The sequence below is a fragment of the Agrobacterium tumefaciens genome, from assembly GCA_025560025.1.
Classification (GTDB): Bacteria; Pseudomonadota; Alphaproteobacteria; order Rhizobiales; family Rhizobiaceae; genus Agrobacterium.
Window position 1 is genome coordinate 1,430,001 of the sequence record CP048486.1, and the last position, 115,343, is coordinate 1,545,343.

General features: G+C 57.4%; 94 protein-coding genes, 1 tRNA gene, 2 rRNA genes, 4 pseudogenes and 1 riboswitch (2 of these 102 cut by a window edge). Of the genes and pseudogenes, 48 read left to right on the top strand and 53 right to left on the bottom strand.

Translation table 11 applies throughout. The features are described 5' to 3' along the window. The 4 genes and pseudogenes from FY152_20520 to FY152_20535 all read left to right on the top strand — a co-directional run. Positions 1 to 2,732 (top strand): 23S ribosomal RNA (locus FY152_20520) (it extends 71 nt beyond the left edge of the window). 247 nt (positions 2,733 to 2,979) lie between these two features. After that, positions 2,980 to 3,094 (top strand): 5S ribosomal RNA (gene rrf / locus FY152_20525). Positions 3,095 to 3,319: 225 nt separating this feature from the next. Further along, positions 3,320 to 3,396 (top strand) — tRNA-Met (locus FY152_20530). Between the two features lie 417 nt (positions 3,397 to 3,813). After that, positions 3,814 to 4,408 (top strand): annotated as a pseudogene (locus FY152_20535) (2,4-dihydroxyhept-2-ene-1,7-dioic acid aldolase). On the opposite strand, the gene FY152_20540 reads toward FY152_20535, so the two are convergent. The 4 genes from FY152_20540 to FY152_20555 form a co-directional block, all read right to left on the bottom strand. Continuing rightward, the gene (locus FY152_20540) at positions 4,402 to 5,040 is read right to left on the bottom strand and encodes a trimeric intracellular cation channel family protein (GenBank protein UXS35127.1); all 639 of its coding nucleotides are present in this window, start codon (positions 5,038 to 5,040) and stop codon (positions 4,402 to 4,404) included. The pseudogene FY152_20535 and the gene FY152_20540 sit on opposite strands and share 7 nt — an antisense overlap. A 51-nt stretch (positions 5,041 to 5,091) precedes the next feature. Further along, complete coding sequence (locus FY152_20545) at positions 5,092 to 6,729, bottom strand: penicillin-binding protein 2 (protein ID UXS35128.1); 1,638 nt, start codon at positions 6,727 to 6,729, stop codon at positions 5,092 to 5,094. A gap of 256 nt (positions 6,730 to 6,985) precedes the next feature. After that, positions 6,986 to 7,837 carry a LysR family transcriptional regulator gene (locus FY152_20550; GenBank protein ID UXS34511.1) on the bottom strand — a complete coding sequence of 284 codons (852 nt, stop codon included), beginning with the start codon at positions 7,835 to 7,837 and terminating at the stop codon, positions 6,986 to 6,988. A 440-nt stretch (positions 7,838 to 8,277) separates the two neighbouring features. Then, a riboswitch (glycine riboswitch) is annotated at positions 8,278 to 8,371 on the bottom strand. Between the two features lie 171 nt (positions 8,372 to 8,542). Further along, positions 8,543 to 9,280 carry a L,D-transpeptidase gene (locus FY152_20555; GenBank protein ID UXS35129.1) on the bottom strand — a complete coding sequence of 246 codons (738 nt, stop codon included), beginning with the start codon at positions 9,278 to 9,280 and terminating at the stop codon, positions 8,543 to 8,545. A gap of 714 nt (positions 9,281 to 9,994) precedes the next feature. On the opposite strand from FY152_20555, the gene FY152_20560 reads away from it, so the two are divergent. Continuing rightward, positions 9,995 to 10,918, top strand: coding sequence for an EAL domain-containing protein (locus FY152_20560; protein UXS34512.1), 924 nt, complete (start codon positions 9,995 to 9,997; stop codon positions 10,916 to 10,918). A 687-nt stretch (positions 10,919 to 11,605) separates the two neighbouring features. Then, complete coding sequence (locus FY152_20565; GenBank protein ID UXS34513.1) at positions 11,606 to 12,094, top strand: EAL domain-containing protein; 489 nt, start codon at positions 11,606 to 11,608, stop codon at positions 12,092 to 12,094. Between the two features lie 654 nt (positions 12,095 to 12,748). On the opposite strand, the gene FY152_20570 is transcribed toward FY152_20565, so the two are convergent. Both FY152_20570 and FY152_20575 read right to left on the bottom strand, forming a co-directional pair. Continuing rightward, on the bottom strand, positions 12,749 to 14,047 hold the full coding sequence (locus FY152_20570; GenBank protein UXS34514.1) for an MFS transporter: 1,299 nt from the start codon (positions 14,045 to 14,047) through the stop codon (positions 12,749 to 12,751). An 895-nt stretch (positions 14,048 to 14,942) separates the two neighbouring features. Further along, the gene (locus tag FY152_20575; GenBank protein ID UXS34515.1) at positions 14,943 to 15,905 is read right to left on the bottom strand and encodes a helix-turn-helix domain-containing protein; all 963 of its coding nucleotides are present in this window, start codon (positions 15,903 to 15,905) and stop codon (positions 14,943 to 14,945) included. 332 nt (positions 15,906 to 16,237) lie between these two features. On the opposite strand from FY152_20575, the gene FY152_20580 reads away from it, so the two are divergent. Beyond that, on the top strand, positions 16,238 to 16,468 hold the full coding sequence (locus FY152_20580; GenBank protein UXS34516.1) for an N-acetylmuramoyl-L-alanine amidase: 231 nt from the start codon (positions 16,238 to 16,240) through the stop codon (positions 16,466 to 16,468). An 8-nt stretch (positions 16,469 to 16,476) separates the two neighbouring features. Then, positions 16,477 to 16,668: a hypothetical protein gene (locus FY152_20585; GenBank protein ID UXS34517.1), complete on the top strand. Its 192-nt coding sequence runs from the start codon at positions 16,477 to 16,479 to the stop codon at positions 16,666 to 16,668. Positions 16,669 to 16,889: 221 nt separating this feature from the next. Here FY152_20585 and FY152_20590 read toward each other — a convergent pair whose 3' ends face one another. From FY152_20590 to FY152_20600, 3 genes are all read right to left on the bottom strand, one after another. After that, entirely contained in the window at positions 16,890 to 19,562 is a 2,673-nt protein-coding gene (locus FY152_20590) for an autotransporter domain-containing protein (protein UXS35130.1), read from the bottom strand. Positions 19,563 to 20,714: 1,152 nt separating this feature from the next. Beyond that, on the bottom strand, positions 20,715 to 21,824 hold the full coding sequence (locus tag FY152_20595; GenBank protein ID UXS35131.1) for an alpha/beta hydrolase: 1,110 nt from the start codon (positions 21,822 to 21,824) through the stop codon (positions 20,715 to 20,717). A gap of 195 nt (positions 21,825 to 22,019) precedes the next feature. After that, positions 22,020 to 22,343 carry a hypothetical protein gene (locus FY152_20600; protein ID UXS34518.1) on the bottom strand — a complete coding sequence of 108 codons (324 nt, stop codon included), beginning with the start codon at positions 22,341 to 22,343 and terminating at the stop codon, positions 22,020 to 22,022. A gap of 1,719 nt (positions 22,344 to 24,062) precedes the next feature. Here FY152_20600 and FY152_20605 point away from each other — a divergent pair. Beyond that, the gene (locus FY152_20605) at positions 24,063 to 25,442 is read left to right on the top strand and encodes a hypothetical protein (GenBank protein UXS34519.1); all 1,380 of its coding nucleotides are present in this window, start codon (positions 24,063 to 24,065) and stop codon (positions 25,440 to 25,442) included. Positions 25,443 to 25,851: 409 nt separating this feature from the next. Continuing rightward, positions 25,852 to 26,021, top strand: a pseudogene (locus FY152_20610) (MATE family efflux transporter). Positions 26,022 to 26,104: 83 nt separating this feature from the next. Here the strand turns inward: FY152_20610 and FY152_20615 are convergent. The 4 genes from FY152_20615 to FY152_20630 form a co-directional block, all read right to left on the bottom strand. Next, a complete protein-coding gene (locus tag FY152_20615; GenBank protein ID UXS34520.1) occupies positions 26,105 to 26,914 on the bottom strand; it encodes a transglutaminase family protein in 810 nt (269 codons plus the stop codon). Positions 26,915 to 27,046: 132 nt separating this feature from the next. After that, positions 27,047 to 27,271, bottom strand: a complete 225-nt coding sequence (locus FY152_20620) for a hypothetical protein (GenBank protein UXS34521.1) — start codon at positions 27,269 to 27,271, stop codon at positions 27,047 to 27,049. A 129-nt stretch (positions 27,272 to 27,400) separates the two neighbouring features. After that, positions 27,401 to 27,610: a cold-shock protein gene (locus FY152_20625; GenBank protein UXS34522.1), complete on the bottom strand. Its 210-nt coding sequence runs from the start codon at positions 27,608 to 27,610 to the stop codon at positions 27,401 to 27,403. A 191-nt stretch (positions 27,611 to 27,801) separates the two neighbouring features. Further along, on the bottom strand, positions 27,802 to 28,047 hold the full coding sequence (locus FY152_20630) for a hypothetical protein (protein ID UXS34523.1): 246 nt from the start codon (positions 28,045 to 28,047) through the stop codon (positions 27,802 to 27,804). Positions 28,048 to 28,161: 114 nt separating this feature from the next. Here FY152_20630 and FY152_20635 point away from each other — a divergent pair, with 114 nt between their 5' ends. Both FY152_20635 and FY152_20640 read left to right on the top strand, forming a co-directional pair. Further along, positions 28,162 to 28,455, top strand: coding sequence for a hypothetical protein (locus FY152_20635; protein ID UXS34524.1), 294 nt, complete (start codon positions 28,162 to 28,164; stop codon positions 28,453 to 28,455). After that, positions 28,452 to 28,721: a DUF1488 domain-containing protein gene (locus FY152_20640; GenBank protein UXS34525.1), complete on the top strand. Its 270-nt coding sequence runs from the start codon at positions 28,452 to 28,454 to the stop codon at positions 28,719 to 28,721. The genes FY152_20635 and FY152_20640 overlap by 4 nt, the downstream gene beginning before the upstream one ends. A gap of 50 nt (positions 28,722 to 28,771) precedes the next feature. On the opposite strand, the pseudogene FY152_20645 reads toward FY152_20640, so the two are convergent. Next, a pseudogene (locus FY152_20645) lies at positions 28,772 to 29,107 on the bottom strand (catalase). A 501-nt stretch (positions 29,108 to 29,608) separates the two neighbouring features. Between FY152_20645 and FY152_20650 the strand changes: the two are divergent. The 6 genes from FY152_20650 to FY152_20675 all read left to right on the top strand — a co-directional run bounded on the left by FY152_20650 (position 29,609) and on the right by FY152_20675 (position 34,992). Next, on the top strand, positions 29,609 to 29,926 hold the full coding sequence (locus FY152_20650) for a PepSY domain-containing protein (GenBank protein ID UXS34526.1): 318 nt from the start codon (positions 29,609 to 29,611) through the stop codon (positions 29,924 to 29,926). A gap of 21 nt (positions 29,927 to 29,947) precedes the next feature. After that, positions 29,948 to 30,541, top strand: a complete 594-nt coding sequence (locus tag FY152_20655; protein ID UXS34527.1) for a hypothetical protein — start codon at positions 29,948 to 29,950, stop codon at positions 30,539 to 30,541. A 490-nt stretch (positions 30,542 to 31,031) separates the two neighbouring features. After that, entirely contained in the window at positions 31,032 to 31,487 is a 456-nt protein-coding gene (locus tag FY152_20660; protein UXS35132.1) for a pyridoxamine 5'-phosphate oxidase family protein, read from the top strand. A gap of 114 nt (positions 31,488 to 31,601) precedes the next feature. Then, a complete protein-coding gene (locus FY152_20665; protein UXS35133.1) occupies positions 31,602 to 32,225 on the top strand; it encodes a hypothetical protein in 624 nt (207 codons plus the stop codon). Positions 32,226 to 32,482: 257 nt separating this feature from the next. Beyond that, positions 32,483 to 32,899 carry an MgtC/SapB family protein gene (locus FY152_20670; protein UXS34528.1) on the top strand — a complete coding sequence of 139 codons (417 nt, stop codon included), beginning with the start codon at positions 32,483 to 32,485 and terminating at the stop codon, positions 32,897 to 32,899. A gap of 788 nt (positions 32,900 to 33,687) precedes the next feature. Continuing rightward, entirely contained in the window at positions 33,688 to 34,992 is a 1,305-nt protein-coding gene (locus FY152_20675) for a lipoprotein-releasing ABC transporter permease subunit (GenBank protein ID UXS34529.1), read from the top strand. A gap of 567 nt (positions 34,993 to 35,559) precedes the next feature. Here FY152_20675 and FY152_20680 read toward each other — a convergent pair. Genes FY152_20680 through FY152_20690 form a run of 3 tightly spaced genes read right to left on the bottom strand, consistent with a single transcriptional unit; the run spans position 35,560 to position 38,671 of the window. Further along, complete coding sequence (locus FY152_20680; protein UXS34530.1) at positions 35,560 to 36,438, bottom strand: HlyD family secretion protein; 879 nt, start codon at positions 36,436 to 36,438, stop codon at positions 35,560 to 35,562. Further along, entirely contained in the window at positions 36,435 to 36,644 is a 210-nt protein-coding gene (locus tag FY152_20685; protein UXS34531.1) for a DUF1656 domain-containing protein, read from the bottom strand. The genes FY152_20680 and FY152_20685 overlap by 4 nt, the downstream gene beginning before the upstream one ends. Next, a complete protein-coding gene (locus tag FY152_20690; protein UXS34532.1) occupies positions 36,641 to 38,671 on the bottom strand; it encodes an FUSC family protein in 2,031 nt (676 codons plus the stop codon). Before FY152_20690 ends, FY152_20685 begins: the two co-directional genes overlap by 4 nt. A gap of 432 nt (positions 38,672 to 39,103) precedes the next feature. On the opposite strand from FY152_20690, the gene FY152_20695 reads away from it, so the two are divergent. From FY152_20695 to FY152_20705, 3 genes and pseudogenes are all read left to right on the top strand, one after another. Continuing rightward, the gene (locus FY152_20695) at positions 39,104 to 39,910 is read left to right on the top strand and encodes a helix-turn-helix transcriptional regulator (protein UXS34533.1); all 807 of its coding nucleotides are present in this window, start codon (positions 39,104 to 39,106) and stop codon (positions 39,908 to 39,910) included. Positions 39,911 to 39,949: 39 nt separating this feature from the next. Beyond that, positions 39,950 to 40,324, top strand: a complete 375-nt coding sequence (locus FY152_20700; protein UXS34534.1) for a VOC family protein — start codon at positions 39,950 to 39,952, stop codon at positions 40,322 to 40,324. 36 nt (positions 40,325 to 40,360) lie between these two features. Further along, positions 40,361 to 40,468: pseudogene (locus tag FY152_20705) on the top strand (type II toxin-antitoxin system VapC family toxin). A 47-nt stretch (positions 40,469 to 40,515) separates the two neighbouring features. On the opposite strand, the gene FY152_20710 reads toward FY152_20705, so the two are convergent. Both FY152_20710 and FY152_20715 read right to left on the bottom strand, forming a co-directional pair. Then, positions 40,516 to 40,749, bottom strand: coding sequence for a BrnA antitoxin family protein (locus tag FY152_20710; GenBank protein UXS35134.1), 234 nt, complete (start codon positions 40,747 to 40,749; stop codon positions 40,516 to 40,518). A gap of 377 nt (positions 40,750 to 41,126) precedes the next feature. Beyond that, positions 41,127 to 41,936 carry a cyclase family protein gene (locus FY152_20715; protein ID UXS34535.1) on the bottom strand — a complete coding sequence of 270 codons (810 nt, stop codon included), beginning with the start codon at positions 41,934 to 41,936 and terminating at the stop codon, positions 41,127 to 41,129. A 357-nt stretch (positions 41,937 to 42,293) separates the two neighbouring features. On the opposite strand from FY152_20715, the gene FY152_20720 reads away from it, so the two are divergent. After that, positions 42,294 to 43,472, top strand: coding sequence for a hypothetical protein (locus tag FY152_20720; GenBank protein ID UXS34536.1), 1,179 nt, complete (start codon positions 42,294 to 42,296; stop codon positions 43,470 to 43,472). Between the two features lie 793 nt (positions 43,473 to 44,265). On the opposite strand, the gene FY152_20725 is transcribed toward FY152_20720, so the two are convergent. Beyond that, the gene (locus FY152_20725) at positions 44,266 to 45,171 is read right to left on the bottom strand and encodes a LysR family transcriptional regulator (protein ID UXS34537.1); all 906 of its coding nucleotides are present in this window, start codon (positions 45,169 to 45,171) and stop codon (positions 44,266 to 44,268) included. A 108-nt stretch (positions 45,172 to 45,279) separates the two neighbouring features. On the opposite strand from FY152_20725, the gene FY152_20730 reads away from it, so the two are divergent. Next, positions 45,280 to 45,891 carry a pyridoxamine 5-phosphate oxidase gene (locus FY152_20730; GenBank protein UXS34538.1) on the top strand — a complete coding sequence of 204 codons (612 nt, stop codon included), beginning with the start codon at positions 45,280 to 45,282 and terminating at the stop codon, positions 45,889 to 45,891. A 188-nt stretch (positions 45,892 to 46,079) separates the two neighbouring features. Here the strand turns inward: FY152_20730 and FY152_20735 are convergent, their stop codons facing one another. Next, positions 46,080 to 46,463: a helix-turn-helix transcriptional regulator gene (locus FY152_20735; GenBank protein UXS34539.1), complete on the bottom strand. Its 384-nt coding sequence runs from the start codon at positions 46,461 to 46,463 to the stop codon at positions 46,080 to 46,082. Positions 46,464 to 46,588: 125 nt separating this feature from the next. Here FY152_20735 and FY152_20740 point away from each other — a divergent pair, with 125 nt between their 5' ends. From FY152_20740 to macB, 6 genes are all read left to right on the top strand, one after another. Next, positions 46,589 to 47,422 (top strand): enoyl-CoA hydratase/isomerase family protein, encoded by an 834-nt coding sequence (locus tag FY152_20740; protein ID UXS34540.1) that lies wholly within the window; start codon positions 46,589 to 46,591, stop codon positions 47,420 to 47,422. Positions 47,423 to 47,843: 421 nt separating this feature from the next. Next, a complete protein-coding gene (locus FY152_20745) occupies positions 47,844 to 48,128 on the top strand; it encodes a hypothetical protein (GenBank protein UXS34541.1) in 285 nt (94 codons plus the stop codon). A 198-nt stretch (positions 48,129 to 48,326) separates the two neighbouring features. Continuing rightward, on the top strand, positions 48,327 to 49,001 hold the full coding sequence (locus FY152_20750; GenBank protein ID UXS34542.1) for a response regulator transcription factor: 675 nt from the start codon (positions 48,327 to 48,329) through the stop codon (positions 48,999 to 49,001). Position 49,002: 1 nt separating this feature from the next. Beyond that, on the top strand, positions 49,003 to 50,352 hold the full coding sequence (locus tag FY152_20755; protein ID UXS34543.1) for a HAMP domain-containing histidine kinase: 1,350 nt from the start codon (positions 49,003 to 49,005) through the stop codon (positions 50,350 to 50,352). A 246-nt stretch (positions 50,353 to 50,598) separates the two neighbouring features. Continuing rightward, positions 50,599 to 51,792 (top strand): efflux RND transporter periplasmic adaptor subunit, encoded by a 1,194-nt coding sequence (locus FY152_20760; protein UXS34544.1) that lies wholly within the window; start codon positions 50,599 to 50,601, stop codon positions 51,790 to 51,792. Between the two features lie 8 nt (positions 51,793 to 51,800). After that, positions 51,801 to 53,750: a MacB family efflux pump subunit gene (gene macB / locus FY152_20765; GenBank protein ID UXS34545.1), complete on the top strand. Its 1,950-nt coding sequence runs from the start codon at positions 51,801 to 51,803 to the stop codon at positions 53,748 to 53,750. 44 nt (positions 53,751 to 53,794) lie between these two features. Here macB and FY152_20770 read toward each other — a convergent pair whose 3' ends face one another. Continuing rightward, the gene (locus FY152_20770) at positions 53,795 to 54,700 is read right to left on the bottom strand and encodes an NmrA/HSCARG family protein (protein UXS34546.1); all 906 of its coding nucleotides are present in this window, start codon (positions 54,698 to 54,700) and stop codon (positions 53,795 to 53,797) included. 89 nt (positions 54,701 to 54,789) lie between these two features. Between FY152_20770 and FY152_20775 the strand changes: the two genes are divergently transcribed. After that, positions 54,790 to 55,203 (top strand): helix-turn-helix transcriptional regulator, encoded by a 414-nt coding sequence (locus tag FY152_20775; GenBank protein UXS34547.1) that lies wholly within the window; start codon positions 54,790 to 54,792, stop codon positions 55,201 to 55,203. 379 nt (positions 55,204 to 55,582) lie between these two features. Next, positions 55,583 to 57,040, top strand: a complete 1,458-nt coding sequence (locus FY152_20780; GenBank protein UXS34548.1) for a hypothetical protein — start codon at positions 55,583 to 55,585, stop codon at positions 57,038 to 57,040. A gap of 465 nt (positions 57,041 to 57,505) precedes the next feature. Here the strand turns inward: FY152_20780 and FY152_20785 are convergent, their stop codons facing one another. The 5 genes from FY152_20785 to FY152_20805 form a co-directional block, all read right to left on the bottom strand. Next, the gene (locus FY152_20785) at positions 57,506 to 57,853 is read right to left on the bottom strand and encodes an isochorismate lyase (GenBank protein UXS35135.1); all 348 of its coding nucleotides are present in this window, start codon (positions 57,851 to 57,853) and stop codon (positions 57,506 to 57,508) included. A 745-nt stretch (positions 57,854 to 58,598) separates the two neighbouring features. After that, on the bottom strand, positions 58,599 to 60,356 hold the full coding sequence (gene ggt / locus FY152_20790; protein ID UXS34549.1) for a gamma-glutamyltransferase: 1,758 nt from the start codon (positions 60,354 to 60,356) through the stop codon (positions 58,599 to 58,601). 627 nt (positions 60,357 to 60,983) lie between these two features. Next, positions 60,984 to 61,604 carry a GNAT family N-acetyltransferase gene (locus FY152_20795; protein UXS34550.1) on the bottom strand — a complete coding sequence of 207 codons (621 nt, stop codon included), beginning with the start codon at positions 61,602 to 61,604 and terminating at the stop codon, positions 60,984 to 60,986. 11 nt (positions 61,605 to 61,615) lie between these two features. Further along, positions 61,616 to 62,776 carry a Gfo/Idh/MocA family oxidoreductase gene (locus FY152_20800; GenBank protein ID UXS34551.1) on the bottom strand — a complete coding sequence of 387 codons (1,161 nt, stop codon included), beginning with the start codon at positions 62,774 to 62,776 and terminating at the stop codon, positions 61,616 to 61,618. 31 nt (positions 62,777 to 62,807) lie between these two features. Continuing rightward, positions 62,808 to 64,058: an ROK family transcriptional regulator gene (locus FY152_20805; protein ID UXS34552.1), complete on the bottom strand. Its 1,251-nt coding sequence runs from the start codon at positions 64,056 to 64,058 to the stop codon at positions 62,808 to 62,810. A 213-nt stretch (positions 64,059 to 64,271) separates the two neighbouring features. On the opposite strand from FY152_20805, the gene FY152_20810 reads away from it, so the two are divergent. From FY152_20810 to FY152_20825, 4 genes are read left to right on the top strand one after another with little or no spacing between them, the layout of a single operon-like run. After that, positions 64,272 to 65,231, top strand: coding sequence for an extracellular solute-binding protein (locus tag FY152_20810; GenBank protein ID UXS34553.1), 960 nt, complete (start codon positions 64,272 to 64,274; stop codon positions 65,229 to 65,231). Then, positions 65,228 to 67,234, top strand: a complete 2,007-nt coding sequence (locus tag FY152_20815; GenBank protein ID UXS34554.1) for an iron ABC transporter permease — start codon at positions 65,228 to 65,230, stop codon at positions 67,232 to 67,234. Before FY152_20810 ends, FY152_20815 begins: the two co-directional genes overlap by 4 nt. Further along, on the top strand, positions 67,227 to 68,288 hold the full coding sequence (locus tag FY152_20820; GenBank protein ID UXS34555.1) for an ABC transporter ATP-binding protein: 1,062 nt from the start codon (positions 67,227 to 67,229) through the stop codon (positions 68,286 to 68,288). The genes FY152_20815 and FY152_20820 overlap by 8 nt, the downstream gene beginning before the upstream one ends. A 3-nt stretch (positions 68,289 to 68,291) precedes the next feature. Beyond that, positions 68,292 to 69,092 carry an inositol monophosphatase gene (locus FY152_20825; GenBank protein ID UXS34556.1) on the top strand — a complete coding sequence of 267 codons (801 nt, stop codon included), beginning with the start codon at positions 68,292 to 68,294 and terminating at the stop codon, positions 69,090 to 69,092. Positions 69,093 to 69,147: 55 nt separating this feature from the next. On the opposite strand, the gene FY152_20830 is transcribed toward FY152_20825, so the two are convergent. The 8 genes from FY152_20830 to FY152_20865 form a co-directional block, all read right to left on the bottom strand. Beyond that, the gene (locus FY152_20830) at positions 69,148 to 69,774 is read right to left on the bottom strand and encodes an SGNH/GDSL hydrolase family protein (GenBank protein UXS34557.1); all 627 of its coding nucleotides are present in this window, start codon (positions 69,772 to 69,774) and stop codon (positions 69,148 to 69,150) included. Beyond that, on the bottom strand, positions 69,771 to 71,210 hold the full coding sequence (locus FY152_20835; GenBank protein ID UXS34558.1) for an amidohydrolase: 1,440 nt from the start codon (positions 71,208 to 71,210) through the stop codon (positions 69,771 to 69,773). The genes FY152_20830 and FY152_20835 overlap by 4 nt, the downstream gene beginning before the upstream one ends. A 106-nt stretch (positions 71,211 to 71,316) precedes the next feature. Further along, positions 71,317 to 73,968, bottom strand: a complete 2,652-nt coding sequence (gene acnA, locus FY152_20840) for an aconitate hydratase AcnA (GenBank protein ID UXS34559.1) — start codon at positions 73,966 to 73,968, stop codon at positions 71,317 to 71,319. Next, a complete protein-coding gene (locus tag FY152_20845; GenBank protein UXS34560.1) occupies positions 73,965 to 75,572 on the bottom strand; it encodes an ABC transporter ATP-binding protein in 1,608 nt (535 codons plus the stop codon). The genes acnA and FY152_20845 overlap by 4 nt, the downstream gene beginning before the upstream one ends. Further along, a complete protein-coding gene (locus FY152_20850) occupies positions 75,572 to 76,384 on the bottom strand; it encodes an ABC transporter permease (protein UXS35136.1) in 813 nt (270 codons plus the stop codon). Before FY152_20850 ends, FY152_20845 begins: the two co-directional genes overlap by 1 nt. Then, positions 76,384 to 77,337: an ABC transporter permease gene (locus FY152_20855; GenBank protein ID UXS34561.1), complete on the bottom strand. Its 954-nt coding sequence runs from the start codon at positions 77,335 to 77,337 to the stop codon at positions 76,384 to 76,386. The genes FY152_20850 and FY152_20855 overlap by 1 nt, the downstream gene beginning before the upstream one ends. A gap of 3 nt (positions 77,338 to 77,340) precedes the next feature. Beyond that, on the bottom strand, positions 77,341 to 78,870 hold the full coding sequence (locus tag FY152_20860) for an ABC transporter substrate-binding protein (protein UXS35137.1): 1,530 nt from the start codon (positions 78,868 to 78,870) through the stop codon (positions 77,341 to 77,343). An 82-nt stretch (positions 78,871 to 78,952) separates the two neighbouring features. Next, entirely contained in the window at positions 78,953 to 80,110 is a 1,158-nt protein-coding gene (locus FY152_20865) for an acyl-CoA--6-aminopenicillanic acid acyltransferase (protein UXS34562.1), read from the bottom strand. A 112-nt stretch (positions 80,111 to 80,222) separates the two neighbouring features. Here FY152_20865 and FY152_20870 point away from each other — a divergent pair, with 112 nt between their 5' ends. After that, positions 80,223 to 81,095, top strand: a complete 873-nt coding sequence (locus FY152_20870; GenBank protein ID UXS34563.1) for a GntR family transcriptional regulator — start codon at positions 80,223 to 80,225, stop codon at positions 81,093 to 81,095. 141 nt (positions 81,096 to 81,236) lie between these two features. Here the strand turns inward: FY152_20870 and FY152_20875 are convergent, their stop codons facing one another. Further along, entirely contained in the window at positions 81,237 to 81,641 is a 405-nt protein-coding gene (locus tag FY152_20875; GenBank protein UXS34564.1) for a helix-turn-helix transcriptional regulator, read from the bottom strand. Positions 81,642 to 81,721: 80 nt separating this feature from the next. Here FY152_20875 and FY152_20880 point away from each other — a divergent pair, with 80 nt between their 5' ends. Both FY152_20880 and FY152_20885 read left to right on the top strand, forming a co-directional pair. Next, positions 81,722 to 82,045 (top strand): nuclear transport factor 2 family protein, encoded by a 324-nt coding sequence (locus tag FY152_20880; GenBank protein UXS34565.1) that lies wholly within the window; start codon positions 81,722 to 81,724, stop codon positions 82,043 to 82,045. After that, a complete protein-coding gene (locus tag FY152_20885) occupies positions 82,042 to 82,824 on the top strand; it encodes an SDR family oxidoreductase (GenBank protein UXS34566.1) in 783 nt (260 codons plus the stop codon). Before FY152_20880 ends, FY152_20885 begins: the two co-directional genes overlap by 4 nt. 220 nt (positions 82,825 to 83,044) lie before the next feature. Here the strand turns inward: FY152_20885 and FY152_20890 are convergent, their stop codons facing one another. Then, the gene (locus FY152_20890) at positions 83,045 to 84,265 is read right to left on the bottom strand and encodes a LysR family transcriptional regulator (GenBank protein ID UXS34567.1); all 1,221 of its coding nucleotides are present in this window, start codon (positions 84,263 to 84,265) and stop codon (positions 83,045 to 83,047) included. Positions 84,266 to 84,337: 72 nt separating this feature from the next. Between FY152_20890 and FY152_20895 the strand changes: the two genes are divergently transcribed. The 6 genes from FY152_20895 (at position 84,338) to FY152_20920 (ending at position 92,931) form a co-directional block, all read left to right on the top strand. Then, positions 84,338 to 85,720, top strand: a complete 1,383-nt coding sequence (locus FY152_20895; GenBank protein ID UXS34568.1) for an amidohydrolase family protein — start codon at positions 84,338 to 84,340, stop codon at positions 85,718 to 85,720. Next, entirely contained in the window at positions 85,720 to 86,958 is a 1,239-nt protein-coding gene (locus FY152_20900) for a Zn-dependent hydrolase (GenBank protein UXS34569.1), read from the top strand. Before FY152_20895 ends, FY152_20900 begins: the two co-directional genes overlap by 1 nt. A gap of 2 nt (positions 86,959 to 86,960) precedes the next feature. Further along, complete coding sequence (locus FY152_20905) at positions 86,961 to 88,052, top strand: DUF917 family protein (protein UXS34570.1); 1,092 nt, start codon at positions 86,961 to 86,963, stop codon at positions 88,050 to 88,052. A gap of 2 nt (positions 88,053 to 88,054) precedes the next feature. Next, positions 88,055 to 89,713 carry a urocanate hydratase gene (locus FY152_20910; protein ID UXS34571.1) on the top strand — a complete coding sequence of 553 codons (1,659 nt, stop codon included), beginning with the start codon at positions 88,055 to 88,057 and terminating at the stop codon, positions 89,711 to 89,713. 103 nt (positions 89,714 to 89,816) lie between these two features. Then, complete coding sequence (locus FY152_20915; GenBank protein UXS34572.1) at positions 89,817 to 91,124, top strand: MFS transporter; 1,308 nt, start codon at positions 89,817 to 89,819, stop codon at positions 91,122 to 91,124. Positions 91,125 to 91,266: 142 nt separating this feature from the next. Further along, on the top strand, positions 91,267 to 92,931 hold the full coding sequence (locus tag FY152_20920; GenBank protein ID UXS34573.1) for an aromatic amino acid lyase: 1,665 nt from the start codon (positions 91,267 to 91,269) through the stop codon (positions 92,929 to 92,931). A 170-nt stretch (positions 92,932 to 93,101) separates the two neighbouring features. Here the strand turns inward: FY152_20920 and FY152_20925 are convergent, their stop codons facing one another. From FY152_20925 to FY152_20995, 15 genes are all read right to left on the bottom strand, one after another. After that, positions 93,102 to 94,712: an ABC transporter ATP-binding protein gene (locus FY152_20925; GenBank protein UXS34574.1), complete on the bottom strand. Its 1,611-nt coding sequence runs from the start codon at positions 94,710 to 94,712 to the stop codon at positions 93,102 to 93,104. A 1-nt stretch (position 94,713) separates the two neighbouring features. Next, entirely contained in the window at positions 94,714 to 95,844 is a 1,131-nt protein-coding gene (locus tag FY152_20930) for an ABC transporter permease subunit (protein UXS34575.1), read from the bottom strand. Beyond that, a complete protein-coding gene (oppB, locus tag FY152_20935) occupies positions 95,837 to 96,760 on the bottom strand; it encodes an oligopeptide ABC transporter permease OppB (GenBank protein UXS34576.1) in 924 nt (307 codons plus the stop codon). The genes FY152_20930 and oppB overlap by 8 nt, the downstream gene beginning before the upstream one ends. Positions 96,761 to 96,815: 55 nt before the next feature. After that, complete coding sequence (locus tag FY152_20940) at positions 96,816 to 98,411, bottom strand: peptide ABC transporter substrate-binding protein (GenBank protein ID UXS34577.1); 1,596 nt, start codon at positions 98,409 to 98,411, stop codon at positions 96,816 to 96,818. A gap of 318 nt (positions 98,412 to 98,729) precedes the next feature. After that, a complete protein-coding gene (locus FY152_20945) occupies positions 98,730 to 99,704 on the bottom strand; it encodes a DUF4432 family protein (protein ID UXS34578.1) in 975 nt (324 codons plus the stop codon). A gap of 15 nt (positions 99,705 to 99,719) precedes the next feature. After that, positions 99,720 to 100,232: an NUDIX hydrolase gene (locus tag FY152_20950; GenBank protein ID UXS35138.1), complete on the bottom strand. Its 513-nt coding sequence runs from the start codon at positions 100,230 to 100,232 to the stop codon at positions 99,720 to 99,722. Positions 100,233 to 100,402: 170 nt separating this feature from the next. Then, positions 100,403 to 101,251 (bottom strand): inositol monophosphatase, encoded by an 849-nt coding sequence (locus FY152_20955; GenBank protein ID UXS35139.1) that lies wholly within the window; start codon positions 101,249 to 101,251, stop codon positions 100,403 to 100,405. Beyond that, positions 101,208 to 102,008: a phosphodiesterase gene (locus FY152_20960; protein ID UXS34579.1), complete on the bottom strand. Its 801-nt coding sequence runs from the start codon at positions 102,006 to 102,008 to the stop codon at positions 101,208 to 101,210. Before FY152_20960 ends, FY152_20955 begins: the two co-directional genes overlap by 44 nt. 17 nt (positions 102,009 to 102,025) lie before the next feature. Further along, positions 102,026 to 102,892, bottom strand: coding sequence for an ABC transporter permease (locus FY152_20965; GenBank protein ID UXS34580.1), 867 nt, complete (start codon positions 102,890 to 102,892; stop codon positions 102,026 to 102,028). A gap of 1 nt (position 102,893) precedes the next feature. Further along, the gene (locus tag FY152_20970) at positions 102,894 to 103,811 is read right to left on the bottom strand and encodes an ABC transporter permease (protein UXS34581.1); all 918 of its coding nucleotides are present in this window, start codon (positions 103,809 to 103,811) and stop codon (positions 102,894 to 102,896) included. Further along, positions 103,808 to 104,827 (bottom strand): ATP-binding cassette domain-containing protein, encoded by a 1,020-nt coding sequence (locus FY152_20975; GenBank protein ID UXS34582.1) that lies wholly within the window; start codon positions 104,825 to 104,827, stop codon positions 103,808 to 103,810. The genes FY152_20970 and FY152_20975 overlap by 4 nt, the downstream gene beginning before the upstream one ends. Further along, positions 104,824 to 105,771, bottom strand: coding sequence for an ABC transporter ATP-binding protein (locus tag FY152_20980; protein UXS34583.1), 948 nt, complete (start codon positions 105,769 to 105,771; stop codon positions 104,824 to 104,826). The genes FY152_20975 and FY152_20980 overlap by 4 nt, the downstream gene beginning before the upstream one ends. A 59-nt stretch (positions 105,772 to 105,830) precedes the next feature. Continuing rightward, a complete protein-coding gene (locus tag FY152_20985; GenBank protein UXS34584.1) occupies positions 105,831 to 107,396 on the bottom strand; it encodes an ABC transporter substrate-binding protein in 1,566 nt (521 codons plus the stop codon). A 43-nt stretch (positions 107,397 to 107,439) separates the two neighbouring features. Then, a complete protein-coding gene (locus tag FY152_20990) occupies positions 107,440 to 108,231 on the bottom strand; it encodes a DeoR/GlpR transcriptional regulator (protein UXS34585.1) in 792 nt (263 codons plus the stop codon). 460 nt (positions 108,232 to 108,691) lie between these two features. Next, entirely contained in the window at positions 108,692 to 109,930 is a 1,239-nt protein-coding gene (locus FY152_20995; protein UXS34586.1) for an ROK family transcriptional regulator, read from the bottom strand. A 261-nt stretch (positions 109,931 to 110,191) separates the two neighbouring features. Between FY152_20995 and FY152_21000 the strand changes: the two genes are divergently transcribed. The 4 genes from FY152_21000 (at position 110,192) to FY152_21015 (ending at position 115,129) form a co-directional block, all read left to right on the top strand. After that, positions 110,192 to 111,259: a sugar ABC transporter substrate-binding protein gene (locus tag FY152_21000; GenBank protein UXS34587.1), complete on the top strand. Its 1,068-nt coding sequence runs from the start codon at positions 110,192 to 110,194 to the stop codon at positions 111,257 to 111,259. Between the two features lie 269 nt (positions 111,260 to 111,528). Continuing rightward, complete coding sequence (locus FY152_21005) at positions 111,529 to 112,614, top strand: ABC transporter permease (GenBank protein ID UXS34588.1); 1,086 nt, start codon at positions 111,529 to 111,531, stop codon at positions 112,612 to 112,614. Further along, positions 112,611 to 113,426 carry a sugar ABC transporter ATP-binding protein gene (locus tag FY152_21010; GenBank protein UXS34589.1) on the top strand — a complete coding sequence of 272 codons (816 nt, stop codon included), beginning with the start codon at positions 112,611 to 112,613 and terminating at the stop codon, positions 113,424 to 113,426. Before FY152_21005 ends, FY152_21010 begins: the two co-directional genes overlap by 4 nt. Before the next feature lie 98 nt (positions 113,427 to 113,524). Next, the gene (locus FY152_21015; GenBank protein ID UXS34590.1) at positions 113,525 to 115,129 is read left to right on the top strand and encodes a carbohydrate kinase; all 1,605 of its coding nucleotides are present in this window, start codon (positions 113,525 to 113,527) and stop codon (positions 115,127 to 115,129) included. A gap of 25 nt (positions 115,130 to 115,154) precedes the next feature. On the opposite strand, the gene FY152_21020 is transcribed toward FY152_21015, so the two are convergent. Continuing rightward, on the bottom strand, positions 115,155 to 115,343 hold the 3' portion of the coding sequence (locus FY152_21020; GenBank protein ID UXS34591.1) for a DeoR/GlpR transcriptional regulator. It continues 633 nt past the right edge of the window; the window shows 189 of its 822 coding nt (coding positions 634-822); its start codon lies off the right edge, out of view; the stop codon is at positions 115,155 to 115,157.

Genomic DNA, 115,343 nt, shown 5'->3' on the forward strand with positions numbered 1-115,343 from the left:
AAAAGCCGTGGGGAGCTGCGAATAAGCTTTGATCCATGGATCTCCGAATGGGGCAACCCACCTTAAATGCTTGGAAAATCCAAACCGTCTTCGACGGCTTGGGTTTCCAAGCATTGTGATAAGGTATCTTACTTTCGAATACATAGGGGTAAGAAGCGAACGCAGGGAACTGAAACATCTAAGTACCTGCAGGAAAGGACATCAACCGAGACTCCGCAAGTAGTGGCGAGCGAACGCGGACCAGGCCAGTGGCAATGATGAATAAAGCGGAACGATTTGGAAAAGTCGGCCATAGAGGGTGATAGCCCCTTACGCGTAGAACAGTCATTGTCCTTGAGTAGGGCGGGACACGTGAAATCCTGTCTGAACATGGGGAGACCACTCTCCAAGCCTAAGTACTCGTGCATGACCGATAGCGAACAAGTACCGTGAGGGAAAGGTGAAAAGCACCCCGACGAGGGGAGTGAAATAGAACCTGAAACCGGATGCCTACAAACAGTCGGAGCCCGCAAGGGTGACGGCGTACCTTTTGTATAATGGGTCAACGACTTAGTGTAACTAGCAAGCTTAAGCCGGTAGGTGTAGGCGCAGCGAAAGCGAGTCTGAATAGGGCGATTGAGTTAGTTGCATTAGACCCGAAACCGAGTGATCTAGCCATGAGCAGGCTGAAGGTTGGGTAACACCAACTGGAGGGCCGAACCCGTATCTGTTGCAATAGATTGGGATGACTTGTGGCTAGGGGTGAAAGGCCAATCAAACTCGGAAATAGCTGGTTCTCCGCGAAATCTATTTAGGTAGAGCGTCGACCGAATACCCTCGGGGGTAGAGCACTGGATGGGCTATGGGGACTCACCGTCTTACTGATCCTAACCAAACTCCGAATACCGAGGAGTACTAGTCGGCAGACACACGGCGGGTGCTAACGTCCGTCGTGAAAAGGGCAACAACCCTGACCTCCAGCTAAGGTCCCCAAGTCATGGCTAAGTGGGAAAGGATGTGAGGATCCCAAAACAACCAGGATGTTGGCTTAGAAGCAGCCATCATTTAAAGAAAGCGTAACAGCTCACTGGTCTAAATAAGGGTCTTTGCGCCGAAAATGTAACGGGGCTAAAGCCATGCACCGAAGCTGAGGATATGCCGTAAGGCATGTGGTAGCGGAGCGTTCCGTAAGTCTGTGAAGGCGGACCCGTGAGGGCTGCTGGAGATATCGGAAGTGCGAATGTTGACATGAGTAACGATAAAGGGAGTGAGAGACTCCCTCGCCGAAAGACCAAGGGTTCCTGCTTAAAGTTAATCTGAGCAGGGTTAGCCGGCCCCTAAGACGAGGCGGACACGCGTAGTCGATGGGAACCACGTTAATATTCGTGGGCCTGGTGGTAGTGACGGATCTCGTGTGTTGTACATTCTTATTGGATTGAATGTGCGGCGAAGAGGTTCCAGGAAATAGCTCCACCGTATAGACCGTACCCGAAACCGACACAGGTGGTCAGGTAGAGTATACCAAGGCGCTTGAGAGAACTATGTTGAAGGAACTCGGCAAATTGCACGCGTAACTTCGGAAGAAGCGTGACCCCATTTTAGGCAACTATGATGGGGTGGCACAGACCAGGGGGTAGCGACTGTTTATCAAAAACACAGGGCTCTGCGAAGTAGCAATACGACGTATAGGGTCTGACGCCTGCCCGGTGCTGGAAGGTTAAAGGGAGGGGTGCAAGCTCTGAACTGAAGCCCCAGTAAACGGCGGCCGTAACTATAACGGTCCTAAGGTAGCGAAATTCCTTGTCGGGTAAGTTCCGACCTGCACGAATGGCGTAACGACTTCCCCGCTGTCTCCAACATAGACTCAGTGAAATTGAATTCCCCGTGAAGATGCGGGGTTCCTGCGGTCAGACGGAAAGACCCCGTGCACCTTTACTATAGCTTTACACTGGCATTCGCCAAGGCATGTGTAGGATAGGTGGTAGGCTTTGAAGCAGGGACGCCAGTCTTTGTGGAGCCATCCTTGAAATACCACCCTTATCTTCGTGGATGTCTAACCGCGGTCCGTTATCCGGATCCGGGACAGTGTATGGTGGGTAGTTTGACTGGGGCGGTCGCCTCCGAAAGAGTAACGGAGGCGCGCGATGGTGGGCTCAGACCGGTCGGAAATCGGTCGTCGAGTGCAATGGCATAAGCCCGCCTGACTGCGAGACTGACAAGTCGAGCAGAGACGAAAGTCGGTCATAGTGATCCGGTGGTCCCGTGTGGAAGGGCCATCGCTCAACGGATAAAAGGTACGCCGGGGATAACAGGCTGATGACCCCCAAGAGTCCATATCGACGGGGTTGTTTGGCACCTCGATGTCGACTCATCGCATCCTGGGGCTGGAGCAGGTCCCAAGGGTATGGCTGTTCGCCATTTAAAGCGGTACGTGAGTTGGGTTCAGAACGTCGTGAGACAGTTCGGTCCCTATCTGCCGTGGGTGTAGGAATATTGACAGGATCTGTCCCTAGTACGAGAGGACCGGGATGGACGTATCTCTGGTGGATCTGTTGTCCTGCCAAGGGCATAGCAGAGTAGCTATATACGGAATGGATAACCGCTGAAGGCATCTAAGCGGGAAACCAACCTGAAAACGAGTGTTCCCTATCAGAGCCGTGGAAGACGACCACGTTGATAGGACGGGTGTGGAAGCATGGCAACATGTGAAGCTTACCGTTACTAATAGCTCGATCGACTTCTTCGTTCCCATTGAATATGTTCATCAAGCAAAGCTTGATGACATCATCTTCTGTCCTCACGGGCCACAAGGCCCTGCGGACGGCGCGCCAAACGATTGGCGACGGACTAGCGTCCTGTATGGCTGCCAAACTCAACATCGAGCAAGGCAGGCAAGCGGACCAGTCACAGAAAGACGTGTAAATTAAAACGAAGCGCAAGCTTCCCAGCTTCTCGAAACAACACGCATGTGAAAACATGTTCAATGTTGCGTTTTGCCGACCTGGTGGTTATCGCGGGGCGGCTGCACCCGTTCCCTTTCCGAACACGGCCGTGAAACGCCCCAGCGCCAATGGTACTTCGTCTCAAGACGCGGGAGAGTAGGTCGCTGCCAGGTCTGCAAAACGCAACATTCTATCTTCTCTAAACAAACTTCGGCCCAGCCGATACATAGGGCCGCTTACGCGGCCTTTTTGCATTCCGGGACTTAAAACCATAAGGCAAACGCCTCGTGCGTCCCTAACAGGAGACAAATCGCCTTCCGCAATTTGCTCCGGCACTAGCCATCACAGCTTCCCTGTGATGCAGTCGCGATAAATCCAATAGGGATTTACGCTGGTAACGCGGGGTGGAGCAGCCCGGTAGCTCGTCAGGCTCATAACCTGAAGGCCGCAGGTTCAAATCCTGCCCCCGCAACCAATTTCTACGCTACACTATCCCACAACAGCCTAAAACTACGATCCACTGCGCCAGAGTACTGCGATCGTCGCGCTAAATCCCCGACGCATAATACAAATTCCAAAATCACCAGGTGCAAAGCGGGATGCGAAAAGCTTACCCTGTATGGTCAGTTGCTTCTGAGACTTTAAACTCCATACCGTTTATCCCCAAACATGCCTGGCTGCCACGCTCACGACGGCAGGCCGTTCGCCCGCTTTTACTGGATGTTACAACTTTTCGGAGAGCATCGAGGGCAAGGGATGAAGATGAACCTTCGCCACTGTCGTGACGGTAAGTGGCGCGGACGAAGAGCCGGGAGTTCCGGCTCCGCGCGCTGGGTAGGGTGGCCGGACGACACGCCACATATGCCGAAAAAGAAGTAAGGGGGAGACTTCCATGAATGGAGCAAGGTTGCGCGCCCGTCTTGCGGCGGGTGAGGCTATCAGCATGTTCACGCCCCACCATACACATTCAGGTCTTTCCGCCCGGCTGGTGGAATTTAGCGCGGATGCAGTCTTCGTCGATTGCGAGCATGGCACATGGAGCTTCGAGGATGTGCGGGCAACCGGGCAGGTGGTACGCTCTCGGTGGGCGGTGCTGCCATCGTACGCCCGCATTCGCACGAACGGCCGATCATCATCCGTTACCTGAACGCCGGTGCCGACGGGATCATGTGCCCATGGTCAGCAATGCCGACGATGCTGACAGTCGAGGGGATAGGCGTGTTTTTCATCGGCCCCGGCGATCTCTCGCATGATGTGGGGTATCCGCCCGCGCCGCCATTTGGCGAACCGCGCCCGGATGTGGTGATCGACAAGGTCGCCATCGCCGTTAAAAAAATTTGCGCAGCGGGAAGATCGCCGGCACACTTGCAACGCTGGAGGAAATCCCGCGCTGGCGGGCCCGTGGAGTGCAGTTCTTTTACGTTCACTCCGATCCGTTTTTACGCCGCGGCCTTGCGGCGGTGAAAAATGCGCTCGCTCCTCAATGAGGGTCTTTCGTGTAAACGAATGTCGGTACACACCAGTTAAAGCGTATTGCAAGGAGCCGGAGCATCAACCCGAGGGCCATTGCGACGAGCGAGGATATCGCGTGGGAAACCCCCAGGAGGGGCACGATCAAGTAGATCAGGCTCGTAAAGACCGAGACGGTTGCGTAGAGTTCCGAACGAAACAAGAGCGGTACCTCGTTGCACAGGATATCCCGAAGTACGCCGCCCAGACATCCAGTCAGCACGCCTGCCGCCACCACGACAACCAGCGGCAGGTTGAGGTTTGACGCAATCTGGCAGCCGATGACGGTGAAGACGACCAGTCCTATCGCGTCAAGAAAAAGGAACATCTTGCGCAGGTGATACATATATCGGGCGATCGGGATCGTCGCCAGCGCAGATAATCCCGTCACGAGGAGATAGCTGGGATTTTCGACCCACGATAGCGGATAGTGGTTCAGAAAAACATCGCGCACGGTTCCACCGCCGAGGGCGGTAATGCATCCAAGCAGAAATACGCCGATCCAATCCATTTCGCGACGGCCGGCGGCGAGTGCGGCTGTCATGGCCTCTGCGACAATCGCAACGAAATAGAGAATATGGATAATGTTGCCCGTCGGGGAAAAGATCATCAAATAATCTGAAAATTCAGTATCTGCGAATGACATGGGTTCATCGCCTATTCAGTAGTTCATCAAAGGATATGCTTGCGGGTTCCCGAATGACGGTCGAACCCCGAGGAGTGGTGCGGCGCGCTCGATGATGTCGCGCACCATCGGCGCGGCATTGAAGGCCGCCAGGCGCCCGCCACGCTCACCGGAAAGCGGGGCGTCAATGATCGACAGCACCAAATAACGAGGGCGGTGCATGGGGAATGCCGCGAGGAATGTATTGAAGTTCAGGTTCTTCGCGTATTTGCCATCGATAACCTTTTCCGCTGTCCCGGTTTTCCCACCTACATCAAAACCGGCCACCTGGGCGTTTCGGCCCGAACCTTGGGTGCCGTTGTACCAGAACAGCTCGCGGACCTTTGCGCTGGTCGAGGCCTGCAGGACACGCCTGCCGGTGATTTGGTGACGCCTCCCACTGTCGGCGATGAAGGTCGGGTGCCGAAATATGCCACCGTTTACGAGGGCCGCCGCAGCCGCAGCCGTCTGTAACGGTGTCGTGGCCAGACCGTGACCGAAGGAAATCGTTGCGGAATTGATCTTTTTCCAGTTCCTTGGCGCTGCGGGCGAGGCAATTTCCGGTAACTCCGTCTGCATCTTTGACAACAAGCCCAGTCTGAAGAGAAATTGCTGGTGGCTTTCCAGGCCAACGAGATCAGCGACCTTTGCCGTGCCGATGTTTGATGAGTAGCGAAAGACTTCCCGGATTGTCAGCGGCCGTCCTCGTCCGTGAAAATCCCTGATGATGAAACCACCCATCTTCAGCGGGTGGGAGGCATCAACGACCGAGTTCAGATTGACGACGCCTGCATCAATCCCCATGGCAAGGGTGAACGCCTTGAAGGTCGAGCCCATTTCAACCGCTGAATTGCTCATGCGGTTGAACCATCCCTTTTCGTAGTCCCTGTCGATCGTGCCATCGGCAAGGCGCCGCGAAGGCTCATTCGGGTCATAGTCGGGGACGGACGCCATCGCGAGAACCTCGCCTGTGTCGACATCGATTACGACGGCACCTGCCGCTTCCGCCCGATAGTTCCTCAAGGCATCGCTAACGACGGTATGCACGATGCTCTGAACGCGCAAATCGATGGACAGCCGGACCGGTTCAAGCTGGGTGGGATCGGTAAGGCCAATTCCACGCAGGTCTGTCAGGCCTTGCCTGTCGAGATAGCGCTCAATGCCCGCCAGCCCCTGATTATCGATGTTGACATGCCCGACAATGTGAGATGCCACTGGCCCACCAGGATAAAACCGCCGCTTTTCGGGTCTGAATCCAATGCCCGGAATGCCAAGGCGCATGATCTCAGCTTCCTGGCGGGGCGTAAGCTGTCTCCTGATCCACTGAAAACCGGAGTCAGACGTTAGTTTTCTGTGCAGATCAGCCCAATCCAGGTCGGGAACAACAGAGGCGAGCTTTTCGATGGCCTCATTTGCATCAACAACGCGGCGAGGCTCTGCATAAAGCGAGATGAGATTGATATCCGTTGCGATAAGCTGGCCGTTGCGGTCCAGAATGTCGGGGCGGGAGGCGATTATATTGGGAGATCGTGGAATACTCGCCGTCGCGTCACTCTCGGAAAAATAGCCATATTGTAGAAGGCGGACTGCGATCGCGGCATAACCGATCGCAAATGCCACGATTAGCAGGCCCACCCGCTGACGATTTCGAGCGGATGTTTTTGCGCTGCGTTTTTTGGCAGGGAGAACAAGGTATCCGACGGCACCTCTCCTGTAACGAGCAATCAAAGACATGAAAATACTCCACGCTCAGGTATCGGGAATAGGGTGGGAATGCGGGCAGGTACAACCGGTCACGGCACGCGCGCAGGACAGACCCTGTCACGCGGCATTTTACACCGCGCCAAATCCCGGAAAATTCGGCAATGGCGCAGGCTTGATCTGCGCATAATCAGGAACACCACAAGGGCTTGAGGCTTTCACTGATGAAGTCCATGGCAACACGTATGCGTGGCGTGTCGCGCACGTCTTCGTGGATCACCAGCCAAACGTCGATCCTGACGCCGGGATCGAGTGGATCGAACCTCACAAGACCGTGTTCCGCGGCGAGGTAGGCGGGCAGCAGTGCCACCCCACAGCCGCCGGCGGCCGCGGCCGCCTGTATGCGCAGGTCGTTGCTGCACATGAACACCTCGTCGGCGGAAAGCCTCTCATCAAGCCAGCGATAGTGATCCGACTCCCGCATGGTATCATCGTAACTGATATAGAGAGGAGGGCCGTTTCTCGTCGGGTAGGCAGGGTCGGCATAGAGGAAATAGGGCAATTGTCCGAGGCGACGCGCAACCAGTGTGGCTTCGCTCGGCCGCTTCAGGCTGATGGCAATATCCGCCTCTCCCTTGGAGAGGGACATCGCTTCCATGGTACCGACAAGACGGAGCCTTACGTCAGGATGCTGAGATTGCAGCGCGGAGATTTGCGGTGCAATGAAGCTGTAGAGCAGCGATGGCGGCGCGGATACCACGACATCGCCTTCTATACCGTTCTGGCCGGACCCGGCGCAACGGCTCAGAGCAAATGCAGATCTGCTCATTTCCTCGGCGAAGTTCGCGACGTCGCGTCCCATAGCGGTCAGTACATATGATCTTGGCCTGCGATCAACGAGCTTCACGGAAAGCGAGGTTTCCAGCGATGTGATGCGCCGACTTACAGTCGTATGATCGACGCGTAGCGCCTTGGCGGTTGCCGTGATCGACCCGTGGTGAGCGAAGGCGGAGAAAAATCGCAAATCTTCCCAATCGACCATTTTAAATTTCCTGAATTAGGTAGTGTTCGTACAAGAACCGCGTAGCGGTATCATCGCGAGAAGGCGGGTCGTGAGGTGCTTGCGCCCCACCCGTCGAGCGCGTTGCCCGGTGAAACCGCGTGGAGTTGTTCAATTTTCCGGGGTGAAATGCCGCCGCTGAAGCTGGCTGACACGAACGCCGACGCACCGGAATGCGTCACGCCTGCCAGGGTCGTGTGCGGCAAATGCAATTGCCGCCACCGTCAATGAAAATGGTCTTGAAACTGCGTCAACGCAATCGACTGTCGATAGGGAAGGGTGACTTCCAGCCATAGGTGCTCCTTGCCCCGTTTTTGGGCTTTTGGCACCCCCTCTGTCATTGGCCTGAGAGATTCGCTCACCTTGTTTCGGCGAACTTACACCATCGGCGCGAGCATCAGCTCGCTTTTCAGAGTTTGTATGATCTTGCAGCGGTCCTTTTGCCTGAGAGTTTCCGGGGTGGTTGCTCCGTCGGCGCCGATGTCGGGAGATATCGGTCTCTCCCGCTGCTCGATATGTGTTGTTCCATGCCTCTGTCACGAGGTTTGGAGCGCTGTGATCTGGCGTTTCCAAGACCGAAAGGCCCCAGATCCGCTAAACCGAACGACGCGAGATATGGTGCCGTTTATGGCTTAAATTTGACCCGCAGCGGTTATTCTTAGTCATTGTGCGCTCAGATTGACGCTATCAGATGACCAAAAGCGGCGTCTTTCCCTTCACTCGGTCATAAAGATCGATCGCATCCTGCATCAGCATCCTGACGCAACCCGAGGAAGAATTCTTACCTATGGTTCTCCAGCTCGGTGATCCATGAATACGATAGAGCGTATCCTTGCCGTTCTGGAAAATGTACATGGCGCGCGCACCGAGAGGATTCCGGGGGCCGGGGGCCATTCCGCCTGCTTCAACACCGTAGGGCTTGAGTTCAGGATTACGGGCGATCATATCGTCCGGCGCCTTCCACCTTGGCCATTTCTGCTTCCATTGAACGACGGCGCGCCCTTTCCATGATCGGCCCTGAGTTCCAAGCCCGACGCCGTAACGTATGGCTCGGCCGCGGGGAAGAACCCAGTAAAGGAACCTTTCATTTGTATCTACGACAATTGAATAGGCAGGCTCTGCGGTGATGTATTCGACCTCCTGTCGGAGGTATTGTGGGTCAATGGCGCGGTAATTGACTGCTGGAACGTCAAAGCCGCCATCCGCCAGCGCAGCATAAATTTCGTCGTAAGCGAAACCGGTACCCGCAGGCTTTGGCCTGTTGTCCTTCGCCGGTTTTGGAGCTGTCGTCGTTTCATTTTTGTTTTCGGGCAGGGTAGCCGCGGCAACTTCGAGTTTCGTCTTGGGAACCTGCTCGCAACCTGTGGCCAGAAATGAGCTGATTGCCAAGGTGAGCAGCGATCTGCGAGACAAGTGAGAATTGATTTTCTGTTCCAAGGCTGTTCTGCTGTCGAATTCTAGGGGCTATGCCGGGATCGGGGCGGACAACCGGCAAAGCGCCACGGCCCGGATGTCTGCTGCGCGACAGAAACCATGAAATCTGCCCATTCGATACTGCGCAAATGCGCAGATTGGCCCTGCGCCATTCCCGGTAAGAACGGCTTTGGTGTGTACTCGGGTCTATCTTGCAAACACGACTTTTTGCCCTCTTCCGATAACTTCCGGGTCGGTCATAAAATCCGTCCGGTAACCGGGGTTGCGTCCCACTTCTGACGCAAATTGATCAAACCTGCCGCGCTTTATACCAGCGTGTCATAGCGCAACGTCGCGGCCTTCATGACGTACTCTAGTCTAAAAACACGCGAGTTATCGCTCCATTTTCGAGCGAAATCGTTCTCGCCCGCCCGGAAAAACCAAGAACCGGCCAATACCTCCGTTGGAGCCCTTGATGCTCCAATAAGCTGTTTAGCCAAGCTGCCAAGCGCAGTAGCTTTGAGCACAAGCGGGTGCTTTGAGTACAGGACAGAAGTCCTCAATGGCGAAGTTAGCATTATCTTTGGCCAAATGTGTCGGTGACTCCGCGTTGGTCTTAACGCGATGCCCCCTTAAACTCCAAAGCTCGAGAAGACGAACCTCCTGGCCATGGAGATCCGCAACTTAATGAGCGCAGACTTTTCTTACGGACAGTGGGAGTCAAAGATGCATAGACACTCGGATATCTCGAATATAGGGGTCGTTGAGATTGTTAAGTCAGCGATCGCTGATGGAAGGGCAAGTTTCAACGTTCAATCAGTTCATTCGGTCGAACCATTTGATGCTGTGTTCTATCGCGAATGCTTAGCAACGTTGCAGGGAACAGACGGCTGCCATTATGGCGCGGGTATATTTATTCCGACGCTTGAGGAGTTGGGATACTGCTCGTTGATTGACGAGAACGTGGTCCGCCTCGCCCTTGACGAGCTGGAAATCGATCCCTGTGCGGTCCTCGGCTGCAATATATCGGCCGATAATTTGCGCAATCGCGAAACGTGGGACCTGATTGCCGGCCAGGTCCGGTCTCGTCCAACACTAGCGTCTCGATTAGTTCTCGAATTGACGGAGACGCGGCCACTACTCGATGTGACACGATCGGTAAACATGCTGAACGAGATGCGGGAGTTGGGATGCCGGATTGCGCTGGATGACTTTGGCGCAGGCTACGCATCTCCGCAACTACTCCGCTTGGTTGATTTTGATATCGTCAAAATCGATCGGTCGTTCTTGCAGCCCACAAGACGGTCTTGCTTGGACCTTGATGCTCTGGCGCATCTTATCAGCTTCGCGTCTTGCTACTCTCCTGTAGTTGTTATGGAAGGCGTCGAGACGATCGAAGACGCGCAATCAGCCGCATTGTGTGGTGCGACACACCTTCAAGGTTACGGAATCTCACTGCCGGTGCCAGTTAGCGCGAACAAAACTGGATTTAGGGGTAGTTACGTTACGCAAGCTGCAGATATCACGTGCCCAAATGTCGCCCCGGGCTCCGCCTCGAATGTTTACCGCGCACACCATGATGGCCATCTTAAATCGTGGCCCCCAAGAGAGAGCCGCCAAGCTCCCCTTCCTGTCACTGACTTTCCTTAAACTCAAGTTGAACTAGCTAACAAGAAAATCGCAGGTAACATTAATGATTCATGCCAGGAACATGAATACCGTACATGAGTCAATTCGTTCAACTGCGGCGGGCGCTGTGGTCTCCCCGGTCGGAAGTGTTGAACCAGAGACGCTCGGGGACCTTTCCGCATTCCGAGTGCGTCCAACATTTCGAGGTCCGACCGCCGACGCGGCAGGATTTTTGATTCAATATGCAGCTGCGTTTGTTTATCTTTTGGTAAGGAGCCCTACCGGCTGGTATCTGGCGGGCGCAATCGCATGAAACTAAGTGTTGATCAGGCTCACAGTAGCACGCGGTCGAATCGGAATAGCCTTGTAATAACAGTCGAAAATCTGCGTCAGATTGCGTTGTGCTATGGCGATGGGATTGCTGCTCGAGTGCTCTACACTGCATGCCGCAGAATAGAATCCATTTTGCCAGACTCATTCGGTGCCCTAACGATCGAGCCGTCAGGATTGCGTGTCCAGGGATGGGGCTGGGACGGTGAGGTTGAACAGACAAGAGTGCTTCCGGCTCTGTTGCTTCTTTGCGAGTCGCCCATTGATATTGGACAAACGAGAATCAGCGTGGCCGTTAGCGTAAACAAAACTCAATGTTTTCCCGCCCTCGACCACAAATATGGGGTTCCTGCTTGTTTCGAACAGTATAGATCAGACATGGAGATTGCTGTGGTGCTCTACGATGCTTTGAGCAGTAGCCGCGTCGACTTGATGGAGTACCCGTTGAATGCGGTAGAGAGTAACGCCCGATGCCCGTACCACAGGATCCAGTTAAAGAACATCCGATGTGGTACAAGGGTGATAGCAACAGAGAATATTCCGAGTGTCTTGGAGCGATTGCGCCTAACGCGTGCCTACGACCGATACTTGGTCCATGCGACAATAGATCGTCTGAAAACTCGTCCAGATACGAAGCTCGGTTGTGAAGTGTCAGCCTTGTCTGCTGTTGATGATATCTGGTGGACTTCGGTTCGGGACGAGCTGATCCGAAGTCCATCTATTGCAGGACGCTTGGTCATCGAGATCAGGGAAGCGAGCGATCCGGAAAGCCGGCTACAGAGGACTGGCTTCATCCTTGCTATGCAAAAACTCGGCTGCGGCGTGAGTTTCTCGGGCTACGGTAGTGGAACGGCGCGCCAAAGATGACAATGGCCTTTGCGGTTATCTAAACTATCGACCGGTTGTCTCTTCTCTTTTGATCCTCGGCCTCGTATCTTCCTGCGCCCGCAGACCGGGCGCAGATTTCTCGCCGCCCGTGACTACGACTGCGAGTGGTGCGGTCACCGTGACCGCTTTTGTGGCAAGCACGGCCGTGCGGCTCTTCCGAATTCCTTGCGCTCGCAATGATAAGTAAGTGCTTCAAAAAGCTTTGCGCGGTCGGATTAAATGCGCGTGCGTTTTGCGTGGAATGAAGTGCCTGATCCGCTGCCTTCGGCGACCACATTCTCTATCATTCCTCGGGCTGCTCACATCACGACCGAATAGGAAGGTGTCGATCCAACGAGAATCTGGGCTCGGCTGACGCGCGGCTTGCGGTCTGCCCCTGGCAAATAGAAGGGGGAGTGCCTGTGAAAGACTTTTCTGCATTCAAGACAATCTCCCCCATGGTCGGCAAGACACCTCTACTACCGCTCCGTAGGAGACTGGCGGCTGTTGGCCAAAGCGTCAGTCGCCTTATAGGCCGATATCCAGTCGATCCCGGGGCGAGCAATCAACTTGTCACCCTCCCCGGGAACACATCCCTTTATCTACTGCGCATCTTTTCGATATGAGCCAATCGTTGGGAAAAAAGCAGAAACGTCATCGCGTCACCATTGGCCCCTCAACACTTTTCATGTCGGTCTTTACAAGCAGGAAATATGCTAGTGCAGCAAGGATGGAGATTACTGCAGCGGCAACCAACGCGTTGACGTAAGAATCGGCATGTTCGACCATGAAGCCTGTAACGATTGGCGCAAACGATCCTGCGAAATAACCTCCGAAGTTCATGATGCTTCCGAGAGAGCCAACCTGGCGCTTCGAAACGGCAATAGTGATCATCATCCACGAAGCAGCACTGGCCAAATTTATGAAGAACATTGCGAGGCAGATATAGGCGACAGCCATTGTCGCGTTCGGCGTAAATGCGGCCGGTAGCGTGAAAAATGCACCTCCGAGCAGGCCTACGCAGACCGGCCACTTTCGGCTCGAAATGGCAGACATCCCGCGTCGCATCAACATGTCAACGACCTGCCCTGAAACGAGCATTCCGGCGGTTCCAAAGAGATAAGGTATAGCAACGACCCATCCAGTATTCTCGACCGTAAAGCCACGAGAATGTTCAATATAACTGGGGAGCCAGGTCAAATAGAGCCAGACCATGTAGACGACGCCCATGAAGCCTAGAATAATTCCCCACGCGGTACGGTGAGCGAATAGCGATTTCCACTCTTTAACTGTCAGTGGTTGATCGGTCTGCTTGTCCGATCCCTCGTCAATGAAGGCTGCTTCGGCTGGCGTAAGTGCCACTTCATTGCGATTCCGATACATTAAATACCATCCGGCCGCGACGATAATTCCAAGAGCCCCAGTAATGATGAACATCCAGCGCCAACCAAATGCGACCATCATCGCCGTTAGCAAAGGGGGTGCAATGCAGGGTCCAATGCAGGACGAGGCAACAATCATACCTGTTGGCTTTCCTCGCTCACCAATATTGAACCATTCACTGACCACCTTAGCGCCAGCTGGAAATTGTGGAGCTTCACCGACACCGAGTACTGCTCGTGCGACAATCAATTGCGTGGCGTTGTTGACCAACCCACAGAGGATTTGCGCCACCGACCAGAACAACATTCCAGCGCCCAGCATGATGCGGGACCCTAACTTATCCAGAAGTGCACCTGTCGGAAGCTGCGCGAATGCGTATGCGAGTGAAAAGGCAGACAGCACCATACCCATCTCACTTGGAGAGAGTGCCATTTCGTTTCTAATAGCGGTGTTGGCAATCGAAAGCGCACTCCGATCGACATAATTGATGATGCCGGCCGTCATCAAAAAGCCAACAGCGATCCATTGTACACGGCGTAACCGCGCACTTTTTGGTTTTTCAATTGTCATTGATCCTCCCGAACTCCTCACTCATGATTGCGTTACGTATCGATCAGGGGGCGATCGCGGCTTTGCCATTCATCTCAGCGTCACAGACCAATGCCTTGCGTATATGCCAGTCCGTTGGATAAGCGATTTAGTCGCTAAGGATCGCTGACTTTCGCCCCGCGACGGTGTCGATGTTTGTTGAACAACGCAACCTGCTCCGATCATCTGCAGATTTACACTCCCGTTAACTCGTCTTGCGAGGCTGTTGCTCAGTCCGATTTGGCCAAAAACACGTCTTTAATTGCCTCGCGCAAACAATGCACCGCTGCCCGACAAGCTTCCTATGCTTCTTCATCTGCGCGTTCGATTTCTCAGGTCGCAAAAGAAGGAGCCGCCATTGTAAAGGGAGCCATCTCGGTGGGACGAGGCTTCTCGTGCCGTTGTAAGGAGACCCAGTTCTAGGATTACTAGCTCATGCAAAGGGGCGCGGCAGTTTGGTAATTTGCAAATGACCGAAGAATCGGTGCACCGAGCTCAAAGGCGCCGGTGGATTACGTTCCCCAATAGATTACTTGCCGCTCGCACGTCCAACTCGCGGCTTGGTGTCCGAGGAAGAGGCTAATTTCATCCCAGTCGATTAAAATGCAGCCTGAGAACAATCTTTCGTATAAGCCGAATATCGTTCGTGCTCGCCACTTTGGCGGCACCGTTGGCGCACCCAGCTTGGTAATTTTTCCTACGCGATAGTCGCCGAAGATATCTGGGTGGCATTTGCCACGAGCATCATGCGTGGGTGTAAGGACCAAGTGCACGTTCACATCCGAACATTACGTACCGGTGTAATGAGATCCTTTGAGATCGCACCTTCTAGACAATGTAAGAATGTGCCGCCGGTTAATACGAATGCTTGAGACCCCTAGCTTTTACGATTGAACCGTTCCCGGTAGTCTGCCGGTGAGACCCGAAGTCGCCGTTGGAATACCCGACGCATATTGTCCGCACTTCCAAAACCAGAATTGTAAGCAATTGCCTTCAAAGGCTGACAGGTTCCTTCCAGCAGATGCCTAGCGGTGTCTAGCCGGGCCTGCTCGACGAATACGCGGGGGGTCACACCTGTCACGCGTGTGAAGTGACGCGAGAAGCTTCGCGAACTCATTCCGGCGATGGCCGCGAGTTTGCTCAGGTTGTAGTCGTCGCCCGCATTCTCCAACACATGTGCTTTCACGCGAAAAATGGACATATCGCCATCGGGTGGTGCACTCAGTTGGGGCAGATACTGCGTATGTTCCGCTCGGCGTTTGGCCACCACTACCAGTTGCTGCGCGATCCGTAGCGATAGTTCGGCGCCGTGATGGTCAGCTACAAGCGTCAATGCGAGGTTGATTGCCGCGGTTACTCCAGCCGACGTAATGAGAGTGCCGCTTCGCATAACGATGCGGTCAGCTTCAACTCGGCTGGAAGGAAAGCGCGCGCCAAGTTCCTGGGCCGATTCCCAGTGCGTTGTCACGGTGTGGCCGTCTAACAAACCAGCATCACCCAGTGCGAAAGCACCAGTGCAGATGGAGCCATAAATATTCGCTCGCCCGCAAACCTCCCGCAACCAAGCGCAAAGCGTAGGATCGTAAGTGTACGTAGGTGAGCTTGCAACAAGAACGACGTCATAGTTACCAATGGCCTCTTCACAGCAGAGATCGGGAAGGACGTGCGACCCGTTACACAGTCGAACGGGCCCGGGCTGGGCCGACACGAGCAAAAACCGATATCCGTCTTGCACCTCAAGCAACGCGTTGGCTGCTGCAAACACATCCATCGGTCCAGCCAAGTCTAATGCAGTGGCATCTGGACTAAAGGCCATAATAACGGTCCGTTGAGCGCACATCAGAATTCACCTTCACCGGCGAAGCCGATTCGACCGCGCTCACGGCCAAAAGCGTCGGGAAAAGTATGAAAAGCTGCACAGACGGCGTCCCGGCAAATGGGTACGTTCAGGTCATTCGGTGCTAGCTTTAGGTTTACTTGTACAAAGTAAGCTCGCACCGAAGCGTGGAGTTGGCCGACGTTATTAAATAACATAACATGAGAGGCCAAATTTTGAGACTTGGAGTGAGGCATTGAAATCATCTTCTTGCGCAAAGTTATCCGGGCCTTTCCGATCAAGTGTCCATGAGCGCAAATTTCCCTCACCACCTTAAGGCTGGCTTAAGGCTACCATTGAACCACAATCTTCGCCGCCACCAACGCGTGAAGCTGGCGCAAACGATGCGAGCGCATCTGCTCGTCTCGCTGCATGCTGATGCCTTAAATAACCGATCGGTCAGGGGTGCGAGCGTCTATAGGCTATCTCCCAAATCTTCGGGCGCGCAGGCGGAGGAACTCGCTACTAATAATAATCTGGTCGTTTTGGCGGGCTCCAGTGATACCCACGAACTTCCCTTGGCGTGAGCGCGATCATGGAAGATCTGATTTTCCGGGAGAAACAGGTTTTCTCTTTCGAAATTCAGCGCTCGATGGTCACAGCGCTTGGGCGCCGCGTGCCGCTCCTGAAGAACCCGGAGCGCCACGGGAATTTTCTATTACTGCGCACAGGAAGTATTCCAAGCATACTTTTGGAAATGGGTTTTCTTTTCAAACCTATAGGATGAGGCTCTGCTTAATGACAATGACTATCAGCACAAAATCGTACTTGGATCAGTGGAGGCTATAATCGTCTGTGTGCATCGATTCGCTGCCGTTGGATCCACCCAGTAAGTACTTTGGGCGACCGGGCGGGGCCTCCAGCGAGGATAAATCTCATGCTCCTCGCCGCTGACCTTTTTCCGCCCCGTCATGGTCGCAGTCCCACCTCCGACTGTTCAATATCGGCTTAGAATTTCACACTAAACTTCGCATTGACGCCGTTGTTGATTGTACCCGATCCGAACTGTCCGTTGTAGGAGACGCCCAGTTTTGCGGATTTGGTAAAGTGAATATCGAAGCCTGCCTCGATCAGAGCGACGTCCCTGGCAATCGGCGCCCCTGAAACAGTGAACGTCTCGGATCCGACAAAGCTTGCTGTCGACGTGGGGGTGACGTCGCCATAGCTATGCCGCCAGCCGATATCGCCGCGCGCCGTTACTAACGTCTCACCGATGTCGAGTTCGGTCGCGGCACGTAAACCAATAGTGGTGAACCAGGTGTTCAACGTTGCTGAGGTTACCGACAACGATGCCGCGGTACGACCGGCTTCACCAAACTCGTCGCTGTTGAAATGCACAAAACCGGCATTAGCATAGGGTTCGAAAATGGTGCGATCCATGTTCAACTCATACCCCACCTCTCCGAAGAGCTGCAGTGTAGAGGCGTCATACTCACTGGAAAGGCTATCGGAGAAGCCAGGAAAAGCGACGTTACGGTTCATCGAAAGATCGTGCCATGTGTGTGCCAATCCGGACCGGAAATTGAGCGCGGAACCTTCAGACAGCGTCCACTGCGACGCCGCGTAAGTTCCAAGCGTGTAGTTCTTGCTGTCTCCCGACGACGAGCGTTCGTTCACATCAAAGTTCGAGTGGCCGTATCCCGCCATGATACCCACACGCCATGTATCGAAGAGGTCTACATCAATCCCGCTAGCGAAACCGCCGATCGAAGAACTTACGTCTCCGAATAGACTGTTGCCATCGTAGCTTCCCCAGGAACCATATGAGGTGGTCCATGCAAAATAGGGATGGGATTCCTGAGCTGGAGCGGTTGCACTTTGACCAAACGCCTGCTGCATGCGACCGTTCATCGTGCCCCGGACGAAATGGGACTGATCCACCAGAACACCGGCGGCTGTGGCATAGGCCTCACCGGAAAGGCGATCGAAACTTGCCCGCGCTTCGTCCGCATTCAACATCAGGAGATCATTATAGAGTGCAAGGGAAGAACCGGACTGCGCCAATCCATCCAGAGCAGTCGCTGTGGCAAGCTGGTTCGATGTCTCCGCGACGGTTGGGAAGAGGCGATGGGGAACGCCGACATCGGGACCAACTGCGGGCTTTTTGAGCGACACCGTAAGATTAACGCTTTTAGGGTTGTAAGCCACGCCGAGGTCCAAAAATGCCGAACTCGACAGGGTGTCGGAAAACACGCCATTGACACCGCCTTCTGCGTTTAGAATACGATAGCTCCTCTCGGTCTGGTAACTGGTATTGGCATCGACAGAAACAATGCGGATATTGCTGCCGGCGAGATCGGCTTTACCTGTCACGTTGACCAGATCGGAGCGACCGTCGCTTGCAATTTCCGTTTCGAAGTTGGAACCGGGAGCCATCTTCAGATCACCGTCGATGGTCAGTGTTCCGATTGAGTTGCCTGCGGCAAGCGTGCCCCCAGACAAAATACTGGTCAGCGACCCGGTACCCGAACCAACAATCCCCGAACCACCCAGTCTTGCCCCTTCCAGCACGCTCAGGTTACCGCCGAGCGCTCCGCCTGAGCCCGGCTTTCCGACGAGCAGAGCTCCATTCCTGACGGTCGTTTGGCCCGCAAAGTCAGAACTGTCACCGGTCAGAAGAATTGATCCAGAACCGGCCTGAATAATCTCCCCGGTCCCGCTAATGGAATTTGCCGATGTCACATCGTCGGATCGATCGAAAACCAGTATCGCCTCGTTATTTATATCTCCCAGAGTACTGCCGGAGGTGCCGCCATCGCCGAGCTTAAGCGTACCAGCCTCAACCGTCGTACCGCCAGAAAACGTGTTCGTGCCCGTCAATGTAAGCGTGCCGGCGCCAACCTTGCGAAGGCCGTGCAGAGCCTTGGACGACGCTTTCGCCTCCTGAACATTTGGCGGGAGAAGCTTGTCAACGTAATTTTGTGAAAACCCGTCCTGGATTACTCCAGAAATAACGTCACTTTTTGCAGCATTGCCGACGATCAAGCCTGAAGTGCCGAGGAAAACATAACCTGCTCCCGAAACAGAGCCAATCTCTATGGGGGTTGCCCTGCCTACACCGGCCTGAAGTATCCCGCCACTTTTGTTGGTGATGCTCGCAGATCTACCCTGGGCCTCTTGGTCGAACACGACAAGTCCTTGATCCCCGTTGGTAAGCGTCGCGCTGCGCAGTTCGGCTCTCCCGTTCAAACCGACCATTCCGCTGTTGTCTAGCTTTGCAGCTCCCGCATTGGCATTCTCTGTGAGAACAATCACACTGTCTTTGCCGACTGTGAGAGACGCAGTTCCAAGCGTCGCGTCGTCTTCAACAGCTAAAAGACCACCACTAACATCGATTATCGCGGCACCTGCAGAAGCTCTTTGGGTGAAGTCGATATAGCCTTTGTTTGACACCGTGATCGTTGAATGAGCGGCCGTTGCATCCTCCGCGAACTGAGCAATGAGCCGGTTTACGGCAATTTCACTATTAGCGGCTGAGGCATGGTGGCGAAACAGGATCTGACGCTTTATCTCGGTTGAGGTACCAGACGTTACTCTTTGAAAGTAATCAAAATAGGTCGGAGCCTCCTGTTCCGTTGGTAGGGTTCGAATCCGAAGATTAGTTGCGGCTGAATCATTCATAAAGGCGACAAGGCCCCCCGTTGTCACGGTGATTTGCTCTTCCAGTTTTAGCGAAGACGACTTGCCAGCGAAGGCAAATTGTCCGCCATCCTGGACAGTAATATTTTTGGCAGTAAGTGCTGGGTCGGATGTGCCGGCGAAAACAAAAACGGCCCCTTTTCCAATAGTGATCGATTTTGCTGCTGCGCCTGAATACTCCGATCCCACCGTATGACCTTCTATCAAGGCATCCGTCCCCGAATCCGGCACCTTGCGGGTGCTCCAATTCGCGGGGTCACTCCACCAAGAACTGGGGCCTACGTATTTCGCCTCCTGTGGATATGCGGGCACGCTGATCGCAATGAGCGTAGTTGTGCTAAGCAAGAGCGTATACATCGACTTACAAGCTGACATTCTCTTCACTGGCGGTTTCCCTTTCATCACAGGACAGATATTTGATCCGATGCGTCCTGCGTCCCGATCCTCGTAAGGTCGAGATTCTCTAGGTTGACAGAAATCTTGATAATCGCTGTGGTGCTCGTAGAGCGCGCGGTTACGACCCGCAATTCGCTCGATACTGCGCTTCTCGCCAAACATACGTGCTTATGAGCCAGCAATATCTTTCAGGAGATTCTGAAGAGAAATATCTCAAATAGCCCTGTTCCATGCCTCACGCGCTGAGTGGAGTGCGTCGGCTTTAGCGAGTGTGACCGATCGATCGACGATGCCGGTTCCTAGCGGCCACACTTCTTTGGGAACGGACGGAAGGGGATCCAAAAGTGAGTTTTTTAAATTTGGATCTGTTCGCCTACCCTCTTTCACGATCAAACCTTGTTGGTGAAAGAGATAGCCAGGGTTGCACGAGTCCCACGGCAGCTTGACAACAGACTGGGACGGCGAGTGCGAGAGTTCTTATGAGGGAGAGCAGAGAAATCTGCCGGAGGTCCTCGTAATAAAGAGATCACGCGTTTGCTCTTGGCAGCACCGTCTAGCGGAGACAAAACGCCGAGCCGTTGCACTCCAAAAACTCGCCTGCGAAAAAAGAAAGCGTGCCGCTTACGGATCGGTACATCCAGGCATAAGGCAGCGATTGATGGAGAGATCACGGGTCATAAAAGATGATTGACCGCGTCCGCTAACGTCTTCCCGAGCGAAAACGCCAAAAAACTGAAATCAATGCTCAGGATTAACAATTTTGCTCGCGAGATGAAATGGGCTAGAAAGGGTCGCTCCAATTGTATCAAATACGAATGCTCCCGCTCGCCCAAACCCCGACCCTTGCCCACCGGTACTTTCTTCCAACTGCGGCAGCAGGGCGGCTAGTGCCGTGTAGCGGTCATGGTTGAGCAGGCCCGACGCTTTCACGTCAGAAATATCAATGAATTGTACGCCGTAGCGCAAGGCAACTAGCTGGACGGAAGGGTTCTCGACATCCAGTGCCCCAATCCGTTTAACATCAGCGCCCAGTATGGATGAAACCTTGAGAGCACGGTCATCTTTTGAAACCATGACCGTTAGGGGTGGCTCAAGCCGCCCAACGACCTCGACCTGTTTACGAAACACGTCGGCGTCGATATCTGGAGCCGCCAGAACGACCTGAAGTTTGGCAATGACGTCGTTTCGTCCCTGGAACCGCAATTGGCGCAAGGCTTCCATGATAAGCCATCCCCCCATGCTGTGACCAAACACAATGATCTTTCGCTTCGGGGATTGTAGGGCGAGGTTGGCCATGACTTTCGCGAGTGCATCGCGTGAATAAGTCGCGGACTGCTTGTCTGCAATGTATCCCGTGACTTTTGCCTGCGAGGGCCACGAAAACACCACCGGTATGCCATCGATATCCGCATCGGCGGCCATTTGTGCTCCCCGGAATAAGGCTTCCTGGTAGCTGTGATTGTAGCCGTGCACGAAAAGGCCTATCTGCCTGCCTGACTTGGCGATCCGGCCAAGATCGGTATTGAATGTTTCCTCGCTGAGCATGTTGGCGCCTGTCACGACAAAGTCTGTCTTGGGATTTGGCTTGCCGCTCGCCCACTCGATTTTCCCCTTTTGGTGCGTAGGTGGAATGGAAATATCGAATTGGGCATAGTTAGCTCTCGCTGCGCGATCCGTTCCGAAGCCTTTACCCCGATCGCTTTCTTGGCGTGTACTTGCCACATAGGCGGTTACCGTTTTCGCACCATATGCTTTTGTATCCATCGGTTGCAAAACGTCTGAGCCCGGTCTGCGTGCGCACGAGGACAGTGTGATGAGAGCTAGAACGAGTGAAGCTAACACGCGCATGAAGGTTATATACGCCAAGAAAACAGTGTCCTAATTTGGTTGCACTTGGTGCCGTCCATCGACCAATACGTTTTAAAACTGCGCAATCTTGCGCGCTTGCTCCTATCGCGCTGCAGTATTGCAATTGTCCGCGAGACAAAGGGAGCCGCTTCACGTTGCGGAATTCCAACACCAAAAATCGATTCCGACCGATTTCTATTGTACTGCAAGAACCAAGATCGCTCCGAGGAGAGTACCGATTAATGCGGCGACAACCTTCAGCAATAAAACCGTTACAGTTGCCCGCCGAGGTGCAATAAACAATTTGATCAACTCCAGTATTACTGCGCCAAGCACCATAAACATCGCTACAACGCGTCGATTATTTGGGTATGCTAAAATAAACAGCGTAGAAGCCACGGCGAGGAGAACAGCGCTAAATGCTATCTGGTTATTGCAGTGTCGGCGCTCGCGGCCCGGCAACCAGAGTGCGGTGATGATAGCAACAACTAGTGACGTCCACGCCAAAACATCGATCAATTCGCCTCCAGAGATTCCTGAACATACCAAGCCACTTATTCTATCGATAAACCACTCCGTCGCCGGACAGTATGGCCAACGCACTCACGGCACAAAGATGCGAGGCAGTCATTTTTTGCCAAATGGACGGCCAATTCAGCCATGGATTGCTCGGTGACTTCTCCGTGATTTGCCTCTTTATGTGGGTAGGGTTCATTCTGGCCGGGTGACGCAAGTTTCATTTGGTAGGTGCGCCTCAAGGTTTTGTCGACGCCTACTCCGAGATCAGAAATCTCTTCGTCCCAACCCTGTGAAGAACACAGCCATCCACTTCGACCTGTAATTCCTCAGGCCACTCGCGCTTCAAAAGGGACCTGGCCGGAGTAGCCTTACCATAACTCAGACCATGTCGTATTTCCTACCAGCCCGATTAGCGTTACATCGCCAATTGAACGAAGCGGAAGTCGTCTCTTGGCTGACACTATGTAGAAGTGGGCGTTGCCGTCTGTCGGAAGTTCTGAATCACCCCTTCTAGAGGTTTACGAGCGCGACATTTCCGTCACGTTTCACACCGTCGTGGAATGGGCAGTGGAATTCGGTCTGAGGGCCGCTCATCAACTCCAACAGTCACCGTTATCATAGCAGGCCTCGCGAATGCCAGCCAATCAGGATGCCCAAGAAAAGGCCGACAAACGCCGCGGCCGAAATCGTGACATATCCCGCAAAAAGAAAACCCACCAGCAACCCAGAGATCGAGAATATTAACCCGAGGTAAAACACCGGCGTTGTCTGGACAGAACGTTCGTCATCTCTAGTTGACATTTTAGCATCCTCTAATGTCGAGAAAAGTCAGCGAGATAAAGAAAATTTGCTAGATCCATGTGCGCCACCTGTTTGAACTTTGATAGCCACTTGACCACTGTCAGGACACGCGTCGATCCGGAAACCAATCTAGGCCTACGAAAGTCCAGATTTATCAGTCCGGTCAACTAAGACGCGAGGCATTCTGGCCAAAACCAGACCGCTTGCTACTCGTGAATATAGACCCACGCCGGTGTCGTAAGGCGTATACTGGCACCCGCGGCAGTCACGGCGGCTAAGCAATTCCCGTCAACAAAACTTGACCGTACAAAACCCAGCCGCCAATAATTATATTCTAGACGGGTATAGCGGTCCAATAATAGGCAATACAGCCGACATATTCGGCCAATCGTCAGGCGATTACTGCCACGCGTTTCAGATATATTTTCGGGTGATCTCAGGTTAACTTGTGTTGAAAGCCTCGCGGCTATTTCGTCCTCATGAGCAAGAGCCCAACGTCGTCGTTTTTTTCGCCTGCGGATATCGCTCGCGCGGTTCGACTGTATTTTCGATTTACGTTGAGCCCGCGATTGGCCCACGAAAAGCTTTTAGAACAATTGATCGTGGTTTCCTGCGATCCAATGCTGGGCAAAGAACTCCGGCATGGACTATGCAGCTCAGTTGTGTTGGAAGCTGCCAAATCAGAATGATCTCTGGCATCTGGACGAGGTAGTCGTAATCATCGTTTTGGTATCGGTGCGCCTGTCTCCAACGGCTTTGGCATTTCGCTGCAGTGTAAGAACAACAGGGGATTGATTTCACGTTTTGAAATGAACGGTCACCGAAAATGAGTTCCCATCCGGCGACTATGCGGTCATGTCTTTATCACAGGTCGTGTGAGCCATTGCTCTACGATACGCGAGGCAAAGAGTTGACAGTATGGAAAATCCGATTGCACTGAATAGTCTTTCCGAAAACACGGTCTTCCGTAAGGGCGATGTTTTCGTACTGTTCGGCGAACTATTCGGCCGCGGATACGCCACCGGCTTACTTGACGAAGCCAGACGGGCTGGAATGGAGATTGTGGGGATCACCGTCGGGCGGCGCGACGAGAACAACGCGCTCCGGCCGCTTGACGCCGAGGAACTGTCTTCGGCGGAGGCCCAACTGGGCGGCAGGATTATCAACATACCTCTTATGGCGGGTTTCGATCTCGATGCGCCCGCAGACGGTCCAACTCCCACCGATCTCCTGGCAAAGATGACGCTGGAGAGCTGGGAACACGATAAGCTCGACTGGGACTATGTCGGGCAATGCCGCGACATCGCTACTGTGCGTTTTACGGAGTCGCTTTCAAGGGTCATGACCGTTCTAGACGGAATGATTAGCGCTGGCCGCAATGTTTTCTTCGCCCACACAATGGCTGGGGGCATTCCGAAGGCGAAGGTATTCCTGGTCGTCGCCAATCGAATCTACAAGGGAACTGGCGCCCGCCACATGTCATCGCAGACCCTGCTCGACAGTGACATGGGAAAGCTCATTCTGCAGAATTTTGACGATGTCTCCGCAAACACCTTTCGCCATCTCATTGATTTCAGCACGGCGATCCGCGAGCGCGTCGAAGCTTCGGGCGGACAAGTGCGATATACGGCCTATGGTTATCATGGATCGGCGGTCCTGATCGATGGGAGCTATCGTTGGCAGACCTATACCAACTACACCCAGGGATATGCGAAGATGCGGCTCGAAGGCATTGCAGAGGAAGCCTGGGCGACCGGGATCAAGGCAACTGTCTATAACTGTCCCGAAATTCGGACCAACTCGTCCGATGTGTTCACGGGTATCGAACTGCCCCTCATACCGCTGCTGCTTGCGTTGAAGAAAGAAAACGGTGGCCAATGGGCAGACGAACAGTGGCAGGCCTGCCAGCAGCTTCTGGCCGATGGCTTAACCATGAAGGATGTTTTCCGGAAGATCGCCGCCATGCAGGCCAGCGAGGTCATGCGCCCGTTCTATGTCTTTTCGGCTTGGCCCATGGCGAACAGTCAGGCACAGGCCGATCTGACCATTGGCACGTCAAACGAGATTACCCAGATGCATCGGGATGGCAAGGTGATGATCAGCGACCTCCTGAGCGGTCTCGTTGTGAAAGCAACCGGGCAGCTAATTTTTGGCGAATCTTCCGAACCCTCCGGTCCCGTCCTGTGGCTCAACCACGATATCGTGGCTCGGCGACTTAACACTTCCCACCCGCATTCGGAGTCTTCTGCGCCGCTTATCGCGCAGGGAATGGAATCCTCACACCTTGAGGTGGCGTGACGGCTTCCCAACTTAGCTTGGAAGCTGGGTGCTTTGGCCATGGAGCGACAAATTTTGTGACAAGAACGCTCCTTCTTCCCAGCCGTCTGACGGACACCGAGATGCCCCCGAAGCTGCCGTTGGACCTATGCTACCTGCTGCTCAGCTCGAAGTGGAACCTGAACTGACGGTTCTGGGTAAATGTCCCCCTCAGCCAACAGGATGAGGGCGATTGGGTTTTGCTTCACCGCGTAGCGATGCAGTCATATAAATCTCCCCGGCTTCAGGAGGCCGGCCGCTTGCATGACGCCCTGTCATTGGTGAACCTGCTCGTTTAAGCTGATCGCAATATCCCCTTTTGGGTAGTTGGTGCGGTGGCAATGCAAGCGCCCACTCAGAAAATCCGACTTGCCCATTTTGGAATGTTGAGATGAGTGAACAAAACCGTTTGGCCTCCGTGCCGACCAATTCGTTCCTGCGTGGATCGATTTCTTCCGTTTTTATTCGAACCAGCCTGCCGATCATCCTTGTGACCATGGTCAATGGGATGCTGCTATGCTACTGGGTGCCTTTGTCGGGCCCGAAGCGCTTGGTGCGGTCTAGGCGACAGGATGTTTCGTTTATCGCCCGCAGCGGTGCCATGGCAAAAAAGGCAGGCGCGAACCTTCACGCTTTACCGGTCGTTATCCAGCCAATTCTTCTGTAACCACCTCGAACCGCTTCAAGACGGCCGGCCCGAAAGCGGTGGACAGGGCGACGTCTGTGGCATCACGTCCTGTCGCCATCAATATGCGTCCGATGCGGGGCGTGTTGTGACGGGCGTCGACCGTATACCAGCGGCCGCTGAGATAGACCTCAAGCCAGGCGCTGAAATCCATCGGGTTGGGGTCTGTCGGCACGCCGATATCACCGAGATAACCGGTGCAATAGCGGGCGGGGATATTCATGCAGCGGCAGAGGGTGATCGCAAGATGCGCGAAATCGCGGCAAACGCCGGTCCTGTCGGTGAACCCGCCGTAAGCTGTCCTCAGCGGATCGGCTTTCTCGTAGTTGAAGACAATATGGGAATGGACGAAGTCGACGACCGCCTGAACACGGGGCCAGCCGAGTGGTGTAGCCGAGAAGTTTTTCCAGGCAAAGTCCGCCAGCCGGTCGGTGTCGCAGTAACGGCTGCCCAGCAGGAACACCAGAACATCGTCTGGTAAATCCTTGATATCGTGCTGGAAAGCGTTTTCGGGAACGGGATCCGGCAGACCGCTGTCATATATGTCGAAGCGCGTGGAGATCGTCGTCAGTCCGGGCGGTGCAGATATGCGGCTGCAGGCATTGCCGAAGATGTCCAGATAACCCCAGGCCTCGACCGGCCGGTCGAAGGTCAGGACCTGTTCGGTGAGCAGATCCGCGCGCCGGCCGGGATGGATGTTGAGAACCAGCAGCATCGCCGTCTCATTCTCGCACTCATAAGCAATATCGAACCCGGCGCGTATCTTCATGCAGCACTATCCCTGAATGAGCCATCGTGATGTCGTTCAGGATGCAACGCTTTCATGCTCGCGACGTTCCGGCCGGTGGTCAGGTTTTCCAGGCAGGTCTTGTGCGGACGGCGATAACGGCGCGGATATCGATCAACGTGCGCGGGCGCGTTTGGCGAGCAGAGCGGATGTTGCCGCGGTACGATCAGACAATTCCTTCGCAAGACGGGCTTCCCGAAGGCGCATGGTCTTTGCATCGCGGGATTGCGCAATGGAATCGAGCTCCTCAAGCGCTTTTTCCTTTGCGAAGAACGGTGTCTGAATATGGCTGAAGGCGAGCTCCGCCTTCTGGCGGGAAATACTGTATTTTTCTGTCAAGGGTGTTCCGATGATGATGCCCGGAGAGCGAGCGAAAAACAAAAGGCCAGGCAATTTGCCTGGCCTTGATTGGGTTGGCGTGCTTCCGGCAGTGCCAGTACATCCGTGGTCAAAGGGAAGCACAGACCCTTAGGCAGCCTGCAGATTGCAGGCCGACATTTTGCCCGACTTGTTGTCGCGCTCGAGCTCGAAGCCGATCTTCTGACCTTCGACGAGTTCGCGCATGCCGGCGCGCTCAACAGCGGAGATGTGGACGAACGCATCGGCGTCGCCATTGTCAGGCTGAATGAAGCCGAAGCCCTTGGTGGAATTGAACCATTTAACTGTGCCAGTGGTCATGATGAACCCTTTCATAGCAATAGAGAAACCACAGCACTCATGCGCTGCGGATGATGATAGCGATTTTGAAAGGAAAGGTTCGTTCAGAACGCGGTGCCAGACGCGTGACAAGCAAAGCTAAGCAAGCAAATTCGATTGCCCCTTATATCCTGCCTCTGCCGGGATTTCAACTACTGGTTTTTGAGGATATTTCATCTCGTCACAAAGTTGTGTTCGCCTTGGATGGCGTGTGGCCGTCCATCGCCTTGTTTTCCGCGCAATCCGGGCGCATGGTCAGGCTTCGTCATGCTGGCCGCATGGCGCTGCGGTGTCAGAGAGGCGCCGTCTTCTTTTCTTCGTCCGATTGCAAATGTTTGCGCAAGCGCTGCGGTGTCATTTTTGACGATGCCGCGAAGTTTTACCCATTGCGAGAGGCGCGTGCCGGTAGCGGCGATCATACACCATCAGCCATTTCTTTATGCCTCCGCGTAACGTTCGTCCGGCGGAACATGGCAACAGCGGCGTAGAATGAAACGGGCTCCACGCGGACGAAATCCGCGTACGAGTTCCATATGAAAGGCAACACCATGGAAACGTGTAACGAACACCGGCGCCAGGCGCTGAGGATAGAGACCTGGGAGAACGAAGGCGGCGCTCCCGTCTCCGATACGCTCGAGACCCAATATGGAAGACGGATCGAGAGGGATAAGAGCTGGACGATATACCATGTCTTCACCGGCGTGCCGGTGCGCATCGGCGTCCGCAGGCTGACCCGTCTCAGCATAGCGGAAGCGACCGACGGCATGCTGTCCCTCAACCGGCGTAACGCCCTGCGCAGGAAAGAACGCAAGGGGAGCAAGTCATGACGCTCGCTTTCCCCAACGCGGCCCGCAGTTTTGACGAGGGGCGTAAAGCGGTTCGCTTTTTCGGCCATGACGGCATGTTCGAGATCCGGTTTCTTGTCGAGGCCGAAGCGCTCGCCAGGGGCCGGGGACACGCCATGAGCATGTCGGAAGCCCAGTGCCTTTCCTCTTTCGACGCGATGCGCACGGCCATCTATGCCGCGGCACAGAAGGTCTACGCCAAATCGCGTCGCAATATGAATATCCTGACAGCCTCCGACCTCGGCTAACCTGTCGGATATTCCTTTCCCGAAGGTGCCTGCGCCACCAGGCGCGGCATCGAGAAGCGGACGAAGGCCGGGGCCTTTTCGCCCGCACGCTGCAGGAGATCCGCCCCGGTATAGGCGGAAAAGGATTGGTAGGTCTCGAAGAAGCCGTGCGCGCCGTAACCGCGTGCATGCACCACGCGCTCGGGAATACGCTTGTGGTCGAAGTGGAAGATTTTCTCACGGAAATGGAAATCATCCACGACAAGCGGCCCGCGCGCGCCGATCCGCAGAGAATTCTGGTCGTCGGCAACCGGTCCTCCCTGGGCGGTTGTCAGCACAGGCGCGTCTGTTTCGGCCGGCTGGTGCAGCTCGCCGCCGGCGCCGCGCTCCAGCTTCTGGTCGTGAATAGTGACGGTCTGCGTCTTGTCTTGCGGTGATTTGCTGTTGGTGGTCTTGGTGCTGTTGGTGGTCCTGGCCATGGTGTGGCTCCTGAACTGGAATGGGCCTATCGCGGCCCGGAAATGAAAAAGCCGCCCTGAAAGGCGGCCCGAACAGAGTGGGCGGCTCACGCCATTTTCGGCTGGGCCTTCAGTGTCTGGTTTGAGGAAAAGCCGATGTCCTCGAGCCTGTCAGGCAAAACGTCATGCAACGCCTTTTCCGCAGGCATCCGGGAAACCGATCAAATTTTGAGTGCTGGACTTGGAGAACCCTCGAACCGTGGCGACGTTCCTGCGGCGGCAAAATAATTTTCATCCCGCCGCAATGCCTGCCCGCGCACCACGTCGGCAAGCCATTCACCGTCACGGAAACGCAAACGCCATCCAATTCTTGCAGAGCGGCGGAACCTTGCGGCGAGCATAGTGTTTGCTGTGGGAGCCTGCTCGAAAGGCTACAACGAGGAAAAAATCATGAAAAAACTTCTCTTAGCCGCAGCGCTTGTCGGCGCGTCGACGCTTGCCGCCTTCGCACAGACCACCCCCGCCCCGGCAACCGATGGGAAAATGCCCGCCGTGGCCACGCCCGAGACCAAGAATCCCACAGCGCCTGTCGAAGGCGCAAACAGTTTTACCGAGGAACAGGCGAAAACACGCCTCACTGAGGCCGGATATACCGATGTCACCGGCCTTGTGAAGGATGACAGGGGTGTCTGGCAGGCCAAGGCCTCGAAAGATGGCAAGCCGGTAAGCCTGGCGCTCGACTATCAGGGCAACATTGTCGCTAACTAATTCAATCTTCAGGAGAATCCTATGAAGACCGTTACAGGACTTTTCGACGACTACTCGGATGCCAGCGCGGCCGTCAGCGCGCTCGAAGAACGCGGTGTGCCATCCTCGGATATCAGCATCGTGTCCAACAATGCAGATGAACGCCACGGCAAGTCTACAAACGCCGCTGAAGGCGCCGGCACGGGTGCCGGCATCGGCGCCGCCGTCGGTGGCGTGGGCGGTCTGCTCACCGGCCTTGGCATCATGGCAATTCCCGGCGTCGGGCCGGTGGTTGCCGCAGGCTGGCTTGCCGCAACAGCGGCGGGGGCAGTAGCCGGTGCCGTGGCAGGCGGTGCCGCCGGCGGGCTTATCGGCGCGCTGACGGAGTCCGGCGTGCCGGAAGACCATGCCCATGTCTATGCGGAAGGCGTGCGCCGCGGCGGCACGCTGGTAACCGCGAAAGTGGAAGACAGCCTTTATGCGGACGCGCAGGACATCCTGCGCCAGTCCAACTGGGTCGATCCCGATCAGCGCCGTGAGGCCTATGCCAAAGAGGGCTGGTCACGTTTTGACGACACGCTGGATCCTTATGAACCAGCTGAAATCGAACAGGAGCGTCTGCGCTACAGACGCTAGACCTCGCAACGAAGATAGGCCGGCATCTGCCGGCCTATCTTTTTAAATCCAAGGGGCAGACGAGAGTGCCGGTCATCGCAACAGCGCTCTCCACAGACAGCAGGCGAGGGCGGTCGTAAAACACGGCTCAAAAGCCTTCTGAAACGTATCATAAACTTGGCGAGCAGTTCAGAGGAAGGCCGGCACGCCACGATCTCTTTGGGCAAGCCGCCTGGAGCCAAGCTTTGTTCCCGTGGCGAATGTTTGTCGGCGTCAACGAGAGTAACGAGAACGCAAATCGAGGGCGCTCAACCGGCTATGGGAGCGCCATCATCAAACACAACAGACAACGCACAAGAGCGATGGCTGACAGGCAGCCGGCAATGTGCGTGGTCGACATATGCTGGAGATCCCGGTGGCCGGTTTTGAAAGGTCCGGAAGACGCGGAACCAATGCGGTTCAGGCCGGTTCTATTCACCTGCAATCGGAGGAGGTTTCGATGACGAGCACGATGAGTATGGAAGACCTGTCGAAGAAGCTGGGCAACATCGATTTCTGCATGTTCAACACCCATGCTCCGGACAGGATTGCCAGCCGGCCAATGAGCAACAATGGTGATGTGGAATATGATGGCGACTCCTGGTTCTTCTCATACGACAATACAAAGAAGGTCAGCGATATCATTGGTGAAGCCGGGGTTACGCTGACATTTACCGCGCCCCCCAGCATTCTTGGCAAGCCTGGGATTTTCATCGCCGTCCATGGTGAAGCGAGCTTGATCCGAGACAAGGTGCAATTTGAGCAGCACTGGGTCAAGGATCTCGAGCGCTGGTTTCCCGAAGGAATCGGTACCGCCGGCCTCATCCTGATCAGGGTTGCGGCCCGAACGATCGAGTATTGGGACGGTGAGGACAATGGGCGGATAGAAATGACCACAGTCGATGCAGTCGAAGGACGTAAAGTGTGAGCGGCTGCGGCGTGAGCATCAGCGAGAAGAAGACACCGGAAAACGCTCATGCAATCGGCGCGGAGGCAATCGTATATGGTTGCGATCTGCTCCGGCTATATCCATCTATCGACCATGAAAAAGAAACCTGAAGACAATGGGCCTGAACTCATCAAGACGTGGTCACTTCCCACATCTATAACGCTCGGATCGGCGGTCCGTGCCAAAGGAATCCTCCAGGAAATCCGAGCCCGGCTTCCTACGACAGTTCGCAAGGCGCTTGATCTCGATGCCGCCACCCTGACGCTGGCGATGCCCGAGACTTCGAGAGCGATGTTCCGCGCGACATCAGCATCGATTTCAGAAATTCTCGTAAGCATCGAAACTCTCCTGGTGATCCCGCGGGAGATCGAGGACATCCTGACGATCTCCACCTCAGAACGACGCCGCTGGTTGGAGGATGGTCGCCTTCCCTCAGCAGGCACGCGTACCGTGAAGCTGCGCGGACGTGCCCGTCAGATCACGTTCCATGTGTTCGATCCTGCCGTGGTCGTGGACATACTCGACCGCGGTGCCGTCGATGAATGGCGCCAGGACGATATCGCAATGACGGCAGAGAAACGTCGACAATCAGCTATGAAGGCGAAGCTAACCAAAACGCTTCATATTGGCACGAAGAAGCCGACTCGGAAAGATGGATCGAACCCGTCCCCGTTGCGCGGATGGGACGAGTTCGATGCAGATGGCTTTCTGAGGTAGGTGGAGGCTCATGTTCCGCTATGGCCCCTTTGCGCAGATATGGGTGAAAGAGGGGCAGAAATTGGCGCTGCACGTTGCACGAATTAACTCTCGCGCGTCGGTCTAAGGATCGTAGCTTGGACCGACGTGGCGACGACGAAAACAATCATCCTTACGGGAAGGAACGGTTGCCTGACGGTTCAGGTAGCATCAGTCGAAAGAGGAGCGGACAAATTGCATAAGCTCTTAGGACTTCATTAGCCCCCGCAAAGCTCGTTATGGGCAAAGGGAGGAAGCACGTGATCGACTGGTTATTGTCCCACGGGGCTGAGGCCGATATCGTCGCGAACCTCCTGCCACTCCTGATCGCCTATCTCCTGGCGCTGCCGATCGGCTGGGACAGAGAACAGCATGAACGCAGCACGGGCCTGCGGACATTTCCTTTGGTTGCGATGGCTTCCTGCGGCTTCATCGAGGCGACCGAAACCGTTACAACTGGCAATCCGGAAGCAACTGCTCGGAACCGCTTGATAAGACGGAATGCCGTTGCTCGACTGACTTCGAGTTCGGCAGCAAGCAGCGCTATATCCCCGGAAGTTACATCGCCAGATCGACACTTCAGAAATCCTCGGATGGCCTCCGCGCGTCGACACGCCTCATCCCAAAGCGTTTTGCCAATCTCGTCAGGAAATTGATCATTCATACTGAAACACCGTCGATTTCGTCGACGATTGAATCTCACATTAAGTGTTAAGTCTCAAATTAAGTGCAAGGCTATCTTGTTGAAACTGTTGGGGCGGAATCTCACGATTGAATGCAAAAGGGCAACCGCTCGCGACACATATGATGGCGATCCGTTTGTCGATGGTCAATGGCTGGCGATCTACCTCTATCATCGGTTCTACCGGCTGCCAGCCGGCCGATTTCTATGCTGAAATTGTCAAAGCGATATGGTTTTCCAGATCATTTGATAAGAACAATAGCATTTGATCACAGGAATTTACGTGGTGGTACATTGGACTTGGAATGGCTCCACCCAACACAAAATTTAAAGCTGGGCCAATTTTTCGCAAGCGGAAAAGTTGCTGACCAAAGACGCTTGCAATGTTGCTGCAATCATTCCATTCGAACCTTGTTCCAGTAACCTCTATAAGGCCCTGTAACGCAATGTACGGATGGGTTGTGGGTTGGGCGGAGAAATGTGGGCACAAGCTTGTCTTGGCGCAGCTGATTGAGGAGAAGATGTCAGGTTCTGCTGTCAAGCGCGTTTTGGAGAGCGCCACCGCCAGCTTGTTCAAAGAACCAAGAGTGTTCTCAATGACCTGGAATTTACCTACTTTCCAGCTGGATTTCAGGAAAAGCGGCCAGTGCCCCAAGCGTAAAGTAATAGCATAATGACGGCGACATCCACCGCAAGTAACAAATGCAGCAGTCGCGCCGTCAAGCTGACCATCGAACTTCTGGCGTCTTTGGACAAAGCTTAATGACGCATTTCATTTCCACTGCTCGCAGAGATGTGGGGCGCGCTAAAGTTCTAAAGGGTGCCGGGCCATTTTCGACTTTCGAATGTATGGTGGCGTGGCGCTATCTTTGGACCAAACGCAAGCAAGCCAGCGCCTCAGTCATCGCTATCATTTCGTTTATTGGGATCATGCTGGGGGTTGCCACGCTGATCACTGTGATGGCGGTCATGAACGGCTTCCGTACGGAACTTCTAACGCGTATTCTCGGCATCAACGGGCACTTGCTAGTCGAACCGTTTGATGCTCCGCTGGTAGATTATGAATCCATCGCTAAGGGTATCAGTAGCATCGCCGGCATAAAATATGCGATCCCGCTAGTGGAAGGGCAAGTGCTGGCATCCCACTCGGGAGTCAGCACCGGGGCGATAGTGCGCGGTATTCGGGGTTTTGATCTTGGTAGGATCACGCTAGTCGCCAAGAACATCCGCGACGGCAATATTGCCGGTTTCGAGGCGAGTGAGGGTGTAATCATCGGCACACGTATGGCGCAGAACCTCAAGCTCCAGCTTGGCGATATGCTGACTATGGTTTTCCCTAGCAGTAATTTGGTGCAGTCGCAGAGCACGCTCTTGAAAGTTTATCCGGTGAGCGCGATTTTCGAAGTCGGGATGTCGCAATATGATGCATCGGTCATCTACATGCCAATCTTGGAAGCGCAGCAATCCTTCAAGGTAGAGCGCCAGGCGCAAATGATCGAAGTTTTCGTCGATAATCCGGACGCAGTGAATTCGCTATCCAAATCTATTGAGGCGGTTGTGCCACTGCGGATCAGGCTGACAGATTGGCGGCAACGCAATCAAACCTTTTTTGCCGCTCTTCAGGTTCAACGGAATGCGATGCTCATAATCCTGACACTGATTGTGGTCGTTGCCGCTCTCAACATCATATCTGGTCTCATCATGCTGGTTAGGGACAAGCGTCGGGAAATTGCTGTCTTACGTACCATTGGTGCCTCCCGTGGTTCGGTTATGCGCATCTTCATGATGACTGGCGCAATCCTCGGTGCGACCGGCACAATGGCCGGCGTAGCGTTGGGAATAGCCATCTGCCTACACATCGAGCGCCTCCGGCAATTCCTCTCTTGGGTAACGGGCACTGCGTTGTTCAATCCAGAACTCTATTTTCTTAGTGAGTTGCCCGCGCGTTTGGAATTGAGTGAAACCCTTTCGGTAGCGATGATGGCCCTTATTCTGTCCTTTCTAGCCACGCTTTACCCAGCCTGGCGCGCTGCAAGCCTTGATCCTATCGACGCGCTGAAGTCCTAGTATTACGGGGCAAACGACGATTCTTTGAAGATCGGACCGAAATAAAAGACGGGTTGAACGCAATGTCATGCTGAACGGCATTGATCGTTAGCCGCATTTTCACAGCGATGCGCTTCTTTGGTCGTCCGGAGAAATCACATAGAATGCGGCATGTCGGCGATCAACGACGACAAAAGCTCATCCGCGCACGGAGCTAGCTTTACCGTGCAGTCGCCGTTCGCATAAGTTCGCGCTGACGAAGCTGTATTTTGCATAATGCCGTTACCGCCCCTGGCGATCACGCCACCGCCCCGCCTCGGCCGCCACCGTGTCGGACAACTGTTGGGCGGAGGCGATTGCGGTGGAAAGCATTATGGCGAGAACTGCCTCGCAGAGAAATCTCATTTTCATTAGCGTTGGAAACGGAGCCTCCGTTAAAAGCAGTGTCGCCGGTTCGATTTGCATCAAGAGCGACCGGGTTGGTAGTCGCGTGCTGTGCGGGTTAACGTGGTCCCAGACACCATGCTTTCGGAATGCCGCTCGTGCACCTCGATCTACTCATTCCGACGCACGGGACGGGTTTACACCTCAGTTGCCCCTCGGTTCAACAGAGACTGTTGCGGTCCTCCCCGCAATAAGGTTGACCGACTTCGGACCGTCGTCGATCTTAATCCGCACTGGAATCCTCTGGGCCAGACGGACCCATGAAAATGTTGGAGCAACGCTAGCTAGCGAGCCTGCAGTATCGCTTCGCTCGCGATCCTCAATCCCGGCGGCAACACCTGCGACATGGCCGATAATCGGTTGCTGTTCTCCCATGATCTCGATCTTCACGCGATCTCCGACGTGAATCCGCGGGAGTTTTGTTTCTTCAAAGTACCCCGCAACGTAGATGGCGTCACTTTCTATTAGCACCCCGACCGCATTTCCCGCGGAGACATAGGTGCCCCGACGTAAAGGGAAGTTCGTGATTTTGCCTGAGACTGGCGCTTTCACGGTTGTCCGGTCAAGGTTCAGCTTCGCCAGATCAAGGGCGACGAGTGCCGATTGGTAAGCAGCGTCTGCCTGGTACCGCAGGCTTTCTGCGTGCTGCCACTCCTTGAGGCTGGCGGCTTCTTTAGAGGCGAGCAGTTGATATCGTTCGAAGTCGATCTTCGCCAGATCCGCTGCGGCCTTACTGCTGCGCACTTGGGCCTCTGCCTGGCGCAGCGAGAGTTCGAAACGGTCTTTTTCGATCCGAAACAGGGGCATCCCTTTCTCGACTTGCACGTTGTCGGATACCAAAACCTCCGTGACGGGTCCCGACACATCTGGTGCCAGACGAACGATATCTGCCCGGATGTGAGCGTCGCGCGTCCACGGTGCCTCCATGTAGAAAGACCACAGGTGCCAGCTTAGAACCGCTGCGCAACATACCATGGATAAGGTCAACAGGGCTCTGCCCAAGGTGATGGTAAAATTTTTCATGTTTGCAACCAGTTGAGAACAGCGGAAAGCACGCCAAGGAGGGTGATATAAAGCGCGAGGTTGAACAGCGAGCGATGCCACACCGCTGAATAAAGCCCCATCCTGCCGAACACCGGTATGAGTACCCGGAGCAGACCGTATGCACACACCGCGAGCGCGGATAACCAAGGCAGGAAGACACCATAGAGATCGAATTGTCCGGTCACCTGGCGCTCCTATTCGATGGAGACGTTGTCGAAACCGGAGGATCCGTCTCCGGTGCAAGGCACAGACGAAGAGCGGCCGCGTGCACCATGAGTTCCGTGTCGGCGTCCGTTAAGGAAAGGTCCGCGGTTGAAAGCATAAAGGCATCCAGCATACCAAGTGCACGCTCCATGGCCTCGCCACGCCTGGCGGGTGTAATCCGATACAAGAGCTCCAGCGCCGAGAAGATGACTTCGGCCCGGACACAAACAGGTATCGAGGCTTCATCCGAGCGTACCTGCATTGCCGTTATGTGCAGCCCCGCGCGCAGGTCCCTCATCAGGTCGGCATCGGAGGTGCCGGAGGTGGCGGGTAGTTTCGCCGCCCTGACTGCAAACATGCCTGCCACGTCGATGACGTGATGGCGCGTGACATGCGCGTCGGCATGTTGGCCCGCCGCGATCCCGGCGACATGCGCCTGTGTCACTGAGAAAAGCCTCCTGGCATTCGTCTCTGCTCTCACAGATCGAAAGATGCCGCACACCACGATCGCCCAGACCATCCCAAGAACAGTCGCGGTACCCGAGTTTACAAACATTATGAAGTCGCTGCTCTGCTGTGCCTGAAGAGTAAGAAGAAGTGGAAAGTTTATACAAAGGCCCATGCCGACGATCGCAAGCGAAGGCACGGCAAGGCAAATCCCTGCAGGTATCAGGAAGAGGCCTAGTGCAGCGACAAGCGGCACAAAACCATCGATCAGCGGAAGGATCGCGAAGGCATAGACGGACGCAGCGATGACCGACCCGATGGTGACGTACACGAATTTGCGCATGGCTGGCACCGGATCGTCCATCGTCGCCAGAAGGCAGCAAAGTACGCCTGAAATCTGGGCAAATGCCATGCCGTCGGTCCACGTGCTGGCGATCCAGAAGGTGATTGATGTGGTGAGGCAGATCGCAACCGTCAGTGCCGAAAGCAACGCCATGGCGATGTCAGCGTGCTGGGCTGGGATGTTTTCCCGAGACGCGAAGCGGCCAACTGCCTTCGCTGCATTCTCTTCATTCAAAGCGTCTCGAAGCGACTGATACTCATGAGAAACTTGAGCAATATTCCGCAAGTTCCGCGAAAAATTGGCAAGAAGAAGCTCTTCCCATGACCGAGGCGCTTCGAAAGAGGCTGGCGCATCGGTTTTGATCCCGAATAGTTCCGGGGAGCTTAACGATGTCGATCCGATCGCCGCAATCATCGACATGGCCTGCTCCGTGCCCGGAGTGCGGAGTCTGGCCAATGCCCTTCGCTGATCCTCGAGTTCGCTCAATAACGGAAGAATGGCGACCATGCGGTGCTGCAGTGACCTCACAAGTGAAACGGCAGATCGATATCTTGATCCGTCATATCGAAGGTGGACTGTGAACGACCGCAGGTCCGCCGCTTCTGCGGCCAAGGCGTATCGTTCCGCTCTGTTTCGGGCTTGATCCGCCTTGGCGGTTGCAGTTGCCGCAAGGAGCACCTGCGCCCTTGCCATCCAAGCATCGATCCGCTCGAGCAGTGCTGTGCCGACATGGACTGGAAAAACAACGTGGCTGACGATCGAGGCGCACAGGATTGCAAGTCCGATCTCCTCGACCCGCGCAACGACAGTGTCAAACGTGCTTGCGGGCGCCGTGACAAGTGGCAATCCTGCTAGAAGCACGGTGTATCCGGCCAGCAGGGAAACATAGCTGCGGGGTGTGCGATCAAGAAGGCTGATTAACGTGCATCCCGACGCCCACAAGATAATCGCTGCGGAAAGCAGTGGGGGTGAGTTCACGAGATTTGGGACCATGATGATGGTCGCGCCGCCCCCGATCAGTGTTCCTAGCAATCGATAGAACGATTTTGATGAGATGGCGCCCGAAAGGGGATGAGCAACGATGTAGACGGTTGAAACGGCCCAAAACGGTCGCGGCAGATCGAACCTTATTGCGAGGTAATAAGCAAGCATTGCCGCAAGGAATGTCTTCAATGAAAAGATCACGTTCCCGGGGGTGACAAAGGTTCGAACGCTCATACATCATCCACCGCGTGAGCGTCGACCTGCGTCGCGCCTCTGTCACCCATGGAGGTGGTCAGTCCGTAGAGTTCAGGCGAGACGTAGCAAAAAAACGGTGTCGCTAAGCATGCATGCATATAAGCATCAGACAGATCAGCGCTTGAAACGACCGACGGTGTCCGTGATCGGGGGGCAAACCAAACGCCAACTCTCTCAAGGAAGGCTTTCACGGCCATTTGCGCGATAGCTATGCGGCTGGCCCTGCGCCCCTCGCTGTCTGGAGGCATGATGTAATGCTTGGAATCGCAGGTATGAGGCAATCGAATTTCTGTCTGAAAGATATCAGACCAGTATCCAGGCTCATGATGTTGCACTGACATCGTCATTCTCCGAATTATCTGGGATGACTCTATCGACAAAGCCTGTTGATGAATTTAGATATCCTCTCAAATGATGACTAAATTCCACCATCCGCCCTTGTCTCTTTCTGCAGCCCTGGGCGACCACGACCTAGAAAAGTCCGCGGCGCGAGTGCACGCTGTGAGGATCGATGTATCCCAGAACGAACGGGAGGCACCTGAACACCGCCACCAAAAAGGGCAGCTTGTCATGGCCTCACGGGGCGGCGTGACATGTCGCGTTCCAAGCGGGATGTGGATGGTGCCGCCCCATTGCGGCGTCTGGGTTCCGGGTGGCATGCCGCATAGCAACGTGGCAACCGCCAACGCGCGTTTGTTTTTTCTGTTCATCGAGCCGGGCGCTGCCGATCTGCCGGACCGGTGCTGCACACTGTCTCTATCCCCGCTCATCCGGGAGCTTATCATTGAGATGGCTAATCAGCCCGCAGCAGTGACCGCAGATTCAGAACTCATGGCAACACTCCTTTTGTCGGCATTATCGCGGATGCCGATAGAGCATCTTCATCTCCCGCTTACAGATGAGCCCCGGCTTATGCGGATTGCATCGGAGCTTGCTGACCATCCTGCCGATCGCAGTACGATGGCGCTATGGGCAAGGCGGGTCGGGATGAGTGAGAATTCGCTCGCACGTCTCGTCCAGCACCAGACCGGTCTCACATTCGGTCGTTGGCGACAGCAGCTGCAATTGATCGTCGCAATCCGCAGCCTCGCGGCCGGGTCGACAGTTCAGCAGGTTTCGGGCGACCTTGGATATGAATCCGTGTCTGCGTTTATCACGATGTTCAAGAAAGCGCTTGGTACATCGCCAGCCAGATATTTAGGTAACTTTGACCGGTAGCATCATGAAATTCAGTTATCACCTGAGAGGAGATAAAGCATGTTCACCCACGTCATGATCGGCAGTAACGACCTGGAACGATCTAGAAAATTCTACGACGCAACCTTTGTTGCCCTAGGGGGGAAGCCCGGCGAGATGGATGCGAGAGGTCGACTGATCTACGCGCATGAAGGAGGGCGGCTGATGATAACGAAACCGATCGACGGCAAGCCGGCAACCGCCGCTAATGGTGGAACGATCGGTATTGCGGCGACGACCCCCGACCATGTCGTGGCATGGCATGCCGCTGGTGTCGCACATGGCGGCAGGTCAATCGAGAACCCGCCTACGGAACGACTGAACGGCGCGTTCGTCGCCTATCTTCGCGACCCCGACGGAAACAAACTTTCCGCGCGGACGCATCAGCTGAAATGAGGTCGGTGTGCGTCGTCCCCTAATGATCAAGGATGGGAGGGTTACATTGCCACAGCGGCAGCAAACGCCCTAGTGATCGCAACTCGCGACACAAGCCCTTTCGAAACTGCAGGGCTGAAGGTGATCAATCCCTGGTCCAGATAACCACAGTGTTCATCTGAATGTGGTAGTTTCGATCCCTTCAAGAGCTGTTAATTGGACGCATTCATTGCTGCTCGCAAGGTATCGTTTATGCGCTCTTGCCAGCCGGGTCCGTCCGCCTGAAAATGCGCGAGGACGTCGCTGTCGATCTTCAATGATACAAGCTCCCTGGTGTTGGGGATTGCAGGCCGTTCAACGACCGGCGCTGCGACCTTTTTTGCCGTTTTGAACAACGCCTCTGCCGCGTCTTTCGGATTGGACGGTCGCCGCGGTGTCGTAGCCATGATCATATCCTTTTTTGTCGTGCGCTTGAACAGCGCCACCGTTCAGACTTTGTTTCCGGGATGTAGATCCAACATAGCGGCTGTCGCAGGCCGCGTGTAGTCGGCACCCGAAAGAACGTAATTGCCGCTGATAAACCGGTCAGTCGTCCAGCAATCCGGAAGAGATCGCACATCGTAATATATAATCGCGGCTTTGAGCGCTTGTTCGATTTTCAGTGAATCGATGGACCGGTATGGTCGGTGGCAAAGAGAGTCCGCGACTGCGCAGTGGCGCCAGGCACACTCCTCTTTATCTGTAGTTCAGCCAGGTATCGGCAAGCTTTTCACGCGCCGGATTTTCCGGAGGTCGTCGTTCATCGCCAGGAGACCAGTTGCGATTAGACAAGCGCCAGAATACGAGCCGGTCCGCCTGTCCCGCTTCGGTGGGTTGGCGCGCCAACGACGATTGTCGCTCCCTTGATCGGCAACGCTTCAAGGTTGTTCAGACCTTCGATACCGTAGCGGCCGGCCGGAAGCCAAGAATTATGCACGGCGAAATCGGCAGAGTTGCCTGGATCCAGCGACAGCGTGTCGACGCCGATTGCAACGGTGTCGCGCTCGAGCAGTAAATCGGTCGCCGACTTGCTGAAGCCGGGAAAGGCGAATTTTCCAGCGTCGTCATTACGGAAGGCGGGGCTTTTAACCTTTGTTGCCCAGCCAGAACGCAAAGCCACGACGGCACCTGCGGGAATCTCGCCATTTGCGCTGATCCAGCGTTCTATATCCGCCGCCTCAATGGTCGAATTGGCATCTTCCCTGGCGCGATCCGTGATGTCGATGATGACCAGAGGCGCGACCAGCTTTTGTGGTTCCAACTGATCAACGCTGGCGCCATCGGCGCTGAAGTGGAAAGGCGCATCAATATGGGTTCCAGTGTGCTCGAAAACCGTCAATTTATGGAGTTGGTATCCGTCCTTGGCGATATCTGCTGCCCATTCGAATTCTATTCCGGGCTTACCATCAAATGTTGGAAAGGTTGAATCGTACACATGAGTGAGATCGACGACTTTGTGAGCCGTCTGAGCAAGGACCGGTGTCGCCAGATTTCCCGCGCCCATCGCCACACCCGCCAAGGCCGCACCTTTAAACAGCATACGACGCGACAGCATGTTCTTCTTCACGTCTTCTATCACGCAGTGATTGCACATCCCATCTTCCCTCCGTTAGGAAACCTCTGTTCATGACGGTATCGGAAAACCCTGGTGAAGCAAGATTGGTCGTTCTCAAGGTCTCAGCTTTGGTAGAAAGACATGTTAAATCCACATCGGCGTCGCGGAGCCAGTTTTTGAATGTTGGCTTCCGTTCCCGGCGAAGAATTCCTGCGCATTTGGAAATAGTAACCGAGTCGGATAAGGCTTGGCACGGATCTGCTCCCAACTGTCGCGGATCTTTTGAGGTTGGAAGTGACAGACGAATTACCCGGTCAACTTGATAGCCTGCATCGCGCTACCTTTGACTATTTCTGGTCCGGAAGCCATCCTGAGAGCGGGCTGCCCAGGGATCGGATGCGATCCGATGGTTCGCCGATCCATGAGATCACCTCAATCTCGGGTGTCGGGTTTGGTTTCCTCTCGCTCATCGTTGGCGTTCATCGTACGTGGATAAGCAAGCGTAACGCCATTGCGCGCGTGTGCCGTATGCTGGAATCTCTGGCTGGAGTGAAGCGTTTTCACGGCGCCTTTCCTCACTTCGTCGATACATCGAGCGGAAAAACAATACCCTTTGCGAAATACGATGACGGCGGTGATCTTGTCGAAACCGCGCTTCTCGTTCAGGCGCTTATCTGCGTTCGGGAGTTCTTCTGCGGAGAGACATCCGAAGAGACTGGTTTGCGCCAGTCTATCACTGAAATAGTCGAGGCTGTCGAATGGAACTGGTTTACCAGGGGAGAAACAGGGCCGCTTTTCTGGCACTGGAGCCCTCGGTATGCCTGGGCGAAAAATCTGCCTATTGTGGGCTGGAACGAGGCTCTGGTCTGTTATGTGCTGGCGGCAGGTTCGGTTGCGCATCCGATAAGCCCGGAGTGTTATCATTTCGGGTGGGCGCGCCGTGGCGCAATCCGGAATGGATCGAAGTATCTCGGTGTGCGGCTGCCGCTTGGCGAGCCATATGGAGGGCCGCTCTTTCTGTCGCATTACTCGTTTTGTACACTCAATCCGCAAGGCTTGGGCGATGCTTACTGCGGCGATTATCTGGCGCAGGCTCACGCCCATTGCCAGATCAATTACCGCTACTGCCGAACGCGCTACGCAATCGAAGACGGATGGGGTCTGTCCGCCTGTGATGGGCCAAAGGGTTACGTCGTCAACTCTCCGACCAATGATCACGGTATCGTCGCAACGACGGCGGCGCTCTCCAGCATGCCTTTTATGCCGTTGCGGTCTCAACAGGCGGCGCTGCGCTTCCTGCAATGGCGTGATGGCGCGCTCATCGGCCGCTTCGGCCTGATGGATGCCTTTCAGCCTTCAACGGGCTGGGTCTCCCGAACGCATCTTGCGATCAATCAGGGCCCGGTGGTCGCAATGATGGAAAACCATCGCACCGGTCTCATCTGGGATTTGTTCATGAATGCGCCGGAAGTGAAAAACGGCCTGGCGCGTTTGGGCTTTTATCAGGACAGCTCTGAAAGGGCGAAGGCGCATGAGGCTGGCAGATCAACACTTCGCGGCAGTGCATTGTCGTGACGGGTGCCGAAAGGGTGACGTCGCCTTCAAGGATCGGAGCCGCGGCAAGACACGCATCCCAAATTTCAGAGCACGGTCGACAATGCAATTTCACGACAGGGGGTGACGGCGCTGGCGCGGAGTTCGCGGTGGTTTATGACAGTGAAATGTTTCCGATCGAGATGAAAAAGGTTGGCAACCTGGCCATGAACCGAGACGGAACGTTGGCATTGCCGAGCCGATTTGAAGCGCATCATCCGCCACTGATCTGACGGAACCTATATATTTGGGGTGAGTTACCTTTGATGAAAAATAAGTGGTTTTGGGTGTGGCTCTCGATACTTGTAATACCCGTCTTCTCGCTGATTGTAGTTCAGATCGATACGAGCTCTGGAGCCTCGATCGGCGGTGGCGGTTACGACCTCGGTCCGTTTCTATATTCTTGGCTGTTGATCATCGTCACAGGCGTCTGGTCCCTTTGCACTTTTGTAACTGCGCTAATTCATCGTGATCGGGCGGCAAAGATACGAGCCTTGGGCTTGACCGCGATGGGTTTTATTACCTTCGTGACGGTCCTGCTCCTTTACCAAAAGAACCTTTCATAGGTTAATTGGAGATTAGCAGCTCATGATCTTTCCCGACAAAGCCCGAAAATTAATCTGGGCGTTCAGCGTCGGGTGGACGTCGATCGAACGCTGTTTCAATGGCTTACGGAGTTTAGATGTGGGTCAAATTAGGCGCCATCTGTTCGAATCTCTTTAATACCAGTGAAACGTATTGAGTTGCCTGAATGATTTTTTCTGCCATGGTTGAGTCAGGCCTTTCCAATAGCAGTCAGAGTTGAACGCAATCTGCCGCTCGCGAAATCCAGGAAGCGTCGGGTTTTTTGAGGCAATTGTGGCAGCGGGGCGTGGAGAATGTGCACTGGTGCTGGCTCTCCCTCGAATGTTGCAAGCAGCAGACGCAACCGGCCGGAAACAAGTGCATCGGCCGCTTGATAGTGCAAAAGCCGCACAAAGCCCAACTCTGCCTCAGCCGCATCAATCGCCGCTTCCGTGCTTGGAACCAGCAATCGGATTTGGCCATCAGGCCAGTCGATTTTGGATTTTTGCGGTCCGTGGGCAGTGGCCGGTGTTGGCAATGTGAGCTTTATGGAAGGTAGAGATTTCAGATCATCCGGGTGCCGAACCTCTCTGTGACGATCAAGAAGCGCTGGACTGGCGACAACCACGGTGCGCATGCTGCCCAGCCGAGTGCCGATCAGGCCGTTGTTCCCCAATGCCCCGATCCGCACCGCGATATCAGCGGCGCCCGCCGCAAGATCGACATTGCCGTCACTAAGCTGCAGATCGACCGTAATCCCTTCGTGAAGCTGCAGGAAATCCTTGATGATCGGCAGGACGTGGAGGCGGCCAAACATTCGCGGTGCGCTCACAACCAGCCGCCCCGTGGGCTCGCGGAATTCACCCGCGGCCTCTCGCTCTACTTCCGCCACATGCGTGATGATCTGCCGTGCGCCTGCTAGGTATCGCTGTCCGGCGTCAGTCAGGGACAACTTACGGGTCGATCGAACCAGAAGGGCGGCGCCCAAATGCTTTTCGAGTTGTCCAACCTTTCGGGTGAGGGTTGCCACCGGCACGCCGCGCTTTTTTGCGGCAGCCGAAAAGCTGCCTTCATCCAGCGTCTCGATCAATAACGTCATGGCCTCCAGACGATCCATGGATTTCCTCACTTTTCGCGCAGATATTATCCAAAATCCGCTGATTATTCATCCCTATAAAGGGACTATGTTGGTGCCATGCGAAACGTTCAGCGTTGGGAGATGGCAATGACCTATGGGTTTCTGGATATAGCGGTGACGCCTGCGGTGCGGAAGGTGCAGCAGCAACTGGGTGTTGCATCCATGTGGGAAAATTTCCGCGGGCATCGCGAGTTTGACCGTTTTACCGATCAGGAGGCAAGTTTCATCGCCGATCGCGACAGTTTTTATATGGCGACAACGTCCGAGACCGGGTGGCCCTATCTCCAGCATCGGGGCGGGGCCAAAGGATTTCTCAAGTTTCTGGATGATCGGACACTCGCTTTCGCCGATTACCGTGGAAACTTCCAATACACTAGCGTGGGGAACCTTTCGGCAAACGACAAGGCATGCCTCTTTCTCATGGATTATCCGCGCCGTGCTCGCTTGAAGATCTATGTTCATGCCGAAGCGATGTCTCTGGATGCAGACCCCGCATTGACGGCAGCAGTCCTGGACGGAACGACGGGCAGGGCTGAGCGTATCGTGCGGCTCCGCTTGCAGAACTTCGACTGGAACTGCCCCCAGCACATCGTGCCGCGCTACACGGAGGTACAGATTGAAGATGGTCTGCGTCCGATCCGCGAGCGGCTTGCAGAATTGGAGGCCGAGAACGCCAAACTTCGAGAGCAACTGGCGTAACTGGCGCGACAGACGAAACAACAGTGCGTCAAACCTTTTGCGAGCAACGCCCTGATAGTTGACGGGTCGCAGATAAATCGACTGGAAGGGCAATTCCGAAACTGGAGAGAAAATTGCAGGCCTCTTCGAATAAATCTGCGTTGCTGGCTTCCCCCCGGCGGCCGCGGAGCAGTCCGCAGCTTCAAGCATTACCGGGCGCCTGCTGATGTCCCGTCATAGCGGTGCTGGCAGTCCTGAATCACGTCGATGTTAGCAACGGTCCAGTCGAACAGGATCGCGAAAGGTCCCTGAAGTGACCTGCCCAGTGGCGTCAAGGCATATTCAACCCCGAGCACACGTCCGTCGAGTATCCTGCGCGTCACCATGCCATTGCGCTCCAGCTTTCGCAGCGTCTGTGTCAATACGCGTTGAGTGACGCCATCGAGGCGACGCTTGATCGCATTGAAGCGCCGTGGCTCGCTTAACACGGCAAGCACCATCATCGACCATTTGTCGGCGATCTGGTCAAGGATCACCCGGCTTGGACAATCCGCACGGTAAATGGGGTCAGCATTATTGATCGTCTCATCCATCGGTATCCTCCGGCATACTTGGGATGCTTCAGGTGCGTAATTGACGCTAGGTATTCGATGAATACTTTAAGGTCAATGGTGCAAAACACGGGCGCCAGAAGTTCCCGAAGGATAGAGATTTACCCATGACAGACACCGATTTCAGCCGGCTGCGAATTTCCAAATCAGAGGGCATTGCGACGATCGCAATCGACAATCCGCCAGTCAATGTTCTCGATGTGCCCTTGATGAGCGAGATCCGCCGCTTTCTTATTGCCGTGCGCGATGATCCCGACACGCGCGTACTGATTTTCCAGAGCGCGGATCCAGAGTTCTTCATCGCGCATGTCGACATGACATTGATTGATCAGCCTCATGCCTTCGATGATTTTATCCGCGATGTGCCGGACGGTCTCAACCCATTCCAAGCGTTTGGTGAACTTCTGCGGGCGCAGCCGCAGGTGACGATCGTCAAGCTCGACGGTCTGGCGCGTGGCGGCGGAGCGGAGTTTGTGGCCGCTGCCGACATGGTCTTCGCTTCAGAGGGACGGGCAGGCCTTGCCCAATGTGAGGCGTTGATGGGCATCACGCCGGGCGGCGGGGCCACGCAATATCTGTCGAGCCGGATGACACGCGGCCGGGCTCTCGAAGTAATCCTTGGCGCCGATCTAATCGATGCCACGAGGGCGGAAAGCTATGGGTGGATCAATCGCGCATTGCCAGCATCCGAACTCGACGGCTTTGTCGATCGGCTTGCACGCAACATCGCTGCCTTGCCCGATGGCGTTATCGCGGCGGCCAAAAAGGCGTTGCCTCCTGAAGACCTGGGGGATGGCTTCAAGCGCGAGCATGGTGCCTGGAAAGGGTTGTTCGAACTTCCGACCGCTGAAAAGCTTATCCGTGGCGGACTAAAGGGAGGAGCACAGACCAAAGAGGGTGAGAAAAATCTGGAAAGCTTGCTCCGTGGATTGAAGCTGTGAGGTATTTCTGGAGGCAAAACAGCGAAACCGCTGCCGCGCGGCATTGTGGAGCGGTTTCGGATTTGGCGCGACTGCGTGCTTGCAAGCGCCGACGTCGAGTCATAAAGGCATTCGCACCACTTAGTGCCGTGGAAAAAGAACCTCTCCGGATGATGTTTGAATTCCGCTAAGGAAGAGTGGATCATCGTACCGTGTCGGCCACCATAGTCCCAGTCGGAGCCTGTCGATTAAGCGGGCGGAATTACCTGAGAATTGCTGATCGCGAAAACGCGCATCCTACACGAACTTACGCTTTCGACTGGTGTCGGTGTCGAGGGTCCTGCGTAACTTCCACGTAATTTTCGGTAGCCATACGTCGCCGCCTTGGCGCGTCTCAATGGTCGACGGGCGACCGTAGCGGCGATGGATCGAAAGGACAGACATGAAAAAGATCATTTCAGGCATATTCGTTTGTTTGACGCTGACGGCTTGCAGCCAGACGGAAAAGGGCGCCGGTATTGGCGCGGCCAGTGGTGCAATCATTGGCGGGCTGGCAAGCGGCACGTGGCAAGGTGCTGCAGTGGGAGCCGCCGCGGGAGGTGCTGGAGGGGCTGTCATTGGGAACATCAGTGAACGAAACGACAGGAACCGCCGCGATCGCTGGGAAAATCGGGACCGGCGCGATTACGGTTGCAGATATCGGGATAACTACGGCCGCTGCCGATAAGGAGCTGGTCTTGGCGACGGGGGCTAAAAGCCGGCAGGATACTCAGCAGGTTTCGGTTCCCCGGTGCCGGACATCTGGACCGCCGATTGACTTGGCGGCCAGTCGGTCATGGCAGTCGAGTTTATCTGAAACATACATATAAGTTTGCTGTTAGAATTCTTGAGAACAGCTGTCCGGGACTTGCACGATCAGGCCACTATGAAACTTCTGCTTATCGAAGACGATCCGGAAATGACGGATGCCTTGAGGACGGCCCTCTCGCAGCATGGCATCGTGCTGGATGCTGTTGGAGATCTGGCGATGGCGCGGGAAGCAATCGCCATGGCGGATTACGATATTGTCCTTATCGACCGGCAACTGCCGGATGGCGATGGAAGTAGCTTCCTCGCCGATTTGCACCGCACGGGTTCAAATACGCGATCGATCATCATCTCCGCTCTGAGGTCGACCGACGAGCGAATTTCCGGCCTCAATGACGGCGCCGATGACTATTTGCCGAAGCCGTTCGAAATTCCCGAGCTGATTGCCAGAATGAGCGCTGTGCTGAGGCGGGTGCCGACAGCCGGCCCGTTCGTCCTGTCGGCGGGAAACGTCACCTATGATCGTGTTTCGTGCGATGTGCATATCAACGGCGTCCGGCTTGCGCTCACCCGCAGGGAACTGCTCATTATCGAAACTCTTCTGAGAAACCGTGGTCGTACCGTGTTGCGCTCGTCCCTTGAGGGGCAGGTCTATTCCTTTGACGATGATATCCAGTCGAACTCACTGGAATCCAACATGTCTCGCCTGCGCCGAAAGCTTGGCGAAGCGGAGGCCGACATTGTTATCAAGAATATTCGTGGCATAGGCTACTACCTTCATGAGCAGAAATAGGATGACCAGCACATCCCTTCGCTGGCGATTTACTTTTGGTTTTATTGTCCTGCAGCTCTGCGCGGTCATCGCCTCGCTCAGCCTGGTTTTCTATCTCCTTTCTGGCCTCAAGCCCGATGTGGCGATCACCTCCATCTGGCTGTCTCAGGAAATCGCAGACTCGGTCCGTCTCGAGCCGAATGGTCGGGTCCATCTGGTGCCGACGGCCAAGCTTAAAGAGATTATGGAGGAAGCGCCTGACCTGTGGTTCGTGGCAGATCTTGGAAAAGATACTGTCCTTGCACACGGTGCGCCTCCCGGGAAAATTGCCGACAACATGCCATTCCTGCGGACGTTCAGAAGTGTCGAACTCCATGGTGATCTGAACGATCCGTTGAGTGTCGCCCGCATGGAGCGTTTCGACACAGAGGCCGGTGAGGCAACGATTTTTGCCGGCGGTGTTTCGATGTCCCAATATGGTGTGACCGTGCTGCTGGGGAACCTTGCCATCGGCGTGCCGGCGCTGATCCTCGTCGCCATTTCCCTGATTGGCGTCCCGTTTGTCACGCGCTTGGCTTTGCGGTCCTTCAGCGATCTGACCAGGCGTCTCGACAGGATCGATCTCGACACACGTGGCGCCCTGGTGGAAGAGCGGGGCTTGCCCACTGAGGTGCTTCGTCTGGTGCGCGACATCAACAGGGCACTGCGTCGTCTCGACAGCGGCTTCGAGGCGACGGAGCGCTTCTTCGTCAACGCGGCCCATGAACTTCGAACGCCGATTGCTGTCCTGCAGGTAAGAATCGATACGCTTTCACCAGGTGCGGACAAGACACACCTGCAGACGGCCATCAAGCGACTTACAGCGATCGCGAACCAGCTTCTCGACACCGAGAAGTACCGGCAGAAGCCCCAGCAGAATGCACCCGTCGATCTCAACAGCGTTGTGTCGAAGGTGGTTGCCGACCTTGCTCCCCTGGCGATCGCCGAAGGTTACGATATTTCGTTCGATAGCGATGCGGAAAACCTGTTCGTTCCCGGCGATGCCGAAGCTCTGGAGCGTGCATTCGTCAATCTGGTCCGTAATGCAGTCCAGTACGGAGGCGGCGAAGGACAGATATCGGTCAGTATTGAGGCTGACGGCAGCGTGGCTGTTGCCGATCAGGGCTGCGGAATTGCCGGCGATAAGCAATCGCGCATATTCGAGCCGTTCTACCGGATCAGCCCTCACGGCTCAGGTGCGGGCCTGGGGCTCAGCATGGTCAACGAGATCGTCACCCGTCACGGCGGCTACGTTGAGCTCTCGTCCGCTCCAGGCAAGGGCAGCACATTTGCCGTACGCTGGCGCGAGAAGCGCGTTTTCCAGCAGCGGTAGGTCCGTCGCCTGCGCCAACAGGTCAAGGCGTTTTCATCCGCCGACGTTTGCTGAGCACGGCCGCGATCGCTTGATGTCTGGCGCACAATCTTTGGCACACCATCCACATTGCAAGCACTCTTTGCCGATCGGTTGATCTTACAGCCCGTGCCAAACGGATAGGCGCGACGACCGCTCTCCGTAATTTTCAGGTAACTCTCGTGACAGAGAAAGCCCGCAAATTTCAATAGCATGGGCCACGACTAAATGACACGACACATTACCCGCAAGCGTTTCATCCTGGCGGCGGCAACCCTTGTCGGTCTGCTGGGCGTCTGGCTGTTGTTTCTGCGTCCGCCGGCGAAGCCTGAACTGGTGACCGCGCAGGCGCGAACGGGTGACATTGAAGAGGTGGTGCTGGCGACCGGGGTTCTCGAACCGCTCGAGCTGGTGCGTGTCGGCGCTCAGGCCTCGGGTCGCATTGAGCATCTGGCTGTCAAGATCGGTGACATCGTCGAGGCTGGCCAATTGGTGGCCGAGATCGATTCCCAGACCCGGCGCAACACCTTGCGGGACCGTGAGGCCGCTTTGGCCAACATCCGCGCCGTTCACGCCGCGCGCAGCGCCGGTCTGGTGAAAGCCGAGAAGGATTTCGAGCGCGAGCGTGACCTGCTGGCAGGTGGTTCCACGCCGCGCGCCCAGTATGACGCCGCGGTTGCGATGCGAGACACCGCGCGGGCTGAGGTTCAGTCGCTGGACGCTCAGGTCGCCCAAGCGCAGGTCGCGCTGGAGTCTGCGGGTATAGAACTGGACTATACGCGCATCACTGCCCCAATCGCCGGCACAGTGGTCGCGATCGTCACTGACGAGGGCCAAACCGTGAATGCCCTGCAGACCGCGCCGACCATCGTCATGATCGCGCGATTGGACACAATGACGGTGCGCGCGGATATCTCCGAGGCTGACGTCGTGCGTGTGCGGCGGGGCCTGCCGGTCTGGTTCAGCATTCTCGGCGATCCGAAGCGTCGTTTTGATGGGGAGTTGCGACAGGTGGAACCGGCCCCAGCCTCCATCGCCAACGAGAGCAATACCACCGCGAGCCGGATTGGCTCAACCAACGGCGCGGTCTATTACACCGGGCTGATCGACGTGGCGAATGCGGACGGGGTCCTGCGGCCCTCCATGACGGCGCAGGTGTCCATCGTCTTGAGCCGCGTCAGCGGCGCCGTGCTGATTCCGCTCAGCGCGGTGGAAGGCGCGCCACGGGCCGGGGACACGGCGCGTGTCCGCATACTGGACGCGATGGGCGAGGTCCAGATCCGGCAGGTCCAGGTCGGCATCGATAACGGCGCGGACATCCAGATCCTTAGCGGTGTTCAGGCAGGCGAGACCATCGTCCTTGGAGCATCCACGGACGAACGCACGGATGGCCAGGCTCAACTGGCCGCGGCGAAGCGATAGGGCGCGTTATGACGGAACCACTGATCCGCGTACGTGGGGTATCCCGCGCTTTCCCCGCAGGCGACGAGATGGTGCGAGTGCTGAAAGACGTCGACCTCGACATCGAGGCCGGCGAGATGATGGCCATCATCGGCGCTTCTGGCTCCGGCAAGTCGACGCTGATGAACATCCTTGGCTGCCTCGATCGTCCGACGGACGGCAGCTACTGGATCGAAGGACGCGAGACCTCGAAGATGTCCGTTGACGAACTGGCGGCTCTACGCCGTGAGCGTTTTGGTTTCATCTTCCAGCGCTATCATCTGCTTGGCGATCTCAGCGCGGCCAGCAACGTCGAGGTGCCGGCCATCTATGCCGGACGCAGCCGATCCGACCGGCACAAGCGAGCGATCTCCTTGTTGACCCGGCTGGGCCTCGCCGAGCGGACGGGCAATATCCCGGGCAAGCTTTCGGGCGGCCAGCAGCAGCGGGTGTCGATCGCCCGCGCCCTGATGAATGGCGGCGAGATAATTCTGGCCGACGAACCGACCGGAGCGCTGGATACGCACAGTGGCGCCGAAGTCATGAAGATCCTGCGCGAGCTTCATGCCGAAGGGCACACCATCATCCTCGTCACTCACGACAAGAAGATCGCCGAACACGCGGATCGGGTTGTAGAGATCAGCGACGGCGTTATCATTTCCGACGAGCGCAATATATCCAAATCCGCCGCGACGGCCCGTCCCATCCGCGAGCACGCGCCAGGCGCTGGCTGGCGTGGTGCAATTGATCGGATGACCGAAGCCTTTCGTATGGCGGGCGCGGCGATCTGGGCGCACAAGATGCGCTCGCTTCTGACCATGCTCGGCATCATCATCGGTATCGCCTCGGTGGCGGCTATCTCGGCGCTGGGAGCCGGCTCGCAGCAACAAATCCTGAGCAGTATCAGTTCGCTCGGCACCAACACCATCGAGGTGCGGGCCGGTAAAGGCTTCGGCGATCTGGAAGCGGGCAAGATACGGACCCTGGTTCCCGCCGATGCCGAAGCGCTGGTGAACCAGCCCTATGTCGACAGCGTGACACCAACCGTCACGACGAGTGTAACCGTCAAGCGCGCCGCCGTGGCCGTCAATGCGTCAGTCACCGGAGTTGGCGCGGACTTCTTTCGTGTACGGGGCCTTGAGCTGGCGCATGGGCAACTGTTCGACGCCCAGGACGTTACCGCCTACAGCCAGAATGTGGTGATCGATGCAAACGCCGCGCGAGACCTGTTTCCAGACCGGGTTAACCCGGTGGGGCAGGTCATCCTTCTGGGCACAATGCCGGCGAGGGTTGTGGGTGTGACGAAACGGGAAAACTCCTTCGGCCCGGCGGTTGATACGTTGACGGTTTATGCGCCCTACACAACCGTTATGGGCCGCATGCTGGGTCGTCCGAATGTCGACGGCATAACGGTCCGTATCAAAGACGATGTCGATCCGGGCAATGTCGAGGCCGCAGTTTCCCGCCTTATCGAGCGTCGGCATGGCGCGAAAGACTTCTTCCTCACCAACTCGGCGACCATTCGCGAGACTATCGAGACCACCACGCAAACTTTGACGCTGCTAATTTCGTCAGTCGCCGTGATCTCGCTGATTGTCGGCGGTATCGGTGTGATGAATATCATGCTGGTATCCGTGACCGAACGCACCAAGGAGATTGGGGTTCGTGTGGCTGTCGGCGCGCGCCGCAGCGACATCCTTTCCCAGTTCCTGATCGAGGCCGTCATGGTTTGCCTTGTCGGCGGCTTCATGGGAGTGATGCTCGCCCTCGGGATCAGCGCTCTTTTCAATTTGCTGAGCCCCGATTTCAAAATGATCTTCTCTTCAGGCTCCATCATGGTGGCCTTCGCCTGCTCAACCCTGATCGGAATCGTCTTCGGCTTCCTTCCTGCCCGCAATGCGGCAAAGCTGGACCCGATCGAAGCCCTGGCGCGCGACTGATGAACTGCAAGCATCTGCTTGGTGGCGTTGTGGTTCGCTTGTCATTATTGAGGCTGGCGTATGTCCCTAGACCGACGGTGCAAGGCTGCATCGAGCAGCTTGCGCCCATTGCCAGCGAGCCAGGACCTGAAAGTGAGAAGGTCGGGGTTAATTTCGCGCATGACTTTCAGATCGACGAGCTCGGCGAGCGGCCCGTCTACCAGGCTCTCTGCCATATGCGCGAGATCAGCGTTTGCAGCCAAAACATCGTCCGGAAACCTTTCATAGGCTATCGAGCGACCGGCTGCTGCGCTTAAGGCAGCCTCAAGCTCGGGACCGGTCAGTCGATCGCTGGCGATCTTAAGTGTTGCGCCGCCGAAGCGTGACTTTTCGGCAAGAACGGCAGCGACAAACCTGCCGATGTCTTCCACGGCGGTTAGCTGGATGGAATGGTCAGGTCGGATCAGGGACACCAGCCGGCCCTCATCGAGACCGAAGCCGGGCCTCACCAGCATTTCCATGAAAATCATCGGCCGGATGATGGTCGTAGTCATGTCGAGCTGTCGAATATGGGCTTCGATACGAGGCTTGGCGTCGAAACGCGGAACGCCTGTCAGTTCATTCCCCACGCTGGCGCCCGAAGAATAAACAAAATGGTTGATGCCGGTTTCGGCAGCGATATCCGCAATCGATATACCATGACGGACTTCGTCTTCGGCAGCCAGGCTGGCTGGCAGTACGCTAAAGACACCGTAAGCGTCTTTCATCGCTGTGCGGATTACTTTGGTCTCTTCAAATGAACCCTGGACAAGCTCGACACCTGCATTCCGTAACTGCAGCGATGCAGCTTTGGTGGAATCCAGAACGAGTGCGCGAACAGGCCATCCTGCCTTCAGCAACGCTTTGGCGACAGATCCTCCCTGCCTTCCGGTAGCGCCGAAAACCAGAATGGGATGCTTTCTATTGGTCACTTGAAGCCCTCGCGTTAAACCAGGACCGTCTATATATACGAATGTAGTGCTGCCGGAAGACGGCACATTTTTCAGCATCAGGCACAAGGATGATACCCTTGGAAGAGCAGATCGATGCCGGCCCATCGCGCGGATCAGAAAACGACAGACACTTCAGACCCATCCCGTCAAACGGAGTCTGCAGCCTGCTGAGTGACAAATGGACTGTGCCGGTTCTTTGGCGTCTTTCTCTCGCGGAAGATCATCGACTCCGCTTTTCGACATTGAAAAAAGAGGTCGGTGAGATCACCCAGCGCATGCTGACGCTCACGCTGCGTAATCTCGAGCGCGAAGGATTTGTTGTGCGTCACTATTTCCCCGAAGTGCCGCCGCGTGTCGAATACGAACTGACAGAGATCGGCCACGGAGCTTTGCGTGCCCTTGAGGGATTTAACTTCTGGGTCCACGACAATCTGGACACCATCACAGCGCGCCGGCGCGCTTACGATAAGGCGAAGTTGTAACCCAGTGACCGAAATTGGCTGAGAAGGCGGAAGTGGTCGCGGAGGTTACCCGTTTTCCTCAGTGGCTATTTCATCCTTGGCTTCCGGGACTGGACGATGGCGGTACCGCGGTAGTCGTTTCAAACAACTGGCGAAGCTTGGTCTGCCCGGCGCAGAAGATCTACGCCCCTGTTCTTGCCTTAATATCGATCTCTGCGCCCGAAAATGTGGCGCCGATACGAGTTTAGCGCGGCCCCTCAACTTCTACCGCCCATCTTGACAGATCGAAGCCGCTCTCAGTTCTTTTTGCGCCCATCACGAAAAAACAAATCGCTAACGGTTACTTTACTATGGGTTGAATTTGGCGGAAAGTACTCGCTTAAGATATGGAGGGGAACTCATGCATCGACGCAGTTTTGTAGCAGGAGCGACCACGGCGGCGATCCTGATGGGCATCAATCGCTTCGACATTGCCCGTGCAGCGGGATCAGGCGCGAGGGAGGATATCGAGACGTTTTCCAAAGACCCTCAGAAGGTAGCGTCGCTGCGACTTGCTTTTCAGAAGCTTTACGACCGTCCCAAAGATCAGAAAGTTGGATGGTTTAATTATGCAGCCATTCATGGGATCCCGTCTAACGATCCCGATGCCGGAAAATTGCCTGCAACGATTAAGGCCTACTGGTCTCAGTGCCATAACGACGAAAGTCTCTTTTTCATCTGGCACCGCGCTTACCTGGCGGCGATAGAGAGGAATTTGCAAAAACTTTCCGGCGTCCCGACACTCCGGCTTCCCTATTGGGACTGGTATAAAAATCCGTCCCTTCCCGCGATCTTCCGGGAAGAATTTTTAGACGCAGGGAAGAAGGAAAAGAATTCCCTCTACAACAGGAATAGGGATCCAGCTGTCCAAGCCGGGGATGACGTCTGGTTTTCGTCATCGTCAGGAGCGCTCGACGACACCTCTTTCTTCGGCTTCCAGACAGGCTTAGAAGGAAGTGAGCACGGTGACATACATATCGGCGTGGCGGGCGGCGCCATATCGGATATGGGGCGCGTGCCGACCGCAGCCCGGGATCCGATATTCTGGCTACATCACTGCAATATCGATCGACTCTTCACGGCCTGGATTTCTCTCAAACGCAAAGCGCCGGATCAGGCTGCATCGTTTACCGCTGGCAAGTTCGCGTTCCCTATCGATCAGGACGCGGATTACAAGCCAGTCGCGAGCACTCTGGACATGAACTCTACCTCGCCACTCGGCCAAGTCTATGAAAGCTTGGAGGCTCCGTTCTCCCAGAAAGTTGCGCAGGTGACAAAGCGCCCACCGGTTTCCCGCACAATCTCAGCGAATGCCCGCCCGTTTGGCAGAAGCATTCTTGCTCTGAATGCAGCAACCTCGGTGACCGTACCGACGTCGGGAGTAAGCCTTGCGTTTGCATTGCCTAGCGACAGTGATCCGCGTTTGAACAGCGTGTTCAGCTCTGTACCGCTGCGCGAGGCCACATCGGTCATTATCGTTCTCGAAGGCGTCCGTCTGGATTCGCCAGCGAATGGCCTTACCGGTTTCGACGTTTTTGTGAACCTGCCGGAAGGCCAACAGGCTGGCGCCGGCGACTACAAGGTCGGTTCCATCGCCCTCTTCAACCTGACTGTTGATCATGGCGATCATCATGGTGGGGCAGGTTCGACGTTCAGGTTCGCTGCAACGAACCAAGCACGGTTGCGCGGGGAATTGACCAGCAACGTCGTTGTAAGCCTTGTTCCCAGATTCACCCCGAGAGCAGATCAAACTTCTGTTGATCCAAGTCTCCAGATTAAGGACTTTCGAGTGGAGGTTTCAAGCGCTCCCTTGCAATAGGTGTAATCACCTTTTGCATGGATTAAAATATGGGGGCTCCAGATTTCGCCGGATTGGCCTGACGTCGTTTCAAGCGGGATAGATGACCTTGGCGCACTTCATTGCAATACCAAACACATATGTGTCGTCGGTCATATCGACTATGACGACATCTTTTGGAAACGCCACCCTCTGAATACAGGCGGCGCTAACGAGTACCGGCAAGAGGTTTCGAAACAAGCTCGACATCGCCCGGCAACAAATGGATTCGCTCACATAACAGTATCAGCTAACACTTTCGCAGGAGGTGTTGACGAAGCGGAGACAGCCTGTTGGATCAAATGGCGTCGCATTTTACCAAAAAACCAAACAACTTCGACGTCACTGCTTGCAGCAAAAATGGAACGATTGGCCGCGTGCCGATGAAACGCGCGATTTCAGCGGCCGCTTCGCGCCCACTGCGGGCAAATGTGCGTCCACAATGTCCTACTCCGCCTTGTTCCGGGGCGCGTTCTTTTGTTCCCAATGGCGAATCTGCTGCTGGATAAACCATTGAATTATCTGGCTGAACAGTGGTACGACGAAATTCGGGTCCAGTTTGTTTTCCTCCGCCCAGCGGCACCGTTCCGGTAGCATGGCAGCGACTCGCTCGGGCGCGGGTATGCTTGCGACGTCTGGCTTGAAACGGGCCGCCTCCAGGACATAGCCCATGCGCAGGCCTAGCAGGTCGACAAGCGCACGGTCGATCGTGTCGATCGCCTGGCGGATGTCGCCGAGGTTTTGGCAATCGGTGGGCGTTTCGGCCCGGATGCCGAGGTCTTTCGCTGAAGGCATGAGTTGGTCTCCGTTGTCGAGGTCAGCGTGAAGGTGAGATTGCTTCACCCGTTCGCGCAGGTCTTTCTTGCTCACCCTGCCGATCCCGGTTTCTGGAAACTGCGCGATGAAGATGAACGCCGCAAGCCCCCGCGCTTTCAAATGCGGGATGACGGTGGCGACGAATTCGGCGGCCGAGTTGCCGAAGACGAGATCGGGCGCAAGATGCCAGCTCCGCAGCATCTCAGCAAGGGCATATTGCCAGCGCAGGAGCGCTGGCTGTGTATAGAGCGTCTGGTCGAGGTTGCTTGCCCGGCCGGGATCGAAGGGCATGCAGACTAGATGGGAAATGCCGTTCCGGCTGAAGCCTCCAAAACAGGTTTCAATAGCATTGCGGAACACTGCGCTCTCGCGATGGAAAGTGAGCCCTATGCCCGCATGCTGGCCGGTGAAAATCCAGGCTGGGGTTTGCATTCGACCTTCGGTCAATGGGCGGACTGCAAGATATAGGTCATGTCTTGGCAGATACACCAGAAACAGAAAATGGTAAGCACGGTTTCCGCATCGCACCACCTACTCATTTCGACCGATAGCCTCAGTCGCGCTCGTCGTTCTGACTGCGTGCCAACCCACAGTCACGACCTGAACGTAATTGCTTTTTGCCTGCTCGTCATTTGGTGAAATGAAACCTTAGATATAGATCCTAGCCCAGCAAGCGGTATGCTCAGTCTTCTCAGGCCGACCGTTTTCCGCAGACGGAGCCGTCTCACTCCCCAATAACCATTCCCTCGCGTCGTGGGTCGGCGCTGCCAGCCAAACCTTGGGTGGTCATCTCGATAGCGTGTAAACCAGAGTTCATCTCACCCGGTTTAACCTCGTAGCCCAGCGCTTTCAGCCCCTCTACCAGATTTTCAGCGCTGGTGTTGGCCTCAACGTCGTAGGTACCGAACCGGTTGATGAGATGCGGCTGGGCGACGATTGCCTCCACGGGCATTCCCCAATCGATATAAGCGATCAGCGCCTGCGCCACATAGCCAATGATCTGGCTGCCACCAGGCGAACCAATGGCGAGCAGCGGCTTGCCGTCCTTCATCACGATCGTCGGCGCCATGGAGGAGCGCGGCCGTTTGCCGGGCTCGACGCGGTTGGCTATCGGCAGGCCGCCGTCACGGGTCTTGAAGGAAAAATCCGTCAACTCATTATTGAGCAGAAAGCCGTTCGTCATGAGACGCGAGCCAAAGCCATTTTCGATCGTCGTCGTCATCGAGACCACGCTGCCTTCCGTGTCAACGATGACAAAATGACTTGTAGAAGGCAACTCGAGTGCGGCATCCCGGCCGAAAAGTAGCGCGTGGTCCCATTCCGGCTCGCCGGCCTTGACGGTGTCGTTTGCCAACGCCTTGTCGCCGTCGAGCAGCTTTGCCCTCTCGCCCAGATAGGACTTGTCCAACAGACCCTTGAGCGGTAGCGGCATGAAATCGGCGTCGGCGACGTAACGCTCGCGGTCGGCGAAGGCGAGACGCTGTGCATCGCCGATAATGCGCCAACTGGCAACATTTTCTGGCCCCGGGGTTTTGAGATCAAAATTCTCCGCGATGCCGAGAATCTGGCCAACGGCGATGCCACCCGACGATGGCGCTCCCATGCCGCAAACGTCAAGACCACGATAGATAAAGCAGAGTGGCTCACGTTCGATGACGCGATAATTGGAAAGATCGGCCAGCGACAGCACGCCGGGATTGTCGGCTGCCTCGCGCACAGTCTTGACGATCGCCTCGGCAATTGGCCCCTTGTAAAAGGCATCGGCGCCGCCTTTTGCAAGCGCAGAAAGCGTCTCAGCGTAAGCGGGGTTCTTCAACAAGGCACCGTTCCGGAGGGCGACCCCGGACGTGTCAAAGAAATAGGAGCGGGGTTCCGCATATTTCTTCAACCGTTCTCCCTCCGACGCTATCAGGGAGGCAAGACGCGGCGACACTTTGAAGCCCTCGCTCGCCAGCGTTTCCGCCGGCTTCAGCAGGCTTGCCCATTCTGCCTTTCCATAGCGTTTGTGAGCCTCCTCCAGAAGTCGCACCGTTCCTGGCGTGCCAACAGAGCGACCGCCGACCACTGCGTCCATGAATTTTAGCGGCTGACCGTTGTTATCCAGGAAGAGCTTTGGCGTCGCTTCCATCGGCGCTGTCTCCCGGCCGTCCAACGTCGTCAGCTTGCGGGTTTTTGCGTCGTAATAGACGAGGAATGCGCCGCCGCCGAGACCAGAACTCTGTGGTTCAACGAGGCCGAGCACGGTCTGCACCGTCACCATCGCATCTATGGCGTTGCCGCCCTTAGCAATCACGTCGCGTCCCGCCACAGCCGCCAGCGGATTGGCTGCCGCGACCATAAATCTCCTTGACTCGACACGTTTGGCAGTTGCGACCACCGTGGCTTTCTCGGGCGCCACCGTGTCTGACGCCTGCTGGGCGGAGACGATTGCGGCGGAAAGGATGAAGGCGAGAAAAGCCTCACTGAGAAATCTCAATTCCATTAGCCTTATCCTCCAGAACCGCACAATCCGTTGATGTGAGAAGGGCATCCGAGCCACCAGGCAGATCGAACCCGTAATGACTCAAGCGCGGATGATTTTGAGAACTCTTGCTTCGCCCGTAGGTCCGTCCACAAGTGACGATAGGACGTTTGATAATTTCTTCTGTTATCTCGCCACTTTTTGTTTCAGGCTGTTCATCTGCCCGCAGATCGTACTGCGCGACTTACCCTCCCACGCGGTTCAGATCGGCGCAGATGCTTCGCCGGATTTTGCCGATAATGCCGTTTAGCAGACCAGTTCGGAGCGCCGCTCTTTTTTGACACTATGATGGCTGTTTCGCCGCATGTCCATCAAGCGCTCGACCTCGCGTTGGAAAATGGAAATCTGGCGAGAGTGAATCGACTTTCGTTAAACATTCAGAGCCTCCGCGACTACTGGCGGGTCGCAGATTCGATTTGCATCAAGAGCAAAGCCAATATGCGATAAGGTGGCGGGCTATTAGAGGTCAGTTTGCCTCCTAAAATTTGTTGCACGAAGGCGTTAAGCGGTCTCAGGATTACAACTGTGAAAATAGGGTCGTTCTAGCGTCAAGACGGGATATGAAGGATTGTGACGCGCCTTACTAGTTCATCTAACTAGCCGCTTGCCCATCAGGATCGATGGTGTTCGATCCAATTCCACGAAGCCGAATTTAGCGTAAAAGCCGACGACCTTTTCGTTGTGCTGGTTCACGCCCAGATGGACGCCTCCCACGCCTGACCTATGCAACGCATCCAGTTGATGTCGCAGTAGCATTGATCCGTGACCGCCATTTTGAACTTCGGGCAGAAGGTTGATATGCAGATGAGCGGGATAGAGGTCCTTCACCTGAGAAGGTGTCCGTGGCGCGTTTTGAATGTAGGAAAGAATATTCTCATCCTCTGCCGTTCGTGGTGAGAAATCGAGAAGCTCTTCCTGCATGTGCGGCCACCATTCGGCCTCAAGCCAGTCTTCATAGGTAGTCGTATCGGCTGCCGCGACGCAGTAGCCCATGACGGCTCCGTCCTTCGTCAGCACGAAGGCATTTTTTGCACAGAAGCGAACATAGGGCAGGGCCCATACCAAACCTGGAAGTCGCGGGTCGCTATAGCAATGCGATCCGTCCTGACCCCGATCGGCAGTGCGCAGGCAGATGTCGAGGATCGCCGCCTCATCGGACGGTTGGGCGTTGCGGATGATGACGGACGATGAAAGGGCTGGCATGGTCATAATCGCGCCCCTCAAGCAGCAGCATGTGAGGTATGGAGCGCGTCGTCGAAGCGCTGCCAGGTTTCGGCAAGCTCGATGGTACGTCGGGCACGACGTGCCTCATCGATCTTGATTGCCACGAGCCCCGCCTCCAAAGCCGCGACGATATTGACGGGCAACGATGCAGCCTCTGTCAGATGCCTGTAGATATCCGAGGCCATCTGATCATCGGCGCCATAGTGATCGCTTTCATGCCCTTCGTAACGCCGCTCGACAAGCTTTTCACCCGTTACGGCGGAATGAACCTCGAAGCGATTGCGGATGAAATCACCCTCGGCCATTCCCTTGCTGCCGATAACGCAGAAGCGGCGAAACTGATCGGGAACGTTGAGGTTGGTATGAAACGACATCGTCGCCCCGCTCTGATATTCGACGATCGCGGTCTGATAGTCGATAATGTCACCATCGCTCTCGAAGACGGCGGCGCTCTCGAGCCAACCGCTGGGCTTTTTATAGAACTCCTGCTGCTGAAACGCGGAGAGCCGATCTGGACTGTTTTCCACAACGAAGGACTTTCGGCCTCCAAAGCTGGCGACGGCCATCGCCCGCTCCCCTACAACGCTGCCATATAGATCGATGTCGTGGCAGCATTTTTCCAGGATGAAGGGGCCTGCGTAGCGCGTATGCCGCCGCCAATCGCGCATGAAAAAGGCGCCGTGATAAGGTGCGATATGCTCGGATGCCTCAATCGACGTGATCGATCCGATGTGACCTTCAGCCTGTGCCGCACGCAGATCCCTGTAGAGGTCAGAATAACGCAGTACGAGGCCCACCATAACGCTGTCACTGCCATACTCAGCGAGCAGCCGTGCCATCCTCATCGTCTGGTCTTCATCTATAACCACTGGCTTTTCCGTGAAAACCCGTACGCCTGCGCGCAATCCGGCGGTGATATGATCCAGATGGAAAAGATTGGGCGAGCCGACCATGAGGAGATCCGGCTGCGTCTGCGTCAACATCGCCTCCATGGTCTCGAAACGTTGCGGCTCCTGCAGACCGGAAGACAGAATGGCCGGCAGTCCCGCAGGCTGGGGATCCATCAGGCCGACGATTTCCAATTCGGGGCAGGCCTTGCGGAAGGAGGCAATGACATTGGCAAGCCGAAAGCCAAGCCCGGCGACTGCGATTTTCATGTTTTAGTCCTGTCGGCGAGAGTTATACAAATCAGGAAGACGTGTCGTCGTCCGTTGGCGCGCCTGCGACCCGATCAAAGCGTCTTTCGAAATCGATAGTCTGGCTGCGTCCGCGCATGGATGAGAGACGCCTGAAGTCCGGGCTGCCATGGGCAATCACGGGCAGCATGGCCGCGCCGATGGCGGCGGCCTCCAGTCCCAGGGCGCCGGCACGCAGCCGGGGAATATCCCGGTGGCTGCGGGCACTGACGGACGGCAAAAGGGGGTAGGCCCGGTCGATCAGGGAATTGGTGAGGACTGCCGGAAAATGCCCCCCGACCACGATGGTCTGCGGGTCCATGATGTTTTCAAGCAGCGAAACCAGCAACCGCAGACGCTTTGAATTAAGATCGAGCCACCGCATGAGAACACTGTCGCGTTGAGTGTAAAGTTTCTCTAATGCGCCAGGCCGTGCAATCTCGCTGCTTTCGCACGACAGCATCGCTGCAAGCTCGTCGATGGAAAAAGGGGTCTGCCCCACCGCATCTGGATTGGCGAGTTCCGCAGGCCATGTCAGGAGACCGATTTCTCCAGCATTATTCCAAAATCCCTGAAGCGGCATGCTGTCATTGATGATGCCGGCACCAAGTCCATGTCCGACAAAGATATGGACGTAATGGGTCAGTCCTGCCGCGCTGCCAGCCCTCAGTTCGGCAACCGCTGCGGCGGTCGCGTCATTCTCGATGATGGTGGGGAGATTGCATGCATCTTCGATGGCTTCCGCCACCGGTATGCGGCTCCACGCATTCCAGCCCGGCGGACCGACAGGATGTTCAAATTCCGCCTCCTGCAGTGTCGGCATCGCAATACCGATGCCCCAGGCGGCACGATCCACCGCAACGGAGCGCAGACGCTGCGTCATGTCGGCGATGGCGCGGATCGTATCGGATGGATCTTCGAGCGATGCCGATGCGGTTTCGCGCCCCAGTTCCTGTCCCGCCAGATCGCAGACGATGCCCAAAAGCCCATCGCGATCCACATGAATGCCCAGGCAGCAACCCGCTTCGGCGCGAACCCGCAACTTCTTTTGCGGTGCGCCGCGCGCACCCTCCTGTTGAATTGTTTCCACCACCAGCGAGCGGTCGATCAGGTCCTTGCAGATATTGGACATTGTCTGCGGTTTCAAACCCGTCACATCAACAAGGTCCCGCCGGCTGATGCCATCGCCAGACCGGATAAGGTCGAAAACGAGGCGACGATTGTAACGGCCCGAATATGTGTGGTTGCTGCCCATCAGGCTCATGGGGTCTGGTTCCTATTTAATCTATTAAGTAGAATTTATCAGGGTGTTTTGTACGCGTCAAGCAGTTCAGGATATGCGAAGACCCAAGTTTTGGTCATAATACTGTTACGAAAACTCCCTAAATCAGCGAAAAAGGCAGCTTGATTTTTAATCCGGTTAATGGAATTAATTGAGGCGCCTTCTTCTCAGTGACTTCAAAAAGGGAACATAGTCATGCTGAAATGGACCTTGCGGCGGATCATAGCGGGCGCGTTGGCGTCGGCATCAATCATCAGTGTTGCGAATGCCGGGGAACTGGTCGTCTACACCGCTCATGGGGAGGCAACATCGGCTCCCATCCTCGATGCTTTCGCCAAGGCAAATCCGGATGTGAGGGTGACCGTCGTGCGCGGCGGAACGGGCGAACTCATCGAGCGTCTTCGCGCCGAAGGTGGCAATTCCTCGGCAGACGTCATGTGGGGCGGACCGACGCAGACCTTCGAAGAAAATGCCACGCTCTTCCAGGCTTACGAGAGCAAGTCCGACGCCGACATGGTGACGACCGATCCCAATCACATCTGGCATCCGTTCACGGTGCTGCTGCAGCCGTTGATCGTCAGCACCAAACGTGTAGGGGCAGGCTCGATACCCAAGACACAGAAGGATCTCGTCTCGCATGACTTCGCAAAGGACGGTGGCCTGATTATTCCAGACCCGGCGAAATCCGGTACAGGCTACGTCATCCTTTCTGCCCTTGCCGGCAATTTCGGTTGGGATTTCGTCGGTCAAATGGTCAAGGGTACGCGCATCGCACCCGGCTCCGATGACGCTTTTAACGCAGTGCGTGACGGGGAAGCAGCCGTTGGCTGGATCAACGAGGATCTCGGCGCCAAGTGGAAGGCCCAGGGTCTGTCGATCGATATCGTCTATCCGACCGATGCCGTTACCGGTCAGATCGATGCCCAGGCCATCGTCAAGGGTGCGCAGCACATCGACGACGCAAAGAGCTTCATCGATTTCCTCGGCAGCAAGACTGCGCATGAAATCGTTCGCGACGCCACTGTTCGCCGTTCGGCACGCAAGGACGTAACACCACCAGCCATCCTGCCCGACATGTCCTCTCTGACAATCGTCTCCGCGGTCGATCCGCGCCCCGTCGTCGTCGCTCGCTTCCAGGAGCTTCGCGGGAAATGAAGGTGCTGCGCGACAATTGGCTTATCTTTTCCATCGTCGCGCTCGTGGTCTGCGGCCTGACGATTATCGTCCCGCAAATTCGTCTGATGGCCGCCTCCCTCCTCGAGGAGGGCGGTCGTTTCACCCTGTTGCACAATAAAGATGGACTACAATCCGTCCCGGAAATGACCAGCCGCTACGACGTGGCGAAGCGCTCTGACGGCCTCGCCATATCGCTGAATTCGACGGAGAGTCTGACTGTCGACGTCCAGGATGACCTAACGCTGCGCCTCTCTTCGCAAGAGCCGATTTCGGTTGGCAAGGACGAGGTCGGGCTGCTTGAACTCGATCTGGGCTCCGCTCGGTTCACGCTCTCGCAGCAAGCGCCCCGCGGGCTCTTCGCCACCACCGCTCCCGCACCTTTGGACATCAAGGCGCAGTCTGCCAACTCCGTCTTGCTGTCTCACGCCGCCAATGCCTACATCACCTTCGAAAACAAGGCGTTGTCGCTCTCTCCAATCCACTACATCGATTTCTTCACGCGCTCGGAAACCCTCTCCGCCACAATAAACAGCCTGCTGATTGCGCTGACGTCCACCGGGCTTGCCGCCTTAATCGGCGTTTCGCTCGCTTATCTTATTGCGCGTTACAGGGTCGCGGGAAGCACGGCTATCGTCTTCCTCGTCACCATGGCCTCTGTGTCGCCGCCATTTCTCGGTGCGTATGCCTGGCGGCTGCTTCTTGGACGCAATGGCGTTGTGACCAACTATCTCGGCCTCGATGTCTCGATTGTCGGCCTGCATGGCGTCATCTGGGTTATCACCTGGCTGGTCTTCCCGATCATCTTTCTGCTCAGCCACAGTTCGTTTCAAAGTCTGGATGCCGGCCATATCGAGGCGGCGGAAAGCCTTGGCGCCAAGCCGCCTCGCGTTCGAATGTCGGTGGAAATTCCGCTTGCACTTCCCGGCATCATCACCGGTCTCTATCTTGCAACGATGGCGGCTCTGTCGGATTTCGGTACGCCGCGTATCATCGGTCTCGATGTCAACGCCCTGCCGGTTCTGATCTACACCTCTTTCCTCAGCGAGGCGGGCCGCAATCCGGCGCTTGCGGCAACAGGATCGATGGTCCTCATCACTATTTCCAGCCTGTTCCTGATGGCGCAGCAGATTTATCTGGCGCGCCGCGGTTTCGCCGTGGTCTCATCACGCGCATTGGAACGCAAGCCGCTCTCGCCTCTTGGCCATGCATTGGTGCTTGGCGCCGTTACGATTGCTCTCCTCATGGCATTCACTCCCCACCTCACGGTGCTGGTCTCCAGCTTCATGGAATGGCGTGTCGGCCTGCCCAGAGCAAACTTCACGCTCGCAAACTACACGACCATGTTGCGTACCGGCATGGGACCGGCATGGGTGACCCTGTCGCTCGGCATCGCCGGAACGCTGGCCGCAAGCGCGATTGGTCTGGGGATCGCCTATGTGATTATCCGCAAGCGCTACCGGGTCATCGCCCCTGTTCTCAGCCTGACCGTCATGATGCCTTACGTCATTCCCGGCACGGTGCTTGGTATCGGCCTGATCATGATGTTCAACAAGGCACCGCTGCAGCTGACCGGCACATGGTTCATCCTCGTCCTTGCTTATCTCATCCGCAACCTGCCCTTCACAGTGAAGGCATCAGAGGCCGCGCTGCGGCGGGTTCATCCCGCACTCGAAGAGGCGGCGATCAGCCTTGGAGCGCGGCCACTCAGGGTGTTCGTCACCATTACCGCACCACTAGTGCTTGCGGGCGCCGTGACAGGAGCGACGCTGACCTTTCTTCACATCGTCACGGAGCTGTCTTCCACCATCGTTCTCTATCGCCCGCCATGGAAGCCAATGACGGCCGTGATCTTCGAGAACACGTTGGTGGATGCCGATTTCGGTGTCTCCGCGGCGCAGACCATCCTGCTAATGCTGATCATTTATATCCCGCTCTATTTCATTGTCCGTTACGGCCAAATTCGAGGAAAATCCGGTGGTTGAAACCTCATCTTCCAAGACTCCAACCCAGGGCTGCGAGGTCGTCATCGACGCTGTCTCCAAGACCTTCGGCAATCACGCGGTTCTGAAAGACATCAGTTTCACGATCAGGCCCGGTGAATTCTTCACGCTGCTCGGACCATCCGGCTGCGGCAAGACCACGCTGTTGCGCGCCATTGCAGGCTTTCACCCGATCAATGGCGGGAAGATCCTGTTCAACGGACAGAACGTGACCACGCTTCCCGCCTGGGACAGGAATATCGGGTTCGTCTTCCAGAACTATGCGCTTTGGCCGAACCAGACCGTGTTCGATAATGTTGCTTACGGGCTGAAGTTGCGCAAATTTTCCAAAGGCGAAATTGCCCAAAGAGTTCAGGCCGCATTGGCACAAGTCGAGCTTCATGGCGTTGAAAAGCGCTTTCCTGCAGAAATGAGCGGTGGCATGCAGCAGCGCATCGCGCTTGCGCGCGCGCTCGTCATAAACCCGCCGCTGCTTCTCATGGATGAGCCCATGTCCAATCTCGATGCGCGCCTTCGCGTGACCCTTCGCCATGAATTGCGCAATCTGCAGAAGCGCCTCGGCCTGACCGCGATCTACGTCACGCATGATCAGGAGGAGGCCTTGGAGATGTCGGACCGGATCGCCGTCATGCAGAATGGCATCGTGCAACAACTCGCAGATCCGGAGACCATCTATTCGAGACCGGCAAACAGCTTCGTCGCGGAATTTGTTGGCAGCGCCAACTTTCTCGAAGGCAGTTTTGACGAGACCGGCTTCGTGATGGCGGATGGGTCCAGGTTTGCCATGACTGGAAAGAGCCACAGCGGCAAAGGCACACTCGTGGTGCGTCCCGAACAGGTAGTGATCCGCGAATGCGGCAACGCTCTTGCCGATGCGACGGTGGAAGACCGCCGCTTCATGGGCAAAGCCTGGACCCAAAACCTTCGGCTTGAGAATGGTTCGACTATTTCGGTGGAAACACGAAGAGCGCTCGATCTCGGGTCACGCGTGGGCGTGGATTTCGAGAGCGTAACCTTTCTACCCGCGGGAGCATGACTTATGGCGGATCTGTCGCTTGACGAACTGATGCAGTTGGCATCTTCCGCCGCACTTGCTGGCGGCGCTGAATTGAAGACACATTTTGGCGCTCTGCCGCAGACGAGTATTCAGCGAAAGGCGCTGGGAGACTATGCATCCAGAGCTGATCTCGCCGCGGAGGAGGCGATTGCCGCCGTCCTGGCAAAGGCAGGAGATAGCTATGGCTTCGTTGGTGAGGAAACCGGTGTCCGTAAGGGCGATGCGCAGCGCCGCTGGGTCGTGGATCCGCTCGACGGAACGAGCAACTTCATCTGGGGCATCCCCTATTTTGCCGTGAGCATCGCTCTGTGCGACGATGCAGGCGAACTACTGGGCGTGGTCCTTGACCCATTGCGCGACGAAATGTTCACCGCGGTTCGAGGCGAGGGCGCCCGGCTGAACGGTAGAGAATTGGCTACGTTGGAGGACAAGCGGCCGGAAGAGGCTATCGTCTCCCTATCGATGCCGATCCGCGGACAGTTGACGGCAATCGAGCGCAGCACCTTCTTCCTTGCTTTGGACGACATCACAAACGAGACAGCAGGCGTGAGACGGCTCGGGTCGGCGGCGCTTGATCTCGCCTATGTGGCGGCAGGCAGGCTCGATGGATATTTCGAGGATGGCCTCAGCCATTACGATTACGCCGCCGGCAAGCTTCTCGCAGAGGAAGCGGGAGCTCTCGTCACTTCGCTCACTGGGGGTGTCCCAGTAGAGGGCGGTTCTCTGCTGGCCGGAGCCTCATCCATGCACCAATGGCTAAAGAGCAAGTTTCGACATGGCTGAGACCGCAAATTGAAGAGTTCGCTCGACCCCGGTATCAGAGACAAGACGAGCGTGGCTAACAGTAGGTCAATCTGATAAATCCGGCGATGCCGATGCCGATCTGGCGAGTATTCTTCGCGTCCAGATGAATGCCGTCGAACGAACAGGTCTGCGCGGTAACAGCCGTATCGAAGAAACCACAGCCGTTTTCATCTGCAACGGCACGATAATGACCAGCAAGCTTTTTGGATTCTTCGACAAGCCGACCGCCCCTCAATCCGCCATTGTCCGGAATGCGGAAATGCGGTGGGCTGACGAGCAGGATTTGCGGGGCGGTATAGCCATAGTCATAAGGGAAGGTCCTGACGATCTTCACAAGACGCGCCATGCCGCCAGCCGTACCAGCAGCGTGGCCGCAAATATCCTGCTTCAGATCGTTCGCTCCGAGCAGGATCACCACAAGATCGAGCGGATAGTGGCTGCCGAGCAGAACAGGCAGGATGCGCGCACCGTTGCGGTCCGCCGCACCGTTTGCATCGTCAAAAGCCGTTGTACGGCCCGGCAAGCCCTCCGGGATAACCCGCGTGCCAGGCAACAGCCTTTCCAGCACCGTCGGCCAGCGGTCCTCGTGGGCATGCCGTCCACGACCGGGATCGACGCCCCATGTCAGACTGTCGCCGAAGGCCAGAATGGTCCGCGTCAACCTGCAAGGCTCCAGGATTCGGGTTGTGCAGGGATTGGCGGCATCACGTCATCGGGGATCGGATTGATGAAGGGCGTTTCGGCAAGGCGGGCACGATGGTCAGCCTTGGCGTCGGCGACAAGCGCAGGGTTGGCGATCAGCTCTATCGCCGTCGACGCCATGATCTTCGCCGCATGGGCCATGCCCTTGTGGGCGGTGGGCAGCTTGCCCTGCGCGACGAGTTGCCACGAGTGGCCGGGTGTGCCGATGGCATAGGTCGTGCCGCGCAACTGCACGGTCGGAACCACCCAGCTGACACTGCCGACATCGGTGGAGCCGACCAATGTGCCATCACCGGCATAAAGCGGTACGATCTCGTCAGAGAGCGGCTCGTCAAACTTCGGCGGCAGGTGGAAGCGGGCATAGGAGGTCAGGATATCCTCCCGCGTAAACGTCGCCTGAAATGCGCGGGCGGTATCGCGGTCCTGCGCATCGAAATGCGCAGGTCCAAGCCGTTCGAGCTGCGCATGCATGCACTGTTCCAGCGGTGCATTACCGACGAGATTGGCATCGCCGGTCAGGATTTCCTGGCGCATCGACGTCTCCGTCATCAGCGCCGCACCTTCGGCCACCTTGCGAACGCGCGCTACCAGCGCCAGAAGATCGGGCAGCGTGCGCGACCGAACGAGATAACGCACCGCCGCTTTCGCCTGCACCACGTTTGGCGCATGGCCGCCGGTATCGGTGATCGCATAGTGAATACGCGCCGTCGAGGGCATATGCTCGCGCAGATAGTTGACGCCGACATTCATCAGTTCCACCGCATCGAGCGCGCTACGGCCGAGGTGCGGCACGGCGGCGGCATGGGCGGCGCGCCCGGTGAAATGGAAGACCATTTCGCTGCACGCAAGCGAGATCGGATTGTTGACGCCGGTAAACGCGGCGGGATGCCAGGAAATTGCGATATCGACGTCATCGAACACGCCCGCACGCACCATGAAACCCTTGGAAGAGCCGCCTTCTTCGGCCGGGCAGCCGTAATAGCGAACACGCCCCTCAATTCCCTCGGCTGCAAGGTAGTCCTTCACGGCCGCAGCCGCCAGCATGGCACCGGAACCGAGAAGATTGTGACCGCAGCCATGGCCATTGCCGCCGGAAACCAGCGGTTTTTCCTCGGCGACACCCGCCTCCTGGCTCAGCCCCGGCAATGCGTCATATTCACCGAGAATGGCGATGACCGGCCCGCCATTGCCGGCTTCGCCCATGATCGCCGTCGGAATGCCCGCAATGCCGTGGCTTACCCGGAAACCCTCCTGCTTCAGGAGTTGCAGGTGCTCGGCAGAGGAGCGGTACTCCTCGTAATTGGTTTCCGGCATATCCCAGATGCGGTCGCTAAGGTCGAAGAAGGCCGGGGATTTTTCATCAACGATGTTCCAGACGGATTGGGAGTTCTGCATCTTGTCGGTCCTGCCAGAGCATTTCCAGCAAAAGCGTGAAACTGCTTTGCCGGAAACGCGTAAAACAACGAATTAGAATTTGCGCTTCAGCGAAAGCGCAAATGCTTTAGTGGGAATTCTCGGCCTGGGGCCATTGCGCAGCCCCTTCGTCCGCCGCAATCCGCGTCAGGATGGAGGGAAGAATGCCGCCTGCCCGCAATGTTGCGATTTCCAGTTCCGTTTCGATCGCCAGCCGGCAATCGAGGCTGAAAGTCGTACCATTGCCGGCTTCAACCGTGACGAAAAGCGTGCCGCGCGGCCGCAGGGTTTCGGGAGCCGCATCGATACCGATGTGCCGTGGCGCCTCATCAGCAAGGCTGCGCGAGGTGAGGTCCGGCGGCAGCAGGACAGGCAGAATGCCCATGCCGATGAGGTTCGAACGGTGGATACGCTCGAAGCTCGAGGCAAGCACAGCCCGCACGCCCAGCAACGCCACGCCTTTCGCCGCCCAGTCGCGGGAGGAGCCTGTGCCGTACCGTTTACCGGCGAGGATCACCGTTGAAATGCCATCGCGTTCGTATCGGGCTGCCGCTTCCATCAGGGGAACAATATCGCCGGAAGGTGCATGCCGGGTCGTGCCTGCAGGCAGGGCTTCATCGATAAGGTTGCGGAGCGTCGGGTTCGTGAAAAGGCCGCGCAGCATCGCTTCCCAGTTTCCGCGCCGGGAGGCGAAGACATTGAGATCCTGAGGGTCTTCACCACGCTCGGTCAGGTAATGGCCTGCGGCGCCGGAAAGTGGAATCTGACCGGCAGGCGAAATGTGATCCGTCGTGATGTCGTCGCCGAGGATCAGCAGCGGCGTTGCCGCATAATTGCCGAGCCTGCTTTTCTGCGAGAAGGAGACAAATGGTGGACGGCGGACATAGGTCGAGGCCTCATCCCAGGGAAACAGCACTCCATCCGGGGCCTGTAGCCCGGCCCATGCCTTGTTGGCCGTAGCTTCCGTAAAGGCAGCGCTGAAATCGCCAGGCGCGGCGGTCTGAGCCAGCATGGCATCGATCTCGGCGCTGGATGGCCAGAGGTCATGCAGGAAGACGGCGGCGCCATCCGGCCCGTGGCCGATCGGTTCTGCCGTTATGTCCTGCTTCACGCTGCCAGCCAGCGCATAGGCCACCACGAGCGGCGGCGAGGCAAGATAGCCCGCCTCGATCTGCGGATGAATGCGGCCGGGGAAATTGCGATTGCCGGAGAGCACAGCCGCCAGCATCGTGCCCTTCTCGGCGGCAGCTGCCGCGTCCGGTGTCAGGGCGCCCGAATTGCCAATGCAGGTGGTGCAACCAAAGCCGACAATATCGAATCCGGTGGCGGACAGATCGTCCAGCAGGCCGGTGCGCCGGAGGTAACGACCGGCGGCAGGGGAGCCGGGTGCGAGCGATGTTTTCACCCATTGAGGCGGCTTCAGCCCGAAGCGGCGGGCCTTGCGGGCAACGAGCCCCGCTGCGACAAGCAGGCGCGGGTCTGTCGTGTTCGTGCAGCTGGTGATCGCCGCGATTGCGATGGCGCCATCCGGCACCTCGCCGTCATGGGCTTCGCCAAGCGCGCGGCCATAGGCCCTTTCGAGTGTGGGTCGCATCTCGGCAGGTGCGATGCGATCCTGCGGGCGGCGCGGACCGGCAAGCGAGGTCTTGATCTGTGACAGGTTGATATCGAGCGTCGATGTATAGCGCGGCGAAACCTCCGGCTCGAACCAGAGGCCCTGGCCGACGGCAAGCGCCTCCACGAGATGCAGGTTTTCACGCATGCGTCCCGTGGCGGCGAGATAACCGATCGTATTTGTATCGATCGGGAAATAACCACTCGAAGCGCCGTATTCCGGCGCCATGTTGGCAACCACGGCGCGGTCGCCGACGGAAAGCGTGGAGACGCCGGGACCGAAGAATTCGACAAATTCGCCGGAAATACCGTGGCGGCGCAGGGCCTGCGTTACTGCCAGTGCAAGATCGGTGGCGGTTGCGCCTTCCTGAAGTTTGCCGAGGAGCCGCACGCCGACGATATCGGGAATACGCAGCATCACAGGCATGCCGAACATGACGCTTTCGGCCTCTATACCACCCACGCCCCAACCCAGCACGCCCATACCGTTGACCATCGGCGTGTGGCTGTCGGTGCCGATCAGCGTATCGGGAACGGCCCAGTCGGCCGCGCCGATCTGGCGGATCGTGGCCACGGTCGCGAGCTGTTCCATGTTGATGGTGTGCATGATGCCCGTTCCGGGCGGGTGGACACGCAGATTGTCGAAAGCGCCGGTCGCCCATTTCATCAGGCGGTAACGCTCGGCATTGCGCTCGATTTCCTTTGCGACATTGATGCGCAGCGCATCCGCCGAACCATAGGCATCGACGGCAATGGAGTGATCAGTCGAAACGTCGATCTTCAGCCCTGGGTTCAGCCGCGCCGGGTCAATCCCGGCTTCGGCGAGCTCCGAACGCAGTGCCGCCATGTCCACCAGTGCAGGCACGCAGGTCGTGTCGTGCATCAAGAGGCGCGATGGATAAAAGGCGATCTCCGCCGTGCTGGTACGGGTTTCTAGCCAGCCTCGAAACGCGGCGATCAGTGTCGCTGCCTCTTCCGGCGCATTGCGCAGGGCGTTTTCGATGATGATGCGCATCGCCATCGGAAAGGCTTTCAGTTCGTCGCCGAAGATGCGCGGCAGATCGATGAAGCGCAGCTTCTGGCCAGCGACGTCGAGTTTGCCGGAAAGGGTATCGAGCGTGGTCATGCGGCAATGCCCAGCGTTGGCGTCGCAGCCAGAAGCGCCTTGGTATAGGGGTGCTGCGGATGGTCCAGAACGGCATCCACACCGCCCTCTTCCACGATCAGACCCTGCTCCATCACGACGATGCGGTCGGCGACGCGCGAAACGGCGCCAAGATCGTGCGAAATGAACATGCAGGCGAAGCCGTGATTTTCCTGCAGGCTGCGGAAGAGGTCGAGCACCTGTTTTTGAATGGTCATGTCAAGCGCCGACACTGGCTCGTCGGCAACGACGAAGGCCGGATTGCGGATGACGGCGCGGGCAATGGCCACGCGCTGGCGCTGCCCGCCGGAAAGAGCATGGGCATAGCGACCACCGAAGCCGGAGAGACCCACTTCGTTGAGTATCTCGGCCACACGCTCGGTCTTTTCGGCGCGGCTCATCTTCGGTCCATGCTGGAGCGGCTCGCCGACAATCTCGGCAATTGTCTGACGCGGATCGAGTGACGAGTACGGATCCTGGAACACCAGCTGACAGGACAGGCGGAAATCGCGGGCGGTCGCCCGGTCTGCACCGGCCATGGAGCGGCCGCGAAAATGCACGTCACCGCCCGAAAGCGGCAGAAGCCCGATCATGGCGCGACCAAGCGTCGTCTTGCCGGAGCCGGAACCACCGACCACGGCCACGACTTCGCCCGGCTTGACGGCAAGCGATACGCCCTTGACCGCGAGTTTCTTTTCGGCGCTCGAGAAGATGTTCCCCGCACCCGCATAGGTCACGGCGACATTCTTCGCCTCGATCAGCGGAGCAGTGTCGGCAACCGGCTTGCGGCCATGGTCACGCTTGGGCAGTGCGTCGATCAGCGTGCGGGTATAGGTTTCCTTCGGCTTATAGAGGACCTCTTCCACCGGGCCGGATTCGATCAGCTTGCCGCGCTGGAGGACCACAACCTTCTTCGCATATTGTGCGACGAGCCCGAGATTGTGGGTAATGAGAAGGACGGCCGTTCCGTAGGTCCGGGTCAGATCGACCATCACCTCCAGCACCTCGCGCTGGGTCAGCGTATCGAGCGCGGTCGTCGGCTCGTCGGCGATCAGCAGACGGGGGCGCAGCAGCATGACCGAGGCGAGCATGATGCGCTGGCGCATGCCGCCGGAAAACTGGTGCGGGAAGGCCGCAAGACAGGATTCCGGATCGGGAATTTTCACACGGGCCAGCATTTCGGCGGCGCGTTTGCGTGCCTCCTCGACGCTCAAGGCCTCATGCAGGCGCAGTCCCTCGACAAGCTGCGCGCCGATGGTCATTGCCGGGTTCAGCGAAACCATCGGTTCCTGAAATACCATGCCGATCCTGGCGCCACGCACCTCGCGGATTTCGGCATTGTTCATGGCAAGAAGATTGCGGCCTTCGAACAGGATCTCGCCCGAAACCGGCCGGATCGCTTTTGGCAGCAACTGCATTGCCGCACGCGCCGCGACCGTCTTGCCGCTGCCGCTTTCCCCGACCAGGGCGACGATCTCGCCCTTGCCGACATCGAAGGAGATGTTATCGAGGATGGAGAGATCGCCGGAGCTGCGGACACAGAGGTCGCGCACGCTGAGCAGCGGACTGGTCGTGGCGTCAGACATCATTTCTGCTCCATTCTAGGATCGAAGCGGTCGCGCAGCGCGTCGCCCAAGAGGTTGATTCCAAGTAGCGTCATCGAGATGCAGACGCCGGGGGCAAGACCGAGCCAGGGTGCCTTCTCGATATAGGGGCGGGCAGAGGCCAGCATATTGCCCCAGGTCGGCGCCGGTGGCGGCACGCCAAGTCCGAGGAAGCTGAGGCCGCTTTCCGCCAGCACCACCCAGCCGAACATGGAGGTCGCCAGTACGACAATGGGCGCCACGCAGTTTGGCAGAACATGCCGGAACATGGTGGCGAATTCGGAATTGCCGATGACCCGCGATGCTTCGACATATTCCCGCTCGCGCGCCGAAAGCACGCTTCCACGTACAATTCTGAGCACGGAGGGCGAATAGGCGATACCGAGCGCCAGGATGATGCCGTATTTGTTCGGCCCGGCGATCACCATCAGGCCGAGCGCCAGAAGCGTGCCGGGGAAGGCAAGCACCGCATCGCTGAAAACCATCAGCACGCGGTCCACGAGGCCGCGGACATAGCCCGCCACGAGGCCGATCACCGTTCCGACGGTCACGGCGAAAACGACGGTCAGCGCCGCGACAATCATGCTCTGGGAAGCACCGGCCATCAGTCGCGAGATCACGTCGCGGCCAAACTCGTCGGTGCCCAGCCAATGCTGGCCCGAAGGCGCCTGAAGACGGGCGGCCAGCTTGATCGCGGCCGGGTCGTGCGGCGTCCAGACCAGCGCAAGCGCGGCCATGACGCCGATGAAGAGGAGCAGCAGCGTACCGATCGCCTGATTCAGAGGTTGCCGCATCATGAGGCGGCGACCCGCGGATCGAAGAAGGGATAGCAGAGATCTACGATCAGATTGACGAGCACGTAGATCAGGGCTGTAAAGAGCAGACATCCTTGCACCACCGGATAGTCGCGAGCGAAGATCGCTTCGACGAGTAGGCGCCCGAGGCCGGGCAGAGTGAAAACTGTTTCGAGAACGGCGATACCGCCGAGCAGACCGCCGAGAACGAGGCCGATCATTGTCCAGGTCGGCGCAAACGCGTTGGGCAGCACATGCCGCAGCAGCACCTTGCGTTCGGAAAGACCCTTGGCGCGGGCGTGCATCACGTATTCAAGGCGCAACACCTCGATTGCACTGGCCCGCATCATGCGGGTCAGCACGCCGACTTCGATCAGCATCAGTGTCGTGACAGGCAGCACGATATAGGTAAGCGCCGTCCACGGGTTCTCGGTGAAGGGCACGAAGCCTACCACCGGCAGCCAGCCGAGCTTCAGCCCGAAGACAAGCAGCAGCACCAGACCCAGCCAGAAGCTCGGGACGGACATCAGCAGCGTGGACGCGGCGACGATCGTCACGTCCAGAGTGCTGTTCTGCCGCCATGCGGCAACAAGCCCGGCTGGAAGTGCGATCAGCGTCGCAAGTCCGACGGCAACGAGAACGATCGTCGCGCTTACCTGGAAACGGTCGAGCATCAGGCTCAACACTGGCACACCATTGGAGATCGAGTGCCCGAGATCGCCTTCCAGCACATGACCAAGCCAATATCCGAACTGCACCGGCACCGGCTGGTCCAGCCCGAGCGCGGCGCGAAGGTGCGCAAGCTCGTCAGGCGTCGCCCCGTCGCCAAGGATAAGCTGGGCGGGATCACCGGGGATCATTCGCACCATGAAGAATACGATGACGGCGACCAGCAGCAGGGTGGGAAGCGTCCATAACAGACGCTTCGCGATGTATTTCAGGAGAGCCTGCATCGATCAGTTTCCTGCCGTGAAGGAGACGCCCCACATGCGGGGATAACCGACAGGCCAGGTCTTGTAGCCTTCAACGTTCTTGCGCACGGCACTGACGCGGCTTCCGGCATAGATGACGGCCATGGGCACATCCGCACGGATCATGCCTTCCAGCTTGTCGAAGATCTTCTGCCGTTCCGCAGGATCGCTGATCCGGCTTGACTGGGCGATCAGCTCCCGGCCTTCGGCATTGTCCCAGACCTTGTTCGGCTGCTTGTCCTTGTTGCCGCTCACCATGTCGAAGGAGAGCGAAGGATCAAGCCGGGCGGAATAGGTAAATGACATGGCGCTGTAGTTGCCCTTGCTGTAGCGGTCGAGCAGGGTCGCCCAATCGAGCGTTTCGATGTCGATTGTGATACCTGCTTCCTGCGCCATGGCCTGAACGAGCACGGCCGCGTCGAAGAGCTGCGGATAGAACTTGGTCGTCAGCCACTTGATCGGCTGGCCTTTATAACCTGCTTCCGCCAGCAGCGTCTTCGCCTTCGCGATATCGCGTGCCGGAACGTCGGCCTGGGTCGCACCGAAATAGGGGCTCGGCTGCGGAATGACGGAGAAGCTCGCCTTCGACTCGCCGCTGGAAAGCGCCTCGGCAAGTTGCGGCAGGTCGAGCGAGAGCCGCAGGGCTTCGCGGATGCGGACATCCTGTAGAAGCGGATCGCGCGTCTGGAAGAGCAGCGCCGTGAGGCCCATGCCAGGAGCCTTGTCGACGACAACCTGATCGGTAGCGGATAGTTCGGCGATATCGGACGTCAGCACGTCGCTCAGCACATCGATGTCGCCGGAATAAAGGGCAGCCTTGGCGGAGGAATCGTCCGGAACGACCATGAAGCGCACGCCGGAGACCTTCGGGGTCTTGTCGCCGACATAACCGACCCGTTCACCTTCACCCGGTGTGTAGTTGGGGTTTGCCGCGAGATCGACATACTGGCCCGTGCGCCACTCACCGAAAGTGAAAGGGCCGGTGCCGATCGGCTTGACCCATTTTCCGTCGGCAGCAAGAGAGGACTTGTGGTAGATGCCGGTGCCGCCGCAATCCGTGCGGGCAAGGGTGGGCAGGAAGAGCGCCGTCGGCTTTTCGAGGGTGAAGACGACCGTCTCGGCATCTGGTGCGGTCACGCCGCTGACGGCGGCCACACCGCCGGCAGAGGTATCCGTCAGACAGCGCCAGGAGGTCTTGGGGTCGGTGTAACGCTGCCAGGAAGCCAGCACGTCAGCCGAAGTCAGCGGTTCGCCGTTGCTGAACTTCACGCCGCTGCGCAGCTTGAAGGTATAGGTCTTGCCATCGGGCGAAACATCGATCGAGCTGGCGAGCAGCGGTGCCACGGAGGCGTCATCGCGATAGCCGACAAGACCTTCCAGCACATGCAGCAGCACCGCATCGCTGTTGGCGTCGCGGTTGACACCCGGATCGCTAGAGCGCACGTCCGAATTGATGCGAACGCGCAGCACGTCGTCCTTTGCATGCGCGGACGTCATCGTCATTGCCGCCATCACCGCCGTCAGGGCGGCGCTGGATATAAAGTTGCGGTACTCCATCGAATTCTCCCGTTTTGGGTTCCCTTGTTTAATGTTCTGATCAGGCCGCGTCGGTCTGTTGCAGGTCGTTGCGCACGACGGGAGCGATGCTCATGTCGAGGCTGAAATTCGCGAAGTTCGGATTGAGCGCTGGCAGCAGCGCCACTTCCATGCGTCCAAGCGCCGGAACCATGACGATGGTCGCAACCGTCGCCGACTGGTTGTTGGAGAGCGACTTGCGCGGCGGGCGGCACACCGACCACGGCGTCTCGAAGGTATCGAGCAGCGCCGTCTTCACGTCCGCCGTCGTCACCTTGCCGAGCGCAGGCTCGATCAGGCTACGCACGCGCACGTCGCGGTAAAGCGAATCCGGCATGTTGACGACGCCCTTGTCCTGCAGCTTGGAAAGCGCAACCGGGCTCTGGAAATGGTTGGCATGCACCAGCAGCCCGCCCTGCGGATGAACAAGGAAGGTTTCGTCCGGCGCGCATTCGAAATCGATCGCGACGCCATGCGCATGGCCCACCATCATGTTGTTGGAGGCGGACTTGCGCGTGCCGTAGACGGCCTGCATGGACATGGCGAGGTGATCCTGCTCCAGCACCTTGCGGCGAATGATGGCGAGCGGCACGCCGAGCGTGCGGTAATCCCGATCGGTTTCGAGGTAGTTGCCGCTGATCGAGATGCCGGCGGCGTTGAAGCCGGTGCGTGCCAGCCCGCCCGCTTCGGTGAATGTCAGGATATCAGGCCCATCACTGCGCTTGACCTTCAGCACGACTGCGGTTTCGGCGCATTCGGCCTTCCAGTCCCAGTTCTGCGCATGGATGAACTGTCCGTCGCGCGTAACCTCCGGCATCACGAAGACGCCGGTGCAGCCATCCGACATGAAATCGTCCAGCCCCTTTTCGCGCCGGCGGGCAAGCTTCAGGATTTCGGTGCGCGCGTTGATGAGCAGGATGGCCGACAGCTCCGTGCCGACCGCCTTGGCGATGCCGCGCATTTCCTCGATATATTGCGGACCGTATTCTTCGATCGCCCCGGCGAAGCGGTCGATGATCGTTTCGAGATCGCCGGCCTTGAGGCCAGAGGCCCGGATCTGGTGCTGGTAATGCTCTATACCCTTGCGGATGCGGTCGCCCGCCTGTTCTCCATATTGTTGACCGCGCTCGAATGGCGTACCCGTAACTTCGATGAGAGGGCAGGTGAGAGAAAGAGTCATGACAGCAGGTCGTCCCCGATAGAGTGAATGTCGGATGCAGGGGCTTGAATGCCTGCACCAAAATTGTATTTTATATAACAAAAACCAAAACTGATGAGAAGGCAAGAGAAAAATGTCCGACGCGAACACGCCTTTGCAGCAGGATCTCCTGCGCCGCATCATCGAGGTGATCCACGAGGATGGCCTTGAGCCCGGCGCGCGGCTACGCCAAAGCCAGCTCGCAGAGCGGCTGAGCGTGTCGCGCACCCCGGTCATCGTCGCGCTCAACCGTCTGCATGAACTGGGTTATGCCGAGCATTTGCCAAACAAGGGCACGGTGCTGACCGGCATTCCGCCGCAGTCGGAGATGGCCGAACATCAGCGCTCCGACGAAGCGCTGATCGTCGCCGTCGCCAAGCTGCGTCGTGAGGGTGGGATTTCGAACCAGTTTACAGAGCTGGAACTGATGCGGCTGACCGAGAGCGAACGTGCGCCAGTGCGCCAGGCCCTCATCAAGCTTGAAGAGCTTGGCGTCGTTATGCGCCGCAAGGGATACGGCTGGGAATTCATGGATAGCGCCCGCGATGCTCGCGCCCGCGAGGAGAGCTATAATTTCCGTGTGTTGATCGAGTGCGCCGCAATCATGTCACCGCAGTTTGCCTTGCTGCCTGCCTGGATCGACGCCATGCGCAAGCGCCATGAGGACGTCATGCGAGCAAAATGGACGGAAACCTCCAGCGTGATGCTGTTCGAGATGAATGCAGAGTTTCACCTCGGCATCAGCGCCGCTTCCGGCAATCGCTATCTCAAGGAGGCCATGCACCGGCAGAATCAGCTCCGTCGTCTGTCCAATTACAACTGGAACTACGGTCCCGAGCGCGTCGTGACCACCTGCAGGGAACACCTGGAGATTTTGGGCCGCCTTCAGGAAGGAGAAAACGAGATCGCATCCGCCCTTATGAAGCGGCATCTAAGCGGTGCAAGCAGGGCTATACGAAAGGACTGAATGATTTTTGTGTCGTAAAAGGCATTTTTTATTGTCGAATCTTTGCGCGGCCATGCGCGCGGTGAGTGCCACCGATACGCTGCAACTTCCATCGGCAGAGCCTGGCGGCCTGATACCCGGTTAGGCACATTGGACGGCGGGCTATTGCGAAGGTTCGCCCTCCTTAGCCAAGGCATCGGTTGCAGGACACTCGGCTGCCCACGTCAACAGGGCGTCGAGCGCGGGACACAAAGCCTGCCCCCAATCCGTCAGCGCATATTCGACCTTCGGGGGCACCTGATGGTGAACAATGCGGACAACGATGCCGTCCTGCTCCATTTGCCTAAGCTGCTGGATCAGCATCTTCTGCGAGATCGCCGGGATTGCGCGTTCGAGGTCGGAGAAGCGCATGATCCGGCCGCCGAAGAGATGGAACAGGATCACCAGCTTCCACCGCCCCTCTAACAATTTCAGCGCCCGCTCGACGCCTTCCGCCGCCGTCTCGCGGGTATAAGAGTGGGCCTTACTTTTAGGTGAGTACCTTACTTTTTCGTGCGTTCTTGTCATTTGGTGATCGTACGGCCATTTTCCGCCCCATGCAATCCTGGTCCCGGATTTGGACCGGACACGAAAAAGGAACCCGAACAATGGTCGATCTACCATCACCGATCTCCCTCTATTTCGCGGCAGACACAGGAGACGGCGATGCCGTCGCAAAGTGCTTTACCGAAACCGCCATCGTCAAGGATGAAGGCAATACCTATGCCGGACGGGAGGCGATCCGGCGCTGGAAGGCCGACAGCTCTACCAAGTACACTTACACTGTCGAGCCCTTCGCAATCGCGACTGAAGACGGCAGGACAGTCGTCACGAGCCACCTGACGGGTAACTTCCCCGGCAGCCCGGTGGATCTCCGCTACTTCTTTTTTCTTGAAGGCGACAAGATCGCAGAACTGGAAATCACGCTATGAGCTTCGATCTTGCGATTGCCGGTCGTCGTGCGCTCGTTACCGCCGGCACGAAAGGCGTCGGCGCTGCCGTGGTCAAGACACTGACAGAAGCCGGGGCGAAGGTGGTGGCCACCGCGCGGACGGTCCCGGACAAATCTCCGGAAGGCCTTCAGTACGTCGCGGCGGACATCACAACCGCTGACGGCTGCGCCGCGGTCGCCAGGGGCGTGCTCGACCGCCTGGGCGGGGTCGACATTATCGTCAACGTTCTCGGCGGCTCGTCCGCACCTCCCGGCGGTTTTGCTGCTCTAGGCGATGACGAATGGCTCAGGGAGCTTAACCTCAACCTCATGCCGGCGGTGCGGCTCGACCGCGCCCTCCTGCCATCGATGATCGAGCAGGGTTGCGGCGTCATCATTCACGTCACGTCGATCCAGCACCAGTTGCCGCTGCCTGAATCTACGACGGCCTATGCCGCCGCGAAGGCTGCGCTTTCAACCTACAGCAAAAGCCTCTCCAAGGAGGTCACGCCCAAAGGTGTCCGCGTCGTTCGTGTCTCACCAGGCTGGATCGAGACCGAGGCGGCGGTCGCTTTGGCGGAACGCTTGGCGACCGACGCCGGAACCGATTACGAGGGCGGCAAGCAGATCATCATGAAGGCCCTCGGCGGCATTCCGCTCGGGCGGCCCGCCAAGCCTCAGGAGGTCGCCGATCTTATCGCGTTCCTCGTGTCGCCACGCGCTGGTGCGATCACGGGAACCGAATTCACCATCGACGGTGGCACGGTTCCGACCGCTTGAGACGGTTAGGCCGCAAGCGGGTACGCTCGCGCAGCTCGTTAATATTGGCAAATCGCCCAAGGTATCGCCAGCCAGCGGTCAACCCGCGCACAAGCCGCAAATCTTTTTTCTTGCTGTGACCGAGTAGGTTTCAAACGACCTATCGGCCCGAAGCCTACCGCTCGGCGAAGTGTTAGATACTTGGACCCGAGTTGCAGGAGCCGAGCCTGCCCGGCCACCATTAGTTCATCATATCAAGCAGCTGAAGAACCCGCTGCGCCATATCTGTGCCTCTGTCGTCGGCGCGCCAGGCCAATAGCAATGGAACGGAAAATGTCATCGGCAATGGGATTTTCGTCACCTTGGGGGAGGTTATTCCCACGCCGGACGGCAATATCGAACAATATCCGTGGCCGACAATCAGTTGCACTGCCACCGGTATGCTGTCGATCTCAATCAACTGCACCTTTGATAGCCACGTTGGTCCAAGCAGATGCTCGAGAAAGCTTTCGGCCGTCTGGCGCAGTCCGGAGGCGCGGGAAGGCAGTACCAGAGGGTGCTTGAGGATCGCCTCGCGCATCTGTGACGGCGAATCTGCATCCGTCAGTTCAGGTGCTTCATGCTGCAGGAAACATGAAAGGTGGCTGCGCAAAACCTCACGGCTGCGCAGGCGAGAATTGTTGACTGGCATGTCGACAAGGACTGCATCGTATCGCTGTTGTTCAAGTCCTTCCAGCAGGCTGTCTGCAAGTCCGGGCTGCATTAGCAGCGGTGTGTCGAAACGCCGTGCCCAGTTGGCGGCAATTCGCGCCAGAATAATTGCCGACGGGCTGTCCGTCGTTGCGGGAGGAATGCCGCCGAATGACCAATGCCGCAAATGCCGCTTGAAACGCAGGGCGGATGTGGAGTCCAGCGCAGCCCAGATATCGCGTAATTTGTGGACGTGGGGCGATATGCGCAGGCCCTCGGGCGATGCGCGCGAGCCGCTGCGGGTCCGTTCAAAAAGCCGGACGCCCAGATTGTCTTCCAGCATCGCCATCATCCGCGTCAGCTGTGGTTGCCCGATTTGAAGCCTCAATGCGGATTTACGGATCGAGCCCGATTCGAGAATGTCCACGAAGCGGAAGAGTGCAATCAGCGACACGCTTCTCTGATAAATATCTTTCTTACGGTCATCGCCGCACGCGCCATGGATCGCAAAGATTTCATGGGCGGCCTGCGCTAGATATGGGCCAAGTCTTCCGCCTTCCGCCGTCAGGATCAGGCCTTTTGCACCCTGGACGAAAAGCTTGACGGACAGGGCGGTTTCCAGGCGGTTGACGGCGTCCGATACAGTTGAAACCGGAATTCCCGTTGTGTTGGACGCAAGGTGGATGCCGCCGAGCCGAACCACCTGGTCACATAAAAGAATCGTCGAAACCTTCACCGCCCACGCCTCGTCTTGGCCTTCCCATTTCGGCATCGTCTGTCCGGATTTTGGGATATACCACTAATTTAATTGTGCCTCATAGTCGAAATATGACAGGAGGACGACATGGCGGATTTCGATACGGTTTTGGCGGGACGGGTCATTCTGACCGACCGCGAGATTTCTCGAGGTTTCGTGGCCATTCGCGAGGGGAAAACGGCACTCATCGGAGAAGGCCCCGCGCCGGCTGGGCGAGAAAATCATGATTTCGGCACCGGCCTTATATTGCCTGGCGCTATAGACGCACAGGTGCATTCGCTGTCGCAGAAGGGGGCCGAAGGTTTTGCGGCTTCGACCCGTGCGGCGGCGGCGGGCGGCGTCACGACAATCGTGGACATGCCCTATGATGAGGGCAATCTCGTGTGTTCCGCCGAGGCCGTCAGGCGCAAGGTCGCGATGATCGACGGTGAGGCGCGCATCGACGTTGCGCTTTATGGCACTGTCGATCCGCAGGAGGGGGCTGCCCGCATTGCCGAACAGGCGGCGGCGGGAGTTTGTGCCTACAAGTTCTCGACCTTCGGCACGGATCCCCAACGCTTTCCGCGTATCCCACCCGCGCTGCTTCGCGCCTGTTTTGCCGAAATTGCAAAGACCGGGCTTGCCGCAGGCGTGCACAATGAGGACGACGCCTATGTCCGCGCCGCGATTTCCGAGGTCGAAGCATCCGGTATAACCGACTGGCGTGCGCACGGTCTGTCACGTCCCGAACTGGCCGAGACGCTGGCGATGCTGCAGATTTACGAAACCGGCGCCGAGACGGATTGTCCGGCGCATGTCGTCCATTGCTCCGTCAGCCGCGGTTACGAAATCGCCGAGATGTATCGCAGGAACGGCCGGTATTCCTCCATCGAATGCTGCATTCACTACCTTGTTCTGGATGAGGAGAATGATGTCGCGCGGCTTGGCGGCAAGGCCAAGATCAACCCGCCGATACGCCCCCGCAAAGAAGTGGAGGCGATCTGGCGCCATCTGGCGGAAGGGCGGGTGTCGATGGTGTCCACCGATCACGTGAGCTGGAGCGAGGACCGCAAGACCAATCCCGATATGCTGAAAAATGCTTCCGGCGTCCCGGGGCTGGAGGTGATGGTGCCGCTTTTCGTCAAGGGCGCGATCGCACGCGGTGTGCCGCTGGTGTGGGCGGCCCGGCTTATGGCTGAAAATCCGGCCCGGCATTTTCGTCTGGACCACCAAAAAGGCGGGTTGCAGGTCGGGCGCGACGCTGACGTCATGGTGCTGGTCGATCGGCCCGTGGTGTATGACGCAGCCACCAGTCCTCACTCCATCGCGGGGTGGTCGCCTTATCACGGCATGGAGCTGCCCTGGACGGTCGCAGCCACCTGGCGGCGAGGCGAGATGGTCTTTGACGGTGAAAACGTGCTGGCTGCGCCGGGAACAGGCGTTTTCGTGCGGCCGCCCGAAACACTTGGTCTGCGCAAGGTGCTGTTGTGATGCGCCGCAATCTCGATGCGTCAATAAAGGACATAGAAGCGGATCTCGACGCACTGGCGCAGATTACCGATCCGGAACGTCCCTGGACCCGCCGCGCCTTCTCGCCCCGTTTCGATGAAGGGCGCGACTATCTTCGGCGGCGTTTCCTGAGTGAAGGATTGAATGTCTCGACGGATGCGGGCGGGAACCTGATCGGTCGACGCGAAGGCACCGAGCCGCACGTCGGGACGATCATGCTGGGTTCGCATTCCGACACTGTGCCGGACGGCGGACGTTTTGATGGTGTTGCCGGTGTCGTCGTTGCATTGGAGGTCGCACGCATTCTCTCACGGCGCGGTGTTGCCTTGCGGCACAATCTGGCCGTTGTCGATTTTCTTGCTGAAGAGGTATCCATTTTCGGGGTTTCCTGCATCGGTTCGCGAGCGATGGCGGGCGTTCTGCCGCAAGACTGGCTGAGGCGCATCAGTGACGGGCGCGATCTGGCGACGGCCATACGTGATGTGGGCGGCAAGCCGGAAAGTCTTGAAGCTCCCTTGGCTGACGACCTGAAGGCCTTTCTGGAACTACACATCGAGCAGGGGCCGGTTCTCGAACGGGAAAAGATTGCGCTTGGGGTGGTGACGACCATTGTCGGCATCAATCGCGTCGAGATCGAGGTTATGGGTCGTCCCGATCATGCCGGTACGACTCCGATGGGGTTGCGTACGGATGCCCTCGTTGCTGCGGCGCGGATCGTGAGTGAGATCGAGCGGTACGCGACGGAGCTTTCCGGTGGTCCCGGACATTTCACCGCAACTGTGGGCGAGTTCGAAATCTCCCCCAACGCCGCCAATGTGGTGCCGGGCCGGGTCCGCATGCTGGTTGATATCCGCGCCGAGCGGGCCGAGGACAAGGAAGCATTCGTATCCTGGCTGACCGGACTTGATGCGGACGGCGAAAACACGATCGAGGCGCGGCTGATTTCCGCCAATCCCGGCGTGCAGATGGATGATGGATTGCAGGAGACGCTGGCAAAGGCCGCCGACGGGCTGGACACGCCCTATCGAAAGATGGTGTCGGGTGCAGGCCATGACGCGGCATTCATGACACGGCTGTGTCCTTCGGCGATGCTCTTCGTCCCTTGCCGCGACGGCCGTTCCCATTGCCCGGAAGAGTGGGCGGATGCGGCCGATCTCGCTTTGGCGGCTGAAGTTCTGGCGAACACGATTATGGAATTGGACAGAAAAAGGGAGGGCTGAAAGTGGCCAGAATTCTGACGGAGAAGGATGTGGAACCCGCGGTGCGGGGAGGCGCGGTCTATGCGGCCGGCGGTGGCGGCTGGGTCCATCATGGACGGAAGCTGGGCTATGCCGCGGTGAACGCCGGTGCGCCGGAACTCGTCTCCATCGACGAATTGAACGAAGACGACTGGGTGGCGACGGCTGCCGCCATCGGTGCGCCGGCCTCCACGACGCCCTGGGAAATGCGGGGCGTGGATTATGTCAAGGCCGTGCAGCTTTTGCAGGACGAGCTTGGTGCGAAGGTCGCGGCCCTGATGATCGGGCAGAATGGCAAGTCCTCGACCCTCAACGCATGGCTGCCTTCGGCTATCCTGGGCTGCAAGGTGCTGGACGCGGTGGGTGACATGCGCGCCCATCCGACCGGCGACATGGGGGCGATCGGCATGGCCGGTAAACCGGACCAGTCGATCCAGACGGCCGTCGGCGGAAATCGCGATCAGAACCGCTATATCGAACTCGTAACGCGTGGCGCAACCGGCCGTATCTCTCCCATCCTGCGCACCGCCTCCGACATGTCGGGTGGTTTCATCGCCTCGGCCCGCAATCCGGTTCGCGCCGGTTACGTCGCGAAGAATGCGGCGCTCGGCGGAATTTCCAAGGCGCTGGAGCTTGGTCACGCAATCCTCGCCGCCGAGCCTCGAGGGCATGCGGCCGTTCTCGATGCGATCCTTTCGACCACGGGCGGCAGGATCATGATTGAAGGAGAGATCACCGCGAAGGATGTCGTTTATACGAATGAGGCTTTCGACGTCGGCACCGTCACCATCGGCAGGGGCGATGCGGCGCTGACCCTGCATGTGATGAACGAATACATGGCGGTCGATGCGGTCGATGGCCGTCGTCTCGCAACCTTTCCGGATGTCATCACCACATTGTCGCAGGAGATCGAGCCGCTGTCTGTCGGCGAGCTGAAGGTCGGCATGAAGATCCACCTGCTGCATGTCCCAAAGACCCTCATTCCGATCGGCGCGGGCCTGATGGACCCGGCGATCTATGTCCACCCCGAAAAGGTCATGGGTATCAACCTGACCAACTACGCATTGGAGGCCTGAAGATGCCGAGAGAGAATCCCCGCAATCCCGGCTTCCCGATCCCTTCAGGACCCGACCTTCGAGCGAAGGGCTGGCGGCAGGAAGCCCTGCTGCGCCTTATGGAAAATGTGCTGGCTGTCGGTGAAGACCCGGAAAATCTCGTCGTCTACGCAGCACTCGGGAAGGCGGCGCGCAACAAGGCCGCATATGATGCCATCGTGCGTGCATTGACGACCATGGATGAGGATCAGACGCTTGTCATCCAGTCGGGAAAGCCGGTCGGGTTGATGAAGACTTCGGCCGAGGCTCCGATGGTCATCATGGCAAATTGCAACATGGTCGGCCAATGGGCCAAGGCCGAGAATTTTTATGCTCTCGAACGCAAGGGTCTCATATGCTGGGGCGGCCTGACTGCGGGGGCATGGCAATATATCGGCTCGCAGGGCGTCATTCAGGGCACCTATGAAATCTTCATGCGCATTGCCGAACGCCGCTTCGGCGGCACGCTGAACGGGCGTTTCGTATTGACCGCGGGCCTTGGCGGCATGGGAGGCGCACAGCCGCTTGCCGGCCGCATGGCGGGCGCGGCCATCCTGTGCGTGGAGATCAATCCGGAACGGGCCCGCACCCGCAAGGATATCGGCTATCTGGACGAGATTGCCGATGATCTCGATAGCGCACTGGCACGGATTGAAGAGGCCCGTTCGAAGGGTGAGGCGCTGTCCGTCGGCCTTGTCGGCAATGCAGCGGAAATCTATCCCGAAATAGCTGCGCGCGGGATCATCCCGGATATCGTGACCGACCAGACCTCCGCCCATGATCTTGTTTATGGCTATATTCCAATCGGTTACGATCTGGAACGGGTACGCCGCCTGCGCAGCCAGAATCCGGATGAACTGATCGAGGCCGGCAGGGCGTCGATTGCCAAACAGGTAACAGCCATGCTGGAATTCCAGCGGGCCGGCTCGGAGGTTTTCGACAATGGCAATTTGATCCGCACGCAGGCGCAGGCCGGCGGGGTTGCTGACGCCTTTGATATTCCGGTCTTCACTGAAGCTTATCTGCGCCCGCTGTTCTGCCGGGCGATTGGTCCCTTCCGCTGGATGGCCCTGTCGGGTGAGGCCTCGGACATTGCGCGGATAGACGAGCTGGTGCTGGAGATGTTTCCGGACAACAAGATTGTTACCAACTGGATTTCGCTGGCGCGCAAGTATGTTCCGTTCGAGGGGCTGCCGGCGCGCATCGCCTGGCTCGGCCATGGCGAACGAAGCGCACTCGCACGGCGGGTCAACGCTCTGGTCGCTTCGGGCGAATTGAAGGGGCCGGTCGCCTTCTCTCGCGATCACCTCGATTCAGCGGGCATGGCGCATCCGAACATCATGACGGAGAACATGCTTGACGGTTCTGACGCCATCGCCGACTGGCCGCTTCTTGACGCGATGTTGCTCTGCGCTTCGCGCGCCGACCTCGTCGCGCTTCATTCCGGCGGTGGGGGATATGCGGGTTTCATGACCTCGGCAGGGGTCACGATCGTCGCTGACGGCACCAATGCGGCTGACGACCGGCTCTCGCAATCGCTCGACAACGATACGGGGCTCGGCGTCATCCGTTACGCGGATGCGGGCTATGCCGAGGCACAGGATGAAATTGCCAGCAAGGGCATAAATCACGTGCAGATCTGACAGGTCAAAGCGAGGAGATGCCATCAATCGCCACGAAGGGCGGAAAATTACGATCACCAATCAACATCGCCTGCCGGCACCGGCAGGCCAAGAGGGGACAATAATGGAAAAAACATATCAAAATTTGTCAGTGACACCGGCCAGACGGTCATCACCGGAGCGCGCCGTTGCGGCAGCATCGATAGGCAACGCCCTGGAATGGTATGACTTCACCGTCTATGCGCTGTTTGCAATCTACATCGCCCATAATTTCTTTCCCGGCGGCGATCACACGGTCGAACTCGTGAAAGCCTTTCTCGCCTTCGGGCTAGGCTTCGTGATCCGCCCCCTGGGAGCCATCGTGATCGGGGTCTATGGCGACAAGGCTGGTCGAAAAGCCGCACTGTTCCTGACCATCATGATCATGGCGGCGGGTACCCTGCTGATCGCGGTGGCGCCGACCTACGCCGCGATCGGTGTGGGAGCGCCGCTCATGATCCTTGCCGGACGAGTCCTTCAGGGCTTCTCCGCAGGTGGAGAAATCGGCGGAGCAGCCGCCTTTCTTGTCGAACATGCGCCCGCCGACAAAAAAGGCAAATATGCTTCCTGGCTGCAGGCAAGCATGGCGATTTCCAACATCATGGGTGCACTCGTCGCCTTTGCGGTTACCTCGCTTCTGACGGAGCAGGAGATCGGAGACTGGGGCTGGCGGATTCCGTTCTTCATTGGCGTACTGATCGCGCCGGTGGGCCTGTGGCTGCGCAAGACGCTGGACGAAACGCCGGCTTTTCAGGCCGAACAGGCAAGTCTGGAGAACCAGTCCGCCAAAACACCCCTGAAGCTCGTCTTCTCGGACTATTTCGGCCATCTGATCAAAGGCTTCGCTTTCTCGATCCTGTGGGCGGTTTGCGTTTATGTGCTGATCATCTACATGCCGATCTTCGTTCAGCGTGCTTTCGGTTTCAGCCCTTCGGAGGCGTTTACGGCATCGCTGATTGGTAACGTCTTCCTTGCCGTCGGTTGCGTCAGCGCCGGCAGCATTTCGGACAGGATCGGTCGGCGCTTGATGCTTGCCATTGCCGCCGGCGCAATGCTGGTCGCGGTCTATCCCCTGATCTGGTGGTTGCAATCTTCGCCGACACTGACGACGCTCATCATCGTGCAAAGCCTCTTCTGCATCATGGTCTCGGGATATGTCGGGGTCGCACCCGCAACCCTGTCCGAGGTTTTCCCGACGAATATCCGCACCACGGGCATGTCATTGGCCTACAATGCCGCCGTGACGATCTTCGGAGGATTTGCCCCGGCGACGCTGACCTGGCTTGGCAGCACGGGCATCGGTTATCACGCGCCCGGATTTTACGTCATGGCCGCCGCATTCATATCGCTGATAGCGGTCCTGATCCTGCCGAAGCCGTATTCCACGAACTGAAGGAGATGGGCCGCTCAAGGCCCAGCTCCCCCAATTGCTCCACCCGTCATGTCTGGAAGTTTCCAGTTGAAGCGAAGCCGTTTCGACGCCGGACAATGCTGCAGACATGACGGCATAATAATAACCAACTCAAGGGAACATCATGTCTGTTAAAAACGGGACTATTCATCGCCTCTCCATTGTCACAGCTTTTGCGATCACCGGGCTTGCTGCTTCAAACGCACGGGCGGAACATTGGTCCATCGATGGTCAAAACCTGACCGTGGAACAGGTCGTCGGCCTGGCGCGGGATGACAGCGCCAAGATTACTCTCACCGAAAGTGCGGGCAAACGGATCGCCGAAGGCTTCGATCTGGTGATGGAGGCTGCCCTGCAGGGCAAGGCGGTCTACGGCCTGACGGTTGGCGTTGGCTGGAACAAGGATCGCCCAGTTTTCGCGATGAAGGACGGCAAGCGCGTGCTGGACGACGATCTGCTGAAGCTGTCACGCGCTTTCAATTCTACATCCCTGCGCGCGCATGGTGCAGGCGTGGGTGAGCCGATGGCGGTCGAGGCCGTGAGGGCGGGCATGGCGATCCGTCTAAACCAGATTGCAACCGGCCGAACCGGCGTTCAGAGCGCTGTCGCGGAAATGTATCGACAGTTTCTGGAGCAGGGGATCACCCCGGTCGTTCCTTCACGCGGTTCTGTGGGCGAGGCGGATATCACCCTTGCCTCCCATATCGGTCTGGCGATGGTCGGCGAGGGGGAGGTCTTCATGAAAGGCAACCGCATTCCCGCAGCGCGCGCCCTGACCGAGGCCGGCATCGCTCCGCTCGAACCGGTTGGCAAGGATTTCCTTTCGATCCTCAGCACGAATGCGCTGACCGCTGGACAGGCTGCCCTGCTGGCGCACGATACGGCGGGTTATCTCAAGAAGGAAGCCGTTGTCTTTGGTCTTGCACTGGAAGGTTTTAACGGCAATGTCGCCCCTTTCCTCGCGGCGACGAACGAGCTGCGCCCCTTTGCCGAAAACACATCCGGGGCACTGATGGTTCGCTCTGCCCTTGACGGCAGCTATCTCTGGTCGCCCGCGAAGGATCGGGCGCTGCAGGACCCACTGTCTTATCGCACCATGGCCTATGTGCTTGGCGGAGCCGAAATTGCAACGCAGGATTTGACCAGGGCGCTGGAAATCCAGATCAATCGCAGTGATGACAATCCGGGCGTAGTTGCGGGAGCCTCGGACGACAAGGCTTCCGGACAGGTCTCGCAGTATTTTATCGAGGGCGACGTATCGGGAGCGATCTATCCGAGTGCGGGTTTTGAGATGTTGCCGGTGGCCTCAAGGGTTGAAACACTGAACACGGCGCTGGTGCGTCTGTCACAGGCCATTACGATGCAGACGATCCGCTTCGAAAACCCGGATTTGACGCATCTTTCGCGGTTCCTTGCTGCTGAAACCAATCAAGGACATGCGTTTGGCGCGATCCAGAAGCCACTCGTCGCGCTTCTGGCCGAAAACCAGCAGATCGGCGCGCAGGCTCCCGTCGGCTCGGTTGCGATGGCAGGAAATATCGAGGATCTGGACAGCCACGCACCGCTTTCGGTCGCCAATCTCGGCCGAATTCTGGATAATCTGTACTGGATGTCCTCGATCCAGTTGCTACATGCGGCGCAAGCCGTTGATCTGCGCAAACCCGGGACGTTGGGAGCGGGAACAAAAGCGCTGTTTGAAGATTATCGCCGCAATGTGCCCTTTGTGGCGGTGGACCGAATATATAGCAATGATTTCAGTACGGGTTATCGGTTTCTCAAGGCCCGTTGAGCGGTTGTTATATTGGTGTTGAACAGATGAGAGGACCGATGTCTTCGGTTCCGTTTCGCAAAGCAAAGACTTGATGCTTGCGGCACGGCCCGAAGACCTCGGCACCCCATTCGTCAGGAACGCTGTATGGGATGCGTGCTTCCGGTTTGTCTCGTCGGTATCGGACTAATCTATCGTGCCATCTCTGCCGAAAACGCGGATTTGATCAGTGTTTTGGTATATTCAGCCGTCGGCCTGTCGAATATCGCGTCCGTTTCTCCCTCCTCCACGATCTTCCCGTTTTTCATGACGATCACGTAATCCGAAATGGCCTTGATCACGGAAAGGTCGTGGCTGATGAAGATGTAGGAAAGGCCATGTGTCTTCTGCAAACCACGCAGCAGGTCGATGACTTGTCCCTGAACGGATCGGTCCAGCGCAGATGTGGGTTCGTCGAGAATGACGACATCCGGCTTGAGGATGATCGCGCGGGCAATTGCGATACGCTGACGTTGTCCGCCTGAAAACTCGTGCGGGTAGCGGTTGCGGGCGGCGGGATCGAGACCGACTTCTTTCAGTGCTGCGATTGCCCGTTCGTCTCGCTCTGCGCGGCTGAGCTGCGGCTCGTGCACAAAAAGGCCCTCGGTGATGATCTCGCCAACAGTCTGTCTTGGCGAAAGAGATCCATAGGGATCCTGAAATACAAGCTGCAGCTGCCGCCGCAAGGGCCTCATTGCCTTACGATCAAGTCCGGTGATTTCCGTCTTGCCGAAGAAAATCTGGCCTTTTGACGGTGCCAGGCGAAGAAGTGCACGACCGAGCGTGGACTTGCCTGATCCGGATTCACCGACGATGCCGATGGTCTGCCCTTGATGAAGGCTGACATTGACGCCATCCACGGCGCGAAACTCCCGCGATTTTGACAGGAAGCCGCCCGGAATCACATAATCAATCGTCACGTTTTGGCCGGCGAGAACAACCGGCGCCCCTTCACCGACAGGCGGCTTGTGCCCGCTGGGCTCGGCATCGAGAAGCATCTTCGTATAGTCCGCCTGCGGGCGCTCGAAGATATCTTCCGTTGTACCGGCTTCAACGATCTCCCCCCGGCGCATGACCGCAACACGATCGGCAAAATGCCTGACCACACCCAGATCGTGCGTGATCAGCACCACGGCCATGCCGAAGCGCTGCTGCAACGACTTCAGAAGATCGAGAATCTGCGCCTGGATTGTCACGTCGAGCGCGGTGGTTGGTTCATCCGCGATCAGAATATCCGGCTCGTTTGCCAGCGCCATGGCGATCATGACGCGCTGGCGCTGCCCGCCGGAAAGCTCATGCGGATAGCTGTCGATGCGCCGCTCCGGCTCCGGAATCCCCACGAGCTTCAGGAGTTCGAGAACGCGTGCCCTCGCTTCCTTCTTGCTGCCGCCCCGGTGGTGGACGATGGGTTCGGCGATCTGCGCGCCGATCCTGTAAAGCGGATCGAGCGAGGTCATCGGCTCCTGAAAAATCATGGTGATTTTCGCGCCACGGATATTGTTCAGCTCGTTGACCGGCAGGTTTATCAGCTCACGTCCACGATATTTGGCTGAACCCTGGATGACGCCGTTGGAGGAGAGCAGTCCCATGATGCCCATCATGGTCTGGCTTTTGCCGGAGCCGGATTCTCCGACAACGGCAAGCGTTTCTCCCTGTTTGACATCGAGATCGATGCCTTTGACGGCGTTCACCGTGCCGTCCGGCGTCGTGAAATCGACCTTGAGATTGCGGACGGTGAGAATGGTTTCAGATGTCGTATTCATGTCAACGATCCTTGGGATCGAGTGCATCACGCAACCCGTCGCCCACAAAATTGAGCGAGAACAGGGTCAGCACGAAGAAGATTGCCGGAAATATCAATAGCCACGGGGCAGATTGGATATTGTTCGCGCCTTCGGAAATCAGCGCTCCCCAGCTCGTCAGCGGCGCCTGCACGCCAAGCCCGAGGAAAGAGAGGAAGCTTTCCAGAAGAATGACTTTGGGTACGACAACCGTGACGAACACGACGACGGGGCCGATCGTATTCGGAATGATGTGGCGGCGGATGATCTGCCAGTCGGTCAGGCCCAAAGCCTGGGCCGCACCCACGAATTCCCGCCGTTTCAGGGCAAGCGTCTGGCCACGCACGATACGGGCCATATCCAGCCACTCCACCGCACCGATGACCAGGAAGATCAGGATGAAGCTGCGCCCGAAAAAGACCACCAGAACGACGACCAGGAAGACGAAGGGGAGCGAATAGAGGATCTCGACGAAACGCATCATGACATTGTCGACGCGCCCACCGATGTAGCCCGCCGTTGCGCCGTAAAGAACGCCGATGCCGAGCGAAACGAGACTGGCGAGAACGCCGACGGCGATGGATATCTGACCGCCCAGCATGACGCGAGCCAGCATATCGCGACCGTTGGAATCCGTGCCGAAGAAGAAGTATTCGCGATTGACATCGCCTTCCAGCTTCAGCGTTCGACCATCATCTTCCGTTGCAACGACCTTCGTATTTTCGAATTCGTTGGCGCGGTCGAAATACCGTGTCGTGCGCGGGTCGATCGGGCCGCTGGAGGTGACGGTTGCCGTGAAGGTCTGGCCTTCGACGGAAAATTCCTTCAGCTCCACGCGGGCGCGGCCCGCCACACCTTCCATGACGCTCTGGAGGTTGTTGACGTCCGGGCGCGGCTCAAGGCTTGGCGCGACGGAGACATAGGATGAAAACACCTGATCATAGGTGTGTGAAAGGAAATGCGGGCCGATAAACGAGAAAAGCGTGATCAGCACGAGCATGATGGAGCCAGCCATGGCGGCTTTGTTTCGTCTGAAACGCATGGCGGCAAGCTGGAACAGGCTTCGGCTTTTCACCGATGGTTGAGGGGCGATATTGCCGGAGATATCAGTCATGTCTGACCCTCGGATCGAGCAGGCCGTAGAGAATATCGACCACGAGATTGAACAGGATGACAAAAATGGCGATGAGAACGACGGTTCCCATGACCAGCGTGTAGTCACGATTGATGGCGCCAAGAACGAAGTAGCGACCGACACCCGGGATAGTGAAGATCGTCTCGATGACCGCCGAACCCGTCAACAGAGCTGCGGCACAAGGCGCAAGATAGGAAACGACCGGCAACATTGCCGCGCGCATGGCGTGAAACACCACCACGCTGCGGGCTGGGAGGCCATAAGCCCTGGCGGTGCGAATATGGTCCATCCGCAGCGCCTCGATCATTGCGCCGCGTGTCAGGCGCGCGATGACGGCAAGCTGTGGCAAAGCGAGCGCGATCATCGGAAGAATGAGATATCGCAGCGATCCATCACCCCAGCTGCCGGCGGGCAGAAGCCCGAGCAACACGGCGAAGATCAGCGTGAGAACAGGCGCGACAACGAAGTTCGGCACGGTGATGCCGACGGTCGAGATGGACATGATCGAGAAATCGAAGGCGCTATTTTGCCTGAGCGCGGCAAAGGTGCCGGCAAGAACGCCGCCAATCAGCGCCAGCAGAAGAGCATAACAACCGAGCTCCAGCGAATAAGGCAGCCCCTTGCCGATCAATTGCGCGACGGTGTTGTCCTTGTAGATGTAGCTCGGACCGAAATCGCCGGTGACGGCATTGCCGAGATAGATGAGGTACTGGCGCCACAATGGCTCATCCAGATGATAGGTCCTCATCAGGTTTTCCATGGTCTGCGGCGGCAGGGGGCGTTCGAGGTTGAACGGACCGCCCGGTGCAAAACGCATCAGGAAAAACGAAATCGTGACGACGATAAACAACGTCGGCACGGCGCTCGCCAAACGGCGCAGGATAAACGAGATCATGATTTTTCAGGCTCCCCGCATGGCACGGTGGTGTCAGCCACCGTGCCAGCACTGCTTATTCGGAAACGCTCAGGAAGCGGCTGAGGTGTTCGTTAGCAGCATTGTCTTCCCAACCCTTCACGCGGTTGGAAACCAGCCACAGGTCTGCCTGCGTCAGAAGCGGAGCGACCGGCTGTTTTTTCATGAGGATGGTTTCTGCCTCATGCAGCAGCTTGGAGCGAGCTGCCGCATCCTTTTCGTCATATGACTTCTGCATCAGCGCGTCATATTCGGCATTGTTGAACTTCGAATAGTTGAAGGTCTTGTTGGAGGATATGGAAAGGGCGAGGAAGTTTTCCGCATCCGCATAGTCGGCAACCCAACCGGCACGCGCCACATTGAATTTGCCGCCTTCCTGGAGATAGCCATAGTGCGAGGCGACGTCGAGGTTCACCAGCGATACCTTCGCGCCAAAGGTGTTCTTCCACATATCCGCGATAGCCGTTGCGACGCGTTCGTGGTTCGGGTTGGTGTTGTAGCGGATTTCGATGGAAAGCGGCTTGCCGCCCTCACCGTAACCGGCTTCCTTCATCAGCTTGAGGGCTTCGTCTTCACGATCAAGCTGTGAAAGCGTGGCAAAATCGGCTTTTGCGGGCTCACCGTAGGAGTCCATGCCCGGGGGAACCATGGAATAGGCGGGAACCTGCGAACCGCTGTAGATTTCCTTGGCAAGGAAATCGCGGTCGACTGCCATGGAAAGGGCCTGGCGGACACGGACATCGTCATACGGCGCTTCGCGTGTATCGAAGGTGTAATAATAGGTCGCAAGCGTCGGCGAAACGTGAACCTGTTCGCCATAGGACTTGCGCAGACGGTCGATCTGGTCCGCGGAAAAATTATACGCGAGGTCCATTTCCTTGGCTTCGAAACGACGAACGGATGCGGCCTGATCATCGATGGGGTAGAAAATGACCTTGTCGATCTTGGTGTTCGATGCGTCCCAGAAGTTGGTGTTCTTGACGACGGTCAAGCTATCATTGGGAACATGCGCTTCGAGCTTGTAAGCACCGTTCGAGACCATGACGCCCGGCTTTACGAAGTCGGTGCCGTTCTTTTCGTAGCTCGCCTTCGAAATTGGCAGAGCCGCCTGGTGAGCGAGAAGCTCAACGAAGAAAGGTGTCGGGCGCTCAAGCGTGATCTCAAGGGTCTTGTCATCCACCGCCTTGACGCCAAGCTGGTCAACCGGCGTTTCGCCCTTGTTGATCTTTTCGGCGTTCTTGATCGGATAGAGAATATTCGCATATTTTGCCGCGGTCTTTGGATCTTCGACACGCTGGTAGGAGAAAACAAAATCTCCAGCCGTTACCGGTGTGCCATCCGACCACTTTGCATCCGCACGCAGTTTGAACGTGTAAACGGTGCCATCCTCAGACAGCGTCCAGCTTTCCGCCGTACCGGGAATGATCTTGCCGGCAGCATCGTAAATGGTGAGACCTTCATAAAGGTCTTTCAGGATAAAAGCCTCGATGTTGATGGAGGTCTGCGCCTGATCGAGCGTCTGCGGTTCTCCGGCATTGCCACGATGCAGAACTGTTTCCGCAAGTGCGGAACTGGCGCCAATCAGAAGCGATGCAGCCAGCAGCGTGGCGCGCGTTGTTGCTGTTATAGACATTGTTTTCTCTCCCCGTGAGTATTTTGCGTCCACAAACAAGGCCAAATTGCTTCGAAGTGCAACCACAACAATTTGTGAGTTGATGCAGAAACCACAACTTTCAGTTCGGCTGCGCATCTGTGCCACCTCATCCGCGATGATGGGCAGCGCCGAATTTGATACAAGGCAGTCTGTCGATCTATATTTCGACAGGACCTGGAACTGGCTTTACAGAGGAATATCGGCAGATAGCTAACAGCAGGGGCCCATCATTTTGTGGAGGGGCTGGAGACTGGAATCGAGCGGGGTATCGCAAATACTCCAAAGCCTGCGCCCGTTTCATGAGGGAAGCAGATCTATCTGCAGCTTGTAGGTACGGCTTTCCCCTGCGTCCAGCTGACCGCCTTCGGGTGGCCGAAGATCGGATCGGGGCTCGATCCCAAGTGCGAATACGCCGGACTGATAGGCGCGCCAGGTCGCAAATTTGGGGAGCGCCACCTGATCATAGGTCAGGGAGAGGGAGAAACCACATCGCTTGTTTTCGAGAACAATTGGCGTGTTGTGCGGAGTGATGCGGCAGTCGATATGATCCACTTTCTCTCCGAAGCTGTCGTGAGGGATCGGCGGAGTCGAATTGATTTCGCAAAGCGCAGGTTCAGGCAAGCCCTTCACGATCAAGGTCTCGTCCAGGAAAGGATATCCGACATTGAGGTGATAGAGGATAGCGTGTTCGGATGGTCGAAAGCTTCGGTTCGTTACCGTGTCTTCAATGAGCAATGTGGACTCGAAAATCGGGACGGTTATTTTGCGGTGCAGTTCTAGAACCTCTCCGAAAACACTTGATTGTCGCACCGTGCCCTCGCAGATGATGGTGCTTGTCCCAACCTCGACGCCAAATCTCTTCAGCCGCGACTTCTCGGACGAGATCCGGCCGTGCTGCGGTAACCGCCTGGATTTGAGATTTGGATATCCGTAATGTGTGACATCGGAGTCATGAGGCCTGCTGTATTGGTCCAGACCGCATGTCACCATGAAGCCATCGAAATTGCGGAAAAAGCCCAACCCCTCTTCTGAATCCGGGTCATGTGGCGAGAATGGCATCTGGTTGGAAGAGTGCCAGCCTACATTCACCCCCTTGAACGACAGCGATGACACGTCGAAACCACGATCGACCGCGATTTCGAAGCCGATACCGGCGGCATTTCTGGCAACGATAAGACGTTGTCCTCTGCCCGGGCCATCTTCCATTGTTAAAAGCCTTGCGTCGGCAACCGAACGGAGATCTGCGGTTCGGCGGAGCAAATCCATATCCATCAACTGATCCTCATTTTACGGCTCGGAGCGCTGATACGTGGCCGGCAATGCCAGGGTTTCAAGTTTTGAGATCAAGCAACGAAGCTCCGGCTCCCTTACGGAAGAGGCTGCGGCTGCCGGCGTGAACCAGCTCAGTCTGCGTTCGTCCTTTTCGGGATAATCGCTCTCGAGCCCTTGCACATCGAGCAAGTGAACCTGGACCATCGCAGGGACAAGATTTCCGTCATCCAGCCTCTTAAGATAGGTGTAATGACCCCATGCCTTTTTCTGGACACGGCCTCTCACTCCTGCCTCCTCCCAGGCCTCGGTGCAGGCAACTTGGTGGGGCTTCTTCTTCCCCATAGGCCATCCCTTTGGGACGACCCAACGGCCGCTGTCTCTGCTCGTTATCAGCAGGACTTCAATCGCTCCGTCTTGCTCAGGCATGCGTCGAAAGCAAATTGCAGCATATTGCGTCCTGACATCGCCCTTCGGAAGCCTGTCGTCTATTGGTGCTGAAACTTCGGTCGTTTTGTGTGCCAAGTCGATAGCCTTTCACACTCCTGTCATGCACGTCCGATATAGGATTGGTGGATCAAGAGTGCTGAATATCTCGATTATTCAGCGGCTTGACTGACGAAATGCTTGAAGGTTTTGTCTGATTGTGAGGAGCGTCGCACCGGCTTGCGCGGCGCCCGTTGGTAAAAGGTGATTGAGGGTCAGGCAGCCGCCGAAAGGTTGTTCAGCACCGGCTTTACTCGATTGAGAAACTCCTTGGAGCCGCAGACGAAACGAAGTTTCTGCGGTAGTTCCGTATTATCCCAATCGATCGTGTGAGTGACGCCCAGTCCCGCGAGGATTGGCAGTGCCGCCATGACGTCCCATGTGGAGTCACCGACAGAAACGTACCCATCTGTCTCACCCATCATCACTTCGATCAACGAGAGCGTTGCGGACCCCGTGAAGCGGAAGCTTATGCGCAGGTCATCCGAGATGAACCGGATGACCTCCAGCCTGTCAGCCGTCGAGACCGATGGATGAATGCTGAAACCTGTCGATGCGCGAGACATGTCGAGCGCTGGCAGGGGGCCGAGAGGCTTTCCATTGAGCTGCGGTACGATGGCGTGACCACCGATCAACAGAAGGTCGCGTGCAGGAGCGAAAATAACGCCGAAGGCGGGACGCCGGTTCTCGAAAAGCCCGATTGAGACAGCCCAGTTCTGGGCGCCGCGGACATAGTTGAACGTCCCGTCAATCGGATCGATGACCCAGATGCGACCCGAAGTGCCGGTGATCTCGCCGCCCTCTTCTCCGAATACCCCATCATCTGGAAAAGCTTGACGAAGCCTCTCGATAATCAGGGCTTCGACCTGCTTGTCGGCTTCGGTGACCAGGTCGAGGTGCCCCTTCTTCTCGACCGGCAGGGTGGCCAGCTTTTTGAAGTGGTATAGAGCCAGGTTTCCAGCTTCCCGCGCAATGCCCTCGACAATGCGCGCCTGATCCGAAGAGACTGTTGTGTTTACCTTATCCACGCGCCTGATCCCGCAACCGTGCGATCTGTGCGACATCGTCACCGAGAAGCTGATCGAGCTGACCTTCGCGGACCCACTGGACAAGTTGAGATTCGACGTCCACGCCATACGTCATCAATTTTTCATGGTGGCCGGCTGGCAGATAGCAGAAGGCCGCGAAGCCCCCTTCATGCAGCTGGCGCGCCTCGCCGCTGGCAAAATGATAGACTTCGATATTCATGGCATCGAGATTGGCCTGGCGAGCAAGCGACGCAGGATCGATGAGGCGGGAGTGCATCAGGCCGACGGTCGGAACCTCCGGGATGGCTTTCTTGACGTCCCTCAGCTGCACATAGTCGAAGGAAGAGAACTGCAACAGGTCGGCGGCACCAAGCTCATCGATCAATGCGCGCAGCTTCGGGAAAAACACGTCGTTCTGGTCGTAGATCTTGAGTTCCAGCTGGTAGATGATGCCAAGCTCTCGTGCGAGTATCAGCGCATCACGCAGTCGTGGCACCTGCTCACCTGCAAACTCGTCACTGAACCAGCTGCCGGCATCAAGCTTCGCCAGCTCAGCATAGGTCATTTTCTGGACGATGCCGTGGCCATTCGTCGTGCGATCAACGGTCTTGTCGTGCATCAGAACGAGCTCGCCATCGCTGGTGATGGAGAGGTCGGTCTCGCAGGTCGTAAGCGGGCCGCCATACTCGAAAGCCTTGCGAAACGCGACCAGCGTATTTTCCGGGGCGCCGGCGCTGTGGCCGCGGTGGCCACCGATGCGCATGTTTTCAATCGTCATTCGAAGCGGATTCATAGTCTTTTCCTTCTGAGTTAACGGAGGCGCGCGTCGAAGCGATCGCGCAGATAGTCGCCAAGCAGGCTAATGGAGAGCGTCGTCAGGACAATCACTGCGCCGGGGAATGCGGCGATCCACCATGCGATTGCGAGATAGTTGCGGCCGTCAGCGACCATCAGTCCAAGGCTCGTTTCCGGAGCTTGAATGCCAAGACCGAGAAAACTCAGGCCACTTTCCAGAAGGATGATTTCTGGAAAGTTCACGGTGAACTGAACGATCAGGGGCCCAGCGATATTGGGCAGCATGTGGCGCAGATAGATGCGCATCGGCGGCACGCCGACGATACGCGCAGCTTCTGCATAGCCTTCCTCCTTGGCGCTCAGGACCAGGCCGCGCGTGAGACGCGCATAACGTTCCCAGCTGGCGAAACCGACAAGGAACACGAAGAGAATTGGGCTGGAACCAAGCAGCGCCAGGACGCCGAGAGCAATGACGATGAAAGGAACCGACGCCATGGCGTCGGCGAAGCCCATGATGGTGTTATCCACCCAGCCGCCGAAATGGGCCGCCAGCAGGCCGAGCGTTGTCCCCATGATGGCGCAAATGATGGAGCCAACCAGCGCGATCATCAGCGTCATCTGTGTCGCGACGAGCAGGTTGCTTACCACGTCGCGACCGAGATAGTCGGTTCCAAGAAAGTGCTCGGCCGACAGGAATGGCCTGGCAAACCGCGCGATCGGATCCTGGCTCAGGTAGTCAAAGGGCGAAATCCAGCGTGCCGTTACGCCGATGACGACGACGATCGCAATCCAGAGGCAGCATAGAGTTATGCTTGCCGGCATTTTGCGGAACGGGGCCAGCACGGAGATTGGCGCGGGATTGGAGGAGGTGGCCGATGCCATGTCAGTGCTTCCTGATTTTCGGATTGAGAACCGCATAGAGAACATCGACGGTGAGGTTGATGGCCACCATGAACGCGGTGAAGAGGATGATCATGGCCTGTACGACGGGTAGATCGCCGGTGCTCGTCGCATTGACGAACCCACTTCCGAGACCTGGCCACGAGAATACCGGCTCTATGAGTGCGGATCCGCCAAGCAGGCCGCCTGCGACGAAGCCGAGTGTCGTCACCATCGGAATTGCTGCATTCGGAAGGGCGTGACGCAAGATGACGTCCCAATGCGGTATGCCATCCGCACGGGCTGCCGCGATATACGGCTGACCGAGCACGTCGATCAGCGTGGAGCGCATGAACCGCGCCACGGCCGCAGCGTTGAACAGCGCGAAGGTCGCTATGGGCAGGATGGCATGGTTCCATGTTGAACTGCCGGAACTCGGCAGCACCCGTAGCCACACTGCAAACACGAAGACGAAGACCAGACCGAGCAGGAAGTTTGGAATGCTGTAGCCGAGAACAGCGCCAGCCATCACGCCCTTGTCGACAGCAGATTCACGACGCACAGCCGCAATAATTCCGACGGGGATTCCGATGAGGAGGCTCAGGAAAAAGGCCGAAACCGTCAACAGCAGGGTTTTAGGAATTCGTTCGCTGATAACGTCGAACACCTCTCGGCCATCTGCGAATGATGTCCCGAAGTCGCCATGGAATGCATTGGCGACATAGTAGAGATATTGTTCCGGGATAGAGCGGTCGAGACCCCATTTCTCGTTGAATGCGGCAAGTGCCTCCGGCCCGGCATTATCCGACAACATCGACTGCGCGGGATCACCGCTCAAGCGCAAGATGACGAAAACGATGGTAACCGTGAACACGAGAACGACGATGGCGCGTGCGACGCGGGCGAAAATGAAGCTGGTCATATGGCCAACTCCTTCTTCACGACGACATCAGCCGCCGGGACGGCTTGACGGTCAATCTCCTCTGCATGATGGCAGGCAGCTTGCTGGTTCCCGACCAGTCGCAATGCCGGCGTTTCACTGACACATCGGTCGATTGCAAACGGACAGCGTGCCCGAAACGCGCAACCCTTTGACGCATTGCTGGCATCGAGTTCGCCTTTGATCGGCGGTTCGATATTTCGAACCCTGGGATCCATGGTCGGCACGGAAGCCAGGAGTGCCCGCGTGTAGGGATGCCGCGGATTTTGGTAGACCGTCTTGATGTCGCCTGTTTCGACAATGCGGCCGAGATACATGACGGCGATACGATCGACGAGATGGCGAACGATCCTCAAATCATGGGTGATGAAGACGTAAGCGAGATCCATCTCCTGCCAGAGCTCACGCAGAAGTGCCACCACCTGGGCCTGCACCGAGACATCGAGCGCCGAAACAGCCTCGTCAAAAACGACCAGCTTTGGATCCAGGATCAGCGCGCGTGCGATGACGACGCGCTGGCGCTGGCCGCCTGACATCTGGTGTGGGTAGCGGTTCATCATCGCTCCGGAGAGGCCGACACGTTCCAGCATCGCGGCTGCCCGCCGATAGGCCTCTTCCCGACCACAGACATGATGAACGATCAGGCCTTCGGCGACCTGCTGGCCGATCGTCATTTGCGGATTAAGCGCCGCGAGCGGGTTCTGCTGCACGAGGGAGGTGCGAACACGGAAATTCTTCCAGTCCACCTTTGTCCGGTCTTTGTGGTTCACGCCGTCAAACCATACGTCACCGCTGGTCGGGGGTGTCAGACCGAGGAGCAGTCGGCCAAGTGTCGACTTGCCGCTACCGGATTCGCCGACAACACCGATGCGTTCCCGAGCCGACAGCTCGAAACTGATGTGGTTCGCGGCGAGCTGCTGCGTCGGCCTGGTGAAGAAACCAGTCTTGTGCCTGTAAGCCTTCGTCAGATCGCTTGTCTGAAGCAGGGGCGTCATCATGCGACCACCGGATGATAGCAGGAAGCTTCGTGGGACAGGCCGATGCTGGAGGGAGCAGGGAAGCGAGCCACACATTCCTCGGCCACGCGCGGACAGCGCGGATGGAAGTAACAGCCATCTGGCAGGCTCTCGAGAAGAGGAACAGAACCCGGGATTGGGATCGGTGGCTCAAGATCGGCGGGATCGATGCTCGGCATACAGTCGATCAGAGCGCGGGCATAGGGATGAGCGGGCCGCGCAAGCAGCTCCGCAATTGGCGCCGTCTCGATGATCTTGCCGCAATACATGACTGCTGCCTTGTCAGCGAGACGCGCGATCACCCCGAGATCGTGGGAAACGATCATCAGGGCCATGCCAGTCTCGGCCTTCAACTCTTCGAGGAGGTGGAGGATCTGCGCCTGCATCGTGACATCGAGCGCAGTCGTCGGTTCATCGGCGATCAGCAATTGAGGCTTTGCCGCGAGTGCATGTGCGATCATGACGCGCTGGTTCATGCCGCCGGAGAATTGATGGGGGTAGGCGCGCAGACGGCTTGCGGCGCGGTCAATACCGACGTGCTCGAGAAGCCGCATGGCTTCCAGCCGGGCATCGTTGCCTTTCAGCCCCTGATGGCGATAGAGCGCCGATTCAAGGTAGCGGCCTATTGTATGAACCGGGTTCAGGCTGCTGGTTGGGTCCTGGAATATCATTGCGATCGTCGGATCAGCGACCTTGCCGGATTTCGTCGCATCACGTTCGAACTCGATGGAGCCACCGGTGCGGGCGATTCCGCGCGGCAGCATGCCCGCGACGGCGTAACAGGTCATGCTCTTGCCGCAACCGGACTCCCCAACAAGACCGAGGGTCTCACCGGCATCCACACTGAAGCTGATCCCATCAATGATTTTGGTATTGCGTGCCGGGACTTCGACGACCAGGTCGCGAACGGTCAAGAGCTTTGGCATTCTTCAATCTCCTTGGGGCGATGCGCACGGATGCGCATCGCCGAGGCAGCGTGTTGTGATCAGCTGAAGCTGAGGTTGTTGCGAAACTCCATCATCTCAAAGCTGATGGGCTTCCACTGGACATTCTTGCGTGCCGCATAGACGTCGAACGGCTGGTAAAGAATGACGGCCGGTGCTTCTTCCTCGAAGATGTCACGCATGCGGCTCCAGGCGTCGAAGCGTTCCTTGCCATTCGGCATCTGGGAAACCTTGGTGCAGAGTTCGTTGAACTCGGCCGGAGCCTTCCAGCCCCAACGCTTCTGCACCTGGCCTTTCGGACCAAATTCGCAAACCATCGTCGCCCAGGCGTCCGTCATCCACTGGCCATTCGACCAGTTGCGGATGTAGCTGTCCTGGTCTTTCGGTGCGGCGCCGGGAGCGAATACCTTCGGAACCACCGTGACGCCGATCTGCTTCCACATCTCGATCATCATCATGAGCGCGGGAACGGCGTTGGCGTAGTAATTGCCCATCGTGTGGTAAGTGATGGGGGTGCCGTCGTAGCCACTTTCCTTGACCAGGCGCCTGGCTTCCTCGACGTTGTATTCCATCGCCTTGCGGTTTGGATCGAAAGACTCACCGTAGTTCGGGAAGTTGAAGCCATGGGGGATCGAGGCTTTGCTCTTCCAGAGCGATTCGACCATGATCGGGCGGTTGACCGCTAGCGCGAGGGCGCGGCGGAGCGTCTTCGACTGGAACACCTTCTGGTTCATGTTGAAGGTGAACATGTGGAAATTCTCAACGACCTTTCCGCGTGTTTCCAGGTCGGAATAGCCGTTGATGAGTTCCATATCGTCGGGCGTGAGGGTGGTGACGATATCATATTCACCGCTGATCAGACCGGCAACACGGGCGGCTGGTTCGGCGACAAGCTGGTAGGTGATCTTTGAGGCAGTGGGTTTGATACCCCAGTAGTCGTCGTTCGGTTCAAGAACCACGCGGTCGCCAGCGATCATCTCGACGAATTTATACGGGCCTGTTCCGATTGGCTTGCTGCCAAAACCGACAGTGCCAAGGCTCTTATAATAGTCCTTCGGGACGATGCGGCCCATCCAGGAGGTAACATACGTCTCCGTCAGATAGCTCGGCGTTTTCGTGCGCAGAACGACAGTGTATTTGTCCTCGATAACGGGCTCGTCGAAGTCCAGCGAATAGGAGCCACCAAGCGGAATGGTCTTGATTGCTTCAGGACCCCACAGGCGCTCGGACGAGAACGTGTAGGCGACGTCATCAGCAGTCATTTCGACGCCGTTGTGGAACATGACCTTCTGGCGCAGCTTGAAGCGCACGGACCTGTCGTCGATGCGTTCCCAGCTTTCAGCCAGTGACGGCATCAGACCGAGGCCTGTTCCCGGCGCATCGTTCCCGAAAAAATCGCGGGCGATGAGCGTGTCGTAGATCTGGTTGACAATGCGCGGTCCGACGTTGCTGATCGCATTGACCGGCTCCAGCGTGGCTGGCAGCCCGTTGACACCGATCCGAAGCTCACGGCGCTCCTGGGCAAATGCAAATTTCATGCTGGTGGTCGATGCCAGCGCCGCAACGCTTGCACCGATGATGAATTTTCTGCGGCTGGTCGAAAGCATCTAAGGTCCCCTTGCTTGGCAAGATCTACGTGGAAAGGAAGGTTCACGTCGCGATGACGAACTTTTTGCGCAGCTTCTCTGGCGCCGCGTCGATGATGGTTTTCGAGCCGCTGTCGGTGACAACGATGCCGATATCTTCGATCTTGCCGACAACGGACAGGCTGCTCTTTGTGAGCTTCGAGTGATCGGCAACGACAATCGTCCGGCGTGAGACCTCGATCATGACCTTCGCGATGCTTGCGTTGACGGGTTCAACGGTACAGACGAGACCGCGGTCGACGTCGATCGACGCCGCATTCAAGATGAGCTTGTCGACGTTGAACTGCCGGATGAACTGCTCTGCCAGCGGTCCGCGGAAGGAATGGTTCGTGTCGGTGTATTCACCGCCAACAGAATAAATCTTGTGATCACCCTGGCGCGTCAGCTCGGCAACGATGTCGAGGCCGTTCGAGATGATCGTGAGGTTCTTTCGACCCGCGAGCATTTTCGCGACTTCCAGCGCGGTGGTGCCCGCATCGAGCAGGATCGTGTCTCCATCCGAAATCATTGCGACAACGGTGGCAGCAATTGCAGCCTTTTCAGCCTGCTTCCACACCAGACGAGCAGAGTTCGTCGCATCTTGCGCTACCTGGTTGAGCCCGACTGCGCCGCCGTGAGTTCTGCGAAGAAATCCCGACTCCTCAAGCTCGACGAGATCGCGACGAGCGGTCGCCACAGATATGTCAAAACGCTCAGTCAGGGTTTTGAGGTCAACGAAGTTCTGCTCACGCAGAAGCTCGACGATCTTGGCCTGCCTGCCTTCTGCTTGTGTCGGTATTGGCTGGATCTCGTTCATGTCGTGATGCTTCTCGTTCATTTGTGAGCGTTATCTATCGGCCTTGGATGACATCAATATGACAAAAGAGGCCATAAAAGTAGGTATAATGGATTTTGCAGGGCACCAATTCGATGCTGCAATGCGCTTTGCTAATGAAATATGAGCGATATCGTTCACGCTTAGGGCGGCAAACCAATAGAAGCGGGTAAGCGCTCAAACCCGTTTCGTAGGCGCTGTCTCGGTTAGAAGGGCGCAGCCTTCGGCTGCGCGGTGATCGCGTCCGTCTGTGTTTCTTCGAAGGAAGCTGCCATAAAGTGCAGGTGAGAGATTTCCGCTCTTAGCGGTAATCACGCTGATCGGCTGTGGTCATATGGTCGAGAGTTTTTCAGCACCGGTTTCCCGGCGCCGGCCAATCGAGCAAGTCCTGCTGTGCGAGCCAACGTTGTTGAGCGCGTGACGGCGCACGCTTTCTCGTGCACTAGAGCGCCGGGCGTGCACTATGACGCAAGATCACCATTTCGACGTTCTGTGCCTTCATCTGTTCCTCAACCACGAGGATCGCAGCGCCCATGATGCCCGCGTCGGGGTCCGGGGGCGAGATCACCAGTTCCAGCTCCCTGGTCGCCAGCGGAAGCGAGCGCTTGTAGACGAGTTCGCGTATGCCGGCGAGAAGGTGGTCGTTGGCGATGGCCAGTGTCCCGCCGATTACGATCATCTGCGGGTTCAGGATGCTGACGAGGCTCGTCATGACCTCGCCGAGAATACGGCCGGATTCCCTGACGAGGTGAATGGCAAGCGGTTGGCCAAATTCGACCAGCCGGGTCACATCGCGGGCGGTATGCGCCTCGATGCCCTCTTTGCGCAGCTCGCGTGCGATCGCCCAGCCGGCGGCGCGCGCTTCGACGCAGCCGATCTTGCCGCAGCGGCAGAGCGGTGCGGGTTCGCGCGCGAACTGGATATGGCCGATATCACCCGCCGCGCCCTGGGCGCCGCGATAAAGGCGGCCTTCGGTGATGATGCCGCTGCCGATGCCCGTCCCGACCTTGACGAACACCATCTCGCTCACATTCGTCCGTCGTTGCCGATGGTCGCTCAAGGCCAGAAGGTTTACGTCGTTTTCGGCGTAGACGGGAACACCGAATCTTTCTTCAAGATGTTGCCTGATTTCGAAATTGTCCCATCCGACCATTACGGAAGGACCGACGACCCGGCCGTTGGCGTAATCGACAGGAGCAGGCAGGCCAATGCCGATGCCCAGCACGTCGCCGGTTGTTTTGCCAATCTTCGCTAAAAGCACCTCGAACTGCTCTTCGATCCAGTTGAGAACCACAGCGGGGCCGCGCAGAATATCGAATGTTTCCGAGATTTCCGTCAGGATTCGCGGCTGCAGGTCGGTGACGGCGACGCGGATATGCTGCTCGCCGATATCGGCGGAGAGGATGACAGCAAAGTCGCGGTTCAGATCAAGGGCGCGTGTCGGGCGTCCGCCGCTGGGAAGCGTTTCCTCTGTCTCGCGGATCAACCCCGCATCGATCAGGCTCGCGAGCTTCTGATGTACGGTCGCCCGCGAAAGGCCGGAAAATTCGGTCAAGGCGCTGCGAGAGCGGGCGCGACCCGATCCGACAAGCGACAAGAGCGCCGCGCTTGCCTTGATCGCGTTGAGATCGCCTTGCCATTCGCGAGCCGTAGACCCTTGTCCGGAGGTTGTGCTTGCCATTGCCAGTTCCCGTTCCTCAGAGCGTCTCCGAGTGTCTGGCACGCGGCCGAGCGATTTGCGAGGCTGCCTGCCAGGATTTCGCACAAAATCCAGACATATTCCGGAATTTGCAATCTTGAACATGATATATGTATAAAAAAATACAAAACAATAAACAGATAATGTTGACAGTATGCATAATCACGTTCAGTAATAATCGCGCCAAGACCGATTATGTCCTCCGAACGGGAGGGAGCGCTTGGCAATCTGGGAGGATTTCACATGAAGTTTTTTGTAAAACCCGCTTCTGCGGGCAATTTTGCCATGTCCAGACGTCTCGGTCCTGCAGCGCTCGCTTTTGGTGTGAGCCTGGCGTTTGTTCCCGTGAGCGCACAGGCCGAGGACATCCTCATCGGCGTCATCACCAAAACCGAAGCCAATCCGTTTTTCGCCAAGATCCGCGAAGGCGCGACGTCGAAGGCCAAGGAACTCGGCGGCGTGAAGATCCAGAGTTTCGCCGGCAAGTTCGACGGTGACAATGAAAGTCAGGTTGCCGCCGTGGAAAACCTGATCTCCGCCGGCGCAAAAGGCATTCTGATGGTGGCGAGCGACACCAAGGCTGTGGTGCCAGTGGTCGAGCAGGCCCGCAAGGCAGGTATCCTCGTCATCGCGCTCGATACGCCACTCGAACCTGCCGATGCCGCAGACGCGACCTTTGCCACAGACAACTTCAAGGCTGGGGAACTGATCGGCTCCTGGGCCGCCAAGACGGTCGCCGACGCTTCCAAGGCGAAGGTCGCCTTTATCGATGCGCTTGAAAACCAGCCGACGGTGGATGTTGCCCGCGACCAGGGCTTCATGAAAGGCTTCGGTATCGATCCCAAGGATGTGACGCGTTACCTCGATGAAGACGACGCGCGCATCGTGGGTCACCAGTGGGGGCAGGGATCGGAAGAGGGCGGCCGCACCGGCATGGAAACCCTTCTTCAGAAAGACAGCGATCTGTCCGTCGTTTACACCATCAACGAGCCGACCGCCGCTGGCGCTTATGAAGCGTTGAAGGCAACGGGCAAGCAGGACTCGGTCATAATCACCTCCGTGGATGGCGGCTGCCCCGGCGTCAAAAACGTCAAGGCGGGCGTCATCGGCGCGACCTCGATGCAATATCCATTGAAGATGGCGTCTCTCGGTGTTGAGGCGATCGTCGAATATGTGAAATCCGGCAAGAAGCCTGAGGCAAGCCCCGGCCTGCCGTTCTTCAACACCGGCGTCACGCTCGTCACCGACAAGCCTGTCGCCGGCGTTGAATCGATCACCTCCGACGAGGCTCTGAAGGCCTGCTGGGGTTGAGTGGCTTTGACGCCCCGTCCTCTCTCTGCCTGCGGGGCGTCATTCCCGGCAAGATTTGTGTCCTTCCGGACAACTCCCGGGAGCAAGGCATGGCTTTTCGGCCCGGAAACCAAACGGCCATGTCTTGCAAACTTTACCGTAACAGAACGCCGCATGTCCCCGTGGATGTGAAAAAAGGCGCTAAACCGTGTTGAATCTGTGCATCGCATTTTCCGGCAGGCGATCCGGTATCAGGGCCGGTGCCGCAGACCTGCGAAGGGTGTATCTCCATGAATGAACCCAGCAAACATGCTTCGGCGGGTCCGACAGGCTTTGAGACCGGTCTGACAGGAAGCGAGACATCGCACGCCGTATTCGAGGATCAGGACACGAACCCGCTTCGCAGGCTGCAACGCTTCCTGCACGGCAATCCGACAGTGGTGCCGTTCATCGTGCTGGCAGCCAGCATCGCGGTCTTTTCCATGGTGGTTGGCTCCCGGTTCTTTCAGCCTTTCAATCTTTCGCTCATCCTCCAGCAGGTCACCATCATCGGCATTATCGGCATCGCCCAGACGCTGGTGATCCTGACGGCGGGCATCGACCTGTCGGTTGGCGCCATCATGGTATTGACTTCGACGCTCATGGGTCGCCTTGCCGTTACGGCCGGGTTGCCACCGGAACTCGCTTTCCTTATCGGCCTTGGAGGCGGGCTGGGCTGCGGCCTCATCAACGGGTTTCTCATCACCTATGTGCGTCTCCCGCCTTTCATCGTCACCCTCGGAAGCTGGAGCGTTTTTGGTGCGCTGAACCTCTGGTATTCCGGCAGCCAGACCATTCGCAGCCAGGAAGTTGCAGAGGTTGCACCGATCCTGCAATGGATGGGAGCCGCGATGCAGTTCGGCGGCGCGCGGATCACGCTCGGCACGGTGCTGATGCTGGCTCTTGCCGCTCTCGCCTGGTACGTGCTCAACCGCACGGCCTTCGGCCGCCATGTCTATGCAACGGGTGACGACCCGGATGCGGCGGCGCTTGCGGGCATCGATACGCGCCGCGTGCTGCTGGCCGTTTATGCCTGTGCGGGTCTCATCTCCGCCATCGGCGCCTGGGCGTTGATCGGCCGTGTCGGCGCAATCAGCCCGACCTCCGGATCGACCGCCAATCTGGATTCGATCACCGCGGCGGTGATCGGCGGAACATCGCTGTTCGGCGGACGTGGCACCATCGTCGGTACTTTGATCGGCGCCCTGATCGTCGGGGTCTTTCGCAATGGCCTCGCGCTCGCCGGTCTCGATGCGCTGTGGCAGGAATTTTCGGTGGGCATTCTGATCGTGGCGGCCGTCGGCGTCGACCAATGGATCCGGAGGGTTTCGACATGACGCGCGAACTTGCGCTCGAAGGGCGCGGCCTGACCAAGCGATACGGCAATGTCGTCGCCCTCAACGGTGCGGATTTCGAATTGCGCCGCGGCGAAATTCTCGCCGTGATCGGTGACAACGGTGCCGGAAAATCCACTCTCATCAAGGCGCTTGCGGGCGCGGTTATACCCGACAGCGGTGAAATCCGGCTGGAAGGCAAGCGCGTCGATTTCAGAACGCCGATGGATGCGCGCTCCGCCGGCATCGAAACGGTGTTTCAGAACCTTGCGCTCTCGCCAGCGCTTTCGATCGCAGATAATCTGTTCCTGGGACGTGAAATACGCGTGTCCGGCGTCAACGGATCGGTGTTTCGGCTGCTCGATCGCGCCCGCATGGCGAGCGAAGCGCGGCGACATTTGTCGAACCTCGGTCTGATGACGGTGCAGGATATTCACCAGAGCGTTGAAACGCTGTCCGGCGGGCAGCGGCAGGGTATTGCCGTGGCGCGTGCCTGCGCGTTCGGTGGGCGCGTCGTCATTCTCGATGAGCCGACCGCAGCTCTCGGGGTCAAGGAATCCCGCAAGGTTCTCGACATGATCCTTAGCATTCGCGACAAGGGCCTGTCGATCGTCCTTATCAGCCACAACATGCCGCATGTGTTTGAAATCGCTGACCGTATTCACATCCACAGGCTCGGCAGGCGGGCGGCCGTCGTCAGTCCGGAAGACGTCACCATGTCGGATGCCGTGGCGATCATGACCGGCGCCATGGCTGCTGCCGATCTCGATCCGCCGGGCCGGCGCACCCATGCCGCTGCCAGCCCGACAATGTGAAGAATGGCAGTGTTCCACTTCCCCCCAATTGCGAGATCCCATGCCCCTGAATGATGCCCACACCATATTTGCCAGCAGTCTCGAGGGGGCGTGAGCGCATGACCGATACCTATATGATCGGCATGGATTTCGGCTCGGAATCGGCGCGCGGCATTCTCGTCAATGCCCGCACCGGCGCGCAGGAAGGCCATCATGTCCATCCGTATCGCAACGGCATTCTGACGCATTCGCTGCGCGGTCGAAGCCTGCCCGCCAATTTCGTGCTCCAGGTCGCAGACGATTACACGGAAGCCGCCGAGATCATTCTGTCGGCGCTCGGCAACGGCCGTAACATTGCGGGGATAGGTATCGATTTCACCGCATCTTCCCCCATGCCCGCACGCGCCGACGGCACGGCGCTTTCAGTGCTTTATCCGGATGAGCCGCATGCCTATGTGAAGCTCTGGAAACATTCGGCGCAGGCTCATGCCGATGCGATCAATGCCTTGGGCGGTGATTACCTTGGAAACTTCGGCGGGAAGCTCTCCGGTGAATGGATGCTTGCCAAGGCGGCGCAAATGCGTGCTGAAGAACCCGCTTTGTGGGCCGAAACCGGGCGTTTCATCGAGGCGGGAGACTGGCTGGTCTGGCAGCTGACCGGCAACGAGGCGCGAAGCCTCGACTTCGCCTCCTACAAGGCGCAGTTCTCCCGGGAAACCGGCTATCCGCAAGACGTGGTGCCGGGGCTTGCGGAGCGTCTTTCAAAACCGCTTCAGGTCGGTAGTCCGGCCGGTTCCCTGACGCAGGAATGGCGTCGCCGTACCGGGATTACAGGTGACGCCGTCGTTGCGGTTTCGGTTATCGACAGCCATGTCGTGCTGCCTGCGGTCGGCGCCGTCGGTCCCGGTGTTTTTGTCGGCGCGCTCGGAACCTCTGCCGGTTTTCTCATTCTGGACGGCGAGGGACGCGGCCTGCCGCCGGGGCTCGAAGGGGCGGCCTTTGGTGCCGCCCTGCCGGATCTGTGGTGTTACGAGGCGGGGCAGGCGGCGTTCGGCGATATGCTGGCCTGGTATGTGAAGACTTTTCCGCGCGATGACGACCTTTCCCGTAACTTCGCCCTGCATAATGAGGCGGCGCAGGCGGTCAGTCCGGGCGAGGGCGGTGTTCTCGCGCTCGACTGGTTTGCGGGAAACCGCATTCCGCTGGCCGACTCCATGCTGTCGGGATTGCTGGTGGGCCTCAGTCTGAAATCGACCTCGGCCGGAATCTACCGGGCGCTGATCGAGGCGCTGTGTTTCGGCACGCGATCGATTCTGGATATGGCGATAGCGGGCGGTGTGCCGATCAGCCGTATCGTGATGACGAGCGGTCTGGCCCGCAGCAACCCGTTTCTGGTGCAGACGATGGCGGATGTGTTCGGGCGCACGATCGAGGTTCCTGACGTGGAGAACCCGACGGCGCTCGGCGCGGCAATCCATGCGGCGGTGGCGGCCGGGATCGTTGGCTCTTTTGCCGAAGGCGCTGAAAGGCTCGGTGCGCGCAGCTTACGCGAATTTGTGCCGAACCTGCGGCATTTCGAAAAATACGAGACGCTTTATGCCGAATATCGCCGGCTTGCGGCGGACGAGGAGCTCCGGCGAGCCATGCGCTCGCTTCATCTGTTTGCCGCACGTCAAAATGCACATTCGCAACCGCAGTCGCCGAACGCCGAGGCGGCACAGTGAATTTGGCGATGAAAACGGCGGTTCGTCAGGTCAGTGGCGCAGGGGCAGCGGGCGAAACCAGCGTCACTTTGCACTCCGTCGCTTTGAGCGAGGTCATCGCATCCTGCGAAATGCCGTTATCGGTGATGACCTCATCTATCTGCGAAATATCCGAAAGCGTGCAGAAACCGGGCGCTGCGAATTTCGAGCTGTCGACCAGAAGCACGGTCCTGCG

What these genes read in the sequence shown, in the direction of transcription:
- FY152_20725 (UXS34537.1), bottom strand. Translation starts at nt 45,171, where the DNA reads ATGGATCGTCTGGAGGCCATGACGTTATTGATCGAGACGCTGGATGAA.
- FY152_20660 (UXS35132.1), top strand. Translation starts at nt 31,032, where the DNA reads ATGAGTATGGAAGACCTGTCGAAGAAGCTGGGCAACATCGATTTCTGC.
- FY152_20960 (UXS34579.1), bottom strand. Translation starts at nt 102,008, where the DNA reads ATGAATCCGCTTCGAATGACGATTGAAAACATGCGCATCGGTGGCCAC.
- FY152_20915 (UXS34572.1), top strand. Translation starts at nt 89,817, where the DNA reads ATGGAAAAAACATATCAAAATTTGTCAGTGACACCGGCCAGACGGTCA.
- FY152_20940 (UXS34577.1), bottom strand. Translation starts at nt 98,411, where the DNA reads ATGTCTATAACAGCAACAACGCGCGCCACGCTGCTGGCTGCATCGCTT.
- FY152_20880 (UXS34565.1), top strand. Translation starts at nt 81,722, where the DNA reads ATGGTCGATCTACCATCACCGATCTCCCTCTATTTCGCGGCAGACACA.
- FY152_20780 (UXS34548.1), top strand. Translation starts at nt 55,583, where the DNA reads ATGCATCGACGCAGTTTTGTAGCAGGAGCGACCACGGCGGCGATCCTG.
- FY152_20845 (UXS34560.1), bottom strand. Translation starts at nt 75,572, where the DNA reads ATGTCTGACGCCACGACCAGTCCGCTGCTCAGCGTGCGCGACCTCTGT.
- FY152_20540 (UXS35127.1), bottom strand. Translation starts at nt 5,040, where the DNA reads ATGATCTTTTCCCCGACGGGCAACATTATCCATATTCTCTATTTCGTT.
- FY152_20560 (UXS34512.1), top strand. Translation starts at nt 9,995, where the DNA reads ATGCATAGACACTCGGATATCTCGAATATAGGGGTCGTTGAGATTGTT.
- FY152_20615 (UXS34520.1), bottom strand. Translation starts at nt 26,914, where the DNA reads ATGAAGATACGCGCCGGGTTCGATATTGCTTATGAGTGCGAGAATGAG.
- FY152_20900 (UXS34569.1), top strand. Translation starts at nt 85,720, where the DNA reads ATGCGCCGCAATCTCGATGCGTCAATAAAGGACATAGAAGCGGATCTC.
- acnA (UXS34559.1), bottom strand. Translation starts at nt 73,968, where the DNA reads ATGACCACGCTCGATACCCTTTCCGGCAAACTCGACGTCGCTGGCCAG.
- macB (UXS34545.1), top strand. Translation starts at nt 51,801, where the DNA reads ATGACGGAACCACTGATCCGCGTACGTGGGGTATCCCGCGCTTTCCCC.
- FY152_20910 (UXS34571.1), top strand. Translation starts at nt 88,055, where the DNA reads ATGCCGAGAGAGAATCCCCGCAATCCCGGCTTCCCGATCCCTTCAGGA.
- FY152_20835 (UXS34558.1), bottom strand. Translation starts at nt 71,210, where the DNA reads ATGCAGAACTCCCAATCCGTCTGGAACATCGTTGATGAAAAATCCCCG.
- FY152_20665 (UXS35133.1), top strand. Translation starts at nt 31,602, where the DNA reads ATGAAAAAGAAACCTGAAGACAATGGGCCTGAACTCATCAAGACGTGG.
- FY152_20680 (UXS34530.1), bottom strand. Translation starts at nt 36,438, where the DNA reads ATGAAAAATTTTACCATCACCTTGGGCAGAGCCCTGTTGACCTTATCC.
- FY152_20720 (UXS34536.1), top strand. Translation starts at nt 42,294, where the DNA reads ATGCGATCCGATGGTTCGCCGATCCATGAGATCACCTCAATCTCGGGT.
- FY152_20805 (UXS34552.1), bottom strand. Translation starts at nt 64,058, where the DNA reads ATGAGCCTGATGGGCAGCAACCACACATATTCGGGCCGTTACAATCGT.
- FY152_20735 (UXS34539.1), bottom strand. Translation starts at nt 46,463, where the DNA reads ATGGATGAGACGATCAATAATGCTGACCCCATTTACCGTGCGGATTGT.
- FY152_20595 (UXS35131.1), bottom strand. Translation starts at nt 21,824, where the DNA reads ATGCGCGTGTTAGCTTCACTCGTTCTAGCTCTCATCACACTGTCCTCG.
- FY152_20745 (UXS34541.1), top strand. Translation starts at nt 47,844, where the DNA reads ATGAAAAAGATCATTTCAGGCATATTCGTTTGTTTGACGCTGACGGCT.
- FY152_20760 (UXS34544.1), top strand. Translation starts at nt 50,599, where the DNA reads ATGACACGACACATTACCCGCAAGCGTTTCATCCTGGCGGCGGCAACC.
- FY152_20825 (UXS34556.1), top strand. Translation starts at nt 68,292, where the DNA reads ATGGCGGATCTGTCGCTTGACGAACTGATGCAGTTGGCATCTTCCGCC.
- FY152_20635 (UXS34524.1), top strand. Translation starts at nt 28,162, where the DNA reads ATGAAAGGCAACACCATGGAAACGTGTAACGAACACCGGCGCCAGGCG.
- FY152_20575 (UXS34515.1), bottom strand. Translation starts at nt 15,905, where the DNA reads ATGTGCGCTCAACGGACCGTTATTATGGCCTTTAGTCCAGATGCCACT.
- FY152_20850 (UXS35136.1), bottom strand. Translation starts at nt 76,384, where the DNA reads ATGCGGCAACCTCTGAATCAGGCGATCGGTACGCTGCTGCTCCTCTTC.
- FY152_20625 (UXS34522.1), bottom strand. Translation starts at nt 27,610, where the DNA reads ATGACCACTGGCACAGTTAAATGGTTCAATTCCACCAAGGGCTTCGGC.
- FY152_20700 (UXS34534.1), top strand. Translation starts at nt 39,950, where the DNA reads ATGTTCACCCACGTCATGATCGGCAGTAACGACCTGGAACGATCTAGA.
- FY152_20970 (UXS34581.1), bottom strand. Translation starts at nt 103,811, where the DNA reads ATGACCAGCTTCATTTTCGCCCGCGTCGCACGCGCCATCGTCGTTCTC.
- FY152_20650 (UXS34526.1), top strand. Translation starts at nt 29,609, where the DNA reads ATGAAAAAACTTCTCTTAGCCGCAGCGCTTGTCGGCGCGTCGACGCTT.
- FY152_20965 (UXS34580.1), bottom strand. Translation starts at nt 102,892, where the DNA reads ATGGCATCGGCCACCTCCTCCAATCCCGCGCCAATCTCCGTGCTGGCC.
- FY152_20715 (UXS34535.1), bottom strand. Translation starts at nt 41,936, where the DNA reads ATGTGCAATCACTGCGTGATAGAAGACGTGAAGAAGAACATGCTGTCG.
- FY152_20695 (UXS34533.1), top strand. Translation starts at nt 39,104, where the DNA reads ATGATGACTAAATTCCACCATCCGCCCTTGTCTCTTTCTGCAGCCCTG.
- FY152_20990 (UXS34585.1), bottom strand. Translation starts at nt 108,231, where the DNA reads ATGAACGAGATCCAGCCAATACCGACACAAGCAGAAGGCAGGCAGGCC.
- FY152_20925 (UXS34574.1), bottom strand. Translation starts at nt 94,712, where the DNA reads ATGAATACGACATCTGAAACCATTCTCACCGTCCGCAATCTCAAGGTC.
- FY152_20755 (UXS34543.1), top strand. Translation starts at nt 49,003, where the DNA reads ATGACCAGCACATCCCTTCGCTGGCGATTTACTTTTGGTTTTATTGTC.
- FY152_20800 (UXS34551.1), bottom strand. Translation starts at nt 62,776, where the DNA reads ATGAAAATCGCAGTCGCCGGGCTTGGCTTTCGGCTTGCCAATGTCATT.
- FY152_20885 (UXS34566.1), top strand. Translation starts at nt 82,042, where the DNA reads ATGAGCTTCGATCTTGCGATTGCCGGTCGTCGTGCGCTCGTTACCGCC.
- FY152_20930 (UXS34575.1), bottom strand. Translation starts at nt 95,844, where the DNA reads ATGACTGATATCTCCGGCAATATCGCCCCTCAACCATCGGTGAAAAGC.
- FY152_21000 (UXS34587.1), top strand. Translation starts at nt 110,192, where the DNA reads ATGAAGTTTTTTGTAAAACCCGCTTCTGCGGGCAATTTTGCCATGTCC.
- FY152_20785 (UXS35135.1), bottom strand. Translation starts at nt 57,853, where the DNA reads ATGCCTTCAGCGAAAGACCTCGGCATCCGGGCCGAAACGCCCACCGAT.
- FY152_20630 (UXS34523.1), bottom strand. Translation starts at nt 28,047, where the DNA reads ATGATCGCCGCTACCGGCACGCGCCTCTCGCAATGGGTAAAACTTCGC.
- FY152_21015 (UXS34590.1), top strand. Translation starts at nt 113,525, where the DNA reads ATGACCGATACCTATATGATCGGCATGGATTTCGGCTCGGAATCGGCG.
- FY152_20710 (UXS35134.1), bottom strand. Translation starts at nt 40,749, where the DNA reads ATGGCTACGACACCGCGGCGACCGTCCAATCCGAAAGACGCGGCAGAG.
- FY152_21005 (UXS34588.1), top strand. Translation starts at nt 111,529, where the DNA reads ATGAATGAACCCAGCAAACATGCTTCGGCGGGTCCGACAGGCTTTGAG.
- FY152_20565 (UXS34513.1), top strand. Translation starts at nt 11,606, where the DNA reads ATGGAGATTGCTGTGGTGCTCTACGATGCTTTGAGCAGTAGCCGCGTC.
- FY152_20855 (UXS34561.1), bottom strand. Translation starts at nt 77,337, where the DNA reads ATGCAGGCTCTCCTGAAATACATCGCGAAGCGTCTGTTATGGACGCTT.
- FY152_20870 (UXS34563.1), top strand. Translation starts at nt 80,223, where the DNA reads ATGTCCGACGCGAACACGCCTTTGCAGCAGGATCTCCTGCGCCGCATC.
- FY152_20640 (UXS34525.1), top strand. Translation starts at nt 28,452, where the DNA reads ATGACGCTCGCTTTCCCCAACGCGGCCCGCAGTTTTGACGAGGGGCGT.
- FY152_20980 (UXS34583.1), bottom strand. Translation starts at nt 105,771, where the DNA reads ATGCCAAAGCTCTTGACCGTTCGCGACCTGGTCGTCGAAGTCCCGGCA.
- FY152_20975 (UXS34582.1), bottom strand. Translation starts at nt 104,827, where the DNA reads ATGATGACGCCCCTGCTTCAGACAAGCGATCTGACGAAGGCTTACAGG.
- oppB (UXS34576.1), bottom strand. Translation starts at nt 96,760, where the DNA reads ATGATCTCGTTTATCCTGCGCCGTTTGGCGAGCGCCGTGCCGACGTTG.
- ggt (UXS34549.1), bottom strand. Translation starts at nt 60,356, where the DNA reads ATGGAATTGAGATTTCTCAGTGAGGCTTTTCTCGCCTTCATCCTTTCC.
- FY152_21010 (UXS34589.1), top strand. Translation starts at nt 112,611, where the DNA reads ATGACGCGCGAACTTGCGCTCGAAGGGCGCGGCCTGACCAAGCGATAC.
- FY152_20945 (UXS34578.1), bottom strand. Translation starts at nt 99,704, where the DNA reads ATGGATATGGATTTGCTCCGCCGAACCGCAGATCTCCGTTCGGTTGCC.
- FY152_20590 (UXS35130.1), bottom strand. Translation starts at nt 19,562, where the DNA reads ATGAATGATTCAGCCGCAACTAATCTTCGGATTCGAACCCTACCAACG.
- FY152_20550 (UXS34511.1), bottom strand. Translation starts at nt 7,837, where the DNA reads ATGGTCGATTGGGAAGATTTGCGATTTTTCTCCGCCTTCGCTCACCAC.
- FY152_20605 (UXS34519.1), top strand. Translation starts at nt 24,063, where the DNA reads ATGGAAAATCCGATTGCACTGAATAGTCTTTCCGAAAACACGGTCTTC.
- FY152_20865 (UXS34562.1), bottom strand. Translation starts at nt 80,110, where the DNA reads ATGACTCTTTCTCTCACCTGCCCTCTCATCGAAGTTACGGGTACGCCA.
- FY152_20585 (UXS34517.1), top strand. Translation starts at nt 16,477, where the DNA reads ATGGAAGATCTGATTTTCCGGGAGAAACAGGTTTTCTCTTTCGAAATT.
- FY152_20995 (UXS34586.1), bottom strand. Translation starts at nt 109,930, where the DNA reads ATGGCAAGCACAACCTCCGGACAAGGGTCTACGGCTCGCGAATGGCAA.
- FY152_20675 (UXS34529.1), top strand. Translation starts at nt 33,688, where the DNA reads ATGACGCATTTCATTTCCACTGCTCGCAGAGATGTGGGGCGCGCTAAA.
- FY152_20920 (UXS34573.1), top strand. Translation starts at nt 91,267, where the DNA reads ATGTCTGTTAAAAACGGGACTATTCATCGCCTCTCCATTGTCACAGCT.
- FY152_20810 (UXS34553.1), top strand. Translation starts at nt 64,272, where the DNA reads ATGCTGAAATGGACCTTGCGGCGGATCATAGCGGGCGCGTTGGCGTCG.
- FY152_20730 (UXS34538.1), top strand. Translation starts at nt 45,280, where the DNA reads ATGACCTATGGGTTTCTGGATATAGCGGTGACGCCTGCGGTGCGGAAG.
- FY152_20570 (UXS34514.1), bottom strand. Translation starts at nt 14,047, where the DNA reads ATGACAATTGAAAAACCAAAAAGTGCGCGGTTACGCCGTGTACAATGG.
- FY152_20875 (UXS34564.1), bottom strand. Translation starts at nt 81,641, where the DNA reads ATGACAAGAACGCACGAAAAAGTAAGGTACTCACCTAAAAGTAAGGCC.
- FY152_20775 (UXS34547.1), top strand. Translation starts at nt 54,790, where the DNA reads ATGATACCCTTGGAAGAGCAGATCGATGCCGGCCCATCGCGCGGATCA.
- FY152_20740 (UXS34540.1), top strand. Translation starts at nt 46,589, where the DNA reads ATGACAGACACCGATTTCAGCCGGCTGCGAATTTCCAAATCAGAGGGC.
- FY152_20670 (UXS34528.1), top strand. Translation starts at nt 32,483, where the DNA reads ATGGGCAAAGGGAGGAAGCACGTGATCGACTGGTTATTGTCCCACGGG.
- FY152_20655 (UXS34527.1), top strand. Translation starts at nt 29,948, where the DNA reads ATGAAGACCGTTACAGGACTTTTCGACGACTACTCGGATGCCAGCGCG.
- FY152_20690 (UXS34532.1), bottom strand. Translation starts at nt 38,671, where the DNA reads ATGAGCGTTCGAACCTTTGTCACCCCCGGGAACGTGATCTTTTCATTG.
- FY152_20750 (UXS34542.1), top strand. Translation starts at nt 48,327, where the DNA reads ATGAAACTTCTGCTTATCGAAGACGATCCGGAAATGACGGATGCCTTG.
- FY152_20815 (UXS34554.1), top strand. Translation starts at nt 65,228, where the DNA reads ATGAAGGTGCTGCGCGACAATTGGCTTATCTTTTCCATCGTCGCGCTC.
- FY152_20985 (UXS34584.1), bottom strand. Translation starts at nt 107,396, where the DNA reads ATGCTTTCGACCAGCCGCAGAAAATTCATCATCGGTGCAAGCGTTGCG.
- FY152_20890 (UXS34567.1), bottom strand. Translation starts at nt 84,265, where the DNA reads ATGCCGAAATGGGAAGGCCAAGACGAGGCGTGGGCGGTGAAGGTTTCG.
- FY152_20895 (UXS34568.1), top strand. Translation starts at nt 84,338, where the DNA reads ATGGCGGATTTCGATACGGTTTTGGCGGGACGGGTCATTCTGACCGAC.
- FY152_20795 (UXS34550.1), bottom strand. Translation starts at nt 61,604, where the DNA reads ATGACCATGCCAGCCCTTTCATCGTCCGTCATCATCCGCAACGCCCAA.
- FY152_20955 (UXS35139.1), bottom strand. Translation starts at nt 101,251, where the DNA reads ATGTCGCACAGATCGCACGGTTGCGGGATCAGGCGCGTGGATAAGGTA.